Genomic DNA, 90,808 nt, shown 5'->3' on the forward strand with positions numbered 1-90,808 from the left:
TGCGGAAGAATCGTTGCAGTTGCACGGTGGTATCGGTATGACTTCCGAGTATCCCTGCCATTTGTATTTGAAGCGTGCGTTGCTTAATGAGCATTTGGGCTCAGGAAATTACGAGCTTGATATTGCGGATCACTTCTTGTCTTAAATGCTGTTCTCCCTCTCCCCATGCTTTTTATGGGGAGAGGGCGGGGGTGAGGGGCCAGCGCACTTAGCAAATATCGCAGCCCCTCACCCTGACCCTCTCCCCGCAAGCGGGGAGAGGGAAGTAAAGACTTAAGCCGAAGCCGTGAGTTTGCGTGCGGCCCGTTCGGGAAAAATCGCAAACCAAACAAACCAGACAAACAAGAACTGAAACGGCAAACGGATATAAAGGAACTTAGGCGGAATATCCGCATAAAGCTCCGGGTGCATCGCCATGTAAACATTGGCAGGGTAGACCGCAATGATCAGTGCGATGAGGCCGTAGCCTGCGAGCAAACGCGTTTGTGGCACCAGAATGCCGATGCCGCCGAGCAATTCGAACACGCCGCTGATGATGACCAGCTCTTTGTGATAACCCAGATAATCGGGCATCGCCATGACAAAGAAATCCATCAAGGCAAAGTGAGCAATACCGCCGCCGATGAAGAATGTCGCAATAACCAGCAAAGGAATACGAGGCATGGTGTTTCCTGTTGGAACTACAGTTTGATTGAAGCATCATCTGCCCACATCGTGGCCACAGCCTCACCCTTACGGCTTATCTCATGAATGACATCCAAGCACTCCATGACATCGAAGCAATCAAACAACTCAAGGCGCGCTATTGCCGCTTTCTAGATGCCAAGGACTGGACCGCATGGCGCGACATCTTCACTGATGACTTTGTCAGCGATACAACTGGCGCAGGCGGTCAGCTCATTACCGGCGCAGATGACTTCATCGCCCTGGTGAAAAAATTCCTCGGCAAGCCCAAGCAAGTCACCGTCCACCAAGTGCACGCACCAGAGATCGAACTGACCTCTGTCACCACGGCCAAGGGTATCTGGGCGCTAGAAGATTTTGTCAGGTTCGCTCTAGGCCTCAACCTACGCGGCTACGGCCACTATGAAGAGACCTACGAAAAGGTTGATGGCCAGTGGCGCATCAAATACTCCAAGCTGACCCGCCTACGCGAAGACCTCGTTACCCCATTCTTTTCGTTCTATGTCTCAAACCTGCTCAGAAAAGTACGAAAGTAATCTGAGCCTGCCCCGGCCCTGTTTCATCCCTGAAACACCCCTCCCCAATTCTTCCGCGTAAGACATAAGTCGTTGCCAGTGAGGGCACGTTTGGGCTTTCTTGCGGCCGTATAGTCAGGGCAGACATATAAACCGAGCTGGGCAGTAAAGAGACTCAGTCGGTCAAAAAAGCCCAACGAAGGGCTATGCGAAAAACCGAATTACGGGCGCATGGGGAGTCAGGGATGCTCCAAAGAGCGATTGTTGTCGCAGCTATTTTCATGGCTTTGGCTGTGCTTGGGTTTTTGGTTTTCAAAACCCAGTCCACACCACAAGATCTCAACCAACACATTGAGCGCGTCTCAAAAATCACGCGCCTGCAGCAGCTCAATGCCGAGTTCGATCAAGAGATCGCCAAGGCTCGACTCGGTTTGGATGCCGAACCCAAAGCCCTCGCAGCTGCTCAGAAAAAATTCCAAGACGAAGCCGCCGCATTCGCAGAAAGCAATTCTGTGCTCAGCAATGTTGGCGCTCAGGTCGAGAACGCCCTGCGTGATTACTTTCAGGCCGCACGCCAAAAAGAACAGTTGCTAAGCGACTACCGCGCACAGCTCAGCGAATACAACAGCAAGTTTCGCGACATGCGTGAAGAAGGCGAGCAAGTGTTGTCGCAGATCGGCCAACGCGAACAAGCGCGCAAGCAAGTCCTGACCCTTATGGTTGAAGCCACGACCTACTGCGTGGCCGCCGCGCCATTGAATGGCGATTATCTTGAACGCATCAGATCGTCACTCGCTGACAGCGTCTCAGAAGGTGATAACGCCGTCTTGCACAGAAAGCTACTCGCCCTGTCCGCAGCCGTACGCAGCGTGCGTTTCGCCAAAGACAATCTGCAAACCAAAACACAAACCCTGCTCGCCGTGCCAACGGCAGACGCACTGCAAAACGTGCTCAACGAGTACTACAACGCCTACTCAACACAAGAGTCCTCCATCAGTCGCTACAGATTGCTGCTCGCGATCTATGCATCCGCGCTGTTACTCGTCTTTGCACTCGTCGGCTGGCGCCTGCGCTACAGCTATCGCGCATTGGATCGCAGCAACGCACAGCTGCAAGACAGCAACGCGCACCTTGAAGAATCCGTGCAAGCGAGAACGCAAGAACTCCGCAAAGCACTCAGCGATTTGCGTCTGCAACAAGCGCAACTCGTGCAATCCGAAAAAATGGCCTCACTCGGTCAGATGGTCGCCGGCGTCGCACACGAAATTAATACACCACTCGGCTACGCCCGCAGCAATGTCGAAACCGTTCGTGAATCCACCAACGGCATGCGCGCACTCATTCAAAGCTTTGAGGCCGCCATCAAAACGCCAGGCGCCGCCACTCTCGCAGCGCTCGAAGAATCACGCCGCAACTGGAACCCAGAAGAAGGCCTGGAAGAACTCGATGTGCTGCTAGGCGACGCCGACCACGGCCTTGGACAAATCTCCGAGCTGGTCATGAGCCTCAAAGACTTCTCACGCGTCGATCGCTCAATGACCGAACTGTTTGATCTCAACGATGGCTTGGAAAACGCCATCAAGATCTGCCAAAACCAGTTCAAGCATCGCATCGAAGTCCAAAGAAACTACGGCACGCTGCCACGCATTCCATGCGCACCGTCGCAGCTCAATCAGGTGTTCCTCAACATCATCAATAACGGCGCACAGGCCATCGATGGCGAAGGCTTCATCCAGATCAACACGCGTGATGTCGGTGACACCGTAGAAGTCTCCATCATCGACAGCGGCTGCGGCATGGATGAGCAAACGCAGGCGCATATCTTTGAGCCCTTCTTCACCACCAAAGATGTCGGCCAAGGCACAGGCCTCGGACTGTCGATTGTCTTCCGCATCATTGAAGATCATCGCGGCACCATCCGCGTGATATCCGCGCCGGGGCAGGGCACAGAGTTTGTGATCTCACTGCCCAAGAAAGCACACAAAGCCGCCGCAAATCAGGCCAGCGCCTCCGGCCCAACAGAGGCCGAGCTAAGCCCGGCGTAAGCAGAACCATATGACTGATCTTCCAATCTCAGCGCGCCCGCGCATCCTGTTTGTAGACGACGAGCCGCGCATCCTCATCGCACTCAAAGCGATGTTCAAACAAGATTACGAAATCACCACCGCCCCAGGCGGAGCCGCCGCAATTGATTTGATCAAGACCAATGTCTTCGATGTCATCGTCAGCGATCAACGCATGCCCGGCGTCACCGGTGTAGAAGTGCTCCGCGCCGCGCGAGACAACCAGCCCAAAGCCGTGCGCCTCTTGCTCACTGGCTATTCAGACCTCAACGCAATTATTGGTTCGATCAACGAAGGCGAGATCTTCCGCTTCATCTCCAAGCCTTGGTCCAACACCGAACTGCGCGCCACGCTCGCGTCTGCAGTGCGAGCTTCATCAGTAGAACAAATCGCACTGCCACCGATCACAGATGCCGCAGGCGTCCAACAACCGCCTTCCGGCGTTGGTGTGCTCGTGCTCGATGATGATCCGCAAACATTCGCAAACCTCAAACACGCACTAGAGAGCAGTCGCGATGTTTTCGCAGCCTCCACCGTTGATGGCTGCCTAGAGATACTCAGCAAAAACTCCATCGGCGTGATCTTCACCGAGCTTGTTGTGGGTGGGGAGGAAGTCGCACTGTTGTTATCCGCACTGCGTGAGCATCACCCGAGTCTGGTTGTGGTGGTCATCACCCATCAAGCCGATGCAGGCCACAGCATTGAGCTCATCAACCACGGGCAGATCTATCGCCTGTTGCTCAAGCCCAGCAGCGATAGCGTGCTGCGCGGCACCGTCAACATCGCCACTCGCCGCTTTCAAATGCTCCAGCAACATCCCGAGCAGATACAGCGCATCGTTGTTGAGCCCAATCCACAACTACAAGCGCCTGCTGCTGGTGGGCTCTTATCCCGCATCAAAAAGATCTTCACTTCAAGCTGGGCGTCGTAAGGATCAACATGGCCGAAGAAAATCCTGAGAATCAAACCTTGATGGGCAAGCTGGCCGCGCTGCTCGGAAAATCTGCCGAGTACTCCATCGCCTTTGCCCTACTCGCCGTGTGCTTGATCGTCGGCGTAGCCGTGTGGCTGCTCCAGCCCGGCGCACCGCCAGCCTCAAACGCAAACAACCAACTCGCACGCCCAACGCAAACACAATCATCAGCAACAACCGGCGCAGACGAACAAGCCGCACTCGGCGCGTGGAAACAAAAACTAGAAGGCGGCTTTGATCAGGCAGAAAAACGCCCAAGCCGCACAGAAGACAGAAAAGAAATCCAAGAGCGCAAACAACAAGCAGAAGAGCCACCACCAAAACCACAAGCCAAAGCGCCAACACCTGTTGCAGCACCAGACCCAACGCCAGTCGCTGCCGCACGCGTAGTCGCCACGCCTGCTCCCGTTGTCGCATTGCCAAAGCCACAACCCGTACGCACCAACGCAGCCATCGACTGGTCAAGCTGCAAACGCCCCTCGTACCCAGAGACCTCAATTCGAAAGAACGAAGAAGGCGTAGTGATCATTGATGTAGATCTCGCCTCAGACGCTCACATCATCAACACGCGAGTGTCACAATCGAGCGGACATGAGCGCTTGGATGCCACCACTCAGCGCGCAATCGAAAAGTGCCGCTTCAATCCCGCAACGCTAGATGGAAGGCCGCAGGCATCAACGGCGGTTGTGCGGTTTACTTGGGCGTTGCAGAAGAAATAGCCTGAGATGCGCAGGGGTTAGTAAAAAATTAGAAATAAATCGAGCCTAGCCCATCGATTGGTTGAATTTATAGCGCGCATGGCCCATTGCGAATGGACGCATAGGATACCGATACGGTAGAACGTCAATCTAAATTGATATCTGGAATTAGATATATGACGAAAGCATCTTCTGAAATGAAAATTCCAGAGCTTATGGTGTTTGTTCGAGTTTTCTGTATTTGGTTTGTGGCAATTGAAGTGTTCCGCATTTCTTACTATATCGGTGGGAGTGTGGTTCCACATCTAGACCATGTGTGTTTATACCTAAAGGTCATCGGCATTATTTTGGCATTGGTCCTATGTATGGCCTACGCGTACAAGCGGGACACTGCTAAATATCTGTCTCTATTGAAGCAAAGTTTTCGTGTTGATTTGCTACTTATCGCGATAATTGGAATATGGGTGAATGTGTTGATTTCACATTCGCTGGGCCAATTTCATGAATTCATAAAAGACTATATGCAGGGCGCGAGCCCTTGGTCAGCGCCCACGCTATTGTTTACTTTGATATTGCTTTTGGCAGCGCCACTCGTCAGAAGTTATAGGCCACAGAATGAAGACGTCGTTCCTCAATTGTATTTTCTCTCTGATGATGAAATAGAAGATAAGAGTGAGGATATTTTAAAGAGCGACGATCAGGCGATCGATTTTGCGAAGACAGTTCTTGCAAGCGGAGCGCATACAGGCCTTGTATTTGGTGTTGATGGCCCTTGGGGTGTTGGCAAGACGAGCTTTATTAATCTTGCTGAGAAATATTGGGAGAAGGAAGGAGGTGAGTCGGTCATAGTCTTCCGCTTTGAACCTCTGCGCTACGCCAACGATCCAGATTTGCCTGAACGTTTTATACGTGATCTTTCATTAGCGATTCAGAAAAAAGTGTTCGCTCCTGAATTTAGATCAGCCGCGTCACGCTATTCCAAAATGCTTAAAGGAAAAGCAGAGTTTTCATTTTTTGGTTTTAAGCTGGAACTTGAGCCATCAAATGAAACCATTGACGATCTTTTGGATGGTATTGATGATGTTCTTAAGCGAGTGGATCGACGCGTCATCGTAGTGGTAGATGATCTGGATCGCCTCGAAGCAAAAATGGTAAATAACGTTTTATTCACTGTGCGAAGGACATTTAACTTGTCTCAAGCGACCTATATCTTATGTTATGACACCGAATGTTTGGTTAGCGATCAAAATGGTCAAGACCGTAATAAGCAAAACGATGAAGAGCGCAGTAGAGCTCGAGAATTCCTGGAAAAATTTTTAACTGTAAAAATAAGTCTGTTTGTTGATACGCACGAGCTTGTAAGATTTTTAAAGACAGAATGGAGGCAGGACGAGCGTCACTTTCAATCGATTCCATCGAGAACGATGCTGCAACTTTCCTCATTGTTAAGTGAGATTGCAGAAATGTTGCAAAGCGACATCGCTGCGCAATACATTCCGCTTGTTGGAAACCTGAGAAAAATAAAGCGATTTGTGAATTCCGCTTTGCTAGTAAAATTTGGAGATTTTGATATTGGATCGACAGATTTTAATCGGCGTGACTTGGTCAACCTTATGCTGTTGCACCTTAACTATCCTGGGCTATTTAGAAATATTTATAGAGAAGAGAGCGAGGGAAGAAAGGGAATTTATTCTGTTTACCGGTTTGATGATTCTTCTAAAGTAAAATTTTGCAACCATTCAAAATATGAAGGGGAAGTCGAGAAAGCGGAGCCGAGCGCTCGCTTTTTACTAGGGCAATTATTTGACGTAAAAGTCTTGGAAATCGAAGATTCAGACGATTTGGACGAGGGCGCTTTAAGTTCTCGCGCTTGCTTTAATGAGAAAAATTCCAGAAATCTTGAAACGTATTTGGAGTTAATTGTTAGGTTTAGAAGACCTGAGCTGGAAAAAACGTTCAAGCTGTATCAGCGAGCGGTAGAACGTGTAATGCGTGAAGGAGTGTCGATCGCTTCTATATTCTCAAGGCCAGAGTTCGATCTCCATAGAGGAGAATTCTCTCATGATCAATTCTGGCGTGTACTTCTCAGCAATTCGAATGAATTTACAAAATCTGTCGCTGACGACGCTATTGTTACTCTATTGGAATATCTCCCCCTATATTCGAGTGTTGATACAAAGAATGAAGGTTTGAGGCGACAATCTATTTACTCGCTTATTCGTATATTGGATCGTGCGGGGTGGGACAAAAAACAGGGGCGACGACTAGATAATTCGAATAAAAGTATTGTGGAAATTGCTGAGCGTATCTACGGAGAAAGACAATACGTTGGCAGGGGAATTCTCCAATCGTTGGCATCGGAGGATCGAGGCGCACTAGGATGGTATGACCTGATGCTGTTTAGGTTGCAGTGCTCTGCGGATAGGCTAGGGCAGATTTATAACGTCCACTCTGCATTGATTCTGCACGAAAACATTCAAGCTCCTACAAGTGGTCAGCAAGCATCGCAGCTGGCGACTAGTGGCATGCGGATTATTTCTCAAAAAATCTTTCAATTGTTTAAGTCAACCTACATAGATAAGAAGAAAAACTTTCTACATGAAGTTGACGCTACCCCGAGTGAAAAGTTCTACGGTAATTCAGGAAAATGGTTGGTAGAGCAGTTTTCAGATAGCGAAAATAATTATCGGCGAGAAGATCATGTATTAATTGCGCGAACATCTGTTAAAAGTTTCGTGATTTATCAGCTATCAAATCGGAATAAGCCGACTGGATCAGGGGTTGGATGCGGGCTGTATGATGTATCAGGTACGAAAGATTTGGGAGGGATTAGCGTCGCCATGAACAAGTATGTTTTTGGCATTTGCTTTAATCCTTTGATTAGTGAAGAAAACATTTATACATTTGCCGACTATTGCTTATACAACTTGAGCAATAGTTTCTTCTCCATGATGAATGACGAAGGATACGTTCCTACGGAAGCAGGTCTAACAAGTGGACTTGATGCTGATGAATTAAAAAAATATTGGAAAAAATTCCGCAGCAGAATTTTAAAGAAAAATCTTTATGGCATGGACAGGAAAGTAGTAACGCATGGCTACATCGCGACCTACGCACAGGATTTGCCGAAGGTTTTTGTCGTTCTTGATGAGATGACGAAAGCGATGAGGAAGAGGTCAAAAAAGTAAATTCATCTATTAAATGTCTTCCGCTAAGGAAGGTGCAGTGATTGAAAGGGGCGGGAGCGTATTTGACAGTACGAATCTGGCCCCTTTGGATTCGAATTTATACAGTCACCTTAATCCCTGCAATGTGTATTTATATATCTTGCATGCAACTGGCACAAAGTTCCTCCAATGCAAGAAGATATGGCCGAACTTCCTTGTCAACATTTGGATCTATGGGAGCGTATCCAAATGATTTTTCCAGTTTGAGGTGTGCACAACGATGGCGAACATCGACGGCTGTATTCACAAATTCTTCAAAATTTCTATTTGGGAATAGTTCGATAAAATTTCTTCTGAGCTTATCGGAGCTTTTGAACGCCGTCTTAAGGGGCTCCTGTCTAGTCCCAGAAAATAGGCTCTCAAGAATCCTAAAAAACCCAAGAAATTTTTTAATAGGATTATTTTCTGCGGCTGCATCGTTGAATTGAGATAAAAGTCGCATGTCAATCGGCTTTCGTACGTTCTTTTGAAACTGCTCGGAATTGAATGCTGGAGAAGGCATGATTTCTTCGAGATGTACTTCGACAGAATAAAGCCTGTCACCAAGTTCCTGTGCTTCCTCTTCTGTTTCAGGAATTCGCTTACAAGAAACTAGGCCATAATTTATTCTGAACTGACCTGATTGAAATGAAATCTGTTGCGTCATGTACTGAGCAAGCCAATAAGCAAGAGGCTTTGCTTCTTTCAGCCCCAATGCAACGGTAATGTACAAGTCTCCAACTTGTTCAACCCCAGGAGGACATTCTTGGTTTTTCTCAGGTTCAATTCGCGCTTCAAACTCAAAGTTATCAATTAATCCATTTCCAAAATCGAGCGCCTGCTCGGAAGTGCCTTTGTATTTGTGCTCCTTCGAGAAGTGAAAATTGATTGCTTCGAATCGAAATTGCCATTCAGTTTTCAATTGCTAACCTCTTATGGCAAATAACAGAATCTAAAGGGGCAGGTTCTCATTATTTCCTTCATTAGAAATGGCCAGTGCGTTGGCCGTCTACTAAAGATTATTAGTTTTACTGAACAGCCGGCAATGATCTCTGCCTAAACTCCTGCGGCGTCTCATCCGTAGCCTTCCGAAACGCATAACAAAAACTAGAAGGCGATGAGAACCCCAACGAGTACGCAACTGCTTTAACGCTGGTATCCGTAGCGAGCAGTTTCTTTGCGTGTTCAAGCCTGCAACTCACAACATGTTCGCCAATGGAGCAGCCACGGCTTTCGCGGAAGCCACGGGTGAGTTGTCGGACGGAGAGTCGGCATAGGCCGGCGAGTTCTTCTAGCGTCGGTGGTTCGCGTACTTCGCGCAGGCGTTCGTCGATGAGTCGCAGACGCCATGCGGCGAGGCCGCCGGTGGTGGGGCCTTCGTTGATGTTGGCGCAGTAGCGGCCTAGCTCTATCGCCATTTGTCCGGCGACGAGTTCTACGAGCATTTCGCTGGCAAATCCCGGGTGACGCATTTCTTCTGCCAGACGCAGGAGCAGGCGACGGATGTTTGCGTCGTTAAGGTCCAGGCCTGCGTGCAGGCGTCGGTCGGTCCATTCGAGTTCGCCGCCGAACCAGGTGCGGATGAGTTCTGGGCGAAGGTTGCAGACGATTGAATCCTGACGGCCGCCATCGCTGCGTGCTTGCATGGCTTCGCCGGGTGGTACGACAAAGATGTTGCCGAGTCGCTCGAACCGTTGCGGGTTCCAGCGATTGCGATAGCAGGCGCGGGCGTTGCGCATGCGTGGTGTGAGTGAGAGATCAAAGCGGTATACGCCTTCGTCGCGCATGACGTTGTCGACGGGCTCTGCGAGATCAAAGTGGACGATCTGCGCGGTGGCAACTGGCACGCGCAGTTCGGCTTCGATTGTCGCCAATGCTGTTGCGGTGTGCTGCGTCATTTTGATGACTCTCCTCTACGTTGATCGGTCTTTGCCGGGGGCTCTTTGGGCCTGTTTTTGTACTGTACAGGATTGTTGATTAGAGGGGCTGGATTGGGGCTTTGTAGGGTGGGTAGACGAGGGCATGGATGCCCGATGTAGAGCAATGCAGGAGCAATTGCCGAGCGTAGAGAAACCCACCATTGGCGCTTGGGCGGAGAACGGTGGGTTTCACTGCGTTCTACCCACCCTACGGTTTGGGGATTGCTGCTTTTGTAGGAGCGCCTCTTAGGCGCGATTGGCGATGGAGCAATCGCGCCTAAGAGGCGCTCCTACAGGGGAAGGCCATTTTTATTGGGTCATGTCATCGCCAAGGCCGGGCATGTGGATTGTGTCCGGCTATCGACATTCTTTTGCGTTGTAAGGACTTGGGCGTGGGCTGAAACTGGTTTTCAGCTTGAGCCGGTGTGCGGCTCCGCATGAGATGGGAGAACTCTAATGACGAAAGGTTTGTTTGATCTGAGCGGCAAGGTCACGGTGATTACGGGCGGCAACAGCGGCCTGGGGCTGGGCTTTGCGCGTGGCATTGCCAAGCAGGGCGGTGATCTGGCGATTTTGGCGCGCAATGAAGAGAAGAATGCGGCGGCCAAGAAAGAGCTGGAGGCTTTCGGCGTGCGGGTGACGACGCACAAGGTGGATGTGGCGTCGGAGGCTGAGATTGTCGCGGGCTATCAGGAAGTGTTGAAGATACATGGTCGCGTGGATTGCGTGATCGCCAACGCTGGCCTGCCACCACCACAAACGCGCTCGATGTTGGATCTGCCGAGCAAAGAGTTTCAAGACTTTATGAATGTGAGCCTCAACGGCGCGTACTACACACTCCGCGAAGGCGCGCGCGTGATGGTGAAGCGCGCAGAGGCGGGCGAGCCTGGCGGCTCACTAATTTTTTGCGGCAGCCTCTCCATGTACAAGGGCCTAGCGGGCAAGCCTTCGTATGCGGGCTCCAAGGGCGCGATGGGCGCGATCGTGCGTTCGATGGCGGTGGAGTTCGGCAAGTACGGCATTCGCGCCAATTCGATTGCCCCGGGCTATGTGAAAACCGGCATGACGGGCGAGGGTGAGTTGAGTGCGCTGGATAAATTCATGCTGATCAAAAACGCGATTCCGCGTCCGGGTTATGGGGCGGACTTTGAAGGTGTTGCGGCTTATTTGGCTAGTGATGCGTCTTCGTTTCATACCGGCGACACGCTTGTGATCGACGGTGGGTGCATGGTCATGCTTTGACGCTTTTATTCCCTCGCCCCGCTTGCGGGGAGAGGGCTAGGGTGAGGGGCTTGCGCACTTAGCTGATTGAGTTGGCCCCTCACCCCGGCCCTCTCCCCACAAGAAGCGTGGGGAGAGGGAGACAAGAAATTAGTGATTCGAAATTACTTGCGAGAGATTTCTATGGGACACGTTCTCAACATTCACGGCGTTGATGATTTCCGACTCGACCCGATTGATCCGCCCAAGCCCGGCGCCAAAGATGTAGTGGTGAAGGTGAAGGCCTGTGGCATCTGCGGTAGTGATCTCACTTACATCAAGGTCGGCGGCATTCATCGCAAGCCCGGCGGCACTACGCCTATTGGGCATGAAGCGGCGGGTGAAGTGACGTTTGTTGGTAGCGAGGTGAAGGGTGCGACGGTGGGCCAGCGCGTGATCATTAACCCGATGATGACGCCGAGCTACATCGGCAGCGGCGGGCCAGAAGGTGCGTTCACCGAAGAGCTGCTCGTGCGTGATGCGCGTGTGGGCGATAGCTTGTTGCCGATTCCAGAAGATTTGCCTTACGAAGTCGCCGCGCTCACTGAGCCGCTGGCGGTTGCACTGCACGGCGTTAATCGCGCGCAGGCCAAGGCGGGTGACAAGGTGGTGGTGTTTGGTTGTGGGCCGATTGGGCTCGGCATGATTGTGTGGTTGATCGATCGCGGTGTGACGGATGTTGTCGCGCTTGATCTTGCGCCCGAGCGTTTGGCCCGCGCTAAAGCACTCGGCGCACGCGCTGCGTTTGATCCCACGCGCGAAGATGTTCGTGCGCGCTTGCTGGAGTTGCATGGCAGCGCACGTGTGTTCAGTCGCGAAGTGGTGGGCACTGATGTCTATATTGATGCCGCAGGCGCACCGAATATTTTGTCTGACGTGGTGAAGATGGCTAAGTTTCAATCGCGCATGGTGGTGACGGCGGCGTACAGCAAGCCAGTGCCGCTAGATCTCGGCGCGATGCTGACAACTGAAATGACGATCACCACCGCCGTGGGTTATCCAACAGAAATGCCAGACGTGATCGCCGCACTGCCACGCTTGCGCGACAAGGTCAGCAGCTTGATCAGTCATCGCTTTGCCTTCGACCAAATCATCGATGCCTTCGGCGTGGCCGCAACGCCCGCCTCGGCAAAAGTGATGATCAATTTTGATGAGGCTGTGAAATGAGCGCGACAGAAAGTAAGCCGCTGCTAGCCTCGCTGGTGCAAGCGGGCGATGAGCAGAAAGAGGCAGTGAAGATTAACGACTTCATCTTCATGGCCAAGGATATTTCCAACGCTTATCTGGTTACGACTAGTGCAGGCGATGTGCTGGTGAACACCGGCTTTATGGACAACGCCGAACGCAGCAAGCGTTTGTTCGCGCCGCATCGCACGGGCGCCTTGCGCAAGATCATCATCACGCAGGGGCATCCGGATCACTACGGTGGTGTGCCGGTGCTGCGTGAAGAGGGCACGGAGATTATTGCGGAGCGTCGCTTTGTCGATACCTTGCGTTACTTCAAAGAGCTAGGCCCTTATCTGGCCAAACGCTCACGCAAGCTGTGGGCGAACACGATCAAGCGCGCGGCGAATCCGCTGCCACCGCCTGATGTGGTGCCGGATATTGCGGTGGATCGTCGTCATGAGTTTGAGTTGGGTGGTCGACGTTTTGAGTTGTTGTCGACGCCTGGTGGTGAGGCGCTGGATTCACTCGTTGTCTGGCTGCCGAAAGAGCGTGTGGCTTTCACCGGCAATTTGTTGGGGCCAGTGTTTCTCGCTATTCCGAATCTCGTGACGATGCGTGGCGACAAGCCTCGCTTGGTGCAACGTTATCTGCATTCTCTCGATGTGCTTCGTAATCTCGGCGCGGAGCTGTTGATCACGGGGCATGGTGATCCGATTGTTGGTGCCGACAAGATTCGTGCGGATCTCGACAAGCTGCATGCGGCGGTGAGCTATGTGAACAAGACCACTATCGATGGCATGAATGCGGGTAAGGATGTGCACACGCTGATGCGTGAAATCCGTTTGCCGGATGAACTGAAGGTCGGCGAATTCCACGGCAAGGTTTCATGGGCTGTGCGTTCTATCTGGGAGGAATACTCCGGCTGGTTCCATCACGATTCCACCACTTCGCTTTACGGCGTGCCGCGTTCGAGTGTTGATGCGGATTTGGTTGAGCTTGCAGGTGGGGCGGCGGCGTTGGCTGCGCGGGCTAAGCAGAAGGTGGCGAGCGGGAAGTTTTTGGAGGCGTTGCATTTAACGGATATCGCGTTGGGAACTGAGCCCAAGCAGGCTGATGCGCTTGCTGTGAAGAAGGACGCATTGCAGGGGCTGTTGAAAGAATCGGGTGGCAGTAATTTGAGTGAGACGATGTGGTTGAGGTCTGAGATCACTGCTGTTGAAGCGGCGCTTGTATGAAGAATTTTTCTTTTGTCATTCCGAACGTAGTGAGGAATCTTGCTTTATGTACAGGATGTACGGTATGCCGCGGGCGCAGGATGCGCAGGAGCGGCAAGCTCGCCATCAAGGGCAAAGGCGAGATCCCTCGCTGCGCTCGGGATGACAAGGTTGAGATTTGATATGAATCCTTCTTTCCGCGAGCGCTATGGCGAGTGGGGCATCGTTACTGGTGCCTCCTCCGGCATCGGTGAAGCCTTCGCCTATGCCTTGGCTGCACGAGGTATGAAGCCATTGCTGCTTGCACGTCGCGAAGAAGAACTGCATCGCGTCGCCTTGGCAGTGAAGGAGCGTTACGGCATCGAGTGTGGCTGGCTGGTTCTGGATGTGGCTGACCACAATTTTATTGAGCGCGTGATGCTGGCGTGTGGTGATCGTGATGTCGGCATGGTGGTTGGCAACGCTGCGTACAACCCTGCGGGTGCATTCACTGATCTGTCTCGTTCAGATCTCATGCGCACGCTCGACGTGAATAACCGCGCTAACCTGCTGCTGGCTCATGCCTTCCTGCCGCGCTTCAAGAAGCGTAACCGTGGCGCATTCGTGCTGGTGAGTTCAGTTGAAGCCTTCACCGGCATGCCGTACTCGGCTGCCTATTCGGCAAGCAAGGCTTATGTGCTTTCTCTGGGCGAAGCGCTGTGGGGTGAATTCAGTGGTAGCGGCGTTGATGTGTTGACCGTGGTGCCCGGGCCCACCGATACGCCGCTGCTGGCAAGTCGAAAGCTCAAGATCAAGGGCATGCCGGCCCGCGACGTCACCGAGATTGGCCTCGATCATCTCGGCAAGGGCCCCAGCGTAGTGCCGGGTGCACTCAATCGCTGGAGCTTCCGTCTGCTGCGACGTTTGCCGCGGCGCTGGATCGTGAAGGCTACTGGCGGGGCGATGAAAAAGATCGTCGCGGATATGCGCGCAGATAAAAATAATTCGGAGACTGGTAAATGAATGCAGAACAACTAATCGAGAAAGCACGCAAGACCACCGAGCTCTCTGACCTCGGTGAACTCAAGGCGCTCGAAGGTTTGGAAGTGTTGGTGAAAGCGGCCAACGAAGAAGCGCAGTTGTCACCTGCAGGCGGTATGCGCTTTGGCGAAAACCTCTACACGATTCTGTGCAACCGCCTGCGCATGGTGGATTACCTAAAGAAGAAACCTGAACTGCTGCAGCGTCCAGTCGAAAAACCAATGTTCGTCTTCGGCCTCCCACGCACCGGCACCACGCTTACGATTAATTTGTTGAGCGCAGACCCGATGCGTCGCTGTCTCTTGCGCTGGGAAGCGTTGAATCCCGCGCCTCCAGCGAAGAAGGGTGAACTCTCTACCGATCTACGTTGCGGCGCCCAGCGACAGCTACTCAGCATGATGTTGCAAATCGCGCCACAGATCGCAGCGGCGCATTTAGAAGAAGCCGACAGTCCAACCGAATGCCAGTACGCGATGCAGCTTTCTTTCTGCGCAGAAATTTTCGACTCAATCGTCCATGTGCCGAGTTATCACGACTGGCTGATGGGCACGAGCTATCGCCATGCTTTTGAGTTTCACAAGCAGTTGCTGCAAATGCTTCAAGAAAACAATGGCGGCCGTTGGACGCTGAAGAATCCTTGGCATCCGTTGTTCCTCAATGACCTAACTGCGGTATATCCGGACGCGCAGCTGGTGATGACGCATCGCGATCCAGTGGAAGTAGTCGGTTCCGCCTGCGGCCTGCTGAACCTGGTGCGACCGATGTATAGCGACAAAGTCGACAAGCGCGAGATTGCGAAAGTGTTGCTGGATACCTTCGATGTGATGATCGAACGCCAGAACGCTTATCGCGCAAAGCATGGCGAGAAGTCGATTTATGACATTCAGTATTTAGAACAGCTACGCGATCCTGTTGGCACGATGCGTAAGCTCTACAAACACTTCGACGAACCGTTTACGCCTGCGGCTGAAGAGCGGATGACGAAGTTGATGACTGAGAATCCTAAGGATAAGCATGGCAAGCATGTTTATTCCTTAGAGGAGTTTGGGTTAACGGCTGAGGGGGTGCGTAAACATTTTCGGGATTATTCGGAGAGGTTTTCCATCCAAACCAAATCTTAGGCCGTCATTCCCGCGCAGGCGGGAATGACAAGCGATGAGTTTTTGTTGGGTGGGTTTCGCTGCGCTCTACCCACCCTACGGTTCAGGCGCGGATTTTATCCAAATCACCAAGCCCCATTCGTAACCTTCACCACATAAAACCCACTATTCGGATCGGTGAACCAAATCTCTTTGCGCTCTGGCACAAACGATGGACTCGACACTGCGCCGCTGCTTTTTACTGTCGGCGGATTGAAGTAAGCCACTTCACGCGGTTTGTGTGGGTCTCGGATGTCGAAGATGCGGAGGCCGGACAAGATCATGGTGCATGCAGCGATGTCGGGATTTACGCGGGTGGGGACGTTGCAGTAATGGCCTGCGTAACCGCCGACGATGTTATTCGCTTCGGGATCGTTGGCAACGATGGCGCGGTTCTTGGGCTCATGCACTTCTAGACGAATGTCGGAAATGACGGCGGGCTTTGTTTCGTCGCTGATATCAATGATGCGTGCGGCGCCGACGGTTGGGCCGTTGATTGCTGGAATGTCAGGAATATCGCCGACTGAAAATTCGTCGATCTCCAACAAATAAGGTTTGCCGTTGCGACTGAACGGAATCGCGTTCTGCGGAATGCTTCTATTGGGCCAGTTGAGTCTTGAGACTTCACGCACCTGTGGATTCGGTTTGCGCGCTTGAATGTCAGACACGTCGAGAATGATCAGGCCCGTGTTGGCGCCGTAGCCGGATGCAAGATAGGCGCGGTTGCCGTCGTCGCTGATTGAGAGGCCATGTGATTGGTAGGGCGTGACGAGGATGGTGGATGTTTGTGATGGTTTTGATATGTCGACGGCGGTGAGTGTTGGCGTGCCGGTTGATGATGAGTAGAACGTTTTTCCATCAGGTGCCATGCCGCTTTCGTGACCGAACACGCCGACCAATGCAGAAGACCGAAGTTGTGGATCGCGGCAATCTTCGGAGATGTCATACACATCTACAAAGCCGGGCGCGAGTACGAGATTGCCCATCACCGCGGCGAGTAGGCCGGCTTCTTGCGACACGACGAGTGATTCATGCGGCGACAACATCGCCAGTGATTGCAGGCGCTTGGTCACGACGGGATGCGCTGGATCGCTCATGTCGATCACGTTGACGCCAAGGCTCTCGTTAAGGATGTTGCTGGGAAACAAAGTGGTGGTGTCGTAATACGCGCATTCGCGGCCGGACTTATCGACGTAGCGCTGTACTTTGTAGCCTGCAACCGGTGTGTCTGGATTCGGAACCGTGAAGGAGCCGACCAGTTCGGTATTGCAGGTATAGCCCTGCGCTGCGCGGCCGCTGGCGCGTTCTTCTGCGGTGGTACGTCCTTGCATGCCGGTTTCTGGTCGAGAGCCGGGGCCGCAGACTGCTTTGGGTGTTGTGAGATCAGAGGATGAGGGCGCGTCGCTGCGACTGCATGCGGCCAGCGTGATCACGAGTAGCACGGCAGAACCCGCGCACCAGAAATTTCTTGTGACAGCCATGAATTCTCTCCCCCATATTTTTATGCCGTTGTTTATTTAATGCGGCTTTGCTGCCAGTGCATTAATCATTCTCTTAATGAGGCCAATCTCTTCGGATTGATCCATCGCGATACGGACAGCAAGGTTGCGTACAGCAGGAAGCTTTGACTGCGCCGCGGCGAACTTCGCCATTGGCAAACTGCCTTCGTGATGTACGAGCATCAGATTTAAAAAAAGCTCGTCGCGCGCACGGCCATCGAGTGTGCGTAGACGATTCATATCTTCACTGGTGGCCAGGCCCACCATGCCCGTCTTGGAGTTTTTGCAAGCGAGCAGGTAGCGCGTGAGTTCAGGATCAGGCGCTGTATCGCCAAGTAGCATCCAGTTCATGCTTTGCGATGTGGACTGCAGCGGTTGTTGCCACAAATTCAACCAGCCGCGCATCTCGCCCATTTCGATCAGCTGACTATTGATGATGGATTTGGCGAGCAGTGGGAGTTGTGTGGGTCTGCCATCAAGCAGCAGCTGTGACATCCAGATGGCTTGTTGATGATGCGCGTGCATGGACTGTGCAAAGCCAATGTCGATTGCAGTGGCTGTTGTTGCAGCTTGCGCAGATTTCATCTCGCGCAATTGCTTGTAGGCCACGCCACCGGCAGCGGCGAGCGCCAACACAATGAGGGCTGAGGCGATGATTCGCAGGGACATAAACGGAGAACGGCTGTTTACATTTGGCATCTGTTTTACTTGAAAGCTGTGGATATGCCGCAACGAAGCGGGCGAATGTGCACCTAAGGTCATAAGCGCGTTCTTATGGGGGTAAGAGGCTGCGAATGACCCTGTTGGAAGCTCGGGGGCCATTTTCCCATTTCTCGGTTGGCGAGACCCCTGTTAAAGTGCCACCCATGGGAGAGTTACACAGTACCTTTAAACGGCGGACACATTGGCTTGCTGCACTGCGTGCGGCGGCTTTTGCTGTGCTCGGTGTGATGAGCTTTCAGGCGCTGGCTGAGCCGCTGACGCTCTATCTTTACAAAGAAAACGGCATGCCCGTTTACTCTGATCGCAAGCCCGCAGCTAACGTCGAATACACCGTGATTCGCCCCGGTTCTGGTGAGCCACGTTCCTCCGCAGGCATCACGCCGACATCGTTTTCAGATATGTCTGTCACTGCCAATAAAGAAGGCCTGGTGGGTTGGGCCGCGTCATGCCAAGGCGTGACCAAAGAAGTTTTGGAACAGCGCGCGCAACAATGGCAGGCGATGGTGACCAAGCACGCAAAAGCGCATGGTGTACCGGCTGCGCTGGTGCGTGCGGTGATGCGTGTTGAGTCCTGCTTCGATCCAAAGGCTGTCTCGCGCGCTGGTGCGCAAGGTTTGATGCAGCTGATGCCAGCAACGGCAACACAGATGGGTGTGCGTGACAGCTTTGATGCTGACCAGAATATTGCTGGCGGTGCGCGTTACTTGAGCCATCTACTCGGGCGCTTCAAGAACGATACGCGTCTTGCAATCGCCGCCTACAACGCTGGCCCTGCGGCTGTCGATTCGTATCGCGGCATTCCGCCATATGCTGAGACTAGAAGCTATGTGCAGCGCGTGATCGCGGAGTACCGCGTGAATAGCACGGTTAAAGTGAAGCAATCCAAGAGCTGATCGCGCGATTGCTGCATCAATAAAAACGGTGGGTTTCGTTGCACTCTACCCACCCTACGATGTTAAGCAGACCAAGGAGGGCATGCATTTGAAAATTCGTCCTCAAGCTTACTTACTCGGACTCTTCATCGTCTTGTCGCTGAGCGGCTGCGTTAAGGGTTGTTATCAGAGTGACAGCTACGCTTTGACTCAGACGCCTGCGGTTGATCCTTCAGTGCCGACGGTCACGCTCGCCAAATTCCCTTTCAATGCCAAGGTTGATGCATCGTGGTGCCAAACCGCGAGCCCTGTGCGTGTTGAACTGTTTGTTGATGTATCCGGTTATGTGCAACGCGTGACCGTGCTTGATCCTTGGCCTGATGCCTGTGCGAAGGAATATTTACGCGGCATGAATAATTTCAAATTCGTCGAGTCGCCGCTGACGCAGCCAATAGAGAAATTAATAGTCAATCTGCAGGTCAGCCGCACGAGCCGCAGGCAGTGCATGAAACTTCAGAATTAGTTTCCGCATCTCGCACGTAGTACTGCCTATTCCTAAGGGGTAGGTTGCTTTTATTTCTTGTGATCTATGCTCAGGTGGCCACTCCCAATACGGCCACTGCTCATGCCTGTTCGCAATGCTCCCTCGGTGCTCTCTACAACTTTGCGCTTCATGGGCGCGCGACTGCTGCATCGCTTGCGCGGTGGTGCGTCTAGTCAAGCGGCGGGCGAGCTACAGGCGCAACTCAATCCTGTGGTGGAACAACTCAGCAAATTCATTCTGCGTTGTGATTGGGTTGAGGTTAAATCTGGCGGCGATATTTGGACGGACAGTGAATTGGATTTAGCACCCGGTGCTCGCATCAGTTTGTTGGCAGAAGGTTTGGTCTATGTCTCGCGCGCGTTTGATGTCGCCATCACGCCCAAGGTGGGCTTGTGGTTTCGCGTAGGCGACGCGCCGCTAGAGAAAATTGTTGATACGGGTTTTAGCGTCGTGACGACAAACGGTGGGCGACTCTGTTTTACCTCCAAGCCGCCGGGCGAGTTTGCTGATCAAGTGGGTCGCTTCGAGAAAGCGTTATCGCGCACGCCGCTCGCAGGTGGTTATCGTGTTGCTGTTATTCAGTGGCGTGAATCTCTGGATGAAAGTCTTGCTGAAGCCGCATTGGCTGCACCTTCTTTGTTCGCTCCATTGCTGGATCGATTACGCAATCCAGTGTTGCCGCCGAAAGGTTGGAATTATTTGTGGCGCTTGGGGCAGGGCGAAATTTATCGGCCGCATAACGATGGCCACGAACTTTGCTGTCACACGCGTGGCGATGTGGGCATCGTGCAGTTTCCCCTTCGTCGACCGCTGACTGCGGACACGAGCCTGAGTTGGGAATGGTTGGTGGAGCAATTGCCGTCTGCATTGCCCGAACACATTCCACCTACGCACGACTATCTGTCGATTGCAGTTGAGTTTGATAACGGATTGGATCTGACGTGGATGTGGAGCTGTGCCTTGCCGGTCGACACCATTTTTCAGTGCCCGCTGCCTTGGTGGGATCAACGCGAAACACACTGGGTGGTGCGTAGCGGCACGCAGCAGCTGGGTGAATGGCTGAGTGAACGTCGATCGCTGTTGGCCGATTACGAGCGAGCCATTGGTGGTGTGCCGCCGAAGAATATTGTTGCTGTGTGGCTTATTGCTAATACAGCGTTTCAGCGTGGTGAAGGGCGTTGTTTTTATCGTGATATTACGATTTCGGATGCTGAGGGCGTGGTGCCAGTCAGAGCCTAGCTGTCGTAGGGTGCGCCGTGCGCACCAGCAGTTCTTGCCAGGAGCATAAAGCCGTGCGCACGGCGCACCCTACAATTGCCGTCATTCCCGCGTAGGCGGGAATCCAGTTGTCTTGCAACTCTTAGGTCGAGCTAAAACTGGATTCCCGCCTACGCGGGAATGACAAGAAAAACAAAAGATAAAGTCCCAAGCTTTCGCTAAGCTAGCCCCTGTGGTCTGAATCAGGAGCAGCCCAATGTCACTGGTCATCTACGGTCATCCCTTTTCTTCGTACACACAAAAAGTGCTGATCGCTTTGTACGAGAACAACACGCAATTTGAATTTCGCTGTGTTGGCGATCCGAATGAGGCGAAGCACACGACGGATTGGTTGAGCCGCTGGTCTCTACGCAAATTCCCAGTGTTGGTCGATGGTAATCGCAACATCGCCGAGACCAGCATCATCATCGAGTATCTACAGCTCACACATGCAGGCCCGCTACGTTTGTTGCCTGAAGAGCCGATGGCGGCGTTGGATGTGCGCTTCCTCGATCGTTTCTTCGATCTGCATGTGATGAACATGATGCAGCTTGCTGTGAATGGCGCGCTGACGGGTGATCCGGTGAAGCGTCAGGAAGGATTGACGCTTGCAACAGAAAAACTTGAGCTTGCTTACGCATGGCTTGAAGAACATCTAACTGGAAAGACGTGGGCTGCGGGCGCGGATTTCACACTCGCTGATTGTGCTGCTGCGCCGTCGCTGTTCTATGCAGATTGGACGTATCAAATCCCGGAAAAGTATCCAGTGCTGAGCGCTTACCGTGCACGCTTGCTGGCGCGTCCGTCTGTTGCGCGTGCAGTGGATGAGGCGCGGCCGTTTCGTGCTTACTTTCCGCTTGGTGCACCCGATCGGGATTGAGCGAGGTTGCTGGATAAGATCGCGGAAGGCGGGATGCTCCCGCCCTACATACAGTTCCGTAGGGCGGGAGCATCCCGCCTTCCGCGTTTTGGCCTAAGTTGCGGGCCATAAGGCGAGATATTCCATCCCTACGACAAGCTATGCGCCAAATGTCTATCGCCTCGCAGAAGTTGCAGGGATGCCCTGTGCGCGTCGACCTAAAATCAATACGTACCCAACCGGATGATGACCCCCAATGTTCTCTGCAATCCTGATCAATAAAAACGAAGCTGGCCAAACGGTCGAACTGACCAAGCTCGACGAAGCGCAGCTGCCTGAAGGCGATGTAACCGTCGACGTCGAATATTCGACGTTGAATTACAAAGAAGGCTTGGCGATTACTGGCAAGTCGCCGGTTGTTCGCAAGTTCCCGATGGTGCCTGGTATCGACCTCGCTGGCACCGTCAGCGCCAGCTCGAATCCAGACTGGAAAGTCGGCGACAAGGTTGTGCTCAATGGTTGGGGCGTGGGCGAATCGCATTGGGGTGGTCTGGCGCAGAAAGCACGCGTTAAAGGCGAATGGCTGGTGCCGTTGCCTAAAGCTTTCAGCAGCCGTCAGGCGATGGCGATTGGCACGGCGGGTTACACCGCTGCGCTTTGCGTTGAAGCGCTGATTGCTCATGGCGTGAAACCAGAGCAGGGCGAAATTCTGGTCACCGGTTCAACTGGTGGCGTTGGCAGCGTGGCAATCGCGCTGTTGAGCAAGTTGGGTTTCAATGTTGTGGCTGCAACGGGTAAAGCTTCTGAAGCCGATTACCTCAAGAAGCTCGGCGCAACGTCAGTGATTGATCGCGCTGAACTCGGCGCTGCTGGCAAGCCACTGCAGAAAGAACGTTGGGCTGGTGTTGTGGATGCCGTTGGCAGCCACACACTCGCGAATGCCTGCGCACAGACCCGTTACGGCGGCGCTGTTGCCGCATGCGGCCTTGCTGGTGGCATGGATCTGCCTGCTTCGGTTGCCCCTTTCATTCTGCGCGGCGTAACGCTGTTCGGCATTGATAGCGTGATGGCACCTAAGGCGCGTCGCTTGAAAGCATGGGCTCGTTTGGCCAGCGATATCGACGCAGCAGCGCTCGACTTGATTGCGACGGAAGTAAGTCTTGAACAGAGTGTCGTTGCAGCCGCTGACCTGATTGCAGGCAAGGTGAGAGGGCGTATTCTGGTGAATGTGAATAAGTAAGGAGCTGCAAGGGGGCTTGACCAAGGCCTGCGCTCCTGGGGAGGAGCGCAGGCCTTCTGTTATTCCGAGCTAATTTGTTGATCCGAACCCATTTGTCATTCCGAACAACGTGAGGAATCTTGCTTTGGTTTCGGGAACGAGATTTACGGCAAGATTCCTCACTGCGTTCGGAATGACAAAGACGTGTAAGCGATTTTCGGTTTATTAAATATCCAGTTTGTGTAACAAGGGTAATTGAAATGAGTGCTGAGAAAGACGTTGTGGCGCAGCTCGATCTGAGCGATCTCGATAAGTGGGTCGGCAAGCCAGTTGTCTTTGCTGAACTGTGGGACCCTTGCAACGCCACCGATATCCGTCGCTGGGTCATGGCGATGGATTATCCGAACCCGATCCATTGGGATCACGAGTTCGCACACAAGTCGCGCTTCGGCGGCATCGTTGCTCCGCAATCATTTGCTGTTGCGATGGACTATGGTCATGGCTGCCATCCTGCAGGCGTTGGCAAGATTCCAGGAAGCCATCTGATCTTCGGTGGCGAAGAGTGGTGGTTCTTCGGCGCGCCGATTCGTCCCGGCGACAAGTTATTTCAGAAGCGTCGCTTCGATGGTTACGATGTTAAGGACACCAGCTTTGGTGGGCCAACGGTGTTCTCGCGCGGTGACACAGAACATCGCAATCAGGATGGCGTGTTGGTTGCGCGCGAGCGTGCAACTGCAATTCGTTATCTGATTGAAGAAGCTAACAAGCGTAAGGTTTACGGCAAAGAGAAAGCGTCTCCAAAGCGTTGGGACAAGCAGGAGCTCGCCGAGCTTCACAAGATTCGTTACGACTGGATCCTGTCCAATCGTGAAGGACGTTCGCCGAAGTTTGGTGACGTTAAAGTCGGTGACAAGTTGCCGCGTCGCGTGATTGGTCCGCACTCCATCGCAACCTTCGTTACTGAATATCGCTCGTTCCGCCAGAACATCTGGGGTACTTGGCGTTGGAACGTGCCGGAAGGTCAGGTTGATCCTGCGAAGCAAGACGCTGGTTTTGCTAAAGACATGACCTACGATCACGAAGCACGCAAGATAGATCCACGCCAAGGTGACGGTTTGTATTACGGCCCTTCAAGCGGCCACGTTAATCTTGAGAAGGCCACCAACATCGGTATGGGCGGCATGTATGGCTATGGCGCTTCGATGAACGCTTGGCAGATTGATTATGTTTCTTACTGGGCGGGCCACGAAGGTTTTGTCTGGCATTCGAAGACACAATTCCGCAGCCCAGCGTTTGAAGGCGATATCACCTTCATCGACGGCGAGGTTGTCGACAAGCACGTGAACTCGGCTTACGGCTGCTCGGTTGTCGTGGTTGAAGTGACGATGAGCACGCAAAGCGGGGAGAAGATTCTCAAGGGCACTGCTGAAATTCAGCTGCCGTACTAATGTCTCAGTCGATCGTCCACGGTATTCCGCTGAAAGACGAGCCCGGTATGGGCTCGTTGACGATTCCAGGCTATCTGCGCGAAGTCACATCACGCTACGCCAAGAGCGAAGCGGTCGTGATGTATTCGTACGATGGCGTCGAGCGTTGGACGTACGAGACGCTGTGGCAAAAATCTTTTGAAGTTGCAAAAGCGCTGATTGCTTGCGGTGTCGGCAAGGGCAGTCGCGTTGGCATCATGATGACCAATCGTCTTGAGTATCTGTCTGCCTTGTTTGGCACGGGCTTGGCGGGTGGTGTCTCAGTTGCGCTCAGCACGTTTTCAACCTCGGCGGAGCTTGAGCATTTGCTCAGCGCGTCTGAAGCTTCTGTTCTGTTGTTTGATGGCCGCGTGCTTAAGAAAGATTTCGGCGCGGTGCTTGCCGATCTTGAACCGCAGATTAAAACGGCTGCTGCTGGGCAGTTAAAGTCTGCGAAGTTTCCTTCCCTGCGTCATATCGTTCGTTTGGATTCTGTAACGGGCCCAAACGTTGAAGATGATCTGAAGGCTGCTTGCTTCGAGACATGGAATAGTTTTCTTGCGAAGGGACGCGATGTTCCTGAAACAATCGTTGACGCACTTTCAGCATCAGTAACGCCGACAGATGCAGGTGGTTTGTTCTTCTCCTCCGGCACCACGAGTCTGCCGAAAGGAATTCTGCACACCCAACAAGCCTTCGCCATCCAATGGTGGCGCTGGCCGCGTGTGATGAGCGTTGAAGGCCATGTTCGTAGCTGGACAGGCAACGGATTCTTCTGGTCTGCCAACATCACGATGGTCGTTGGCGTTGCACTCTCGACTGGCGGCGCAGTAATTATCCAACCCGTGTTTGATCCGGAAGAAGTGCTCACGGTGATACAGAGCGAACGCATCAACTTCTTGATGGGCCGCCCGCACCAATGGGCGCGTCTGCAAGAGTGCGCTAACTGGAGCACGACCGATCTCAGCAGCCTGCACTACATCACCAACAGCGCACTGATGCTGACGCATCCCACAGTGAAGACGGACTGGCGATTGCCAATGACGTTCGGCACCACCGAGACGATGACGGCGGCGACGTCGTATACCGCTAAAACGTCTGACGAACAGTACGCCGGTAGTGCCGGTGTTCCACTGCCCGGCAATACGCTGAAGGTCATTGATCCAATGACGGGCGTCGTGGTTCCAATTGGCGAACGCGGCGAGCTTTGCATCAAAGGCCCCACGTTGATGAAGGGCTACATCGGCAAGAAGCCCGAAGAAGCGTTCGACAGCGAAGGCTATTACCGCACAGGCGATGGCGGCTACGTTGATGAAGTCGGCCGCCTGTATTGGGAAGGCCGCCTCACCGAAATCATCAAGACCGGCGGCGCGAATATTTCACCGCTAGAAATTGACGCCGTACTCGTTCTCTATCCCGGTGCAAAACGTGTACAGACCGTTGGCATTCCACATGACACGCTGGGCGAAATGGCCGTCGGCTGCATCGTGCCGCACGACGGCGTACAGATCGCAGAAGATGATCTGCGTGCATTCCTAAAAGAAAAACTAGCCAGCTTCAAAATCCCACGCCGCTTCTTGATCTTGGATGAAGAAGAGATGGCGGTGACGGGGAATGGCAAGGTGAAGTCTGATGAACTGCGCAAGCTTGTGGCGGAGCGGCTCAGTGCTTAAAAAATTCCGCGTCCTGAAGTAGGGCGGGTTAGCGCAGCGTAACCCGCCACCGCCGCGCAAAGAAAAGATGGTGGGTTACGCTGCGCTAACCCACCCTACGTTTACTACGTAAGCCCGTCACTGCGTGCCAAAGCGCTTCGCTGATAACACTGCTGCTTTGGCTTTCTCAATTTCACGATCCCTTGGCGGCGCCAAGGTCACAAGCGAGCTGATTAACGTGCGGGCCGCTTCACTAACCTGTTCAACTGCCTGATTGAATGCCGCTTCGTTGATCTTCGAAGGCTGATTGAATCCACTGAGCTTGCGAACAAACTGCAAGGCAGAAGCGCGTATCTCGTCTTCAGTTGCGGGTGGATCAAAGTTGTACAGCGTCCGGATATTTCTGCACATGAAATCTCTCCGACTCTTTGGCTAGCTTGTGTAGTGCTTGCCCAACAACACACGCCGAATATCACCTTGTTCTCTGAATGTTGTGATCAACAAATACATCAACGTGAACACTCCGCCGAATGTTGTGCCGACGGCGCATAGCATTCCAGTTATTTTAGAAGGCTCACGCCAGAAGACCCAGGCGGTGATGGGGAGTACGTGTAGTAAGAAGTCGGTGTAGAACTGTGCACGCCAGGCGTGGGCGAAGTCGTCGAAGAATACTTTGGCGCTATCGAGGCCTAGGGTGTTGATGGCGTGGAAGGTGATTGCGACTAGAAGCAGCCAGCCTATGATCAGAAATCCGCGGAGTAGGTTCATGGATGTTTCCTATTAAATTGTCGGCTGCGTTGCTGGGTTTTGCTTCGCTTCAACCCATCCTACGATTTTGTAGGCGAGCGTAATCATTCGGGGTATCAATATCCATCGCCGCTTCTGGCATTGCGATACTGGTGATTTCTGCTTTGTGTTCTTTCAATAAAGTGCGTGCGCCTTGTGGGCCGCGCAACTGCGCGAGTTCTTCAAAGTAATGGCGCGGGAACAGGCAAGGTGGGCCCTGTGCTTCGCCAAGATCAGAGACGATGATGCGTTGTGGTGATTGCTGATGCGCATTAATCAAGCGTTGAAACTGTGCGGCACCAATTAGTGGCATATCTGCGGGACAAACAATCGCGGCGTCGAAGACATTCGCGTCGTTCAGTAAATCACTGAACGCGGTGGCGATGGATTTGCCCATGCCTTCTTCCCAATCACTGTTGTGAATGAGCCGAGCGTTAATGCCTTTAAGTGCGGCGCTGATCTTTTCTGTGTAGGCGCCGGTGACAACAATCAGCGGAGCGCCGGTTTGCAGTGCTGCTTGTGCGGCGTGGCCAATCAAAGTGCTGTCACCTAGTGGTGACAGCAACTTTGGACTGCCGAAGCGGCTGGAGTTACCAGCCGCTAACAAAACAATGCAGATACGACTCAAAGAAACTCAGCGCTTGAGACGGTAAGCGACAACGGAGTCACCCGTGGTCGAACCGTACATGGTGTGACCACCTGCAGCGATGACAACGTATTGCTTGCCGCCTTCTTCATAAGTGATCGGCACTGCGGTGCCTGCGGCGGGCAGTGGCGACTGCCACAACACTTTGCCGGTCGCGAGATCGAAAGCGCGGATGGCGTTGTCGAGCGTGTAGCCGATGAACACGAGTCCGCCTGCGGTCACGAGCGGGCCACCAGCGCCTGGCGTGCCGAGGTTGGCGTCGAACAGCGATGCAGGTGGTTTAACCGGCATCATGTTTTCGATGCTGCCGAGTGGCACTTCCCAAACAATTTTCTTCTTCGCGATATCAACTGCAGTGAGCGTGGCCCATGGTGGTGCTGAGCATGGTGCGCCGAGCGGTGAGAGTAAGGGCTGGATCTGGTAGGCGTAACGTGATCCTTTCGCGGGGAACATCATCGGTCCGCCGAGTTCAATCGTGTCGCCAGCGCCAGGTGGAACTTTCTCGATCGGTACGAGCGATACGATCGTTGGTACGCGGTTGGACGGTACAACCATGATGCCGCTCGCCGCATCGTAAGCGCCGCCGCCCCAGTTAGGGCCGCCGCCGACGGAGGGCGAGAAGATCGTGCCCTTCAGGCTTGGAGGCGTGAAGCTTGGGCCGTAGTTGAGCGCTTCGATTTTGCGTTTGCACAGCCAACGATCAATCGGCGTAAAGCCCCAAGCGTCATCCGGTGAGAAGCCGTGCTTGACCAGCGTCGGCATGCCGACAGGGAAAGGCTGCGTGGGTGAAAGTACGTCGCCGGCAACAACCCCGGTCTGCGGAACTTTACGTTCTTCAATCGGCACCAATGGTTCGCCGGTTGCGCGATTGAAGACGAAGATGAGGCCGGTCTTATTGTTCTGCACCAGCGCAGGCACGGTTGTGCCGTCAGCTTTCTTCCAATCGATCAACAGCGGCTCAGAAGGTGTGTCGTAGTCGAAGACGTTGTGATGAATGAACTGGAAGTGCCATGCGACCTTGCCGGTCTTGCCATGCAGCGCAACGATCGACGAGGTGTAGCGATTATCGCCAGCGCGGCCCGCGCCGTAGAAGTCACCCGATGGGCTGGTGGTTGGCAGATAGACGAGGTCGAGTTTGTTATCGACAGACATATTTGCCCACACGTTGCCAGCGCCAAAACCTTTGGTGCCATTGGCCCAAGTTTTATACGCAGGATCTTTTTCATCGCGTGGGATCGGATCAAACTCCCAGAGGAATTTGCCGGTGCGTGCGTCATAAGCCAATACGCGACCACTCGGCGCGCTGACGCGCTGGTTGTCAGCAACAGCGGAGCCAACAACAACAACACCGTTAACGATCGCAGGTCTTGAGCCAGCGACCACTTCGCCCGGCATGATCTGCGGTTCGCTGATTGGCATTTGCACCGAACCTTTCACGCCAAAGCCTGCACAGGCTTTTCCGTCTTTCGCATCGAAGGCCACCAAGCGATAGCTGGTGGTGCCCATCAGGATGCGTGATTTGCAGTGCGAGCCAGCGGCCGCTTTTTCATCGACCCAGTGCGAAACGCCGCGGCATTTCTGCATGCCGACTTTGGGATCTTTCGGGTCGAAGATCCAGCGCTGTTTGCCGGTGGCAGGATCCAGTGCAATCACACGACGCGTGGTGGTGCAGACCAGAAGATTGCCTTCGATCATTGTTGGCTGATCTTCAAAGGCGATCAGGTTCTTGCCCGCTTTCTTTGGCGGCGCTTCGCCGGTGTGATACTCCCAAGCCTTTTCGAGCTGCGCCACATTGCTCTTGTTGATCTGCTGGAGCGGCGAGTACTTGGTGCTGAGCTGTTCTTCCGGGCTGGCTGCGCCCACGCAGAACGTAACGCTTGCGAGCGTTAGCGCCAGAAGCTGGCGGTACATCGGTAGGCGGATGCCCATGAAGCGATCTCCCCTTGTTACTTTGGTCATTGGTCTTTGTCATTCCGAACATCGTGAGGAATCTCGCTGTTGCTCGTATCTGAGAGCGTTAAGGCAAGATCCCTCGCTACGCTCGGGATGACAGAAAATACTTTTGTTACTCGAATTCGAATCAAAACCTTCTTAATGAATCGGCCCAGCGCCGTAACTCAAGCGCTCACCCTTACGTCCGTAAACCGCGCCCTGGATTTCAGCCGCGATCGATAAAGCAATTTCTTCTGGCGTCTCTGAACCGATGTCGAGACCGGCGGGCGCGCATAAAGGTGTACGTGTGGCGCCAATCGCACTGCGCATTTTCTCTGCGCGAGTGCGTGAACCCACGGCGCCTAAGTAGAGCAGTGGCTGAGAGCGCAAGATGTGCAGGTATTCGAGATCGCGTTCGAGGTTGTGTGTCATTACTAGTACGGCAGTGCGCGTATCGAAGCGGAGAAGTTTCTCCATCTTCGCTGCATTAGCGCACAAGAGACTAGCGCCTGGCGGAATCGCTGAAACAGGTGTGTCGTCGCGATGATCAATCAGTTGCACACTCCAGCCCAGACCGCGCGCCATATTTGCGAGCGCAATAGTTGTCGTGTTGATGCCGATCAGTACGAGACGGATTGGCGCTTCCAGTTTTTCGACGAGTACTTGTATGCGGCCGTCGCTGGTGCTGACTTCATCAAGACGTGCCGCATTGCTGGTCGTGCCTGAGAGTGCTTGTGACAAAACGGCATCGGCGTTGCGAGGATTATTCAGTTCATCAAGAACCAAACGTTCGCTCCACAGCAAGCGACGTGGTTGTGGCATGCAACGACCTTCAGCCGCGAAGACCGTCATCAACGTTCCTTGCGTGCGTGTTTGCAAGCAGTGTGCTGCGGCATCAGCAAAGCGCAGGTCATCGGCGCTCTTCAATGGCTCCAGCAGCACTTCCATTTCACCGCCGCAGCCGAGTTCCATCAATGCGTCGTAGCCATGTTCACGATCGTATTGCAGCAGTTTGGCTTCGCCAGCAATGATGACTTCGCGTGCGCGCTCAACAATATCTGCTTCAGGACAGCCAGCCGAGATGCCGCGAACGATGCGGCCATCACCATGCACGAGCATGCGCGTGCCTGCACGACGGAACACGGAGCCATTGGTGCGCACCAGCGTTGCCAGTGCAGCGCCGCCCGCAAAGCCGCTGCTCTTGAGCTCATCAAGACCTGCAACAAGATCGGCGAATTCGTGCGAGCTCATGGTTTATGGAATGCGTTCGCCAACAAGCTTGGCGGTGCCGAAGATACCCATCTTGCACTTGCCGAGCAGCTTGTCGCCGTCGATATGTGCTTCGTACTTCAGCGTAATCTTCATCGGCTTGGTTACTTTCAGATCCCACACGAGGTGGTTGCCTTTGAAGGTGCCGGTGAAGTGCGCCTCGTCCATGTTCATGATGAACACGCCGGTGAGGTTGTTGCCGTCGGTGCTCATACGGCCGGTGAAGGCTTGTGGGCCGAGTGGCGTCGAGAGCACGAACTTCCAGTTGCCGTCGATCTGCACTGCAGCAGGTGCTGCGATCTGTTCTTGCGGCGCTGATGGCGAGAACACGTTTTGCACAGGTGCCACTGTTGGCGTCGTGGCAACAGTTGGTTCTGGTACAGGTGCAACGACAGGCTTAGCGTGCTCGGCAATCTCGGGGCGGCCTTCTATGTGCGCCAGCAAGCGCGTCGGCGTCATCGGGAATTCAAGTTTGATTTCGCCGAACGGTGCGAGCGCATCAGCAATCGCGTTAACCAATGTTGGAGGGCCGACGATGCAGCCGCCTTCACCCACGCCACGGAATCCGCCATCTGCCTTCGAAGGCATTGAGGCGTCGTGGTTGTATTCGAAGGTAGGCACGTCAAAGATTGTTGGCAGCATGTAATCCTTGTACGTCACTGCCGTTGGATTACCGCGTGCGTCGAAGGACACCTGTTCCATCAAGACGCTGCCAATGCCTTGCGCGAGACCACCTGCGATCTGGCCTTCAACAACGGAAGGATTGATCATCACGCCGCAGTCTTCGCTCGATACCCAGCGCTTGATCTTGACGAAGCCGGTGTCTGCATCCACTTCAACGATGCAGGCATGCGCCGCACTGGTCATTGTGATGGGTGGTGGACGATAGCGGAACTGTACTTCTAGGCCAGCTTCCATGCCTTCAGGCAAACGCTCGGGTTCGCCGTAAGCGATGTCCGCGAGATCGCGCAGCGTCACGCTCTGTGGTTTGTCGCCAGAGACCGTGATGATGCCTTCGCGCATCGAAATATTTTCTGGCGTGGTGTTGAGCAGATGCGCGGCTGCTTTCTTGATCTTGTCGACCAGTAACTTGGCTGCACCGATGCATGCACCGCCGCCTGCGACTGCCTGACGGCTGCCATACGCACCTGAGCCATAGCCTCCGCGTGAGCTGTCGTCTTCATGGATGCTGACGTCATCAAATTTAACGCCGAGTGTTTCAGCAACCACCTGCGCCATCGTCGTCTGCGTGCCGTGGCCTTGTGAATGCGTTGAGACGACTGCACTAATCTTGCCGGTAGGCTCGATACGAATGTGTGCGGACTCGCTGATGAGCACGGCGATGCCGGTGCTGCCTGCGGTTGGCTCGATATACGTTGCAATGCCAAGGCCAAGATACCGGCCCTGTTTGCGTGCTTCAGCTTGCTCGATGCGGAAGGCAGTGACATCAACTTTCGTCAGCAGCACATCAAGACATTCAGCTGGGCTGATGTCTTCCAGTTCCAATCCCATATTGGTGGTGCAGGGCTGATCTTCTCGTCTAAGCAGAGTGCGCTTGCGCAGTTCAACCGCGTCGATGCCAAGCTTGCGTGCAGCGCGATCCAGCAGGACTTCGCGCGTCAGCGACTCAATTGCCCACGGGCCACGATAAGCCGAGAGACCCACTGTATTTGTGAACCAGCCACGCGAATAGAAATCGAACTTCGGCAGCTTGTGCGCGCCCCAGATAAACATCATCACCGCGATGTTGCTGTCTGCGCCTTGCGGATACGCACCGTTGTTGATGCTGTATTCGGCGTGGGAGGCGATGAGATTGCCTTCTTTGTCGAACGCGGCGCGCAGTTTGATTTCCTGTTCGCGGGCCTGACAGGCGGAGGTGAGGTTTTCGAGACGGTCTTCAATCCACTTCAGCGGACGCTTGAGTAGCATTGATGCAAGCACCGTTGCGACTTCTTCACGCCAAGGCTGACCCTTCAGGCCGAATGAACCGCCGACATCTTTGGAGATGACGCGGATTGAGGTCTGCGGCATGCCGAAGGCCTGCGCGAACCAACGTGCATTCAACTGCGGACCTTGGCAGGAGAGATAGATCGTGAGTTCTTCCGCGCCTTGCGGAGCAGAGACCACGCCACGCGTTTCCATCGGCGACTGCGCGATGCGTTGGTGCTTGAACTCAACGGTTTCCAGATGTGGCGCGTTGTTGAGTAGTGCTTCGAGTTCTTCGTCTGGATCTTCGGTGCCGGTTGCGGCAGCGATGTTGGAATCTGTTTGTGGATGGACGAGTGCGCCAGTCTTGGCTTCGTCCATCGTCACCACCGGATCTTCTTCGTCGTAGACGACGGTGATAAGACCTGCAGCGTCTTCAGCAATGTAACGATCTTCTGCGATGATAATCGCGATGGGATCACCAACGTAACGTACGCAGTCGATTGCCAGCACCGGCACTGGTACGACTGGCGCGGCGAGGAAGAAGCTCAGCATGTCGACTTTGTAGCGCGCCAAATCAGCGGCGATCAGCACGGCATGAACGCCGGGCAGTTGCTTGGCGACAGACAGATCAATCGATTTGATGTTGCCGCGTGCAATCGGGCTGCGATGGAAGGCGACGTGCAACATGCCGGCCACGCTGACGTCATCAACGTAAACACCTTTGCCGGTCAGCAGGCGCGCATCTTCTTTGCGTGGAACACGTTGGCCGATGTAGACGCCCGGTGCTGCTGGAGTTTCAGTCGCACTCATGCGGCATCTCCGCCGAGTTTCATCGCCGCACGCTTGATGCCTTGATAGCCGGTGCAGCGACAGATGTGTCCGGACATGGCCTGAACGAGCGTGTCGCCGCTGGGTTTGTTGGCGCAGTTGGTCAATGCAGTGAGCGTCATCACGATGCCTGGCGTGCAGAAACCACATTGCAGCGCGCACTCATCTTTCATCGCTTGCTGCACGGGATGCAGCGTGCCGTCATCAGCTGCAAGGCCCTCGACGGTGGTGATCTTGCTGCCATCCGCTTGCACCGCAAGCATCAAGCATGAACGCACAGCATTACCGTCAACGATGACCGTGCATGCGCCGCAGACGCCGTGTTCGCAGCCCACATGAACGCCGGTGTAACCAGCATCGCCACGAAGGAAATCACTGAGCGTTAAACGGCCTTCGACTGTCGAGCAGTGTGGGCGGCCGTTGATGGTGAGATTAATTTGGTGCTGGCTCATGCGTTTGTCTCTTGTCTCCCTCTCCCCACGGACGTGGGGAGAGGGGCGGGGTGAGGGACTGTTTGAAAGAGGCCCCTCACCCTGGCCCTCTCCCCGCAGGCGGGGAGAGGGAACTGCAGATTCTGGTGGCGTGCATTCATGCGGCAGCCCTCAAATTCAAGGTCTCGCTTAAAGCACTTGCAAAGACACGCTTGCCAACCGTGCGACGATATTCGGCGCTGGCGTGGTGATCATCGAATGGCGCGGTATCGGCAATCGCAAGTTCTGCGAGTGCGCGTGGATCCAGCGTGTTGATGGATTGACCGAGTAACGCTGCTTCAACCTGTCGTGCTTTGATTGGCGTTGGGCCCATGCCAAACCAGGCAATGCCTGCGCGTTCGATGCGCCCGTCTTTTACGGTGAGTGCGCCGGTCAAACCGACGAGTCCAAAATCACCGGGGCGCTGTGAAATTTCGCGGAACATCCAGACGGTGCCGCTCTGCCACTCAGGCACATGGATGCCAGTGAGTAGCTCATCCGGTTCCAGCGCTGTGGCGTAGGGCCCGAAATAAAATTCTTCTGCAGCAATGCGGCGCGTGCCGCGTGTTGACGTCAGTTCAAGCGAGGCGCCGAGTGCAACTGAAGTTGCAGGCAATTCTGCTGCGGGTTCGCCAAGCGCAATCGATCCACCAATGGTGCCGCGATTGCGCGTCTGATGATGACCAACGTGACGTGTTGCGGTGACGATCAGTGGCTGCGCTTGTGCGAGCGTTGGATCGGCAATGGCTTCGTTCTGACGCAGGATCGGACCGATGCGCGTAATGCCTGCGTTGCGCGTTACGCCTTTGAGGGCGGCGATGCGCGTGATGTCGATCAGGATAAAAGGCTGACTCATGCGTAGTGCGAGCAGCGGCATTAGCGTTTGACCGCCAGCAAGTATCGTTGCGCCACCGCCAGCTTCACTCAGCAGCTGGCAGGCTTCGGCGATCGACGACGGTGCCAAGTAGTCGAACGGTGCCGGTTTCACCGCTTGCCCTCCAACAGACGTGCAAGCAGGTCGGCGTCGAGTGTGATGTTGGTGGTGCCGGAGCGGCGGCCGAATTCAAAGCCTGCAGCGCCGACAATCAACAGCAGCGTGCCGATCGCAATGCCCATCCAATCCGAATGTTCTGCGCTGCCGCTGTGGCCGACGAGATAGCCGACGAGTGAAGCGACAACCAATGTGAGCAGCCAAACGATTGGCGAACCGCTTGCTGCCGATGCCGTACCAGTGGCGCGCGTGCCGCGTGCTTTTGCGGCGCCTGCTGCGACGGGCTCTGGTCCGGCGATGACTTTGCCGAACTGACCAAAGAAGCGCGCAGCCAATTGTTTGGCAGTGGCGTCCATGATCGGACCGCCGAGTTGTGCAAGGCGACCACTGACAAGCGCATCGACGTCGTACGACAAAATGGTGATGCCTTCGCCGCCGTCTGAGAGTTTTACTTTGGCAATGCTTTTAACCGAACCCACCGTGCCGCCCTGACCTTCGATGGTCATGGTGTAAGAGTCTGGTGCGTTGATGTCGGACAGCTCGACGGTGCCGTTGAAGCGTGCGCCGATAGGTCCGATCTTGATCTCAACTGTCGCGACTAATCGCGTGTCAGATTCTTTGGCGAGTGACTGGCAGCCGGGAATGCAGCGCTTGAGCACTTCGGGATCGTTCAACGCTTCCCAGACCTGCTGTCGCGTTGCGGAAATCTGCTGCTGTCCGTTCATCTGCATGATTCGATATCTCTGCGAATAATCTATTGGGCGGTAATGCGGGCCTGCTCGTGCAGGCGCTAGTCGTTGTTATGGTTCCAATCTCATTGTCCATGACCTCCGCCATGGAGTCCCGTCTGGTGTTGCCGCGATAGGCAGGCACTCTTGTCCTACCGGGAACTTCGCATTGTGGCGACCATGGAGCGCTTCCTAAGCTACGGTGCGGAAACTGCGTTTACATCCTGCTTACGCAGTAGCGGAGCTGGGAGTGCATCCCTAGAGGCGCGATATCTCTGACTCCCTCTCCCTACGAATGTGGGGAGAGGGCTGGGGTGAGGGGTGGTTGGAAAGGGCGCGCCGTTTGCGAATAGCCCCTCACCCTGACCCTCTCCCCGCAAGCGGGGAGAGGGAAACAAGCAAGTTTAAGGAAATGAATATCCATGCAGCTTGATGACTACCGCCTGCTAGGCCGCTCAGGCCTCAGAGTTTCTCCGCTGGCGCTAGGCACCATGACCTTCGGCGTGCAGCAGTCATGGGGTTGCGACGCCGCTGAAGCTGAAAAAATCTTAGGCCTTTATGCCGAGAGCGGCGGCAATTCAATCGACACTGCTAACTTCTACGCCAATGGTGAATCCGAGCGCGTGGTTGGCAAGCTGGTGCGTAATCGACGTAACCGTTTCGTCATCGCCACCAAGTATTCCCTGACGATGAGCCCGGGCGATCCGAATGCCTGCGGCAATCATCGCAAGAACATGATGCAGTCGGTCGAAGAAAGTTTGCGACGGTTGGAGACGGATCACATTGACCTGTTGTATCTGCACGCTTGGGATGCGCGCACACCCGTCGAGGAAATCTTGCGCGCCTTCGACGATCTGGTTCGCTCGGGCAAGGTTCAATACATCGGTCTCTCCAACACGCCCGCATGGCAGGCGTCGCGTATGCAGGCGATTGCTGAACTGCGTGGTTGGAGTCCGCTGGTTGCGCTGCAAATTTCGTATAGCTTGGCGGAACGTAGCGGCGAGCGCGACCTGCTGCCAATGGCACGTGAAATGGGCTTGGGCGTTTTGCCGTGGTCGCCATTGGCTGGAGGCGTGCTCTCTGGAAAATACCAACAGAAAGATTTGACCTCGGGCGCTGAGCCCAGCAAAGCCAGTGCGCGCAAGGACATGAATGTTTCGAGCGGTCGCCTGAGTGATCACAGTCTTGTTATCGCGGACGCGGTGAGAAAAGTTGCAGAGGAAATGAACTGCAGCTCAGCGCAGGTTGCGTTGGCTTGGACGCTGCTGAATCCGGCAGTTGCATCGCCCGTTCTTGGCATTCGCACGCTCGCGCAACTCCAAGATAATCTCGGTGCGCTAGACGTTAATTTCAGGGCCGATCAAATTGCGCAGTTGGATGCAGCAAGCAAGATTGACCTAGGCGTTCCACACACCATGCTCGCCTCCGATGTCATGAGCAAAATGTTCGGTGGCGTAAAAGTCGCAAAGAGATAAACGTAGGCTGGGTAGAGCGAAGCGAAACCCAGCATCTATCAGGTAATAAAAATGCTGGGTTGATAAAGCCAACCCAGCCTACGGGGCAGGAATCATGGCGACATACATGTTGGTACATGGTGGTGGGCACGGTGGCTGGTGCTATCAATTTGTCGCAAAGATCCTCAGGTCGCATGGCCATGAGGTGTACACGCCAACAATGACCGGTGTTGGCGAGCGCGAGCATCTGCTCAGTCCGGCGGTCGACATGAATCTGCAGATCACTGACATCGTTAAGGCGATTGAATTCGAAGACCTGCGTGACCTCATTCTTGTTGGTCACAGCTACGGCGGCATGATCATTACAGGTGTTGCCGATCAAGTGGGTGATCGCATCGCCAATCTGGTTTATCTCGATGCTGCGTATCCAGAAAACGGACAGTCACTGGTCGATCATGCTGGCGAGATCATGCTCGCAGCGCGTCAGACCGCGAGGATCGTCAACGGCATTGAACTCATCCTCTTCCCCGGCGATGACCCGTTGAGTTACTTCGGGGTGACTGAGCCCGATCAGATTGAATGGATGAAGCCCAAGCTCACACCACACCCTTGGAAATGCTTCGACCAGAAACTGGTGCTGAAGAACGAAGCAGCAGTTCGGAAAATTCCGCAGTCCTTTATTTCATGCAGCTATCGCATGGACGATGACTCCCGCGAAAAGCAAAAGACGCTCTCAGAGGGACGCTATTGGGAGATTGATACAGGGCATGATCTGATGATTTCAGAGCCGCAGTGGACTGCGGACGCATTAATGGAACTCGCTGGATTGATTGGAAAGGGAACGGCTACTGTCCCTCATGCTCGACCGACACTTGCACCGGTAGTTGCGCAACCGGCACCGAGTGTGAGTACTGGTCCGGCCACGCTCGAAGGAAAATGGGCGTTGAAAATGAAGGGTCCCGCAGGACCTGTCGCGGGCACAACAATTTTCGAATCGATCAATGGCGCACTATCCGGAACTCAATCATTCGGACCGGCAATGACCAAGCCCATTACTGAAGTCAAAGTAGATGGCGACACGATCATCTGGATCAGCCATATCGACAAGCCGATCAAGATGAAGCTTGAGTTCACCGCTCAACGCAACGGCGGCGAGATGACTGGAAAGGTGAAGGCTGGTTTTGTCGGAACTTATTCCTTCACCGGAAGAAAAGAATAAAAAGTAGCCCGGGTGAAACCCGGGGCTTTTAATTGCAGCAAAAAATCCCGGGTTGCACCCGGGCTACGCTGGGCGCACGAGTCCGCGTGGTTGTACAACACCCAACTCAATATGAGTGAGCACGCCGGGTTTGGCATCGCACACAGCCGGAACAGCGGTGGCACCAAGCAGACCTGTCCAAGGCAGGCCGTGGAACGGTCTGCGTCCATCAGACTCAACGCCGCCCATCAGTCGCAGTTCCAACGGTGGATCACCGTGAATCACGGCGCGGTAGCAGCTATCGCCGTTGTCCCATTTGGGTTCGACGTTGTCGCCCATCGTCCAGTAGAAGTGATACACGATCAGTGGCGCGCCTTCGCACCAGCCAGTCCATTCGTAGTGCTGACCAGCAACGGTTCCTTTCTTGATGACGCCGTTGGGGTAGGGGATATCTTCGGTTGCTGCAGAGACTTCGAGTCTCGTCGTCACCTTCTCGATTTTTTTGCCGAGCCCTTCTGCAAGCGTGTTCATTGATTGCTGGAAGTGGCGTGGCGCTTCTGGCGAGCGGCTTGGTTTGGCGAGCAATTCAGCCGGATCACGACCGAAGCCCATCACCTCGACATAGATCATCGGGTTTCTAAGCTTGTCGATCACTTCAATGATTTCGATGCGATCAATACGATTCATCAAACGCGTCAATGTGAGTGGCAGAATGTCTCCCGAGAAACCTGGATGGATGCCGCAGCCGTGATACGAAGTTCCACCTTCGCGGCAGGCGGCATCAATCTTGTCGAATGCTTCGGCAAACCATTCGTTCGGCAGGAAAGGACCTGCGGGTGACACCACGTTCTTGCCGGAGCGCAGCAGACGACAAACCATGTCGACGTCTTGTCTCTGCGGCGAGAACAGCACGCAGTCAGCATTAAGCGCGATGATCTTTTCGACATCATTCGTTGCGATCACGCCGGTGGCGGGAAGGCCAACGAGTTCGCCTGCATCCTTGCCCACTTTCTCTGGATTGGTGACGTAGACGCCAACCAGTTCAATCACCGGGTTCTCAATGAAATGCTTGAGCGCGGTTTTTCCGACTACGCCAGTAGCCCATTGGATCACGCGATATTTTTTCTGCGACATGTTTGTAGTTCCCGAGAATTAATTCAGCGAGCGGATCTGGCCGCCATCAACGCGATAGTTGGCGCCCGTGATGAAACCGGATAACGGACTGGCGAGCATGCAGGTGACGATTGCAAGGTCTTCAGGAATGCCAAGTCGGCCTGCTGGCGGCAATTGAAAGATCTTGTCCGCCGCCATTTTTGTGGTGATTTCTTCGATCGTCAGATTGTCGTCACCGTAGCGTTTACGCCCAAAACGAATGAGGCCATCGACCATCACTACGCCAGGCGAAACGGTGTTGGCAGTAACGCCGACGCCGTTGAGTGAGCCGGCGAGACTGACGGTGTAGTTATTCAGCGCTGCTTTGGCGCCGGAATAATCTGCGCCCAGATTGTTGGGTTGCACGGCAACTGCACTAGATACATTAATGACGCGCCCAAACTTGTTGGCGACCATCTCAGGTATTGAGAGGCGGCACAGACGAACCGCTGCCAGCGTGTTGGTGTGGTAGTTCGAGATCCAGTCTTCAATACTGATGTCGGCAGGCTTCTTCGAAGAATTTCCGGTTGAGCTGCCGCCCGCGTTATTGACGAGAATTTCGATATTGCCGCCAAGTGCAGCGATAGCTTCGGCATGAACTGACGCAGCGCCTTCGTCTGTAGACAAGTCGCCGATGGCAACGCCTGCTGCCTTAATCTCAGCGGCGACCTTTTCAGCGCGTTCACGATTTCGACCGTGAACAATCACTGCGCAACCTTCTTGCGCGAGCATGCGGGCAATGCCTTCGCCAATGCCGCTGCTGCTGCCGGTCACGATTGCGCGTCGGCCCTTGAGTTTGAGATCCATGCTGTCTCCCTGTCTTTATATTTGTGTGTCTCTTTTAAAGATCACACAGGCGGGTGACGTGCCATATTCCCATATGGGGACATGGCGTCGTGTTATGCGATCAGCAAGACGCTCCGATGAATGAAGCGCACCAAGTCGGCTTGGCTTCTGGCGCCCATCTTGGCGTAAATCTTTTTGGAATAGGTTCGAGCGGTTTCCACGGTCAGGCCTAATTCATTTGCCGCTTCAGCAATGCTCATGCCGCGGCCCAATGCCAATGCCAGACGACTTTCACTCGGCAGCAAGTCAAACAATTGCGCCAATTGTTCGCAGCGGTCGACAGACAGCGCGCTGTCACCATGCACATAAACCACGACCGCTGGCACTGATCTGGCGGAACCGCTTTCGCGATTCGCGCGTACCAGCAGCATGTCCAGCCAAGGGTCTCGACAGAGCACCACCGCACGTGGGCGCGCTTCAGATGAATTGGCGATGAGCTTTACCGCAGCAACGATTTCTCGCGTCTGCTGGCGTGTGTTGGCGACGAGTCTGCCGTCAGTATCTCGACGCAATAGTTTTGAGCGTTTAAGAATGAGTTCTCCTTGCGCGTCGGTCTCCAGCACACGCGCGTTGGCATCAAGTGCAATCCAACCGTAGTTGAGTCGCTGAATGGCTTCGCTCGCGAGCAGCGCGTTGGTGCGCTCTCGCTCTAGTGCTACAAAGTTGCGGAGGACACTGCGCAGATACGGCACGAGTGCGCTGAGTAGCGTCTCGTCTTTGCCGGTGAAGTCACCCTTTGTGCGCGTGGTAATCAGCCAAGCGCTGACGCCACTGGTCTCAGCGACGCGAACCATGCGCATCGCGTTCATGCCGCTGGGTGCCATCACTTCTTTAATGTAAGCGGCGCTCGCTGGATCATCCTTGCGTAGCAATTCTTTGAGACTGTAAATCCGTCCCTCACGCATCGCGTGATAAGGCGTCGGATCGCGCGCAAAGAAGCTTTCCTTGTAGAGCTGCTCTACATGCGGTGGTGAGCGCCTGCCGGAATAGAGATGGAACACCGTGTTGGTCGGCATGCCCGGTGGGCGGAAGACGAGGCTCGCGTAATCAGCAGCGACGCGCTTGCGCAGCAAGTCGAGAAACTTTGTCCAAGGTGGATTCTCAAACGCGCCGTCGAGCAGCGCGAGCAACAGATCGTCCATCGGTTCGGATTTCGGCATTCCGCTATTTACTAAGGACGCCAACCACGAATACGGTTACCTGCATCGCAAAGAATGGTTTCGTTGGTGATGAAGCGTGCATCGTCAGAGGCGAGGAACAGTGCCAGCTTGGCGATATCGTCCGGCGTGCCATTGAGGTTCAGCATCTGCTGGGCCTGAATGCGCATATGAGTTGCGGCAGACATTTGCATCTTGACTGCTTCCGTTTCCATCACGCCAGGCGCGATGGCGTTGACGCGAATGTTGTCGCTGCCAAAAGCGCCTGCCATCGCAAAGGTCATTGCGTTCAATGCAGCTTTGGTGACGCCGTAGGCCGTGCCCGGCACATAACTCGCCATCGAGGAGATATTGAGTACGACGCCTTTGGCGGCGGCGAGTGAGGTGCGTAGGCCTTGTGCGAGTAGCAATGGCGCAACGGTGTTTACAGACAAATAAATCAGCCACTTTTCCTGACTGATATCGACGAGTCCGGTAGCGACTTCACCGTAGGCAAGGCCCGCATTATTAATGAGGACATCTAGCTCGGGATAGCGCTTACAGATTTGAACGGTGAAATCCTTGACCTCACGTGCAACAGCGAGGTCGACAACATAGCTTGAGCAGGTAAAGCCCTGAGATTTCAGTTCGGCAGTAGTTTGCTCTAGTCCGGCTTCATCGACATCCGTTAGAACCAGTGCGGCGCCTTCTTCTGCAAAACTCTTTGCGAAGGCTTTGCCCATGCCACCGGCTGCACCAGTGATTAGAACGATTCGGTTACTAAAGCGTTTCGTCATTTCAAACCTCGGGGCCAGTAGCTCGGGTGAAACCCGGGAAGCGTTGTATTTATTGGCTGATCTGTTGCCGCCTTTTCAACATTCTATGTTACAGCCGATGACTGTAGCGGCGGTGCTGATCGGCAGAACTTGTCTGGCAGCGCAATCCTCGCGTAAGCATGTGTACTTTTCGGCAATTTACCCAGTAAAACTAAGGCTCTGTGCGCACGATCATAAACATCTTTACATCGGCTGGGTTGTTGTAGACAATGAACAGCACTGTTGTATACAAACACATTAAAAGATTCTGAGGGGATGCATGAATAAATCCTTCACTCCCGCGACCTTGCTCGAGATTTATCGCAAGGGGCGGCTGATCAATTTGATCGACGAGCGCTTCCGCGGCTTGCTGCGTTCGGGTCGTCTGGCGGCGGTGTATTACTCGCCGCGCGGTCAGGAGATTCTGGCTGCAGCGATGGGCGTTCATTTGCAGCAGACCGACTATCTGGTGACCACATATCGCGGCATTCACGACCAGCTCGCCAAAGGCATTCCTTTGCGTCCGCTGTTCGCTGAGTACTACGCCAAAGCCACCGGTGCCTGCAAAGGCAAGGGCGGCCCCATGCACATCACGCATCCGGAAACCGGCGTGATGGTGACCACAGGTATCGTTGGCAGCGGTTTGCCGATTGCTAATGGTTTGGCTTGGGCTTCGCAGCTGAAGAAAGATGGCCGCGTGACGCTGGTAACTTTTGGCGACGGCGCTTCCAACATCGGTGCCTTCCACGAAGCACTCAATATGGCTTCGTTGTGGAAGCTGCCGGTGATCTTCCTCTGTCAGAACAATCTGTACGGCGAATCCAGCAAGTACGCGAAGTGCACTGCGGTCGACAACGTCGCTGAGCGCGCTGCGGGTTACAACATGCCCGGCGTAACCGTGAACGGCAACGATCCTGAAGCGATGTGGCGTGCATCCGGTGAAGCCGTTGCTCGCGCTCGCGCAGGCGAAGGCCCGACTTTGCTCGAAGCCAAAACCTTCCGCTTCATGGGCCACTACTTTGGTGACCCGGGCGCTTATATTCCTAAAGAAGAATACGACGCTCACTTGGCGCGCGACCCGATGCCAATTGCTCGCGCTGCCGTGTTGAGCAGTGGTGCAGCGACTGAAGCTGAACTGGCCGCCTACGACGATGAAGTGAACGCGAAGATCGACGACGCGCTGCAGTTTGCAGCGGACAGTCCGTTCCCGGATGTATCAGAAATCGACATCGACGTTTATGGAGCCGCAGCATGAGCGCTGTCATTGATACGGCTGCCAAGCCAGAAGTCATTACGTTTACCGAAGCTTTCTCGCGCGCACTGCACGACGCGATGGAGATGGACCCAGCCGTCATCACGCTCGGTGAAGATATCGGCGACGAAGAAGGCGGCGGCATTTTCAAAGTCACCAAAGGTTTGTCGACCAAATTCGGCACCGACCGTGTAAAGACCACGCCAATTTCCGAGCAGGCCATTGTCGGCGCTGCAATCGGTGCTTCATTGGCCGGTATGCGCCCGATCGCTGAAATCATGTTGATGAACTTCATCACCGTGCCAATGGATCAGATCGTCAATCACGCGGCCAAGTTGCGCTTCATGTCTGGCGGTCAGACGCATGTGCCGATCACGATCCGCACGCGCACCGGCGCTGGTGCAGGCACCGGTGGTCAGCACTCCGATATGTTGGAAGCCTGGTTTGCACACGTTGCAGGCATGAAAGTGGTTGTGCCTTCGACGCCAGCCGATGCCTATGGTTTGTTGCTCGGTTGCATCTTCGACAACGATCCATGTTTGTTCATTGAAGATCAGCTCACGCGTACGCAGACAGGCCCAGTGCCGGTCAAAGGCGAGATCATCAAACTGGGCAAAGCGCACATTGCTCGCGAAGGCACTGATGTTTCCGTGATCGGCTACGGTCGTCCAGTTCGTGATGCCATGGTGTTGGCTGAGAAACTGGCCGCAGAAGGCATCTCAGTTGAAGTGGTCGACCTGCGTACGGTTTCGCCGCTGGATACCGAAACCGTTCTGAAGTCTGTCGCCAAGACGGGCCGCGCAGTTGTGATTCACGAAGCACCACGCAGCTTCGGTTGTGGTGCAGAAATCGCCGCACGCATCCAAGAATCGCTTTACAGCGAACTCAAAGCGCCAGTTCTGCGCGTGGCATCACGCGATGTCACCGTGCCGTTCTCGCGCGTGTTGGAAGCAGCGTACCTATATCAAGCTAGTGGGATTGAAGCCGCTATCCGTCAGACGTTAGAGAAGAGGGCAGCACGATGAGCACTGAAGTTCGCATTCCGCAGATCGGTTTTTCGACGCAGGAAGGCACCCTGACTGAATGGTTAATTGCAGACGGTGGCAAGGTAGAAGCCGGTAAGCCACTCTTCACGCTAGAGCTGGACAAGTCGGTACAGGAAGTCGAGTCTCCGGCCACTGGCACCTTGAAGATTCATGCCGCTGCTGGCGAGGTCTATCAGGTTGGCGCACTGATCGCAGAAATTCTCTAAGAGGAATTACGGCCATGTCGAACGAAACGCAGTGGCCCGATAGTTGGAAAACGCTATCGCACGGTATTCGCAGTGGCCGCTACACCGATCCTGCATTTGCAAAGCTTGAATACGAAAAATTGTGGAGTCGCGTGTGGCAAACCGCCGCACGCCTCGATGAAATTCCCAATAAGGGCGACTACACCACTTACGAGATTGGTGATCAGTCGGTGATTGTGGTGCGTGTTGATGCTGACACCATCAAGGTTTATCACAACGTCTGTCCGCATCGCGCGACTGCACTATCACCGGGCGGCACCGGTCATTTTCACAATTGCAAAATCATTTGCCCATTCCACGGCTGGCGCTGGAATTTGTCTGGCCGTAATGAATATGTATTGGAGCGTGGCGAATTCAAAGATGGCAAGTTGCTGGATAGCGATGTCGCGCTGCGCGAAGTTCATCACGTCATCTATGCTGGTTTTGTCTTTATCAATTTTGATCGCAATCCGATTTCATTCGATGAATTCATTGCGCCTGTGCGCGAGTTGATCGACGGCCTCGCAATTGGCGAGATGCACCACTACTGGTGGAAAGCCATTCCGATCGCCAGCAACTGGAAGGTTGCGCAGGAAGCGTTCTTCGAGGGCTATCACGTTCCAGCCACGCATCCACAGTTGGAGCCGGATGCTGCTGAGATAATTTTTAATGGTGAGCCCACTGCCGAGACAGAAGAATCCTTCGCGCATAACAATGTCATCACCGATGCGTTCCCGAACGGCCACGGCCGTTTCTACGCCGGCAAGAAAACGCCAATGGCGGGTCACACCAAACTAGGCGGTGATCCAGTCGATGCAATGGCCGCACGTCTCAACCTCTTGGTTGAAGGCATGGATGCGATGGTGTTGAAGGAAGATGTTGAGATTGTGCGTTCGCTGAAGGGCAAACCAATTCCCGAGGGCTCAAGCCTCGGCGGTGAATACGTCAAGGCGCTATATACAACTGCAGCGATGCAGAAGCGCCCGATGCCAAAACCGGTGCCGGAAGTTCTTGGCATGTGGGGCGGTGAGATTTTTGTATTCCCTAATCTGATGATTCTGCCGCATGCCGGTAACGCGATGATTTATCGCGTGCGTCCTGATGCGACCAATCCGGATCATTGCGTCTTTGAAATTTTTTCCACCAAAACTTATCCCGCTGCAGTGACACCACCGCGTGCGGAAATGCAGTTGGTGACGGACGAGATGGATCCCACTCAAGTACTGCCGATTCCCCGTCAGGATCTCGGCAACATTCCGCGCATGCAGCGCGGCTTACATTCAAAGGGCTGCAAGCAAATCTGGCTTGCCAGCGAACAAGAAAAAATGATTCTGAACATGCACCAAGAAATGGATCGCTATCTCGACGCGCCCAAAGTGACTAGTGGAGCGGCTTCGGTATGAATTTCGAGCTGTCCGAAGAACAACAGATGATGCGCGAGAGCTTCGCGCGCTTTCTTGATCAAGAGAGCAGCACGGTGCGCGTGCGCGCAGCCATGCCATCAGGCTTTGATAAGCAGATGTGGAATGGCCTTGCCGAACTCGGCGCGTTCTCTGTTCGCGTGCCGGAAGAAGCGGGCGGCTTAGGCCTGGGATTGCTCGATGCTGCGCTGCTGATGGAAGAAGCAGGGCGCACATTGGCGTCTGGCCCAGTTGCAGAAACATTGGTCGCTGCAAGATTGCTCGCGCTATTAGGCGGACAAGCCGAACTGCTTGAACGCGTCACCACCGGCGCTGCCGTTGTCAGCCTCGCGTTCCACGATATTGCACAGCAACCACGACAGTGGGTTGCAGGTGGCGCTGTTGCAGAAGCCGTTATTGCCCGTGATGGCAAGAACATTCTGTTGCTGAGCGTGCCGGAGTCTGCACGTGGCGGTGAAGACAATCTGGCATCGACACCAGTCGCTGAGCTCGCGCTCAAAGAATTCCCACGCACCGTTCTTTCAAGCAATGGCGAAGGCCACATTATTTTCTCGCAGGCTTTAGAAGAGTGGAAGCTTCTGATCGGTGCTGCGCTCGCGGGTCTTGGTCGTGAGTCATTGCGCCTTGCTGCTGCTTACGCCAGTGAGCGCAAACAATTCGGTCAGTTCATTGGTCAGTTCCAAGCGATCTCGCATCCACTTGCGGATTTGGTCTGCGAAGTAGATGGCGGCAAGTTCCTCGTATGGAAAGCCATTCGCCATATCGCTGATGGCGCGCCAGAAGCAGGCGCCGCAGTTTCAATCGCAGCATGGTGGAATTCCGAAGCCGCATCACGCGCTGTAGCGCAGGCGTTGCACACCTTTGGCGGCTACGGCCTCACCACTGAATACGACATCTTCCTCTTCAACCTGCGCGCCAAAGCTTGGCCGCTGGTGTTCGGTGATCCACAGCGTCTGCTGCAGGAAGCCGGTCGCCGTCTCTACGGTGGCGAGCGCGCAGTGCTCGTGCTGCCAGATGCTGGTGATTGCCCAGTAGATTTTGATTTGGGCGACGACGCGCGTTCGATCACGAAAGAAATCAACGCATTCTTCGAAAAGAATGTGACGCCAGAAATGCGCGAGAAATTCCATTACAGCTGGGAAGGTTACAACCCAGAGATTCATCAAAAACTCGCTGAAGCTGATTTGCTGTTCCCCGGCTTGCCGAAGGACATGGGCGGTCGTGGCTTGAAGACCTACGCCAAGATTGCGGCGATGGATGCCTTCGAACATCAGGGTTACAACACGCCAGCCGCCAACGTTGCTCAGATGGTGTCACTCATCATCTATCGCTTCGGCACTGACGAACTCAAGCGCGAAGTGCTGACCAAGTTGATGAAGGGTGAGGCGATTGCCAGCCTCGGTTATTCCGAGCCGGGCTCTGGCTCCGATGTATTCGCTGCACAGTGCAAGGCCACGCAAGAGCCTGATGGTTCATGGCGCATCGACGGCACCAAGATGTTTACCAGTGGTGCCAATCTCGCCAGCTATGTATTGATGCTGTGCCGCACGAATACTGAAGTCGCTAAGCACGCAGGCCTCACCATGTTCATCGTGCCGCTGAAAGCGCAGGGCGTGACGGTGCAACCGGTGCACACCTTCCAGGATGAGCGCACCAACATCACCTTCTATGACGGCGTCCGCATTCCCGACAGCTGGCGTTTAGGCCCAGTCGATGCCGGTGTCAAAACGATGGCCGCCAGTCTTGAACTAGAACACGGTGGCGGCTTCTCCAAAGTGCAGCGTGCCATGCTCAAAGCTGCAGAGCAGATGTGTCGCGAGATTTCTTTCGAAGGCCGCCCACTGATCGAAGACCGCACCGCGCAGTCGCGCCTCGCACGTTCGACTGCCAACCTCTGGGTTTCGGACATGCTGACCTTCCGCGCGCAGTGGACCATCGCGGAGAAGAAGCAGAACCTCGGTTACGGCCCAATGGCCAAGATGTTCTCGTCTGAAAAATTCCTCACCGACTCACGCGACTTGCTCGATCTGACTGCGCCATACTCGCTGTCGAAACGCGCCGGTCCCGCAGGGTTTCTGAATCAGTGCTACCGCCATGCGCAGGGCACCACGATCTACGGCGGCACCAGCGAAGTCCATCGCAGCATGATCGCCGAGCGCGGGCTCGGAATGCCGCGCACAAGAGCCTGAGAAAGCCATGACCGACGCTCCACATCTGTTAACCGAAGAAAAAGGCGCGATCCTGATCGCGACACTCAACCGTCCTGAAAAACTCAACGCACTGAGCGGTGAGTTGATGGGCCTGTTCGAAAAAGCACTGCATCATTTCCGCGATACGCCAGAACTCAAGGTGATGTTGATTCGCGCTAATGGCCGATTCTTCTGCACTGGCGCTGATCTTCGTGGTGGTGATTCACGTCCGCAAACGACACCGACGGCTTCGAGCATCCGCGAGAACCATCGTCTGCGCTTACATGGCATGCATCGTATTTATGATGAGATGGAATCCATCGAAAAGCCCATCGTTGTTGCGCACCACGCAACCTGCATGGGTGGTGGTTTGGAACTCTCGCTGTCCTGCGATTTCCGTCTCGCAGCCAAGAGCGCGCGTTACGCATTTCCTGAAGGCAAGTTTGGCGTGATCCCGGCGTCGAATGGCGTGAGTCGTTTGTCACGCATGATTGGCACGCATTGGACGCGTTATCTGATCATGGCCAACCTGCCAGTCGATGCAGACCGCGCGCTGATCATGGGTCTGGTGCATGAAGTGTATCCAGACGAAACCTTCGCAGAGGACGCGATGAAATTCTGCGAGCACCTTGCTCAGCAGAATGGCGAACAGATGGGCGCAGCCAAGCTCGCCATCGAACTCGCGCATGACGTTGGACTCGCGCAGGCACGCAACGTAGAGCGTTTAACCAACAGTGCATTGATGCTCAATCCTGCGTATCAGGAAGGCATTCGCAAATACGTCGAAGGCATCGGCGGTAAGAAAGACAAGTAGTTCAAAAAGATTTTGGAGTATTCATGACGCAAGTAGCACTGACACCTGCAGTTCCTAAACCAGATCACGTCGTCGATTCGGTGGTCTACGACTTCGATATGTTTGGCGATCCAGGCCTGCTGGCTGATCCGCACGTGCGCATCATGGATTTAGTGAAGAACGCACCGTCGGTATTCTGGACGCCACGTAACGGTGGTCACTGGATGCTGACCAGCCACGCTGCAAACTTCAACGCCTCACGCGATACCGAAACTTTCTCTAGCCAATTTATTCCGCCAGAAAAGCTCGCGATGTTGAAGGCGATGATGCCGCCGGGTTCGCCGCATATCCCGATTGCTGTGCCGATCAATCTTGATCCGCCGGATCATGGCAAGTACCGCATGCCCTTGCAGCGTGTGTTCTCGCCTAAGGCGATTGAGATGCTGCGTGAAGACATCCGCACGCTGGCCCGCGAGCTGCTCAATAAGGTGAAAGCCGATGGCGGCTGCGAATTTGTTGCAGCAGTGGCAGAACCTCTGCCGGTGCAGGTTTTCCTGAAAATGCTCGGCTTGCCGTTGGAGCGTTCAGACGAATACCGCGAACTCGTGCGCGCCCATCTGGCCGATTCAAATCTTGATCCGCGCAAGATGATCATGAAGATGCAGCGCGTCGCTGCCAGCATGCGTGACACCATGCTCGAGCGTAAGGAAAATCCGCAGAACGATATTCTCAGCATGCTGTGGAAGATCGAAGTCGACGGCAAGCCGACCACGCTTGAAGATATGGAGAACTACGGCGTGTTGTTGTTCATCGCCGGTCTCGATACCGTCATTAACGGCATGGGCCTGGGCGTGCGTCACCTCGCACAGCATCCGGAACTACAAGCGCAGTTGCGCAATAATCCAGCCCTCGCCAGCGATGTGACGGAAGAGATGCTGCGCCGCTACACCTTCACCGTGCCGCCACGCATCATGGCCAAAGACGTTGACTTCATGGGCGTGCAGCTGAAGAAGGGCGACAAGGTCATGCTCTATCTGCCTGCTGCCGATCTCGATGCGAAGGAATACAGCAATCCTGATCAGTTCAACCTGAAACGCGAAGGCACACCACACATCGCCTTCAACGCCGGCCCACATCGCTGCCTCGGCTCACATCTGGCACGTGTCGAACTGCAAGTGCTCTACGAAGAAATGGTGAAGATCATTCCAGAGTTCCGTCTTGATCCAGCAAAGCCAGCGGTGTTCCATGGTGGGCATGTGGTTGGTATTCACAGTGTGAATCTGCTCTGGTAATTCGTTGCCCGGGTGAAACCCGGGACGCTCACTCTTTGAATTGGCCCAAAGCCCCGGGTTGCACCCGGGCTACACTCAGTTTGTAGGCTGGGTTGAAGCGTACGAGGGCATGGATGCCCGAGGTAGAGCAACGCAGGAGCAGTTGCCGAGCGAAACCCAGCAACAACTCTAATCGGCAAGACGCTGGGTTTTGCTTCGCGGCAACCCAGCCTACGAGCTGATCGCTCCTCGTTTGATGTCATCCCGAACGCAGTGAGGGATCTTGCTTTGGCTCTAATTGATTAGAGTTACGGCAAGGTCCCTCACTGCGTTCGGGACGACACATCGCTGTTTCCCAAGTGCGTCCGGATGTTGAACAATACCCCGCATGAACTCGCCGCAATCCGTTTCCCGCGTCATCCAGATTCTGGAAGCCTTGTGCGCCAGTGCAGAGCCCGTGAGCCTCGCGCAACTCAGCCGTGAACTTGAAGCCCCGAAGAGCAGCCTCGCTGCTCTGTTGCGTGGCCTGGCAGAAGAAGGTTTTGTCGTTTCCACCGAAAGCGTCTATCGCCTCGGGCCACGTGCCTTTGGTTTAGGCAGCGCCTTGCTCGAAGCGCGGCGCCGTTTTCAATCCTCCGATCTCGTTCGCGATGGCATGCGCCGACTAGCTGAGCGCTCAGATGAAACCGTACTGTGGGCCGTACGCGACGAAGGTGCAGAGACGCTCACCTATGTCGAAGTCATCGAAAGCCGCAACGCGATTCGCTTCACCGTTCCTGTTGGTGATCGTCGTCCGCTGTATTGCACCTCAGGTGGGCGCGTGTTGTTGGCTGCTGCGCCGGAGGCTGAGGCTAAGGCATATCTCAAGCGTTTGAAGCCGCAATCACTGACGGCTAGTACTGAAATTGATAAAGCCAAGCTGACTGCTGAAATCGAGAAAGCGAGAGAGCAGGGTATTTCGCAGACGGTTGATCAGGCAGCGGATGGGGCGGCTGGTACGGCTGCTGTGATTCGTGATTCGACCGGGGCTGTTATCGGTGCGTTGGTTGTTGCTGCGCCGAGTTCGCGTATTCAGAAGAAGCGTGCAGAGCTTGCACGGCTTGTGCGCGAAGAGGCGGATGCTATTTCGGCTAGCTTGGGCTATCGAATGGCTAAACGTAGCTGATGCCGTGAATAGATGGGGAATTCCATATTGGTTGGAGATGGAAGTTCGGGCCCGAGATAAGAATTGCGTCTATTGCGCTGTGTTAATGATTGAAAGAGCTCCGCGCGGTAGTTCTCGAAAGGCAGTTGCAACTTGGGAGCACATCATCAATGACGCGCGAATCATCACCCGAGAGAACATCGCGCTTTGTTGTGCATCATGTAATTCAAGTAAGGGACAAAAGTTTCTGTCAGTTTGGATCGCTTCGGAAAAATGCATCAAACGTGGCGTTACTGAAGCTACTATTGCACCCATCATTCAACTAGCGCTTAAGGCCGAGATGGATTCTGTTCGGCTGGAGCGTATGCAGTAAATCAACGCATCAAAGTTCGTATTTACTTGGGCAACAATCCCACAAACGCCGTCAACGCCGGACTTGCCCAGCTACTCTTAAGCTGCACCCGATAAAGCGGTCTCTGAATACTGAGCCCTTTAATCGGCACAACAGCCAAAGTCTTCGCAGCAACTTCCGTCTTAATCGCAAAAGCAGAGAGCACAGCAATGCCTGCGCCCGTTGCTACGGTTTGCTTTAGCGCTTCTGTACTCGCCAACGTCATCGACGGCCGCAGCGTGAGTTTCTTCGTCGCAAACGCACGCTCAGTCACTGCACGGGTACCTGAACCCACTTCGTGCATCAGAATCGGGTACTGCATCATCGTTGCCAACGGCACAGGCGAATGTTTGGTGATGGGATGCTTAGGCGCTGCGATCAGCACGAGTTCGTCATTGGCGAAGACGTGATACTCCAGTAGGTCACTGCCGACGATACCTTCAGCAAATCCAATATCAATTTCACCAGCAATCAGCCGGTTTTCAATCGTGTTGCTGTTCTCCACTTGTAGCGACAATTCCACGCCTGGATATTGCTGGCGATAGTTCGCGAGGATGGCGGGGAGCAGGTAGCCGCCAATGGTGCGGCTGGCGCCGATGGTGATGCGGCCGCGGATGTGTTTTTGGAGGTCGCCGATGGCTTCTTCGGCCTCAGCTTCGAGGGCAAACAGGCGATTGGCGTAGCCTTGCAGCAGCTTCCCGGCCTCGGTGATGCGGACGCCTCGGGGCAGGCGGTCAAATAGCGTTACCCCCAGCGTTCGCTCGAATTCCCCCAGCTGCTTCGATACCGCCGACTGGCTGATATGCAGGCGCTGCGCCCCGCCGCTGATGCTTTTGCAGGAGGCAACTGCATGAAAGATAGACAGATGATTGAGGTTCATCGGGCGTGTTGACCTTTGATATAACTTTTATATGCTTTAAGCATATACATTTTGTATTTTTATTATAGGTCGGTTTTCCATAGAATCGCGTCCTTATTGTCCGCCGCACGACTAAACGAGCAGAAACATGACTGAACAGAAAGGCACAAATCTCACCTGGCACGAAGGCGAAGTCACACGCGCCCAGCGTGGGGAACTGTTGGGCCAGAAGGGCGCAACGATCTGGTTCACCGGCCTCTCCGGTTCGGGCAAGAGCACGGTCGCGGTTGCGCTGGAATCAGTGCTGCACGCGCAGGGCCGTCTGGTCTATCGCTTGGATGGCGACAACGTGCGCCTCGGCATCAACAAGAACCTCGGCTTCACCGCTGAAGATCGCACCGAGAACATCCGCCGCATTGGCGAAATCGCCAAGCTGTTCGTTGACACCGGTGTGATCGCGCTGTCCAGCTTCGTTTCGCCTTATCGCGCTGATCGTGATCTCGTCCGCAAACTGCATCAGGACGCTGGCATGGAGTTCATCGAGGTTTATCTCGATGTACCGCTCGCCGAAGCTGAAAAGCGTGACCCTAAAGGTCTGTACAAGAAGGCGCGCGCTGGCCTGATCAAGAATTTCACGGGCATCGATGATCCGTATGAAGCGCCTGAAGCCGCTGAGCTGGTTCTGCCTAGCCACGAGATGACGCTGCAGCAGGAAGTCGAAGCGCTGCTCAATCTGTTGAAGGCTCGCGGCATCATCCCTGCATAAATTGGTCTCCCTCTCCCCGCAAGCGGGGAGAGGGAAATTTCAAAACAATTGTTTAAACCGAGAACACCCATGATCAAGCCACACGGTTCCGACACGCTGAACCCACTTTATGTTGCTGACGATGCCAAGCGCGCTGCGCTGGCCAAAGAAGCTGAATCACTGCCTAGCTTGCTGCTGAACTCCGCAGCCGCTGCCAACGCCGTGATGCTCGGCGCTGGTTACTTCAATCCGCTGAAGGGCTATATGAACCTCGCCGACGCGCTGAGCGTTGCCAAGGATCTGAAGACCAGCGCTGGTTTGTTCTGGCCTGTGCCTATCGTCAACCTCACGAAGGATGCGAGCGTTAAAGCGGGCCAGCGCATTGCATTGCGTGACCCTAACGTTGAAGGCAATCCAGTTCTCGCCGTGATGAACGTTGAAGCCGTTGAAGCGGTGAGTGACGAACAGCTGCAGTTCATGGCCAAGGAAATCTTTGGCAACCTCGACGAGAAGCACCCTGGCGTTAAGACCTTCCTCAGCCTCGGCAACACACTGTTGTCAGGCCCGATCGAGGTGTTGAGCTACAGCTACTTCCAGAGCGAATTCCCAGAAACCTTCCGCACCGCCGTGCAGATCCGCGAAGAAATTCAGGCGCGTGGCTGGAAGAAAGTTGTTGCCTTCCAGACGCGTAACCCAATGCACCGCGCGCACGAAGAACTCTGCCGCATGGCGCACGAGCGTCTCGGCACCGATGGCATCGTCATTCACATGCTGCTCGGAAAATTGAAGGACGGCGATATTCCTGCTGACGTGCGCGACGCTTGCATCCGCACCATGGTCGACAACTACTTCCCGAAGAACACCGTGCTGATCAGCGGCTACGGCTTCGACATGATGTACGCCGGCCCGCGTGAAGCAGTGCTGCACGCTGTGTTCCGTCAGAACATGGGCGCGAGCTACCTCATTGTTGGTCGCGACCACGCTGGCGTGGGCGACTACTACGGTCCGTTCGATGCACAGACGATCTTCGAAACGCGCGTGCCGAAGGGCGCATTGCAGATCGAAATCTTTGGCGCCGACAACACCGCGTACAGCAAGAAGCTGGATCGCGTGGTGATGATGCGCGAAGCGCCGGATCACACGCCGGAAGATTTCATCAATCTCTCAGGCACCAAGGTCCGCGCGATGTTGGGCGCAGGCATTGCACCGCCACCAGAATTCTCGCGTCCTGAAGTCGCAAAGGTTCTGATGAACTATTACCAGATCGTTGACGCTGGTAAGGCATAAGTAATGGCCTTCATCGACGTCTTCAACGGCGACGCTGACGGCATTTGCGCCCTCACACAGCTGCACCTCGCAGAACCTCGCGAGGCGCAGTTGGTGACAGGCGTGAAGCGCGACATCGATCTGTTGGAGAAGGTTGATGCCAAGGCCGGTGACAAGATCACCGTGCTGGATGTTTCACTCGACAAGAATCGCGATGCATTAGTGCGTGCACTCAATGCGGGTGCTGAAGTGTTGTACGTCGATCATCACTTCGCTGGAGAAATTCCCGCGAGTGACAAACTCACCACGCATATCAATGAAGCGCCTGATGTTTGCACCAGCTTGCTGGTGAATGGCCTGTTGAAGAATCGTTATCTGGCTTGGGCGGTTGTTGGTGCGTTTGGCGACAACCTCAAGAAGAGTGCAGATACGTTAGCCAAAGGTTTGTCGGTCAGCGAAGCGCAGCTGCGCCAGCTTGAAGACCTTGGCACTTATCTCAACTACAACGGCTACGGCGAGAACGTTGAAGATTTGCACTTCGCACCAGACGCGCTGTTCCGTCTGGTGAGTCGCCACGCCAATCCTTTCGACTTCATGACTGAAGCGCGTGAGCATTTTGAAAAGCTTGCGGACGGTTACAAGACGGATATGGGCAAGGCGGAATCGACGCCCGTGCAACCTGGCTCCACTGATCATGCTGCATTGCTGATTCTTCCCGATGCGCCGTGGGCGCGTCGTGTCAGTGGTGTGTACAGCAATGATCTGGTGAACCTGCATCCGGATCGTGCACATGCGGTGCTGACGGAAAAGGTTGGTGGTAGTTATCTGGTCAGCGTGCGTGCGCCACTCAATCGCAAGAAGGGTGCGGATGAGTTGTGCCGTAGTTTCGCTACGGGTGGTGGTCGTGCGGCGGCGGCGGGGATTAATGATTTGCCGGCTGATCAGGTTGGTGAGTTTATGCGGCAGTTTCAGCAGAAGTATTCAATCAAATAGCGGCAACGTAATACCGTAGGGTGGGTAGAGCGCAGCGAAACCCACCATTGTTCGTGCGGCCAAGACGGTGGGTTTCGCTACGCTCTCCCCACCCTACACAGTTCATCCGGTTTTACGTCTGCACTCCGCCAATACTTCCTCAGTGTGCTCACCCAACTCGGGCGCAGCACCATGCACACGCCCCGGCGTATGCGAGAACCACGTCGGCACACCCGGAAATTTCACCGGGCCGTAACAAGAATCCACCGTCTCAAAAAAACCAATCTCGTTGAGATGCTCGTTATTAAAGAGCTCACCCGGCGTGCGTAGTGGCGCAGCGGGAATGCCGAGGCTTTCAAGCAACGTCAGCCATTCCTGTGTCGTACGCTCTTTGAACGTTTCCGTCAGCAAGCCATAGATGCGACCAATCTGCTTGGCGCGCAGCTGCAATGTCTCCATGCCGGGCTCAACCCATGCCGGCTTCACCGCTTCAACAAACTTCGCCCACATCTTGTCGTTGTAGATCAACGCAGAGACGTGTCCGTCTTTCGTCTTATATGGCTTGCGATTCGGCGACACTGCACGCGGATAAAACGCTTCGCTGAGCGGCGGCGTAAACATCGCGCCATTGGCATGTTCCGCGAGCATGAACGAAGCCATCGTTTCAAACATGCCGACTTCTACTTCCTGACCTTGGCCGCTACGTTCACGATGGAACAGTGCCATCGTGGTGGCGTAGAGCACGGTGAGTCCGGCGACTTTGTCTGCGGCAATCGTGCCGACGTAATTGGCTTCGCCCGTCAGCATTTGTTGCACGGCGGTGAGTCCGCACTCCGCTTGAATGGTGTCGTCGTAAGCAGGCAGATCTCTGCTCGGGCCGCGACGGCTGTAGCCGTAAGCGTTGGTGTAGACGATCTTGGGATTCATTGCGGCGACAGCTGCGTAATCAAAGCCAAGCTTGGCAATGGCCTTTGAACGCATCGAGTGGATGAACACATCTGCGCCTTCAATCAACGTCTTCAGCGTTGCTTTGCCTTCATCGGTTTGCAGATTAAGGATGACGCTGCGCTTGCCGCGGTTCACGTTGGCGAATACGCCGCCCATCGTCGGCGAAGGGCCTACCGAGATATAGCGCGTGCCGTCACCATCTGGTGGCTCGATCTTGATCACGTCCGCGCCCATGTCCGCCATGATCTGTGTGCAATAAGGGCCCATGACCATAGCCGTCAGATCAATCACCCGCACGCTCGCCATCGGGCCACTTCTTTTGGCAGCACTGCTCATAAATCGCCTTTTTATCGGTATTCCTTGGTCTGATTCTTCCATGAAACGCGTGCCGATTCCAGTTTAATGGGCTAATATCGGTACGAATTGGATTTGGCTGTTACGCTCCTTCTCCCGGCTTTTGCGGGGAGAAGGTTGGGATGAGGGGTATTCGGAAAAGGCGCGCCTCTAGCGGATACCCCTCACCCTGGCCCTCTCCCCGCAGGCGGGGAGAGGGAAACAATCTTTAGTCGTTCACAGAATCGGGTTTGAACCATGAATTTCTCGTTCACAACAGATCAGCAGAACATCCGCGATGCGATCCTCAAGCACTGTTCGCAGTTCTCGCCGGAGTACTGGCTAGAGCGTGATCGCGATGGCGTGTTCCCATTCGAATTCAGCAAGTCGATGGCTGATGCAGGTTGGCTCGGCGTGGCGATGCCGGAAACGGTCGGCGGTGCAGGCTTGGGAATTACTGAAGCCGCAATCATGATGCAGGCCGTCGCAGAAGCAGGCGGCGCGATGACGGCAGCGTCGAGCATTCACGGCCCGGTGTTCAGCATGCAACCGGTGTCGCTGTTCGGCACTGAAGAGCAGAAGCAGCGAATGATTCCGCCCGTGCTGCGCGGCGAAGATCGCATTTGCTTTGCGGTCACCGAACCCAACATCGGACTCGACACCACCAAGCTGAAGACGCGTGCAGAAAAGCGCGAAGGTGGTTATCTCGTTAACGGCGAAAAGATCTGGATTTCGGTTGCGCAGAACGCCAACAAGATGATGTTGCTTGCACGCACCACGCCATTGGAGAACGTGAAGCGTAAAACGGATGGTTTGTCGCTGTTCTTCACCGATCTTGATCGAACAAAGATTGATGTGAAGCTCATTCACAAGATGGGTCGTCACGCTGTCGATTCGAACATGCTCTTCATCAACGATCTCTGGATTCCAGAAGCAGATCGCATTGGTGCAGAAGGCGATGGCTTCAAGATTATTCTTCATGGCCTCAATCCAGAACGTATTCTCTTGGGTGCAGAAGCCATCGGTATCGGTCGAGCAGCGATTCAGCGTGCAGCGCAGTACGCACGCGAGCGCATCGTGTTTGATCGCCCGATTGGCATGAACCAAGGCATCCAACATCCCTTGGCCAAATGCTGGGCGCAGCTTGAAGCGGCGAACCTGATGGTGATGAAAGCCGCGACCTTGTTCGACAAAGGCGAGGACTGCGGTGTTGAAGCCAACGCAGGTAAATATCTCGCCGCCGAGTTCGCCTTCGAAGCCTGCCACACCGCGATGCTGACTTTAGGTGGCATGGGCTACGCACAGGAATATCATGTCGAACGCTTGCTGCGTGAAGTACTCATTCCGAGAACGGCACCAGTCAGCCCTCACATGATTCTAAATTTTCTTGCAGAGAAAGTTCTGGGTCTTCCGAAATCCTATTAATACGTAGGGTGGGTAGAGCGTAAGCGAAACCCGCCGCAGGCCAAGTTGCAAGAATGGTGGGTTTCGCTGCGCTCTACCCACCCTACGTAAAATTAAATATTTAGAGAAAATTCATGAAGCCAGAAATATTCAGCGCCCGCTCATGGCTCTTCGCCCCCGGCGATAGCGAAAAGAAAATGCAGAAGGCAGCAGCCAGTGCTGCTGATATCGCGCTCTTCGATCTGGAAGATGCCGTCGCCGAAGCAGAGAAGCCAAAAGCACGCGAACTGGTGCTGGCCTTCCTGCAATCGCAGCCTGCTGATCGCTCGCGTTTGTGGGTGCGTATCAATCCCCTGCAAGAGCGACATGCGTTGGCTGATCTCGCAGCGATCATGCCGGGTCGTCCCGGTGGCATCATGGTGCCGAAGACGCGTAGCGGTGCCGATCTTGTTGTGCTCGATCACTATCTCTTAGCGCTTGAAGCAGCCAACGGTATTGAACTCGGCAGCACCAAAGTATTTCCACTGGTAACCGAAACCGCCGAAGGCATGCTGACCACGGGTTCATATGCTGGCGCACCGCGTCTCGTTGCGATGACTTGGGGTGCGGAAGATCTTGCTGACGCACTCGGTGCAAGCGAGAACAAGAATCCGGATGGCAGTTATGGCTTCACTTACGAACTCGCACGCAGCTTGTGTCTGGTCGGTGCTGCTGCTGCACGTGTCGCGGCTATCGATACGATTCAAGGCGATTACCGTGATCTTGATACCTTGCGTAAACGCGCTGCGCAATGCCGTCGTGCTGGCTTCCGCGGCATGTTGGCGATTCATCCAGCGCAGGTGGATGTGATCAACGAGGCGTTCATGCCGACGGCTGATGAGATTACGCAGGCGCAAGAGATTGTCGACTTGTTCGCGGCGAATCCTACGCTTGGAACGATTGGCTACAAGGGCGGCATGCTGGATCGTCCGTTTCTCGCGCGTGCGCAGCAGTTGTTGAAGCTCGCGGGTCAATAGTGAGCATCAAGACAGACGCTGCAGGACTCGACCTCGCCAAATTCCTGAAGCGCGGTGATCGTATCGTTTGGGGCCAAGCCTGCGGCGAGCCACAAACATTAATCGAAGCATTGATCGCACAAGCCGAAAGCATCGGCGATCTGTCTGCATTCACAGCAACGAGTTTCTCCGGGTTGCTGACGCCTGAATCCGTCAGCAAGTTCTCACTATCAAGCATGGGCGCCATTGGCGCCCTGCGTACACTGACTGCCGCAAACTGCCTCAGCATCATCCCAAGCCACGTCAGCCAAATTGGTCCGATGATTGAGCAGGGCATCATCGGTTGCGATGTCGCATTCGTGCAGGTGAGTCCGGCAGACGCTGACGGCAATCACAGCTTGGGTCTGATCAGCGATCACATGCAGTCGGCCGTCGCCAAGGCGCGTGTCGTCATTGCTGAAGTCAATGATCAAGTGCCGTATACCTACGGCGAAAAACTGCCTGCATCGCGTATCGATTGCGCCGTGCATGTTTCGCGCATGCCCGTCGAAGTGGCGGCAGCAAAGATCGGCGAAACCGATGAAGCCATCGCGAAGTTCGCCGCTGCGTTTATCGAAGACGGCGCGGTACTGCAGACGGGTGTTGGTGCAGTGCCCGATGCGATCCTGCGTTTGCTGAGTGATCGCCGTGATCTAGGCGTTCACTCCGGCATGCTCGGTGATGGTCTGGTTGATCTGGTAGAAGCAGGCGTTGTCACCAACGCACGCAAAGCCATCGATAAGGGCGTCTCCATCAACGGCGCGCTCATCGGCACCAGAAAGCTTTATCAATGGGTAAACCGCAATGCGAAAGTCCGCATGTGCGCTGCTTCATATACACATGATGCGGCAGTGCTTGCGCAACTTGATCGACTGGTCACGATCAACTCTGCACTGGAAGTAGACCTAAGCGGTCAGGTCAACGCGGAGCAAAGTGGCTCACAGTATTTTGGTGGTACCGGTGGTCAGGTCGATTTTGTGCGTGCCGGTACGCGCTCTCGCGGAGGTCATTCCATTATCGCGCTGCCAGCAACCGCGAAGGGTGGCAGCATCAGCAAGATCGTTACGAAACTGTCGGGCCCGGTGACGACAGCGCGTACCGAAGTCGACATCATCGTCACTGAGTTTGGCGCCGCCGAACTCAAAGGTCAGTCACTCGCTGAACGCTCACGCCGCCTGATTGCGATTGCGCACCCGAATTTCCGCGAGGAACTGGATCGCGCCGCGCATGAGATTCGTAAGCGGGGATTCTGAGATAATTGTGTAGCCCGGGTGCAGCCCGGGGTTTGTGCTGATGGCAAATGGAAGATCCCCGGGTTTCACCCGGGCTACATGAATCATGAGATACCTGTGAAAGAAAATCTCAAAGTCGAAATTCTCGGCCACGTTGCCTTGCTAACTTTCAGCAATCCACCGATCAATTTCGCGACCGTGAGCTTGTTACGTCTGATTGCAGACGAGCTCGAGCGTCTTGATCAAGAATCCGAAATCCGTGCGATTGTTTTAGCCGCAGAAGGCAAAGTCTTTTGCGCCGGGGCGGATCTGGTCTCAGCCAATGGGTTCGGCGCCAGCACTGCCGATCCACTGCGTGAGTTCTACGATCAAGCGATTCGTATCTATACATGCCGCAAGCCGATTGTTGCGGCAGTGCAGGGCGCTGCGATTGGTGCGGGACTTGGTTTGGCAGTTGCTGCGGACTTCCGTGTCACTGCGCCAGAAGCGAAGTTTTCAGCCAACTTCACCAAGCTTGGTTTTCATCCCGGCTTTGGGCTCACGCATACCTTGCCGCGCTTGATTGGTGGTCAACGTGCATCGCAGATGTTTTTGACCGCTGAACGCTATAGCGCAGAAGAATGCGCTGCATGGGGTCTCATCGATAAGATCGTTAGTGCAGATCAATTGCAAGCATCAGCGCTCGCGTTCGCAAAAGAGATTGCCGTCAATGCGCCGCTAGCATTGCTCTCTACGCGTGCAACGCTGCGAGGCAATCTTGTCGAAGAAGTGAAGGCGCAACTGATCCACGAGCATCAGCAGCAACTATTGTTACAGCCGACTGAAGATTTTGCCGAAGGTGTTCGAGCGAGCGCAGAGCGGCGTCCCGGAAAATTCAAGGGACGTTAGTTACCTATTCTTCGATTTTTGAAAAATAGATAACTCAGGGCCGCCGGGAGATGGCACCACACATTTACCTTGTGAAGTGCGTCGGCGGCGTCCAATAAAAAGTATGACAACGAGCCCAGCAAGGGCCAAAAGCGGCAACGCGAGCAGTGGGATTAGTGACATGTGGGGACCTATAAATTATTTGATGCCTAGGAACGCTAGGTTCAAATAAAACATATAGACGACAGGCTAAAACGTCAGTGCGTTGCCCCACATTGGGATCTATAGGTATGCCCAGTGCATCCTCCGTCGGTACGCTAGAACACATTATAAATTGCCATCTCCGGGTATATTTAGCGCCATAGATCGTGGCTGAACTGAACTACACATGGAAAATCCAAACCTGAATAAAAAATCCCGACGTGGCTGGAAGATCCTGATCGCATCAGGGTTATTGCTGCTGCTTTTGGTTTTGCTTTGGGATTGGAACTGGTTCAAACCGCTGGTTGAGTCGCAGGCGTCTGCGAGCTTGGGACGGAAAGTCACCATCGGTCATATGGATGTGGCGCTGTCGCGACAGCCACTGATTGTTCTCGACAATATTGTCATTGCGAATCCATCAGAGTTTCCGACAGACGGTGCCTTCTCAACGATTGCGCAACTGTCGTTGAGAATCGATGCGCGGAAAGGATTACGTGGCTTGATCAGCTTGCCGGAAATCACCGTCACCGCGCCCAAGGCAGCGCTATTGTCGGGGCCATCCGGAAAGCCGAACTACTTATTCGAATTGCAAAAATCGAAGGATGAGAAGTCAGGTCCAGCGATTGAAATAGGACAGCTCACGATCACTGATGGTGATGTGCAGTTTGTCGATCCAAAACTTAAATCTAATTTTCGCCTGAAGATTCACACAGAACCCGCCTCAGAGCGCGCAGAGTCGAAAATTTATATTGATGCTGAAGGAACCTATGCGGCACAAGCAATTACGGGCCGTTTCATCGGCGGCTCGGTTCTAAGTCTTCGCGATCCAGCGCAGCCCTATCCAGTTGATCTAGTGGTCAAGCATGGCGCAACGGTTGCCACATTGATCGGAACCATCGACCGCCCCATCGACTTTGGTGGCGCGAAACTAAAGTTGGATTTTCGCGGTTCCAATCTCGCTGATCTATATCTGTTGACCGGCGTGCCCCTGCCGCCTACATCCGCGTATCGACTCACGGGTGGTCTTGATATTAATAAGGGCGGAGTCAAGTTTAAAAACTTCACCGGTATCGTGGGTGATAGTGATATGTCTGGCGATCTCGCCATTGATTTATTGGCGCAACCACGTCGCAAGATCACCGCGAATGTGGCGTCTAAAAAGCTTGTAATGAAGGATCTCGGTGGCGCGATCGGCGCAACGACTACCGAGGCGGGCGATAAAGCAGAAACACCGAAACAGAAAGCTGAGCGTCTCAAGAAAGAAGCCAGCGGCAAAGTTTTACCAGATATTCCCATCAGCCTGCCGCGCATCCGCGCAGCAGATGTTGATGCGACTTACAAAGCAGCGCGTCTTGAGAGTGCATCAGTTCCTCTGGATGACCTCGATCTACATGTCGTCATTGTTGATGGTCAGATGAATTTATCTCCGGTGCGGTTTGGCGTAGGCACAGGCAGCATCAACGCCAACATCATGCTCGACGGCCGACAGGATCTGGTGCATGCAATTGCAGATGTCGATTTCCGTAAGCTGGATGTCAGCCACATCCTCAAGAAGATGACGGCGTTTAACGGCGACGGAAAAATCGGCGGTGTCTTGCGTATCGACTCTACCGGCAACTCGGTTGCTGACATGCTCGGCCGTGGTGACGGCGAGATGAAACTGTTTATGTCCGGCGGCGATATCAGCGCTTTACTTGTGAATCTGATGGGTCTGGATTTAGGCAACTCGCTGCGCGCTGCGCTCGGCATTCCGCGCCGTGCGGAGTTGCATTGCATGGTGGCCGATATGGGATTGAAGCAAGGGCAGGTGTCCACGCGCACGCTGCTGGTCGATACGACCGAAGCCAACATCATCGGCGGCGGCAGTGTGAATCTTCGCGATGAACTGATTGATTACCGACTGAAGACCGAACCCAAGCACATCAACATTGGTTCAGTCGGCACGCCTATCAATATCAAAGGCACGCTGAAGGACCCGAAGATCAGACTCGAAGCCGGTGCGCTGACCGCCCGTGGCGCTGCCGCGCTCGCCCTTGGCACCTTGTTCACGCCACTCGCAGCGCTGATTCCGACGATACAGCTGGGCTTGGGTGAAGATAACGACTGCGGTGCTTTACTCAAGCGCGTGGGCGCGCCGCAGCCCGCTAAAAAATAAGCGCAGTCGTTACTGGATTAGAAGCGTGCTTCTGCCTGTACGCCAAACCAACGCAATGCGCCGTATGAGGCATAGCCGCGTGGTGTTGGTGCGCCGACGTAGCCGTCGCGGAACTGATAAGTCTCGGTGACGTAATCTTGGTTTAGCAGATTGCGGCCTGAGACGTAGAGCGACAGATAGTTCGACTCCCAACCCACGGCTGCCTTTATACAAAATTAATGACGAGCACTTTAACGATTTGTGACGTGCACGGTACAAAGGTAAATCGAGCCTAAAGCGTACGAGTGATTGATTCCGACAGGCACAATCGACGCCATCAAAAGCCCGACTCATGACAGGGAGATTCGATGAAGCGGCGCATTACCCGACGTGATTTTATCCAGCAATCCAGCATGGCCGCGATATTGGCGATGACCGGTGGCTTGCCCGGCTGCTCAAGCTCATCACCTGTTGGTGCCGACGGCGCTGCACTGCGTGCGCCCAACTCATTGCCTGATCCACTGCGTGCAGCGGGCGTCGCAGATGCAGCGCTGCCGTTTGATCATGTGGTTGTAGTGATGATGGAGAATCACTCTTTCGATAACTATTTCGGTATGTTGTCGCAGCGTGGTCAGCCAAAGGCGGATGGCTTTAAGTTAGACGCTCGCGGCAAACCCACAAATCGCAATCCTGTTGAAGGCGGCTTCCAAAAATCTTTTCATCTGCAAGGCACTTGTCAGCCTGGCCGTGTGACGCAGAACTGGAACAGCTCACACATCCAGATCAATGGCGGCAAGATGAATGGCTACGCCAAGACGGCGACGTCGGCGATGGGTTATTGGGATGAAAGCGATATCCCGTTTTATTACTCACTCGCAAAAACTTTCTGTGTGGGCGATCGCTGCTTTGCGTCCGCACCTTGCCAGACTTATCCGAATCGCCGCTTTCTCTATTCCGGCACTGCACAAGGCACGATTGCGACAGACACCTCCACTAATTTCACCTTGCCCGGGCCTGCGAATGGCACGTTGATGGACAAGATGACAGAGAACGGCGTGAGCTGGCGCAGCTATTTCACCGATCTTCCTGCGCTCGCCATCGTTCCGCAGAATCTGACCGATCACCCGCTGAATTTCTCGCCTGTTGCGCAGTTCTATGTCGACTGTGCGCTCGGCACTTTGCCGGCGGTTTCGTTTGTCGATCCGGAATTCAACGCCGTTAGCACGGTGGGTTCGCCGCTGTTCAGTTTCTTGAAAACTGCCAGCACCAGCATTCCCGGCTTGCCACAAGATGTGATTGATCTTATCCGCAGTCTCGACAACAAGGTTAATGCGCAAGGTGGATCAGAAGAAAATCCGGATGACATTTCTATCGGCGAAAATTTTGTTGCCTCCATCGTTAATGCAGTGATGGCTTCACCGAATTGGGCGCGCACGCTCTTGGTGTGGACGTATGACGAGCACGGCGGTTACTACGATCACGTGCCGCCTGCTCGCGTGCCTAAGCCCGACGATATTCCACCAAAGCTCAAAGATACGGACATTCAGGGTTCATACGACATCACTGGCATGCGTGTGCCGACCGTTGTTGTATCGCCTTATAGCAAGCCCAATGCAGTGACCAGCGTGGTGCACGATCACACTTCAATCATTGCGACGATTGCTGCCAAGTGGAATTTGCCTGCGCTGACGTATCGCGACGCAAACGCCAACACGCTGCTCGACTTTTTGGATTTGGAAAATCCGCCTGCGTTTATTCATCCGCCAACTTTGGCGGCACCGTCTGATCTCAAGCTGATTCTTGAAGGATGCCAAGGCTTGCCGCCAGAGCCGGTGATTGAAACTTAGTGTTGAGTGATCGCCTATATGCAAAAGGCCGCCCAAGGGCGGCCTTTTGTTTTTAGTTGTCATCCCGATCATCGTGAGGGATCTTGCTTTAGCGAGACTTGAGTTACAGCAAGATTCCTCGCTGCGCTCGGAATGACACAGTGTTTTTAAGTAATGCTTTCGTCGTCGCGTCTTTCTTCAAGGCTGCGGTTGATACGCAGCGCAAGCAGTGTCGCTGCAGCACCTGAGAGCAGATACAGGCCAACGTAACCCACGCCAAATTTGGTTGCGAGCATCAACGCGATCAGTGGCGCGAACGCAGCGCCCGTGAGCCAACCGAGATCAGACGTCAGCACCGCGCCGCTGTAGCGATACCGCGCGGAGAAGCTGGAGTTCACTGCGCCCGCAGCCTGTGCGTGCGAGAAGCCGAGCAATGCGAAGCCGAGCAGGATGAACATATAGCCGCCCATCGTGCTGCCCGACAGCAACACCGGCGTCCAGCCGCTGTAAACGCCGATCATCACCGCGCCAATCATCAGCGTGTTGCGGCGACCAATTTTGTCAGCCACTTTGCCGGAGATGATCATGCAAGGGATGGCGAGTGCCGCGCCGATAATTTGCACGAGCAAGAAGTCGGTCAGCGATTGCTTTGTAAACAACAGTGCCCATGACAGCGGGAACACCGTCACCAGATGGAACAGCGCGTAGCTGGCCAGCGGTGCAAAAGCGCCGAGTGCAATGTTGTCGCCTTGCGTGCGAACCAGTTCGCGCAAGGGTGATGGTTCCAGTTCACGCGTCTTCAACAGCTGCGTGAATTCTGGCGTCATTACCAAACGCAGACGCGCAAACAAAGTCACGACGTTAATTGAGAAGGCCACATAGAAGGGATAGCGCCAGCCCCAGCTGACGAAATCTTCTGTCGATAGCGCGCTGATCAGGTAGACGAACAATGCAGACGCAATGATGAAGCCAATCGGCGCGCCAAGCTGCGGAATCATCGCGTACCAACCGCGCTTGTTCTGTGGTGCGTTCAATGCGAGCAGTGAAGGCAGGCCGTCCCAGCTTCCGCCGAGTGCGATGCCCTGTGCGATGCGGAACAGCGCGAGCAGTACGATGGAGGCATTGCCGAGTTCAGCGTAGCCCGGCAAGAAGGCGATACCCGCCGTTGCGGTGCCGAGCATGAACAATGCAATCGTGAGTTTGGTGCCGCGTCCGTAGCGTTCGTGAATCACGCGGAAGATCAGCGAGCCAATCGGGCGCGAGATAAACGCGAACGAGAAAACGATGAAGGAATACAGCGTGCCCGTCATCGCATCAGCGAATGGGAAGAACACCTGAGGGAACACCACAACCGAAGCAATGCCGAAGACGAAGAAATCGAAGAATTCGGAAATGCGGCCGATGATCACGCCGATGGCGATTTCGCTGGAACGCACTTTGACGGGTTGAGCGTCGGCGGGCGTTTCGGCTGCAGGTGTGTGGTGAGCTGTAGACATTCAAACTCTCGAGTGACTTTTAATTTCGTCGCAGGCGTGTAGATAATGCCAACACGTCATGCAACTACTATAGTGAGACGTCGCCGCATTTCCCAATGCAAGGCTCGGTACTTAGGGGGTCCTACAGCCGTAGCCGGGACCATTCCAGCGCTTACCCTCGCATGGATTGCGGCAACGAGCCATTGGACAAAACGTCCAATCGCGCAATATGCCCGGGGGTCCTATAGTGAAAGCCCATCCAAACCGACTGTGCGCCATGTTGTTTCGATTCTTGCGCGGCATGTTGTTGCTTTCGCTGGCAGTTTTCCTGGCCGGCTGTAAGTCTGTGGTGCTGTCGCCTTCTGGCGATATCGCGCAACAGCAGGGCAACCTAGTGATTGTCTCCACTGTTCTGATGCTGCTGATCATCGTTCCGGTGATGATCCTGACGGCTTGGTTCGCCTGGCGTTATCGCGCTTCGAACACCGAAGCGACCTACGATCCTGACTGGCATCACTCGACCTCGGTGGAGTTGGGCATCTGGGCGGCCCCACTGTTGATCGTGATCGCACTCGGCGCCGTGACCTGGATTACCACGCACACGCTTGACCCTTTCCGTCCTCTGGCGCGCATCAGCGCTACGCAGACGCTGGCTAAAGATGTGAAGCCACTACAAGTGCAAGTTGTCGCACTCGATTGGAAATGGCTGTTCATCTATCCCGACTACGGCATCGCCACGGTCAATGAACTCGCTGCACCAATCGACACGCCGATCAATTTCCAGATCACCTCGTCAACGGTGATGAACTCTTTCTATATTCCAGCGCTTGCCGGCCAGATTTACGCCATGCCCGCAATGGAAACCAAGTTGCACGCGGTCATCAACAAGATCGGCAACTACGAAGGCTTCTCGGCTAACTACAGCGGCGCGGGTTTCTCGGGCATGAAATTCCGCTTCCACGGCATGAGCAAAGAAGAGTTCGAAGCTTGGATCCAGAAGAACAAAGACGCAGGCAACAAGCTTGATCGCCCGACGTATCAGGCACTGGAAAAACCTAGCGAGCGCGAAGCTGTGCGTCGTTACGCGCAGATTGATCCCAAGCTCTACGACGCCATCCTTAATCTCTGCGTTGATCCCAACAAGATGTGTCAGCGCGACATGATGGCCATCGACGCGAAAGGCGGCCTCGGCTTGGCGGGCGTCTACAACGTGGGTCGTCTGGCTTATGACCGTCCACGCGCGCGTGGCCATGGTGAGTCTGAAGCTGAACGCGCTTATGTGTTGTCGCTCTGCACGATTGATCGCAGCGCCAACCCGACGTCTTTATCACTGACCGCGCAGCCTTTGAGCGCGGCCGTTATTCGCTGATCGGCGTAGACCGATCCCGCGCTTCGAGATCTAACGATGCACGAAACGACAAGTAATCTGCAGCAACTTCTTCTCGGCCGTTTGGGCTGGGAGGCGATCCCGCTGCACGAGCCCATTCTGCTGATGACGTTTGCGATGGTCGCTGTCGTCGGCCTCGCCGTTGTGGCGTGGATCACCAAGATTGGCAAGTGGAATTATCTCTGGACCGAATGGTTCACCAGCATCGATCACAAGAAGATCGGCATCATGTACATCGTGCTGGCCCTCGTGATGTTGATGCGTGGTTTTGCAGATGCGCTGATGATGCGTCTGCAGCAGGCAATGGCTTTTGGTGACGCTGTTGGTTATCTGCCACCACATCACTACGACCAGATCTTCACCGCTCACGGCGTGATCATGATCTTCTTCGTCGCCATGCCGTTGGTAGTGGGCTTGATGAACATCGTGGTGCCATTGCAGATCGGCGCACGCGACGTGGCTTTCCCGTTCTTGAATAACTTCAGCTTCTGGATGACCGTGTCTGGCGCTGTGCTGGTGATGATGTCGCTGTTTGTTGGCGAGTTCGCACGCACGGGTTGGTTGGCGTATCCGCCTTTATCGGGGATCGCTTACAGTCCCGATGTCGGTGTCGATTACTACATATGGTCGCTACAGCTAGCGGGTATAGGAACCTTACTGTCGGGCATCAACTTCATGGTCACCATCATCAAGATGCGTGCGCCTGGTATGACGTTGATGAAGATGCCGGTATTCACTTGGACTGCGCTTTGCACCAACGTACTGATCGTCGCCGCGTTCCCAGTGTTGACCGCTGTGTTGGGTTTGCTGTCGCTGGATCGCTATGCCGGCACCAACTTCTTCACCAATGATTTTGGCGGCAACGCCATGATGTATGTGAACCTGATTTGGATCTGGGGTCACCCAGAGGTTTACATCCTGATCCTGCCTTTGTTCGGCGTGTTCTCAGAAGTGGTCGCAGCATTCAGCGGTAAAAAACTGTTCGGCTATGCGTCGATGGTTTACGCCACGATTGTGATCACGATCCTCGCGTACCTCGTGTGGTTGCATCACTTCTTCACGATGGGCTCAGGCGCGAGTGTGAACTCGTTCTTCGGCATCACCACGATGATCATCTCGATCCCGACGGGCGCGAAGATGTTCAACTGGTTGTTCACCATGTATCGCGGCCGCATCAAGTTTGAAGTACCGATGCTGTGGACGATGGGCTTCATGTTCACCTTCGCTATCGGTGGTATGACCGGCGTGTTGCTCGCCGTGCCACCAGCTGACTTCGTGCTGCACAACTCGCTGTTCCTGATTGCGCACTTCCATAACGTGATCATCGGTGGCGTGTTGTTCGGTGGCTTTGCCGCGATCAACTTCTGGTTCCCTAAAGCAATAGGCTTCAAGCTCGATGCGTTCTGGGGCAAGGTCTCGTTCTGGTTCTGGATCTCGGGCTTCTGGTTCGCCTTCACGCCGCTCTACATTCTCGGCCTGATGGGTGTGACGCGTCGTCTCAGCCACTTCGATGATCCGAGTCTGCAGATCTGGTTCATCATCGCTGCCTTCGGCGCCGTGCTGATCCTGTTCGGTATTCTCGCCATGCTCGTGCAGATCTTCGTCAGCATTCGCAATCGCGAAGCGCTGCGTGATCACACTGGCGATCCATGGGGTGGCCGTACATTGGAGTGGTCGACTTCATCGCCACCACCACCGTACAACTTCGCCTTCACGCCGCGCGTGCATGACCTCGATGCATGGTCGGATATGAAGAAGCGTGGCTATGTGCGTCCGACCAAGGGCTTCATCGCCATCCACATGCCCAAGAACACCGCGGCCGGTATGGTGCTGGCGGGTCTGGCGACGGTGTTTGGTTTCGCAATGATCTGGCAGATTTGGTGGTTGGTCATCACCTCGTTCGTGGTGACGGTTGGCGCTGCCATCGTTCACACCTTCAACAATGACCGCGATTACTACATCCCGGCCGAAGAAGTCGCGCGCATTGAAGATGCACGTACTCAGCAACTCGCAGGGCAGGCTTAATCATGGCGAATACTGCAACTATGAATAATGCTTCGGCTCAGGAGTTTTACCTGACCGAAGAGCATCACGTCGAAAACGGCACGATGCTGGGCTTCTGGCTGTATCTGATGAGCGACTGTCTCATCTTCGCTTGCTTGTTCGCGATGTACGGCGTGCTCGGCGCGAACTACGCCGCAGGCCCGAGCCCGAAAGATCTGTTTGATCTTGAGCTGGTCGCGCTCAACACCTCGATGCTGTTGTTGTCGTCGATCACCTATGGCTTCGCGATGCTGGAAATGGCACGCAAGCGCAAGACGGCAACGCTGATGTGGCTCGCCATCACTGGCTGCTTTGGTCTGGCTTTTCTTGGCATTGAGCTTTACGAGTTTCATCACCTGATTCATGAAGGCGCAGGCCCGCAGCGCAGTGCGTTCTTGTCGGCGTTCTTCACGCTGGTCGGCACGCACGGTCTGCACGTCACCTTTGGTTGCATTTGGTTGGTGACGTTGATGGTGCAGTTGCACAAGAACGGCTTCACGACCGTGATGCGCCGCCGTCTCAATTGCCTCAGCTTGTTCTGGCACTTCCTCGACGTCGTATGGATCGGCGTCTTCACCTTCGTCTATCTGCTGGGAGTGCTGAGATGAGCGCCGTATCGCATAACCACGATGATCTAGTCCACGGTCACGATGACCACGGCCATGGTCACGACGAGGGGATGCCGCACGTTACCTTCAAGGGTTACATGACCGGCTTCATCTTGTCCGTCATCCTCACCGCGATTCCGTTCTGGCTGGTGATGGCAAAAGTAATCCCTGACAACAAAGTCACCGTCGCGATTGTGTTGGGCTTTGCAGTCATACAGGTTCTTGTGCACATGGTGTACTTCCTCCATCTCGACACGACGTCGGAAGGTGGCTGGAACATGCTGGCGCTGATCTTTACCGCGATGTTGCTGGTGATCATGTTCGCCGGATCGCTGTGGGTCATGTATCACATGAATGCCAACATGATGCCGGTGTCTGTCGAAGACATGCGGAATATGCCGTAGCTATGAGCGAGGCGACGAAACGTTCGTCGCTGGGTTTGGTGCTGGCGTTAGTTTTCGCCAGCGCCGCTTTCCTCAGTTTTATTGCGCTCGGCACCTGGCAAGTTAAACGCCTCGCATGGAAGCTCGATCTCATCGAGCGTGTCAATCAACGTGTCAACGCTGCGCCCGTCGTGCCACCTGCAAAAGCACAGTGGGCGAGTGTGGGCATTAATGATGAGTACACACACGTTTGCGTCAGTGGCGAATATCGCCACGATCACGAAACTTATGTGCAAGCCGTCACTGTGCGTGGTCCCGGTGATTGGGTGCTGACGCCGCTGCAGAGCGCAGATGGCACGGTGGTGCTGATCAATCGTGGCTTTGTCACTGCCGAACAAAAATCCCCAACCTCGCGCGACAAGGCTCAAGTCGCGGGTGTGGTTAAAGTCTGCGGCTTACTGCGCCTGACCGAACCCAGCGGTGGATTCCTGCGGCGTAACGATCCCACCCAAGCACGCTGGTTTTCCCGCGATGTCGTCGCCATTGCTGCGACGCAATATTTGCCGATGCAGAACGTCGCTCCGTATTTCATTGATGCTGATGCTGCAGCCAACCCCGGCGGAGTCCCCCTCGGCGGCCTGACCGTAGTCCGCTTCCATAACAGCCATCTGGTTTATGCCATCACCTGGTATGGCTTGGCTTTGTTGACCTTGGTAGCTGGAGTTGTGGTTGTTCGTTACGGTCGTCGCTGATCATGTAGGAGCGCCTCGGCAATTGCTCCTGCGTTGCTCTACCGAGGGGCATCCATGCCCTCGTCTTAGGCGCGATGGTTTCGGCACCAATCGCGCCTAAGAGGCGCTCCTACCGATTCTCAAAGTGGTGCATGGCGCTAAACTACGGCGGTATGACAACCGCCAACCATATTCACCCCTCCATGCGCCGCACCCGGCCGATGCTCGACCCGGCTGGCGTCAAGAACATGAAGCAGCTGATCGACCTGCGCTGGATCGCAGTGATCGGCCAGATCATCACCATCGTTTTCACGCAGTGGGTGTTTCACATCCCGCTGCCGGTGGAATTGATGATCGGCATTTTGAGTTCGCTGATCGGCCTCAATCTACTGAGCCTGTTCCGTTGGTACACGCTGCCTAGCGCCAGCAATTTGGAGTTGATGACGGGCTTCTTGATTGACGTCGGCGCGCTCACGGCGCTGCTTTATCTCAGTGGAGGCGCTACCAATCCGTTCGTGTTTTTGTATCCGCTGCAGTTGGCGCTGGCCGCTGTGCTGTTGGCATCGTGGTCGACGTGGACGCTGGTCGGTATCACCTCCATCTGCTTCGCGGGCCTCACACGTTTCTATGTGCCGTTGCAGTTGCCTGCCGGTGGCGTAGAGCAGTTGTTCGATCTGCATATCATCGGCATGTGGATTTGTTTTGTGCTCGATGCTGTGCTGCTGATCGTGTTCATGAGCCGCATCAATCGTAATCTACGTGAACGCGATGCCAACCTTGCTGGCATGCGTCAGCGCGCGGCAGAAGAAGATCACATCGTCCGCATGGGCTTGCTCGCCTCTGGCGCTGCACACGAACTCGGTACGCCGCTGGCAACGCTGGCCGTCACGCTGAATGACTGGCGTCGCATGCCGCAATTCAAGAATGATCCTGAAATGCTGCAAGAGATCGGCGAGTTGCAGCACGAGTTGGATCGCTGCAAGACCATCGTCAGCGGCATTCTGATGTCTTCCGGTGAAGCGCGCGGCGGATCAATTGTTGTGACGAACGCATCGGATTTCGTCATTGATCTGGTCCGTGAATGGTCCAGCTCACGTAACTCCAAGGCGCTCAAGTACGGACGCTTTGCCGGTGAAGATTGCCGTATTGTTTCTGACTCCGCGCTCAAACAGATCATCTCGAATGTTTTGGATAACGCAGCAGAAGTCTCGCCAGAGTGGGTCAAGCTCACGGCCACGCATGCTGATGGCATGTTCACGATCACCGTGCGCGATCGTGGCCCCGGCTTTACGCCAGAGATTCTTGAAAACCTCGGCAAGCCCTATCAATCCACCAAAGGCAAAGTCGGCGGCGGTCTCGGCTTGTTCCTGGTGATGAACATCGTACGCAAGCTCGGCGGCAGCATGAGCGCGGAGAACGGCGAAGAGGGCGGCGCCATCGTGACGCTACAGATGCCGATGGATGCGCTGTCGATGGAGGACGAAGATGTCGGACACATCTGGGTCTGAAGACATCGAAGATGATCTGCTGCTGATCGTTGAAGACGACGCAGCATTTGCGCGTGCACTGAAACGCTCGTTTGAGCGGCGCGGCGACTATCGCGTGCTGCACGCCAGCAGCATTGAAGAAGCCAAAGAGATTCTGAAAACGGAATCGCCTGAGCGCGCCGTGGTCGATCTCAAGCTGGGTGTGCAATCGGGCCTGAACGTCGTGCAACTCTTGCACGAACACGATCCGGAAATGCTGATCGTGGTGCTCACTGGTTTTGCCAGCATCGTGACTGCCGTTGAGGCGATTAAGCTTGGCGCCTGCAACTATCTGGTCAAGCCATCGAACACCGATGACATCGACGCAGCGTTTACCCGCAACACCGGCGATGTCGATGCGCCAGTGGCAGGGCGCCCAACGTCAATCAAGACGCTGGAGTGGGAACGTATTCATGAAGTGCTGACGGAGACCAACTTCAACGTCTCCGAAACCGCACGCCGCCTCGGCATGCACCGCCGCACGCTAGCCCGCAAACTCGCCAAGCGCGGAGTGTCGTAATCACGCAACAGAGAACAGGCATGACCAAACGCAATGACGCGCCATCCAATCCTGATCGCCGCAAGCTGATCACTTCTGCCGCTGCTGTTTTGAGCGTTGCTGCTTTGCAGACGCCTACGGCAGAAGCCAAAAGCAAAAGCGGCGGCACGCAAACGGGTTCTGTAGATGTCATTGTTGTTGGCGCAGGTTTGTCTGGATTGACGTCAGCGCGCGAGCTGGTGAAGAAAGGCAAGTCAGTGGTCGTGCTGGAAGCGCGTGATCGTGTTGGTGGCCGCACGTGGACAACTGCGGTGGGCGCGCGCCGTTACGATCTCGGTGGCCAGTTTGTTGGCCCCACGCAAGATCGCATCCGCGCAATGGCCAAGGAATTTGGCCTCGAAATAAAACCCGTGTTCAGCGACGCCAAACACATTTGGGAACTGGGCGATGAACGTGTCGAGTTCGAAGGCAGTGTGCCGGCCTTGTCTTTGCTACAGAAACTGGATCTCGGCCACATCATCAACAAGATGAATGCTCTGGCCAAACGCGTTGGCCCGACGACACCATGGGCGGTATCCGATGCAGCAGAGCTGGATGCAATCACGCTCGCGCAATGGGTCAAGGAAAACAGCTATAAAAAATCATCACGTGACTTCGCCAAAGTGATGACGCGCGCTGTTCTGGGCGTGGATCCGGATGAGATCTCTGTTTTGCTCTGGTCTTATTACGTTGCGCAGGGCGATAACATCGAGATGCTCATCGGTGGTCGTGGTGGTGCGCAGGACAGCGTGATTGAAGGCGGCTCGCAGCAGTTGTCGCTGCGCATGGCGAAAGACCTTGGCGCAGCAGTGAAGTTGTCACAACCTGTGCGCCGCGTGATGCATGATGCGGCGGGCGTGACGGTCGAGACTGATCACGGTAACTGGCGCGGACGTTATGTGGTGATGGCAATCCCGCCGGCGATGAACACGGCGATTACGTTTACGCCATCACTGACCGGTGATCGGCGTGATCTGGAAACGCGCGCACCGATGGGCCGCTACGCCAAGGTTGTCATCACCTACGAAAAACCGTTCTGGCGTGAGCTTGGATATGCAGGAGATGTTGGCAGCTTGCGCGGCCCGGTTGTTGCCAGTTATGACGACAGCTCCAATGAAGGCCCCGCGCTGCTTGGGTTCGTCGGTGGTGATGATGAACGCCTGTGGCGCAAACTCTCCGCGCCCGCACGCAAAGCGGCAGTGCTCGAATGCTTCGCGCGCTGGTTTGGTTCTGAAGCGTTGAAGCCACTGGCCTACGAAGAAAAAGATTGGACGGTGGATGAGTGGACCTTCGGTGGCCCCACCATTGCCTTGCCACCTGGCGTGCTCAGTCGATACGGCGCTGCATTGCGTCAGCCTATCGGCCGCATCCACTGGGCTGGCACCGAAGCCGCGCAGCGTTGGACCGGCTATATGGATGGTGCAATACGTGCAGGCGAACAGGCTGCAGCAGATCTGCTTACGCGGCTTACGAAATAACGGCAGGAATCTTCATGGCTCTGACCACGCTGGACGCCAAGACTGCACTGATCGTGATTGATTTGCAGAACGGTGTCGTCGCTATGCCAACGGTCACACCAGCGGCGGAGATCGTGCAGCGTTGCAGCGATCTGGCGAGTGCATTTCGTCGTCATCGCTTGCCAGTGATGTTGGTGAATGTGGTGGCGGGTGTATCTGGACGTACAGATCAGACGCGCAGCACGGCATCGCGCCCGGATGATTGGGCGCAGATCGTGCCAGAGCTGCATCAGCAGCCAGAAGATCACGTTGTCAGCAAACGCAGTTGGGGCGCGTTCAGCAGCACTGATTTGCAGGCGCAGTTGCAAGCGCAAGGTGTCACGCAAGTTGTGATCTGTGGCATCGCGACCAGCATTGGCGTGGAGTCCACCGCGCGCCACGCTTACGAGTTGGGCTTCAACGTAACGCTGGCAGTCGATGCGATGACGGATACGCACGCCGACTCGCACGTCAACAGCATCACGCGCATCTTCCCGCGACTCGGTGAATGCGGCAGCACACAAGAGATCATCGAGCTACTCGATCGCACGCGCGCATGAGCGCGCGATGAGCGGCATCTTCCGATCGCTATCCATTCCTAACTATCGCGTATGGGCGATAGGATCCAGCGTGTCCAACATCGGCACCTGGATGCAGCGCACGGCGCAGGACTGGCTGGTGCTGACGCAACTCACCAATCAAAACGCGACCGCCGTCGGTATCGTGATCGCGCTGCAGTTCGGGCCGCAGTTGCTGATGCTGCCTTTGAGTGGATCGACGGCAGATCATGTTGATCGACGCAAACTTCTGATCGCGACGCAGGTGCTGATGGGTTTACTCGCACTAGGTCTTGGTTTGCTCACCGTCACGGGTCTTGTGCAGCTCTGACACGTTTACTGTTTTGCCTTCGGACTTGGCTGCGTCGCGGCGTTTGATGCGCCAGCGCGTCAGACCTTTGTCTCAGAGTTGGTGGGCGAAGAGGATTTGTCGAATGCAGTGGCGCTCAACTCTGCATCCTTCAACGCTGCGAGACTCATCGGCCCCGCGATTGCAGGTGCGTTGATTACTCTGATCGGCACGGGCTGGGTGTTTCTGCTCAACGCGGCATCGTTTGCTGCTGTGTTGTATTCAATGAGCTTGCTGCGCACGAGTGAGTTACACCTGCGTGAGCGCACGGCCATGAAGCGCAGCGCGCTCGCGGATGGGTTTCGTTATGTCTGGGCGCGGCCTGATCTCAAAGCGATACTGTTCATGTTGTTTCTGATCGGCACTTTCGGGCTTAACTTTTCGATCTACATTTCAACGATGGCGGTCGGCGTCTTTCACGCTGGCGCGCATGAGTTCGGGCTGCTGACATCAATCATGGCGATTGGCTCTGTTGCTGGCGCGCTGCTCTCGGCCAAGCGTTTGCAGCCACGCATGACTTTATTGTTCACAGCCGCAGCATTGTTTGGTGTTGGCTTTGTGTTTGCCGCGATCATGCCGAACTACTGGATGTTCGGTCTGGCGCTGATCGTCATCGGTGCCTACGCGCAAACATTCACGACGACCGCCAATGGCGTAATGCAATTATCTACAGACCCAGATATGCGTGGTCGCGTGATGGCGATCTTCCTTGCCGTGGCTTTAGGCGGCGCGCCAATGGGCGCTCCTATCGTCGGTTACGTGGCAGACACATTTGGTCCGCGATGGGCCTTGGCGGTGGGGGCAGCAGCAGGATTTGGCGCAGCGCTCATCGGTTTGCGCTATCTAATCGTGCATCGCCATTTGCGCATGCGTTTTGAAGCAGGACGTCTCAGCGTCAGCATGGACAAGGACGTTACTTCGAAATGAAGCAGGCGACTCTGTTTCGGCTCAGCGTTTTTTTCTAAGCTGACGTCGTTGTCAGGCTTGCTCGCTCGTTTGGTGCTCATGCGGCTTGTAGCTCGTACTTCTTCGTCTTTGCTACCAGCGTGTTCATCTCTTTGAGCAGATCACGATTGTCGTGATCCCAAGGATGAAAGCCGGGGCGCATATAACTCAGCCACGGCAACGCGAGTTTCGGCAGCAGAGCTGGCGAGATCAGCATGAATTTTGCGAACGCGCCGAAATCTTTCCAGCTACGTGGATGCGAGTCTGCTTTGAGCATGCGCTGCTGGTAGTAGAGCACCAGCGACAGAAATCCGAGCGTGGTGATGACTAAGCTCGTATTGCGCAGCGCATAGGCTTTGATGCCGCGACCCATCACAGCCTCGTAGACATCAAACGCAACCGCTTTGTGCTCAATCTCTTCCAGTGCATGCCAGCGCCACATGGCTTTGAGGCGTGCATCTGCACCCGCAAGGATGCGTGGATCCGTCAGTACAATCTCAGCCATGATCGCGGTGAAATGTTCCTGCGCAATCGTGATGGATAGCTGTGCGGCAGGAGGGAGTTTTTCTTCTAGCATGACAAGAAATTTCTTCACCTGACGTTCAAGCTCATCAGCCGGCAGGCCCGCTCTATTGAGCAGACGATTGTGCTCGTCATGTTCGCGACCATGCATCGCTTCCTGCCCGATGAAGGCAGTCACAGCTTTCTTCAGCTGCGGCTCATGAATGTGATCGCGGTAATGACGCACGGTGTGGATGAAGAAGCGTTCGCCTTCTGGAAAGAAGATCGACATCGCGTTGGTGAACTGCGTGACGTACGGCCCTTTGGCATGCCAGTTACTGACGCTGCTAGGCAATAGTTTGAAATGTAAATCGCGACGAGTGGGGATCATGCGATGTTCCTCAGTTTATGAAATGAAGCGTCATATCTTGATGGCGCATGGACACGGAGCAGCTTTTAGCTCAGCTTGTTCCACTCGAGCGAGATGGTGCCGACGCGACGATTGCGTGAGCTAGGCATGTATCGAGCAGAGAAGAGCTTTGATTGCTCAACGATGTTGGCAATGCTGTCTGCTGGAATGCGGTGCAGCTTTTTTACAATGCTGACTGCAGCGGTGCGCTCAGTTTGTTCTTTCATGGTGCCTCGTGAATCCTGCGAGCGGCGAGGTGCCGTGCTGTTCTGGATTCGTTGAAACCACCTTAATTACGTCTGCGAGTGAGGTCGGTGCGGTGAACCGCATAGAGTGACGCTTACGTAGGGTGCGCAGTGCGCACGCGGTGTTGTAGGTAGCACTAATTTCGCGTGCGCAAGGCGCACACTACGAATCAGACCCATAAAAAAAGCCGCGCTCGAAATGATTCGAGCGCGGCCTTATTTATGCAACTGCTAGGCGATTAAACCGCGAGCAATTCCACTTCAAACAACAGCGTCGCGTTAGGCGGAATAACGCCGCCTGCACCGCGTGCGCCGTAACCGAGATCAGCGGGAATGATCAGGCGACGCGTGCCGCCAACTTTCATACCTTGCACGCCTTCATCCCAACCGCGGATGACCTGACCGCCGCCCAGTGAAAACTGGAACGGGTCACGGCGATCTTTGCTGCTATCAAACTTGCTGCCTTGCGTGCCGTTGTTAAACAGCCAGCCGGTGTAATGCACGGTAACAAGCTGGCCGCGCTTCGCTTCTGCGCCTTCGCCAACAGTGGTGTCTTCGTACTGCAGGCCGGTAGCGGTGGTGGTGATCGTCATATTGGATTCCGTATAAATAGAAATAACGCGGCGATTTTACATGGCTTACGGCCAAGGTACGCGTCAGTGGTTACACCTGATGAAATTAGTGCGCGGGTGGGGTGTTGGTACTGCTAGTTGTAGACCGTATCAACGTTGCGCCCAGCGCAGCACCCACAAAGGTAAACAGCGCGCCGATCAAGAAGGCCATCTGATAACCGCTATTGAGCGCGGCAGTGGCGTCATCGCCGCTGTGAAGAAGCTGCTGTGTGCGCCCATCGGCGAGGCTGGCCAATACCGCCAAGCCCAATGCGCCGCCCATCATGAAAGACGTATTCACAATGCCGGAGGCAAGGCCCGCTTCATCCTCGACAGCATCATTCATGGCTGCCAGCAACAAAGGGTTGAAAGCCATGCCGCCGCCCAAGCCCATCAGCACCATGCCGGGCAGCACATCTAGCCAGAACACGCCATCCAAAGGTGTGCGCGCAAATAGCAGCAGCCCTAGCGCAGCGATCGCGAGGCCCACCCACAACGGCGCACTAATGCCGTAGCGCATCACCAACTTGGCTGACAGGCCTAAGGAAAAAATCGCCATGATCAAATCGGCAGGCAGAAACGATAGCCCGACCTCCAGTGGCGAATAATTCAAGATGCGTTGCAGATACAACGCCGACATCACAAACCACGCAAACATGCCTGCGGCCCACAACACCGCAATAACATTGGCGACGGCTAAGTTGTGTAGCTTGAACAAACGCAGCGGCATCAGCGGATGCTCCACGCGTGATTCAATGATGAGGAATGCGCCGAGCAGCACGGCGCTGGCTGTGAGCATCCCCAGCGTCTGCACCGAGTGCCAACCGGCTGCATTGCCATTGACGATCGCGTACACCGCCAGCATAAGGCCCAGCGTGACAGTGACTGCGCCAGTCACATCGAGCTTTTGAGTCGTGCGTGTTTTCGTATCAACGGGCAATAGACGCAAGCACATCACATACACCGCAATACCAATCGGCAGATTGATCAGGAAGATCCAATGCCAGTTCACGTACTGCGTAATCACGCCGCCCAGCACTTCACCAATCGTGCCGCCCGCTGCGGTCACAAATCCGTAAATGCCCATGGCCTTGGCGCGTTCGCCATTGTCGGCGAACAGATTCAAGATGATTGCCAGTGCTACAGCCGTCACCACCGCACCGCCGACGCCTTGCAATGCGCGCGCTGCTACCAGCGTGAACTGCGTGCCCGGAATGCCACAGGCTAGCGACGCTACTGTAAACAGCACTAAGCCCATCAAGAACCAGCGCCGATTGCCGTAGAGATCACCCAAGCGTCCGCCCAATAGCAGAAAGCCGCCATACGTCAGCATGTAGGCATTGAGCACCCACACCAGCGAGGTGTCGGTAAAGCCCAGGTCCGTTTGAATCGACGGCAGCGCCACCGTCACCACGGTGGTGTCGAGCACAATCATCAACACGCCGAGGCACAGAACGTAAAGCGCTAACCAGCGGCGGCGGGGATCTTCAGCGGTTGTCATAAAGCAATGCTACTCGAAAACTTTATTGAATCGATCCACAGGACTTTCTGTTGTCTTCGATGAGGCATACAGTGGGCCGTCGTTTATTCACGTAGATGAACAATCAACGAGGAGAAATCAGATGGCATACATCGACGGATTTTTGGTGCCAGTACCCAAGGCCAAGATCGCGGACTACCGCAAGATGGCGCGCAAGGCCGGCAAGATTTGGATCGAGCACGGCGCTTTGCTATTCACCGAGTGCTTGGAAGATGACGTCAAACAAGGCAAGTGGACGTCATTTCCGCAGGCCGTAAAGCGCAAGCCGGATGAAGTGGTGATGTTCTCGTGGATCGCCTTCAAATCACGCAAGGACAGAGACCGCGTCAACGCCAAAGTTATGACTGATCCGCGTCTTGCAAAGATGATGACGACGAAAGCGCCCTTCGACGGCAAGCGAATGATCTTCGGTGGCTTCAAGCCCATCGTCGAACTGAGCCGGTGAGCTCATGACGACCGATCCGTTTGCCCAGTTCAAAGCGGCACAGCGCGAGTCTTGGGCGCTGTTCTCGCCACTCGCTACATTCACCACGCTTGCCGCCGCCAGCCTCGTCGACTTTGCGGAAGTGAGTCAAGGCGAAGTCGTGTTGGATGTGGCGTGCGGCACCGGCGTTGTCGCTATAACGGCTGGGCGTCGCGGCGCGCAAGTGCGCGGCATGGATCTGTCGCCAGTCTTGCTAGAAGACGCACGCCGCAATGCCGCCGTGATCAATGCCGAGATTGAATTTTTAGAAGGTGATGCAGAAGCTCTGCCTTATGCCGACGCCACATTTGATGTGGTGCTGAGTCAGTTCGGCCACATATTCGCGCCGCGACCAGAGGTTGCCATTGCTGAGATGCTGCGCGTGCTCAAGCCCGGCGGCCGCATCGCATTCTGCACTTGGCCGCCAGAGCTGATGATCGGTCGCATGTTCGCGCTCACGGCTTCGTATCTGCCACCGCCTCCCGGCGTTGCATCACCGGCTGCGTGGGGCGATGTGAATGTCGTGCGCCAACGCCTGGGTGATGCTGTCAGCGATATACGCTTTCAGCGCGATGAGATGACCGTGCCAACACTGAGCCCACAGCATTACCGCGCGTGGATGGAGCTTACCGCTGGGCCACTGATCAGGCTCGTACAAACACTATCCGACCAACCCGACCGCCTCGCAAAATTCCGCGCTGAGTTTGAAGACCTTAGTCGCCAGTTCTTTGTTGGTAACCGTGTGCGGCAATCGTTTTTGATGACGCGGGCGGTGAAGCGCTAGTTCGTTGCAGTGTTGTTTCGTAGGGTGGGTAGAGCGCGCAGCGAAACCCACCATTCTTTGATTGTGCGATGACGGTGGGTTTCGCTGCGCTCTACCCACCCTACAAAGGCGCGGCTACGATAGCGACATCGCCACCAGTGTCTGACCCATGTCCATCGTCCTAACTCCCTTCGCCCGCGCGCGGCTGTTTCCTAAAGACCGCCGCCTCAACGCTATTCAAGACGCTACCGCAGAATCTTTCGAGCGTTACATCAATGACAACGTGCCGCTGAAGGTGTTGGATGGCTACGCGCCGTTCTGCAAGTTGCATGTGCATCGCAACTGGACCAGCACGCGTTGTCTCACAGTGCCGATCACTGATGACAACCGACACTTGCTGCGCTCTGCGTACGAGGCCAGAACCAAGGCTGAGCTGCCGGTGCTGGTGCGTTGGTTTGAAGGCGTAGAACCGCCGATCGCTAATTACATGATCGTGATTCTCTACAGCCGCGAGCAGATGCTGAAAGAGGGCGACACGATTGATGCGGATTGGGGCGTTGTTGGTTGCATGTATACCGAGGCGCCGGAAGAAATTCCGATGGCGCCGATCACCATGATGAGAAACGCCCTCGGAGTAGACGAGGGCGGATCAGGTGTTGCGATGGATCGAGAGGCTTATCGGCAGGCGGTGGCGTTTTGGGAAAGCAACGCGAACTGGCGGCCTAAAAAATAAGCGGCTGTTCGGAATTAACTGTTCAATAATCGAAACTGTCGCGGTGTCGCATTGAACACTTTACGCATCAGGCGACGCAGCGCGGTGGAATCGCTGTATCCAACTTTTTCTGCCACCTGATCCACCGACATGCTGGTGGTTTCCAGAAGCCGACGGGCACGTTTGAGTCGCACGAACTGAATCAGTTCTGAAGGGTTCTTGCCCGTGGCTGCTTTGATGCGGCGCGCTAACGTTTTTTCAGAGATACACAATTTTTCTGCCATCTCCTTAACGCTCAGGGCGTTTGGAAGAGATTTTTCGATTTGCTGCGAAAGATTGGCAATCAGTTCGTTCCCATTCGCGAGCATGGCCGGAACAATAAACGGCGCTTGCGCTTCTCGACCATCAATGACGAGCACGCGTGAAACGGCTTCCGCAAGTGCATTGCCAAAGCGTGCTTGAATCAGTCTGAGCATCAAGTCGGTTTGTGCGAATGCAGCGCCAGCAGTCCAAACGGTGCCGTCAGAAATCACGAGGCGATTGGCGTCGACAACACATTCGGGCTCAACTTTTTGTAAATGACTCGCCAGCCACCACGTCGTCGTGACTTTGCGATTCTTAAGTAATCCTGCAGCTTGCAGAAGAAATACGCCTGAGCACGAAGCAGCTACTGTGCCGCCAGCACGAGCATGGGTTTTTAACGCAGCGATGCCTCTTTGAGCATCCGCTTGTTCGAGGCGTAAATCCACGGCGCGGGGACTTCTGGTAGCCAATCCGGGAATCACCCAGATGGAGTTGTCGCCTTTAACGCGGCCAGGAAGAGGCTTGGCATCGATAAACATGCCATTGCTAAGTGGCGTTGGGCCTTCTTCGCATAGCGACAGCACTTTCCATTTTGGCGTTGCTGCGCCAACGCTTGGGGCCATCGTGACCGCAGCAGCCAAGAGATCGAGTGTCGCGGAGACCGAAGACGCAAAAGCACCCGGAACAAGCAGAATGGTGAAATCGTTCATTGGCGTATTTAGCCTTAAATATGTCAGATAGGACACTACAACATTCCCATCGTTAACGCTTAAATACTGCAACTTGGTGTGAGGCCGGCACTGTGCTCAATCAGCTGCAAGGGGAAGCTATTCATGCGTGGATTAATTCATGTTCTGACTTTCAAGATCGTGTTCACCATCGTCGGGGCCTGTGTCCCGTTGTTGCTGCTGCCTGCAAGCGCTCTGCAATGGATAGGTTTCGATGTGCCTCAGCCTATTTTATTTCTTCGTATGCTGGGAATGGCCTACGCGGCGTTGATTGTTGGATACGCGTTTGGCCTGAGAGACGCCAAGCGCGGTATTTATCCTGCACAAGCTGTTTGGGTTGGAATTTTCAGCAATGGCGGTGCTGCGCTGATCCTGAGTTTTGCAGCACTCAATGGCACATGGGCCCACTGGGGTGCGATGGCCCAGATGCTGATGTGGGGTTCGCTCATCTCTCTGACAGGGATCACGGCCGGATTAATTTCTTTTGGGCCTTTTGATCTGCGCATTGATATAGAGCTTTCCAAGAAATATGCAGAGTTCCTGTGAGCAGGCAAAGACCATGTTAAGTGCACCTGAAAAATCTGCTGCGCAGCTAGATATAAACGCCATCGAAAAGGTATTCGGATGGATGACCAAACCTGAGCAGCGAGCCGCAACTGATCAAGAGCGCAAAGCTTTGGCCGGAGCGACTCGTCATCAGTTCAGCTTTGAAGGCTTGTCTTTATCTGCGTGGATATGGGGCCAAGGCAAGCCAGTCTTGTTGCTGCACGGCTGGGAAAGTCGTGCCGCGCACATGGCAGCTTTTGTACCGCCGCTGCTTGAGCGCGGATTTCAGGTCATCGCTTTGGATGCGCCTGCGCATGGTGAGTCGCAGGGCGAGTTCATGGACGTGGTCAAGTACGGCAGAGCCATTCTTGCGACTGCATCTGATCTCGGTCCTTTTGCCGGCGTCATTGCACATTCATTCGGCGCGGGTGCTGCGCTATACGCGTACGCGAATGGATTGCAGGTGCCGGCCTGTGTGCAATTAGCGGGACCAAGCACGCTGACCAGCATCATGCGGCATCTTTCGAGTCTGGTTTCTTTGAACGAGCAAAGCATTGCTCATCTTCGCACCATGTTGAATGAACACGCGGGTGTGCCGATTGAGGTGATGGATATTGACGCGCTGCAATCTGGTCGGGCGCATCCGGCATTGCTGATCCATGATCCTGAAGATCGTGTTGTACCAGCGAGTAATAGTTACGAATTGCTCGCGGCTTGGCCCGACGCTTCGTTCTTGCGCGTCGCGGGCTTGGGACATAAACGCATTCTGAGTGACGTGTTCGTGGTTTCCAGTGCTGTGGGATTTATTGCGCATGCACAGAGCAAGTAACAATCATGAACATTGATGGCATAAGAACAGCCACCGCTCAGGACGCTACACAGATTGCAAAGTTGGTGAACGATGCCTATCGGCCTTCGCCAGAAGTCGGAGGCTGGACGCACGAGTCTGCCTTGGTATCAGGCCCGAGAACGAATGCTGCGATGGTTGAATCAGCAATTGCCGCGCGCAATTCCACGCTTCTAGTGGGCCTGCACGATCAAGAGATTCTCGCCTGTGTTCAGATTGAACAGCATGGCGATGTCAGTCACATTGGTTTGCTAGCTGTTAGTCCGGCCATGCAAGGTGGTGGCGCTGGCAAAGCAATGCTCAAGCATGCTGAAGACTTTGCCATCCAGAAATATGGTGCAAACAAATTTGTACTGGCTGTCGTGACAAATCGAAGCGAGCTGGCAGCGTTCTATGTGCGGCGGGGTTATCGAAAAACAAGTGCGGTCGCTGACTATCCCAAGGATGCGGGCGTTGGTATCCCTTTGCGCGCGGATCTGAAAGTTGAGACGTATGAAAAATCTGCTGAAGGCCTTATTCCAGTGAGAGGTTGAGTCATGTATCTATCTGCGCAAGCCATTCGTGACATGGCCGGTCAAAAGAGAACGCACTTTCTGAATAGCAATGCTGTTCGGATCAATAAGTCGCTGGGTGATGAAGTTGGGCTAAAGAACATTGGCGTTCATCTGATTACGATTCAGCCGGGGCACTACTCCACAGAGCCTCATGCCCATTTGTTTGAAGAAGAGTGCATCTATGTTTTGTCCGGCCGCGCGATCGCAACACTAGGGTCGGAAACCCAGGAGGTCGGCGCTGGAGATTTCATTGGATACCCGATCAATGGTATTGGACACTGTCTACAGGCCATCGGGACTGAGCCCTTGATCTGTCTGGTGCTGGGCCAGCGTTTGGCGCAGGACGTGGCAGATTACACAAACCTCAAGAAGCGGCTCTATCGGAATAATGGGGAATGGAATCTGGTTGATCACGCTGATATCCAGCGTATTCAACGATAGCGCGAATAATTTTGGAGTGAATATGAACTATGTGTTGATTATCCATGCCGTCAAAGACTATCAGGCATGGAAGAAGATCTTTGATGAGGCATCTGCAATTCGTAAGAGTGCAGGCGAAATAAACTATTACGTGCTGCGCGATGAGCACGATGAAAACAAGATCGTTCATTTCTCCCAGTGGGCGTCTTTGCAGCAAGCCAGAGATTTCTTTGAGTCGCCGCGATTGGTTGAGATCCGCATTCAGGCGGGTGTCGAAGCACCTGAGTTCAATTATCTGAAGTGTTTGGAAGTTGGAACGCTCTGAGAATATTGCGTAGGAGCATCGAGTTGCGATGCCTTGTTGTATTCGATGAGTAAGGATGCGCGTATGGTAGGAAACAATCTCAAGCCTCAGGCAAAGACCATTGAGTTCTGGTTCGACTTCGGCAGCAACTACAGCTATCTGACGACGATGCGCATTGAGCAAGCCGCATCCAGCTTGGGAGTCACGGTTCTGTGGCGGCCATTTCTTCTCGGGCCTATTTTCAAAACGTTTGGCTGGGAAACCTCTCCCTTTGTTCTGCAGAAAGCCAAAGGTGAATACGTCTGGAAGGATATGGCGAGGGAGTGTCAGAAATATGGTCTTGCGTGGAAACAGCCGACGAACTTTCCGCGCGCTTCGGTATTGCCGCTGCGTGTAGCACTATCGGGTGCTGATGAGTCCTGGGTTGCAGAGTTCTGCCGACAAGTGATGACGACCAATTTTGTCGATGATCAAGATGTGGATTCAACTGACGTCATTCGCAGCATTCTGGACAGAATGGGTTTGCCCTCGGAGCAGATACTTGCTGCTGCACTGTCTGATAAAAATAAACTCGCGCTGCGTCATCAAACAGAAGCAGCACAAGCCAAAGGCATCTTTGGTGCGCCAACGTTCTTCGTCGGCTATGAAATGTATTGGGGTAATGATCGTTTGGACGATGCGCTGCAATACGCCTCTAGTAACAATGGCTGAATAAGCTTTAAAGATGTCCAAATGGACACTCGAAGGAGCAAGTCCATCAGCGTCAAATAGTCGCACCTTATCTATCAGGTGCTTTCCATGCCGAACATTTTTGTCAGAGTCCCCAAGGGCGCATTTCCTGCTGATGCTCGCCAGCGCCTTGTTCGAAATATCAACGACGCTGCCGGCGCTGCGGAACAAATACCTAACGATCCGCAGAAGCGTTTTCTGACTTGGGTGGTCGTTGAGGAAATTGAATCCGGCATGTGGACATGCGGCGGACTTGATGTGACTGCCAAAGCTTTGCCCTGTTTCGCCATCGTGCATGTTCCCGCGGGCGTTTTGAATGCATCAGCGAGAGCGCTTTACATCAAGCTCATGTATGAAGCCTTCCAGCAAGCGTTGCCAGAGGGCGAACAGCGACAGTTGTTGACCTCCGTCATTCTGCAAGACGTGGCGGATGGCGATTGGGGCGGTAATGGCATCGTCTGGACGCTGCCCAAACTCGCACAGGCTGCGGGCTATGCGCACTTGCAACATCTAACGCGCGCCAGTGCAGCACCGGCAAAAAATTTTGAGTCAGTTCCATGAGTGCGCGTGACATGAAGGTGGACGATGCACTCGAAGATTTCACCGCGCGTGAAATCACGCTGAACGATGTGACCAAGAGAGTTTATGTCGCTGGCCAAGGGCCTGCCGTTATCGTGATGACAGAAATGCCTGGCATCAGCCCGCATGTCGCACGCTTCAGCCGCTGGGTGCGTGACGCAGGACTAACCGTATACATGCCATCACTGTTTGGTCGTGATGGAGTGATTGCGAGCGCTGACGAAGGTGGCGCCATTTTCAAACGCGCGTGCGTCAGTGCAGAGTTCCGCGCGTTTGGATCGAATGAATCCAGCCCAGTCACACAATGGCTGAGAGCGCTCGCGAGAGTGGCGCATCAAGAATGTGGTGGCCCGGGCGTAGGTGCGATTGGCATGTGCTTCACCGGCAACTTCGCACTTTCAATGATGCTGGAATCTTCCGTGCTCGCGCCTGTGGTCTCGCAGCCTTCCCTTCCTTTTGATGATCCGGCTGGCATCGGCATTCCGCCGAACGAGCTTGCGCTGGTGCGCGAACGATTAGAGCGGGAAAACCTCACCGTCATGGCCTATCGATTTGCAGGCGATAAATTCTGCAAGGCGCAGCGCTTTGAGGCTTACGCTCAGGCGCTAGGTGATCGCTTTGTTGCACGCGTGCTTCCAGATAGCGCTGCGAATACGGATGTCGCACCGTTCTTTGAAAAACACGTGGCAAGCCCGCACAGCGTCGTCACTGCCCATCTGATTGATCAAGCGGGCCAACCCACAATCGCTGCTCGTGACGAGATTCTTGCCTTCTTCCTAAGGACCCTACGGTCATAAGTAGAAAAGTGAAAGGGAGTCAGTGCAAGCTAACCAGAGCCACATTCACTCCTTGATCACGGGTATCACTCGCATATGAAAATCATCGACGCTTGGGCACAACCTGCGTTGGGCCGGGTTCGGCAGAAGTTGCCGGAAGTTGCACGCCTGTTCGAGAAATCGGGCTCGGCACATCTGCTGGATCAGAGTTTGGATCCGGCACAAACCGTTGCACTGATGGATGCCGCAGGCGTCGAACGCTTGATGCTGTGTGCATGGTGCCGACCAGAAGGCTGGCTGTGGACTAACGATGACGTTGCCGAATTTATTCGCGCATTTCCAGATCGCTTTACGGGCGTGGCGACCGTTCATCTAGCGGATCCAGTTGCTGCGGTGCGTGAACTGGATCGAGCCGTACGCGTGCTTGGATTCAAAGCACTGCGAGTGGTGCCTTGGCTATGGAAGCTGCCGCCCAATGACAAGCTCTACTATCCGCTTTACGTGAAGTGCATCGAGCTGGATATCCCGTTCTGCACGCAGGTTGGTCACACCGGTCCGCTGATGCCTTCTGAAACCGGGCGGCCCGTTCCTTACCTTGATGAAGTAGCGCTGACATTCCCTGAGCTGCGCATTGTTGGCGGACACATTGGTCATCCATGGACAGACGAGATGATTGGTCTGGCCTGGAAGCACGACAACGTCTTCATCGATACCTCCGCGTATCTGCCGCGCTATTACCCGCCTGCCTTGATTCACTTTATGAAGACCTATGGTCAGCAGAAAGTTCTGTTCGGTTCCAACTTTCCGCAGTTGTCGCTGGAGAAATGTGTGGAGCAGGTCAGGCAGTTGGACTTGGGGACGGAAGTGGAAACGAGTTTTCTGGAGACTAATGCGCGACGGGTATTTCGGCTTTAGTGGCGCGCAATAGTCTTCATTCAAAAAGTGTGGAAAGAGTGTGATGAAAAGCCAATCCGAAAAATCCAAGCAATTCGCCGCGCTTCATCAAGCCGGAAATTCCTTTGTCATTCCCAACCCCTGGGACATCGGCTCAGCAAACGCCCCAGGCGCGCGGTTTGATCATGAGTATTACCGAACGACGCATATGCCGCTTGTGAAAGACCGTATGGGTGATAGCTGCAAAAGCTACACCATCGACAAGGGGCTGGCTGGCAGTGCTCCCGGCACGCCTGCAATCTATGTTGGCATGTGCCATATCTTCTGCGATTCGGTTGAGGTGTTCCAAAAAGGCTTCGGTCCGCATGCACAAGAAATTATGTGTGATGTGAGGAACTACACTAATTTGACTCCAGTAATGCAGATCAGCGAAGTCATTGTTGGCTGATATGCCAGCTCCAAAGGCTCGAAACTGAGTGCAGTGTGGTTTTGAAAGCAGCAGAACAATAGAAACCGTGAGCTGCTTTTACAACTAGTGGATCGCTCAACGAATATCGGCGCCGGTTTTACTTTCCACGTCCTGAGTCGCGACGATCAGCATGCGGCCAACTTATTCCTTAGAGATTAATCAAAGCTTCTCCAAAGGCGTCGACATTTGAGCATCCACGGAATCCCAGATGGCTTTCCCTCTTTAAGAGGCGCTCAAATCCTATCTGAATTTATCGCCGGGAAAGAGATACGGTTTGAGTTCACCCGGATTTTCGAGCAAGAGTAAAAATTCTGGGGCTTCTGATTTCTCAGATCTACCGCGATCCGTGCTTCCTGCAAAAGATATTTGACCAGAGCGCCGCGTGCTCGGAGGCGGTAACTTGTTTTGTTGAAATATTCAGCGCGCACGACATCGCTGTCTTCCAGGCTGAGGGCGTGGTGGCCAGTCGACCGGGGTTTGGGCAAAGGTTTCTTCCGCACGAGGTTGTGCAAGTTCGATCATGCACTCGCTGTAGGGGCGCAGAAAGGAACCTATCCTCTGGACGCATCTAGTTTGCGTTAGGTGCCAAATCAGTAGCACTCACCAATTTATGTGATATCGCTCCGAGCGCAGAGCTACTACAACTGACGTCTGTCTTTTAGGATCGTCATGAACAGCTCCCCGCGCCATCACCAC

86 protein-coding genes and 1 pseudogene (1 of these 87 only partly in view) are annotated in these 90,808 nt (G+C 54.7%); 60 read left to right on the top strand and 27 right to left on the bottom strand.

The window, feature by feature from the left end; genetic code table 11:
• Window positions 1-145 carry the 3' end of an acyl-CoA dehydrogenase family protein gene (locus CJD38_RS16460; RefSeq protein WP_107941473.1) on the top strand. The gene continues 911 nt to the left of window position 1, outside the view, so 145 of the gene's 1,056 nt are visible here — the last part of the coding sequence; the start codon falls outside the window, past its left edge; the stop codon is at window positions 143-145.
• A 128-nt stretch (window positions 146-273) separates the two neighbouring features.
• Here CJD38_RS16460 and CJD38_RS16465 read toward each other — a convergent pair whose 3' ends face one another.
• On the bottom strand, window positions 274-663 hold the full coding sequence (locus CJD38_RS16465) for a DoxX family protein (protein WP_206363048.1): 390 nt from the start codon (window positions 661-663) through the stop codon (window positions 274-276).
• A gap of 83 nt (window positions 664-746) precedes the next feature.
• Here CJD38_RS16465 and CJD38_RS16470 point away from each other — a divergent pair, with 83 nt between their 5' ends.
• The 5 genes from CJD38_RS16470 (at window position 747) to CJD38_RS16490 (ending at window position 8,121) form a co-directional block, all read left to right on the top strand.
• On the top strand, window positions 747-1,220 hold the full coding sequence (locus CJD38_RS16470; protein ID WP_107941474.1) for a nuclear transport factor 2 family protein: 474 nt from the start codon (window positions 747-749) through the stop codon (window positions 1,218-1,220).
• 224 nt (window positions 1,221-1,444) lie between these two features.
• Entirely contained in the window at window positions 1,445-3,244 is a 1,800-nt protein-coding gene (locus CJD38_RS16475; protein ID WP_161554268.1) for a DAHL domain-containing sensor histidine kinase, read from the top strand.
• A gap of 10 nt (window positions 3,245-3,254) precedes the next feature.
• Window positions 3,255-4,193: a response regulator gene (locus tag CJD38_RS16480; protein ID WP_107941476.1), complete on the top strand. Its 939-nt coding sequence runs from the start codon at window positions 3,255-3,257 to the stop codon at window positions 4,191-4,193.
• A gap of 8 nt (window positions 4,194-4,201) precedes the next feature.
• Window positions 4,202-4,954 carry an energy transducer TonB gene (locus CJD38_RS16485; RefSeq protein WP_107941477.1) on the top strand — a complete coding sequence of 251 codons (753 nt, stop codon included), beginning with the start codon at window positions 4,202-4,204 and terminating at the stop codon, window positions 4,952-4,954.
• Between the two features lie 155 nt (window positions 4,955-5,109).
• Complete coding sequence (locus CJD38_RS16490) at window positions 5,110-8,121, top strand: P-loop NTPase fold protein (protein WP_107941478.1); 3,012 nt, start codon at window positions 5,110-5,112, stop codon at window positions 8,119-8,121.
• 130 nt (window positions 8,122-8,251) lie between these two features.
• Here CJD38_RS16490 and mauJ read toward each other — a convergent pair whose 3' ends face one another.
• The gene (gene mauJ / locus CJD38_RS16495) at window positions 8,252-9,061 is read right to left on the bottom strand and encodes a methylamine utilization protein MauJ (RefSeq protein WP_107941479.1); all 810 of its coding nucleotides are present in this window, start codon (window positions 9,059-9,061) and stop codon (window positions 8,252-8,254) included.
• A gap of 106 nt (window positions 9,062-9,167) precedes the next feature.
• Complete coding sequence (locus CJD38_RS16500; RefSeq protein ID WP_107941480.1) at window positions 9,168-10,037, bottom strand: helix-turn-helix transcriptional regulator; 870 nt, start codon at window positions 10,035-10,037, stop codon at window positions 9,168-9,170.
• A gap of 477 nt (window positions 10,038-10,514) precedes the next feature.
• On the opposite strand from CJD38_RS16500, the gene CJD38_RS16505 reads away from it, so the two are divergent.
• From CJD38_RS16505 to CJD38_RS16525, 5 genes are all read left to right on the top strand, one after another.
• Window positions 10,515-11,300, top strand: coding sequence for an SDR family NAD(P)-dependent oxidoreductase (locus CJD38_RS16505; protein WP_107941481.1), 786 nt, complete (start codon window positions 10,515-10,517; stop codon window positions 11,298-11,300).
• A gap of 162 nt (window positions 11,301-11,462) precedes the next feature.
• Window positions 11,463-12,485 carry a zinc-dependent alcohol dehydrogenase gene (locus CJD38_RS16510; protein ID WP_107941482.1) on the top strand — a complete coding sequence of 341 codons (1,023 nt, stop codon included), beginning with the start codon at window positions 11,463-11,465 and terminating at the stop codon, window positions 12,483-12,485.
• Window positions 12,482-13,720 (top strand): alkyl sulfatase dimerization domain-containing protein, encoded by a 1,239-nt coding sequence (locus CJD38_RS16515; protein ID WP_107941483.1) that lies wholly within the window; start codon window positions 12,482-12,484, stop codon window positions 13,718-13,720. The genes CJD38_RS16510 and CJD38_RS16515 overlap by 4 nt, the downstream gene beginning before the upstream one ends.
• Window positions 13,721-13,882: 162 nt before the next feature.
• Complete coding sequence (locus tag CJD38_RS16520; protein ID WP_161554269.1) at window positions 13,883-14,701, top strand: SDR family NAD(P)-dependent oxidoreductase; 819 nt, start codon at window positions 13,883-13,885, stop codon at window positions 14,699-14,701.
• Complete coding sequence (locus CJD38_RS16525; protein ID WP_107941485.1) at window positions 14,698-15,840, top strand: sulfotransferase family protein; 1,143 nt, start codon at window positions 14,698-14,700, stop codon at window positions 15,838-15,840. Before CJD38_RS16520 ends, CJD38_RS16525 begins: the two co-directional genes overlap by 4 nt.
• 104 nt (window positions 15,841-15,944) lie before the next feature.
• Here the strand turns inward: CJD38_RS16525 and CJD38_RS16530 are convergent, their stop codons facing one another.
• Window positions 15,945-17,339 (bottom strand): LVIVD repeat-containing protein, encoded by a 1,395-nt coding sequence (locus CJD38_RS16530; RefSeq protein WP_107941486.1) that lies wholly within the window; start codon window positions 17,337-17,339, stop codon window positions 15,945-15,947.
• Window positions 17,340-17,375: 36 nt separating this feature from the next.
• Entirely contained in the window at window positions 17,376-18,026 is a 651-nt protein-coding gene (locus CJD38_RS16535) for a DUF305 domain-containing protein (RefSeq protein WP_161554270.1), read from the bottom strand.
• A gap of 197 nt (window positions 18,027-18,223) precedes the next feature.
• Here CJD38_RS16535 and CJD38_RS16540 point away from each other — a divergent pair, with 197 nt between their 5' ends.
• The 7 genes from CJD38_RS16540 (at window position 18,224) to CJD38_RS16570 (ending at window position 25,970) form a co-directional block, all read left to right on the top strand.
• Window positions 18,224-18,973 (top strand): lytic transglycosylase domain-containing protein, encoded by a 750-nt coding sequence (locus CJD38_RS16540; RefSeq protein ID WP_107941488.1) that lies wholly within the window; start codon window positions 18,224-18,226, stop codon window positions 18,971-18,973.
• Between the two features lie 82 nt (window positions 18,974-19,055).
• Window positions 19,056-19,475, top strand: coding sequence for a hypothetical protein (locus CJD38_RS16545; RefSeq protein ID WP_206363049.1), 420 nt, complete (start codon window positions 19,056-19,058; stop codon window positions 19,473-19,475).
• Between the two features lie 126 nt (window positions 19,476-19,601).
• A complete protein-coding gene (locus tag CJD38_RS16550) occupies window positions 19,602-20,735 on the top strand; it encodes a DUF3047 domain-containing protein (protein WP_161554271.1) in 1,134 nt (377 codons plus the stop codon).
• A gap of 235 nt (window positions 20,736-20,970) precedes the next feature.
• Window positions 20,971-21,633 (top strand): glutathione S-transferase family protein, encoded by a 663-nt coding sequence (locus tag CJD38_RS16555; protein ID WP_107941491.1) that lies wholly within the window; start codon window positions 20,971-20,973, stop codon window positions 21,631-21,633.
• Between the two features lie 235 nt (window positions 21,634-21,868).
• Window positions 21,869-22,852 carry an acrylyl-CoA reductase (NADPH) gene (gene acuI, locus CJD38_RS16560; RefSeq protein ID WP_107941492.1) on the top strand — a complete coding sequence of 328 codons (984 nt, stop codon included), beginning with the start codon at window positions 21,869-21,871 and terminating at the stop codon, window positions 22,850-22,852.
• Window positions 22,853-23,091: 239 nt separating this feature from the next.
• Window positions 23,092-24,279: an FAS1-like dehydratase domain-containing protein gene (locus tag CJD38_RS16565; RefSeq protein WP_107941493.1), complete on the top strand. Its 1,188-nt coding sequence runs from the start codon at window positions 23,092-23,094 to the stop codon at window positions 24,277-24,279.
• The gene (locus CJD38_RS16570; protein ID WP_107941494.1) at window positions 24,279-25,970 is read left to right on the top strand and encodes a class I adenylate-forming enzyme family protein; all 1,692 of its coding nucleotides are present in this window, start codon (window positions 24,279-24,281) and stop codon (window positions 25,968-25,970) included. Before CJD38_RS16565 ends, CJD38_RS16570 begins: the two co-directional genes overlap by 1 nt.
• 117 nt (window positions 25,971-26,087) lie before the next feature.
• Here CJD38_RS16570 and CJD38_RS16575 read toward each other — a convergent pair whose 3' ends face one another.
• The 9 genes from CJD38_RS16575 to CJD38_RS16615 form a co-directional block, all read right to left on the bottom strand.
• Window positions 26,088-26,360, bottom strand: a complete 273-nt coding sequence (locus CJD38_RS16575; RefSeq protein WP_107941495.1) for a DUF2277 domain-containing protein — start codon at window positions 26,358-26,360, stop codon at window positions 26,088-26,090.
• Window positions 26,361-26,381: 21 nt separating this feature from the next.
• A complete protein-coding gene (locus CJD38_RS16580; protein ID WP_107941496.1) occupies window positions 26,382-26,717 on the bottom strand; it encodes a DUF1475 family protein in 336 nt (111 codons plus the stop codon).
• 49 nt (window positions 26,718-26,766) lie between these two features.
• On the bottom strand, window positions 26,767-27,363 hold the full coding sequence (locus CJD38_RS16585; RefSeq protein WP_107941497.1) for a nucleotidyltransferase family protein: 597 nt from the start codon (window positions 27,361-27,363) through the stop codon (window positions 26,767-26,769).
• Window positions 27,364-27,369: 6 nt separating this feature from the next.
• Window positions 27,370-29,310, bottom strand: coding sequence for a pyrroloquinoline quinone-dependent dehydrogenase (locus CJD38_RS16590; protein WP_161554272.1), 1,941 nt, complete (start codon window positions 29,308-29,310; stop codon window positions 27,370-27,372).
• 162 nt (window positions 29,311-29,472) lie between these two features.
• Complete coding sequence (locus CJD38_RS16595; protein WP_107941499.1) at window positions 29,473-30,564, bottom strand: XdhC family protein; 1,092 nt, start codon at window positions 30,562-30,564, stop codon at window positions 29,473-29,475.
• Window positions 30,565-30,567: 3 nt separating this feature from the next.
• The gene (locus tag CJD38_RS16600) at window positions 30,568-33,321 is read right to left on the bottom strand and encodes a xanthine dehydrogenase family protein molybdopterin-binding subunit (protein WP_107941500.1); all 2,754 of its coding nucleotides are present in this window, start codon (window positions 33,319-33,321) and stop codon (window positions 30,568-30,570) included.
• Complete coding sequence (locus CJD38_RS16605; RefSeq protein ID WP_107941501.1) at window positions 33,318-33,791, bottom strand: (2Fe-2S)-binding protein; 474 nt, start codon at window positions 33,789-33,791, stop codon at window positions 33,318-33,320. The genes CJD38_RS16600 and CJD38_RS16605 overlap by 4 nt, the downstream gene beginning before the upstream one ends.
• 136 nt (window positions 33,792-33,927) lie before the next feature.
• On the bottom strand, window positions 33,928-34,797 hold the full coding sequence (locus CJD38_RS16610) for an FAD binding domain-containing protein (protein ID WP_107941502.1): 870 nt from the start codon (window positions 34,795-34,797) through the stop codon (window positions 33,928-33,930).
• The gene (locus CJD38_RS16615; RefSeq protein ID WP_107941503.1) at window positions 34,794-35,531 is read right to left on the bottom strand and encodes an SRPBCC family protein; all 738 of its coding nucleotides are present in this window, start codon (window positions 35,529-35,531) and stop codon (window positions 34,794-34,796) included. Before CJD38_RS16615 ends, CJD38_RS16610 begins: the two co-directional genes overlap by 4 nt.
• Before the next feature lie 419 nt (window positions 35,532-35,950).
• Here CJD38_RS16615 and CJD38_RS16620 point away from each other — a divergent pair, with 419 nt between their 5' ends.
• Together CJD38_RS16620 and CJD38_RS16625 are read left to right on the top strand one after the other, a co-directional pair.
• Window positions 35,951-37,003, top strand: a complete 1,053-nt coding sequence (locus CJD38_RS16620) for an aldo/keto reductase (protein WP_107941504.1) — start codon at window positions 35,951-35,953, stop codon at window positions 37,001-37,003.
• Window positions 37,004-37,097: 94 nt separating this feature from the next.
• A complete protein-coding gene (locus CJD38_RS16625) occupies window positions 37,098-38,201 on the top strand; it encodes an alpha/beta hydrolase (protein WP_107941505.1) in 1,104 nt (367 codons plus the stop codon).
• A gap of 63 nt (window positions 38,202-38,264) precedes the next feature.
• On the opposite strand, the gene CJD38_RS16630 is transcribed toward CJD38_RS16625, so the two are convergent.
• The 4 genes from CJD38_RS16630 to CJD38_RS16645 form a co-directional block, all read right to left on the bottom strand.
• Entirely contained in the window at window positions 38,265-39,314 is a 1,050-nt protein-coding gene (locus tag CJD38_RS16630) for an NAD(P)H-dependent amine dehydrogenase family protein (RefSeq protein WP_107941506.1), read from the bottom strand.
• Window positions 39,315-39,332: 18 nt separating this feature from the next.
• Window positions 39,333-40,139, bottom strand: a complete 807-nt coding sequence (locus CJD38_RS16635; protein WP_107941507.1) for an SDR family NAD(P)-dependent oxidoreductase — start codon at window positions 40,137-40,139, stop codon at window positions 39,333-39,335.
• 92 nt (window positions 40,140-40,231) lie between these two features.
• A complete protein-coding gene (locus tag CJD38_RS16640; protein ID WP_107941508.1) occupies window positions 40,232-41,338 on the bottom strand; it encodes a helix-turn-helix transcriptional regulator in 1,107 nt (368 codons plus the stop codon).
• A gap of 11 nt (window positions 41,339-41,349) precedes the next feature.
• Window positions 41,350-42,111: an SDR family NAD(P)-dependent oxidoreductase gene (locus tag CJD38_RS16645; RefSeq protein WP_107941509.1), complete on the bottom strand. Its 762-nt coding sequence runs from the start codon at window positions 42,109-42,111 to the stop codon at window positions 41,350-41,352.
• Between the two features lie 298 nt (window positions 42,112-42,409).
• Here CJD38_RS16645 and CJD38_RS16650 point away from each other — a divergent pair, with 298 nt between their 5' ends.
• The 8 genes from CJD38_RS16650 (at window position 42,410) to CJD38_RS16685 (ending at window position 51,490) form a co-directional block, all read left to right on the top strand.
• Window positions 42,410-43,384 (top strand): thiamine pyrophosphate-dependent dehydrogenase E1 component subunit alpha, encoded by a 975-nt coding sequence (locus CJD38_RS16650; RefSeq protein ID WP_107941510.1) that lies wholly within the window; start codon window positions 42,410-42,412, stop codon window positions 43,382-43,384.
• Window positions 43,381-44,406 carry an alpha-ketoacid dehydrogenase subunit beta gene (locus CJD38_RS16655; RefSeq protein WP_107941511.1) on the top strand — a complete coding sequence of 342 codons (1,026 nt, stop codon included), beginning with the start codon at window positions 43,381-43,383 and terminating at the stop codon, window positions 44,404-44,406. The genes CJD38_RS16650 and CJD38_RS16655 overlap by 4 nt, the downstream gene beginning before the upstream one ends.
• Window positions 44,403-44,633: a biotin/lipoyl-containing protein gene (locus CJD38_RS16660; RefSeq protein ID WP_107941512.1), complete on the top strand. Its 231-nt coding sequence runs from the start codon at window positions 44,403-44,405 to the stop codon at window positions 44,631-44,633. Before CJD38_RS16655 ends, CJD38_RS16660 begins: the two co-directional genes overlap by 4 nt.
• A 14-nt stretch (window positions 44,634-44,647) precedes the next feature.
• Entirely contained in the window at window positions 44,648-46,054 is a 1,407-nt protein-coding gene (locus CJD38_RS16665; protein ID WP_107941513.1) for an aromatic ring-hydroxylating oxygenase subunit alpha, read from the top strand.
• A complete protein-coding gene (locus CJD38_RS16670) occupies window positions 46,051-48,261 on the top strand; it encodes an acyl-CoA dehydrogenase family protein (RefSeq protein WP_107941514.1) in 2,211 nt (736 codons plus the stop codon). The genes CJD38_RS16665 and CJD38_RS16670 overlap by 4 nt, the downstream gene beginning before the upstream one ends.
• Before the next feature lie 7 nt (window positions 48,262-48,268).
• A complete protein-coding gene (locus CJD38_RS16675; RefSeq protein ID WP_107941515.1) occupies window positions 48,269-49,075 on the top strand; it encodes an enoyl-CoA hydratase/isomerase family protein in 807 nt (268 codons plus the stop codon).
• Between the two features lie 23 nt (window positions 49,076-49,098).
• Window positions 49,099-50,346, top strand: a complete 1,248-nt coding sequence (locus CJD38_RS16680; protein ID WP_107941516.1) for a cytochrome P450 — start codon at window positions 49,099-49,101, stop codon at window positions 50,344-50,346.
• Window positions 50,347-50,713: 367 nt separating this feature from the next.
• Window positions 50,714-51,490: an IclR family transcriptional regulator gene (locus CJD38_RS16685; protein ID WP_107941517.1), complete on the top strand. Its 777-nt coding sequence runs from the start codon at window positions 50,714-50,716 to the stop codon at window positions 51,488-51,490.
• A 374-nt stretch (window positions 51,491-51,864) separates the two neighbouring features.
• On the opposite strand, the gene CJD38_RS16695 is transcribed toward CJD38_RS16685, so the two are convergent.
• Window positions 51,865-52,740 carry a LysR family transcriptional regulator gene (locus CJD38_RS16695; protein ID WP_107941519.1) on the bottom strand — a complete coding sequence of 292 codons (876 nt, stop codon included), beginning with the start codon at window positions 52,738-52,740 and terminating at the stop codon, window positions 51,865-51,867.
• Window positions 52,741-52,867: 127 nt separating this feature from the next.
• On the opposite strand from CJD38_RS16695, the gene cysC reads away from it, so the two are divergent.
• The 3 genes from cysC (at window position 52,868) to CJD38_RS16710 (ending at window position 55,723) form a co-directional block, all read left to right on the top strand.
• Entirely contained in the window at window positions 52,868-53,485 is a 618-nt protein-coding gene (cysC, locus tag CJD38_RS16700) for an adenylyl-sulfate kinase (protein WP_107941520.1), read from the top strand.
• Window positions 53,486-53,554: 69 nt separating this feature from the next.
• Window positions 53,555-54,751 carry a sulfate adenylyltransferase gene (gene sat, locus CJD38_RS16705; RefSeq protein WP_107941521.1) on the top strand — a complete coding sequence of 399 codons (1,197 nt, stop codon included), beginning with the start codon at window positions 53,555-53,557 and terminating at the stop codon, window positions 54,749-54,751.
• Window positions 54,752-54,754: 3 nt separating this feature from the next.
• Window positions 54,755-55,723, top strand: a complete 969-nt coding sequence (locus CJD38_RS16710) for a DHH family phosphoesterase (protein WP_107941522.1) — start codon at window positions 54,755-54,757, stop codon at window positions 55,721-55,723.
• A 102-nt stretch (window positions 55,724-55,825) separates the two neighbouring features.
• On the opposite strand, the gene CJD38_RS16715 is transcribed toward CJD38_RS16710, so the two are convergent.
• A complete protein-coding gene (locus CJD38_RS16715) occupies window positions 55,826-56,956 on the bottom strand; it encodes a CaiB/BaiF CoA transferase family protein (protein ID WP_107941523.1) in 1,131 nt (376 codons plus the stop codon).
• A gap of 285 nt (window positions 56,957-57,241) precedes the next feature.
• Here CJD38_RS16715 and CJD38_RS16720 point away from each other — a divergent pair, with 285 nt between their 5' ends.
• The 5 genes from CJD38_RS16720 to CJD38_RS16740 all read left to right on the top strand — a co-directional run bounded on the left by CJD38_RS16720 (window position 57,242) and on the right by CJD38_RS16740 (window position 63,876).
• Entirely contained in the window at window positions 57,242-58,408 is a 1,167-nt protein-coding gene (locus tag CJD38_RS16720) for an acyl-CoA dehydrogenase family protein (RefSeq protein ID WP_107941524.1), read from the top strand.
• A 113-nt stretch (window positions 58,409-58,521) separates the two neighbouring features.
• On the top strand, window positions 58,522-59,403 hold the full coding sequence (locus CJD38_RS16725; RefSeq protein WP_107941525.1) for an HpcH/HpaI aldolase/citrate lyase family protein: 882 nt from the start codon (window positions 58,522-58,524) through the stop codon (window positions 59,401-59,403).
• Complete coding sequence (locus tag CJD38_RS16730) at window positions 59,403-60,674, top strand: acetyl-CoA hydrolase/transferase family protein (protein WP_107941526.1); 1,272 nt, start codon at window positions 59,403-59,405, stop codon at window positions 60,672-60,674. Before CJD38_RS16725 ends, CJD38_RS16730 begins: the two co-directional genes overlap by 1 nt.
• A gap of 78 nt (window positions 60,675-60,752) precedes the next feature.
• A complete protein-coding gene (locus CJD38_RS16735) occupies window positions 60,753-61,541 on the top strand; it encodes an enoyl-CoA hydratase/isomerase family protein (protein ID WP_107941527.1) in 789 nt (262 codons plus the stop codon).
• 367 nt (window positions 61,542-61,908) lie between these two features.
• Window positions 61,909-63,876, top strand: a complete 1,968-nt coding sequence (locus tag CJD38_RS16740; protein WP_107941528.1) for an AsmA family protein — start codon at window positions 61,909-61,911, stop codon at window positions 63,874-63,876.
• 17 nt (window positions 63,877-63,893) lie between these two features.
• Here the strand turns inward: CJD38_RS16740 and CJD38_RS16745 are convergent, their stop codons facing one another.
• Window positions 63,894-64,073 carry a hypothetical protein gene (locus CJD38_RS16745; RefSeq protein WP_107941529.1) on the bottom strand — a complete coding sequence of 60 codons (180 nt, stop codon included), beginning with the start codon at window positions 64,071-64,073 and terminating at the stop codon, window positions 63,894-63,896.
• A 150-nt stretch (window positions 64,074-64,223) separates the two neighbouring features.
• Between CJD38_RS16745 and CJD38_RS16750 the strand changes: the two genes are divergently transcribed.
• The gene (locus tag CJD38_RS16750; protein WP_107941530.1) at window positions 64,224-65,702 is read left to right on the top strand and encodes an alkaline phosphatase family protein; all 1,479 of its coding nucleotides are present in this window, start codon (window positions 64,224-64,226) and stop codon (window positions 65,700-65,702) included.
• 146 nt (window positions 65,703-65,848) lie between these two features.
• On the opposite strand, the gene CJD38_RS16755 is transcribed toward CJD38_RS16750, so the two are convergent.
• Entirely contained in the window at window positions 65,849-67,177 is a 1,329-nt protein-coding gene (locus tag CJD38_RS16755; protein WP_107941531.1) for an MFS transporter, read from the bottom strand.
• Window positions 67,178-67,433: 256 nt separating this feature from the next.
• Here CJD38_RS16755 and cyoA point away from each other — a divergent pair, with 256 nt between their 5' ends.
• The 10 genes and pseudogenes from cyoA to CJD38_RS16805 all read left to right on the top strand — a co-directional run bounded on the left by cyoA (window position 67,434) and on the right by CJD38_RS16805 (window position 77,701).
• Window positions 67,434-68,525 (top strand): ubiquinol oxidase subunit II, encoded by a 1,092-nt coding sequence (gene cyoA / locus CJD38_RS16760; RefSeq protein ID WP_107941532.1) that lies wholly within the window; start codon window positions 67,434-67,436, stop codon window positions 68,523-68,525.
• 36 nt (window positions 68,526-68,561) lie between these two features.
• Window positions 68,562-70,568: a cytochrome o ubiquinol oxidase subunit I gene (gene cyoB / locus CJD38_RS16765; RefSeq protein ID WP_107941533.1), complete on the top strand. Its 2,007-nt coding sequence runs from the start codon at window positions 68,562-68,564 to the stop codon at window positions 70,566-70,568.
• Window positions 70,569-70,570: 2 nt separating this feature from the next.
• On the top strand, window positions 70,571-71,194 hold the full coding sequence (gene cyoC / locus CJD38_RS16770) for a cytochrome o ubiquinol oxidase subunit III (protein WP_107941534.1): 624 nt from the start codon (window positions 70,571-70,573) through the stop codon (window positions 71,192-71,194).
• A complete protein-coding gene (cyoD, locus tag CJD38_RS16775) occupies window positions 71,191-71,598 on the top strand; it encodes a cytochrome o ubiquinol oxidase subunit IV (protein ID WP_107941535.1) in 408 nt (135 codons plus the stop codon). The genes cyoC and cyoD overlap by 4 nt, the downstream gene beginning before the upstream one ends.
• 2 nt (window positions 71,599-71,600) lie before the next feature.
• The gene (locus CJD38_RS16780; protein ID WP_107941536.1) at window positions 71,601-72,329 is read left to right on the top strand and encodes an SURF1 family protein; all 729 of its coding nucleotides are present in this window, start codon (window positions 71,601-71,603) and stop codon (window positions 72,327-72,329) included.
• 152 nt (window positions 72,330-72,481) lie between these two features.
• Window positions 72,482-73,816, top strand: coding sequence for an ATP-binding protein (locus CJD38_RS16785; protein WP_240783698.1), 1,335 nt, complete (start codon window positions 72,482-72,484; stop codon window positions 73,814-73,816).
• Window positions 73,794-74,354 (top strand): response regulator transcription factor, encoded by a 561-nt coding sequence (locus CJD38_RS16790; protein ID WP_107941537.1) that lies wholly within the window; start codon window positions 73,794-73,796, stop codon window positions 74,352-74,354. The genes CJD38_RS16785 and CJD38_RS16790 overlap by 23 nt, the downstream gene beginning before the upstream one ends.
• Before the next feature lie 20 nt (window positions 74,355-74,374).
• Entirely contained in the window at window positions 74,375-75,850 is a 1,476-nt protein-coding gene (locus CJD38_RS16795) for a flavin monoamine oxidase family protein (RefSeq protein WP_107941538.1), read from the top strand.
• A gap of 14 nt (window positions 75,851-75,864) precedes the next feature.
• Window positions 75,865-76,428, top strand: coding sequence for an isochorismatase family protein (locus tag CJD38_RS16800; RefSeq protein ID WP_107941539.1), 564 nt, complete (start codon window positions 75,865-75,867; stop codon window positions 76,426-76,428).
• Between the two features lie 7 nt (window positions 76,429-76,435).
• A pseudogene (locus CJD38_RS16805) lies at window positions 76,436-77,701 on the top strand (MFS transporter).
• 76 nt (window positions 77,702-77,777) lie between these two features.
• Here the strand turns inward: CJD38_RS16805 and CJD38_RS16810 are convergent.
• The 4 genes from CJD38_RS16810 to CJD38_RS16825 all read right to left on the bottom strand — a co-directional run bounded on the left by CJD38_RS16810 (window position 77,778) and on the right by CJD38_RS16825 (window position 80,986).
• Window positions 77,778-78,611, bottom strand: a complete 834-nt coding sequence (locus tag CJD38_RS16810; protein WP_107941540.1) for a metal-dependent hydrolase — start codon at window positions 78,609-78,611, stop codon at window positions 77,778-77,780.
• Window positions 78,612-78,676: 65 nt separating this feature from the next.
• Complete coding sequence (locus tag CJD38_RS16815; protein ID WP_107941541.1) at window positions 78,677-78,856, bottom strand: hypothetical protein; 180 nt, start codon at window positions 78,854-78,856, stop codon at window positions 78,677-78,679.
• Between the two features lie 257 nt (window positions 78,857-79,113).
• Complete coding sequence (locus CJD38_RS16820) at window positions 79,114-79,467, bottom strand: FKBP-type peptidyl-prolyl cis-trans isomerase (RefSeq protein ID WP_107941542.1); 354 nt, start codon at window positions 79,465-79,467, stop codon at window positions 79,114-79,116.
• Between the two features lie 85 nt (window positions 79,468-79,552).
• On the bottom strand, window positions 79,553-80,986 hold the full coding sequence (locus tag CJD38_RS16825; protein WP_107941543.1) for a DHA2 family efflux MFS transporter permease subunit: 1,434 nt from the start codon (window positions 80,984-80,986) through the stop codon (window positions 79,553-79,555).
• 121 nt (window positions 80,987-81,107) lie between these two features.
• Between CJD38_RS16825 and CJD38_RS16830 the strand changes: the two genes are divergently transcribed.
• The 3 genes from CJD38_RS16830 to CJD38_RS16840 all read left to right on the top strand — a co-directional run bounded on the left by CJD38_RS16830 (window position 81,108) and on the right by CJD38_RS16840 (window position 82,984).
• A complete protein-coding gene (locus CJD38_RS16830) occupies window positions 81,108-81,470 on the top strand; it encodes a DUF1428 domain-containing protein (RefSeq protein ID WP_107941544.1) in 363 nt (120 codons plus the stop codon).
• Window positions 81,471-81,474: 4 nt separating this feature from the next.
• The gene (locus CJD38_RS16835; RefSeq protein WP_107941545.1) at window positions 81,475-82,272 is read left to right on the top strand and encodes a class I SAM-dependent methyltransferase; all 798 of its coding nucleotides are present in this window, start codon (window positions 81,475-81,477) and stop codon (window positions 82,270-82,272) included.
• Between the two features lie 148 nt (window positions 82,273-82,420).
• A complete protein-coding gene (locus CJD38_RS16840; protein ID WP_107941546.1) occupies window positions 82,421-82,984 on the top strand; it encodes a DUF3228 family protein in 564 nt (187 codons plus the stop codon).
• 14 nt (window positions 82,985-82,998) lie between these two features.
• Here CJD38_RS16840 and CJD38_RS16845 read toward each other — a convergent pair whose 3' ends face one another.
• A complete protein-coding gene (locus CJD38_RS16845; RefSeq protein ID WP_107941547.1) occupies window positions 82,999-83,976 on the bottom strand; it encodes a GlxA family transcriptional regulator in 978 nt (325 codons plus the stop codon).
• A gap of 123 nt (window positions 83,977-84,099) precedes the next feature.
• On the opposite strand from CJD38_RS16845, the gene CJD38_RS16850 reads away from it, so the two are divergent.
• The 10 genes from CJD38_RS16850 to CJD38_RS16895 all read left to right on the top strand — a co-directional run bounded on the left by CJD38_RS16850 (window position 84,100) and on the right by CJD38_RS16895 (window position 90,091).
• Entirely contained in the window at window positions 84,100-84,540 is a 441-nt protein-coding gene (locus tag CJD38_RS16850) for a hypothetical protein (protein ID WP_107941548.1), read from the top strand.
• Between the two features lie 13 nt (window positions 84,541-84,553).
• Entirely contained in the window at window positions 84,554-85,369 is an 816-nt protein-coding gene (locus CJD38_RS16855; protein WP_161554273.1) for an alpha/beta fold hydrolase, read from the top strand.
• A gap of 5 nt (window positions 85,370-85,374) precedes the next feature.
• Window positions 85,375-85,920 carry a GNAT family N-acetyltransferase gene (locus tag CJD38_RS16860; protein ID WP_107941550.1) on the top strand — a complete coding sequence of 182 codons (546 nt, stop codon included), beginning with the start codon at window positions 85,375-85,377 and terminating at the stop codon, window positions 85,918-85,920.
• Between the two features lie 3 nt (window positions 85,921-85,923).
• The gene (locus CJD38_RS16865) at window positions 85,924-86,382 is read left to right on the top strand and encodes a cupin domain-containing protein (RefSeq protein ID WP_107941551.1); all 459 of its coding nucleotides are present in this window, start codon (window positions 85,924-85,926) and stop codon (window positions 86,380-86,382) included.
• A gap of 22 nt (window positions 86,383-86,404) precedes the next feature.
• Window positions 86,405-86,686, top strand: a complete 282-nt coding sequence (locus CJD38_RS16870; protein WP_107941552.1) for an antibiotic biosynthesis monooxygenase — start codon at window positions 86,405-86,407, stop codon at window positions 86,684-86,686.
• 63 nt (window positions 86,687-86,749) lie between these two features.
• Window positions 86,750-87,376 (top strand): 2-hydroxychromene-2-carboxylate isomerase, encoded by a 627-nt coding sequence (locus CJD38_RS16875; protein ID WP_107941553.1) that lies wholly within the window; start codon window positions 86,750-86,752, stop codon window positions 87,374-87,376.
• Between the two features lie 87 nt (window positions 87,377-87,463).
• On the top strand, window positions 87,464-87,955 hold the full coding sequence (locus CJD38_RS16880; protein ID WP_107941554.1) for a tautomerase family protein: 492 nt from the start codon (window positions 87,464-87,466) through the stop codon (window positions 87,953-87,955).
• A complete protein-coding gene (locus tag CJD38_RS16885) occupies window positions 87,952-88,770 on the top strand; it encodes a dienelactone hydrolase family protein (protein WP_107941555.1) in 819 nt (272 codons plus the stop codon). Before CJD38_RS16880 ends, CJD38_RS16885 begins: the two co-directional genes overlap by 4 nt.
• A gap of 75 nt (window positions 88,771-88,845) precedes the next feature.
• Window positions 88,846-89,664: an amidohydrolase family protein gene (locus CJD38_RS16890; protein ID WP_107941556.1), complete on the top strand. Its 819-nt coding sequence runs from the start codon at window positions 88,846-88,848 to the stop codon at window positions 89,662-89,664.
• 43 nt (window positions 89,665-89,707) lie between these two features.
• Window positions 89,708-90,091 carry an EthD family reductase gene (locus CJD38_RS16895; RefSeq protein ID WP_107941567.1) on the top strand — a complete coding sequence of 128 codons (384 nt, stop codon included), beginning with the start codon at window positions 89,708-89,710 and terminating at the stop codon, window positions 90,089-90,091.
• Window positions 90,092-90,808 lie beyond the last annotated feature (717 nt).

It is taken from the genome of Stenotrophobium rhamnosiphilum (assembly GCF_003052265.1).
In the GTDB taxonomy this organism is placed as follows: Bacteria; Pseudomonadota; Gammaproteobacteria; order Nevskiales; family Nevskiaceae; genus Stenotrophobium; species Stenotrophobium rhamnosiphilum.

What these genes read in the sequence shown, in the direction of transcription:
- CJD38_RS16740 (WP_107941528.1), top strand. Translation starts at nt 61,909, where the DNA reads ATGGAAAATCCAAACCTGAATAAAAAATCCCGACGTGGCTGGAAGATC.
- CJD38_RS16715 (WP_107941523.1), bottom strand. Translation starts at nt 56,956, where the DNA reads ATGGCGAGCGTGCGGGTGATTGATCTGACGGCTATGGTCATGGGCCCT.
- CJD38_RS16595 (WP_107941499.1), bottom strand. Translation starts at nt 30,564, where the DNA reads ATGAGCTCGCACGAATTCGCCGATCTTGTTGCAGGTCTTGATGAGCTC.
- CJD38_RS16815 (WP_107941541.1), bottom strand. Translation starts at nt 78,856, where the DNA reads ATGAAAGAACAAACTGAGCGCACCGCTGCAGTCAGCATTGTAAAAAAG.
- CJD38_RS16810 (WP_107941540.1), bottom strand. Translation starts at nt 78,611, where the DNA reads ATGATCCCCACTCGTCGCGATTTACATTTCAAACTATTGCCTAGCAGC.
- CJD38_RS16500 (WP_107941480.1), bottom strand. Translation starts at nt 10,037, where the DNA reads ATGACGCAGCACACCGCAACAGCATTGGCGACAATCGAAGCCGAACTG.
- CJD38_RS16470 (WP_107941474.1), top strand. Translation starts at nt 747, where the DNA reads ATGAATGACATCCAAGCACTCCATGACATCGAAGCAATCAAACAACTC.
- CJD38_RS16630 (WP_107941506.1), bottom strand. Translation starts at nt 39,314, where the DNA reads ATGTCGCAGAAAAAATATCGCGTGATCCAATGGGCTACTGGCGTAGTC.
- CJD38_RS16845 (WP_107941547.1), bottom strand. Translation starts at nt 83,976, where the DNA reads ATGAACGATTTCACCATTCTGCTTGTTCCGGGTGCTTTTGCGTCTTCG.
- CJD38_RS16490 (WP_107941478.1), top strand. Translation starts at nt 5,110, where the DNA reads ATGACGAAAGCATCTTCTGAAATGAAAATTCCAGAGCTTATGGTGTTT.
- cyoB (WP_107941533.1), top strand. Translation starts at nt 68,562, where the DNA reads ATGCACGAAACGACAAGTAATCTGCAGCAACTTCTTCTCGGCCGTTTG.
- CJD38_RS16475 (WP_161554268.1), top strand. Translation starts at nt 1,445, where the DNA reads ATGCTCCAAAGAGCGATTGTTGTCGCAGCTATTTTCATGGCTTTGGCT.
- cyoC (WP_107941534.1), top strand. Translation starts at nt 70,571, where the DNA reads ATGGCGAATACTGCAACTATGAATAATGCTTCGGCTCAGGAGTTTTAC.
- CJD38_RS16855 (WP_161554273.1), top strand. Translation starts at nt 84,554, where the DNA reads ATGTTAAGTGCACCTGAAAAATCTGCTGCGCAGCTAGATATAAACGCC.
- CJD38_RS16790 (WP_107941537.1), top strand. Translation starts at nt 73,794, where the DNA reads ATGTCGGACACATCTGGGTCTGAAGACATCGAAGATGATCTGCTGCTG.
- CJD38_RS16485 (WP_107941477.1), top strand. Translation starts at nt 4,202, where the DNA reads ATGGCCGAAGAAAATCCTGAGAATCAAACCTTGATGGGCAAGCTGGCC.
- CJD38_RS16890 (WP_107941556.1), top strand. Translation starts at nt 88,846, where the DNA reads ATGAAAATCATCGACGCTTGGGCACAACCTGCGTTGGGCCGGGTTCGG.
- CJD38_RS16720 (WP_107941524.1), top strand. Translation starts at nt 57,242, where the DNA reads ATGAATTTCTCGTTCACAACAGATCAGCAGAACATCCGCGATGCGATC.
- CJD38_RS16570 (WP_107941494.1), top strand. Translation starts at nt 24,279, where the DNA reads ATGTCTCAGTCGATCGTCCACGGTATTCCGCTGAAAGACGAGCCCGGT.
- CJD38_RS16660 (WP_107941512.1), top strand. Translation starts at nt 44,403, where the DNA reads ATGAGCACTGAAGTTCGCATTCCGCAGATCGGTTTTTCGACGCAGGAA.
- CJD38_RS16555 (WP_107941491.1), top strand. Translation starts at nt 20,971, where the DNA reads ATGTCACTGGTCATCTACGGTCATCCCTTTTCTTCGTACACACAAAAA.
- CJD38_RS16465 (WP_206363048.1), bottom strand. Translation starts at nt 663, where the DNA reads ATGCCTCGTATTCCTTTGCTGGTTATTGCGACATTCTTCATCGGCGGC.
- CJD38_RS16655 (WP_107941511.1), top strand. Translation starts at nt 43,381, where the DNA reads ATGAGCGCTGTCATTGATACGGCTGCCAAGCCAGAAGTCATTACGTTT.
- CJD38_RS16880 (WP_107941554.1), top strand. Translation starts at nt 87,464, where the DNA reads ATGCCGAACATTTTTGTCAGAGTCCCCAAGGGCGCATTTCCTGCTGAT.
- CJD38_RS16865 (WP_107941551.1), top strand. Translation starts at nt 85,924, where the DNA reads ATGTATCTATCTGCGCAAGCCATTCGTGACATGGCCGGTCAAAAGAGA.
- CJD38_RS16545 (WP_206363049.1), top strand. Translation starts at nt 19,056, where the DNA reads ATGCATTTGAAAATTCGTCCTCAAGCTTACTTACTCGGACTCTTCATC.
- CJD38_RS16620 (WP_107941504.1), top strand. Translation starts at nt 35,951, where the DNA reads ATGCAGCTTGATGACTACCGCCTGCTAGGCCGCTCAGGCCTCAGAGTT.
- CJD38_RS16645 (WP_107941509.1), bottom strand. Translation starts at nt 42,111, where the DNA reads ATGACGAAACGCTTTAGTAACCGAATCGTTCTAATCACTGGTGCAGCC.
- CJD38_RS16820 (WP_107941542.1), bottom strand. Translation starts at nt 79,467, where the DNA reads ATGACGATCACCACCACCGCTACCGGCCTGCAGTACGAAGACACCACT.
- CJD38_RS16885 (WP_107941555.1), top strand. Translation starts at nt 87,952, where the DNA reads ATGAGTGCGCGTGACATGAAGGTGGACGATGCACTCGAAGATTTCACC.
- CJD38_RS16750 (WP_107941530.1), top strand. Translation starts at nt 64,224, where the DNA reads ATGAAGCGGCGCATTACCCGACGTGATTTTATCCAGCAATCCAGCATG.
- CJD38_RS16695 (WP_107941519.1), bottom strand. Translation starts at nt 52,740, where the DNA reads ATGAACCTCAATCATCTGTCTATCTTTCATGCAGTTGCCTCCTGCAAA.
- CJD38_RS16565 (WP_107941493.1), top strand. Translation starts at nt 23,092, where the DNA reads ATGAGTGCTGAGAAAGACGTTGTGGCGCAGCTCGATCTGAGCGATCTC.
- CJD38_RS16650 (WP_107941510.1), top strand. Translation starts at nt 42,410, where the DNA reads ATGAATAAATCCTTCACTCCCGCGACCTTGCTCGAGATTTATCGCAAG.
- sat (WP_107941521.1), top strand. Translation starts at nt 53,555, where the DNA reads ATGATCAAGCCACACGGTTCCGACACGCTGAACCCACTTTATGTTGCT.
- CJD38_RS16685 (WP_107941517.1), top strand. Translation starts at nt 50,714, where the DNA reads ATGAACTCGCCGCAATCCGTTTCCCGCGTCATCCAGATTCTGGAAGCC.
- CJD38_RS16615 (WP_107941503.1), bottom strand. Translation starts at nt 35,531, where the DNA reads ATGCAGATGAACGGACAGCAGCAGATTTCCGCAACGCGACAGCAGGTC.
- CJD38_RS16675 (WP_107941515.1), top strand. Translation starts at nt 48,269, where the DNA reads ATGACCGACGCTCCACATCTGTTAACCGAAGAAAAAGGCGCGATCCTG.
- CJD38_RS16480 (WP_107941476.1), top strand. Translation starts at nt 3,255, where the DNA reads ATGACTGATCTTCCAATCTCAGCGCGCCCGCGCATCCTGTTTGTAGAC.
- CJD38_RS16860 (WP_107941550.1), top strand. Translation starts at nt 85,375, where the DNA reads ATGAACATTGATGGCATAAGAACAGCCACCGCTCAGGACGCTACACAG.
- CJD38_RS16530 (WP_107941486.1), bottom strand. Translation starts at nt 17,339, where the DNA reads ATGGCTGTCACAAGAAATTTCTGGTGCGCGGGTTCTGCCGTGCTACTC.
- CJD38_RS16505 (WP_107941481.1), top strand. Translation starts at nt 10,515, where the DNA reads ATGACGAAAGGTTTGTTTGATCTGAGCGGCAAGGTCACGGTGATTACG.
- CJD38_RS16875 (WP_107941553.1), top strand. Translation starts at nt 86,750, where the DNA reads ATGGTAGGAAACAATCTCAAGCCTCAGGCAAAGACCATTGAGTTCTGG.
- CJD38_RS16515 (WP_107941483.1), top strand. Translation starts at nt 12,482, where the DNA reads ATGAGCGCGACAGAAAGTAAGCCGCTGCTAGCCTCGCTGGTGCAAGCG.
- CJD38_RS16600 (WP_107941500.1), bottom strand. Translation starts at nt 33,321, where the DNA reads ATGAGTGCGACTGAAACTCCAGCAGCACCGGGCGTCTACATCGGCCAA.
- CJD38_RS16605 (WP_107941501.1), bottom strand. Translation starts at nt 33,791, where the DNA reads ATGAGCCAGCACCAAATTAATCTCACCATCAACGGCCGCCCACACTGC.
- CJD38_RS16510 (WP_107941482.1), top strand. Translation starts at nt 11,463, where the DNA reads ATGGGACACGTTCTCAACATTCACGGCGTTGATGATTTCCGACTCGAC.
- cyoD (WP_107941535.1), top strand. Translation starts at nt 71,191, where the DNA reads ATGAGCGCCGTATCGCATAACCACGATGATCTAGTCCACGGTCACGAT.
- CJD38_RS16795 (WP_107941538.1), top strand. Translation starts at nt 74,375, where the DNA reads ATGACCAAACGCAATGACGCGCCATCCAATCCTGATCGCCGCAAGCTG.
- CJD38_RS16640 (WP_107941508.1), bottom strand. Translation starts at nt 41,338, where the DNA reads ATGCCGAAATCCGAACCGATGGACGATCTGTTGCTCGCGCTGCTCGAC.
- CJD38_RS16800 (WP_107941539.1), top strand. Translation starts at nt 75,865, where the DNA reads ATGGCTCTGACCACGCTGGACGCCAAGACTGCACTGATCGTGATTGAT.
- CJD38_RS16680 (WP_107941516.1), top strand. Translation starts at nt 49,099, where the DNA reads ATGACGCAAGTAGCACTGACACCTGCAGTTCCTAAACCAGATCACGTC.
- cysC (WP_107941520.1), top strand. Translation starts at nt 52,868, where the DNA reads ATGACTGAACAGAAAGGCACAAATCTCACCTGGCACGAAGGCGAAGTC.
- CJD38_RS16830 (WP_107941544.1), top strand. Translation starts at nt 81,108, where the DNA reads ATGGCATACATCGACGGATTTTTGGTGCCAGTACCCAAGGCCAAGATC.
- CJD38_RS16735 (WP_107941527.1), top strand. Translation starts at nt 60,753, where the DNA reads ATGAATCATGAGATACCTGTGAAAGAAAATCTCAAAGTCGAAATTCTC.
- CJD38_RS16525 (WP_107941485.1), top strand. Translation starts at nt 14,698, where the DNA reads ATGAATGCAGAACAACTAATCGAGAAAGCACGCAAGACCACCGAGCTC.
- CJD38_RS16580 (WP_107941496.1), bottom strand. Translation starts at nt 26,717, where the DNA reads ATGAACCTACTCCGCGGATTTCTGATCATAGGCTGGCTGCTTCTAGTC.
- CJD38_RS16535 (WP_161554270.1), bottom strand. Translation starts at nt 18,026, where the DNA reads ATGTCCCTGCGAATCATCGCCTCAGCCCTCATTGTGTTGGCGCTCGCC.
- CJD38_RS16710 (WP_107941522.1), top strand. Translation starts at nt 54,755, where the DNA reads ATGGCCTTCATCGACGTCTTCAACGGCGACGCTGACGGCATTTGCGCC.
- CJD38_RS16670 (WP_107941514.1), top strand. Translation starts at nt 46,051, where the DNA reads ATGAATTTCGAGCTGTCCGAAGAACAACAGATGATGCGCGAGAGCTTC.
- acuI (WP_107941492.1), top strand. Translation starts at nt 21,869, where the DNA reads ATGTTCTCTGCAATCCTGATCAATAAAAACGAAGCTGGCCAAACGGTC.
- CJD38_RS16840 (WP_107941546.1), top strand. Translation starts at nt 82,421, where the DNA reads ATGTCCATCGTCCTAACTCCCTTCGCCCGCGCGCGGCTGTTTCCTAAA.
- CJD38_RS16835 (WP_107941545.1), top strand. Translation starts at nt 81,475, where the DNA reads ATGACGACCGATCCGTTTGCCCAGTTCAAAGCGGCACAGCGCGAGTCT.
- CJD38_RS16665 (WP_107941513.1), top strand. Translation starts at nt 44,648, where the DNA reads ATGTCGAACGAAACGCAGTGGCCCGATAGTTGGAAAACGCTATCGCAC.
- cyoA (WP_107941532.1), top strand. Translation starts at nt 67,434, where the DNA reads ATGTTGTTTCGATTCTTGCGCGGCATGTTGTTGCTTTCGCTGGCAGTT.
- CJD38_RS16635 (WP_107941507.1), bottom strand. Translation starts at nt 40,139, where the DNA reads ATGGATCTCAAACTCAAGGGCCGACGCGCAATCGTGACCGGCAGCAGC.
- CJD38_RS16895 (WP_107941567.1), top strand. Translation starts at nt 89,708, where the DNA reads ATGAAAAGCCAATCCGAAAAATCCAAGCAATTCGCCGCGCTTCATCAA.
- CJD38_RS16780 (WP_107941536.1), top strand. Translation starts at nt 71,601, where the DNA reads ATGAGCGAGGCGACGAAACGTTCGTCGCTGGGTTTGGTGCTGGCGTTA.
- CJD38_RS16870 (WP_107941552.1), top strand. Translation starts at nt 86,405, where the DNA reads ATGAACTATGTGTTGATTATCCATGCCGTCAAAGACTATCAGGCATGG.
- CJD38_RS16850 (WP_107941548.1), top strand. Translation starts at nt 84,100, where the DNA reads ATGCGTGGATTAATTCATGTTCTGACTTTCAAGATCGTGTTCACCATC.
- CJD38_RS16755 (WP_107941531.1), bottom strand. Translation starts at nt 67,177, where the DNA reads ATGTCTACAGCTCACCACACACCTGCAGCCGAAACGCCCGCCGACGCT.
- CJD38_RS16575 (WP_107941495.1), bottom strand. Translation starts at nt 26,360, where the DNA reads ATGTGCAGAAATATCCGGACGCTGTACAACTTTGATCCACCCGCAACT.
- CJD38_RS16540 (WP_107941488.1), top strand. Translation starts at nt 18,224, where the DNA reads ATGGGAGAGTTACACAGTACCTTTAAACGGCGGACACATTGGCTTGCT.
- CJD38_RS16785 (WP_240783698.1), top strand. Translation starts at nt 72,482, where the DNA reads ATGACAACCGCCAACCATATTCACCCCTCCATGCGCCGCACCCGGCCG.
- CJD38_RS16725 (WP_107941525.1), top strand. Translation starts at nt 58,522, where the DNA reads ATGAAGCCAGAAATATTCAGCGCCCGCTCATGGCTCTTCGCCCCCGGC.
- CJD38_RS16825 (WP_107941543.1), bottom strand. Translation starts at nt 80,986, where the DNA reads ATGACAACCGCTGAAGATCCCCGCCGCCGCTGGTTAGCGCTTTACGTT.
- CJD38_RS16520 (WP_161554269.1), top strand. Translation starts at nt 13,883, where the DNA reads ATGAATCCTTCTTTCCGCGAGCGCTATGGCGAGTGGGGCATCGTTACT.
- CJD38_RS16625 (WP_107941505.1), top strand. Translation starts at nt 37,098, where the DNA reads ATGGCGACATACATGTTGGTACATGGTGGTGGGCACGGTGGCTGGTGC.
- CJD38_RS16590 (WP_161554272.1), bottom strand. Translation starts at nt 29,310, where the DNA reads ATGGGCATCCGCCTACCGATGTACCGCCAGCTTCTGGCGCTAACGCTC.